The organism is Pedobacter antarcticus (genome assembly GCF_900112985.1).
Classification (GTDB): domain Bacteria; phylum Bacteroidota; class Bacteroidia; order Sphingobacteriales; family Sphingobacteriaceae; genus Pedobacter; species Pedobacter antarcticus.
This window is the reverse complement of record NZ_FONS01000007.1, coordinates 1-115,343: the sequence shown is the minus strand read 5'-3', so window position 1 is coordinate 115,343 and position 115,343 is coordinate 1. Positions and strand designations below refer to the sequence as shown.

The window sequence follows — 115,343 nt, the reverse complement described above, 5'->3', positions numbered from 1 at the left end:
CCGGAAATTCCCGCAAGAGTCAGCATTTTTTCAATATGGATCACATATTTGGTACGGATCTCCTTTGACTTCTCGTCTGTTTTAAAGTAGTATTCTCGTTCCGGTAATCCCAGTCCACCCTGCCAGGTTAGTAACATATAATTGGAAGGATCTTTGAAATCCTCCGATACACCAACACTAAAGGGAACCATATTACCAATTTTACTTGCATAGGCGAAATATGAAGCAAGTTCATCGTAATTTTTAAGATCGTTTATTTTTTTCAAATCAGCCGCCAGTGGTTTAACGCCGATAGCATCCCTAGCCGCCGTATTCATGTAAGAACCGTATAGATCACCGATTTTCTGTTCTTCAGAACCTGGCGCAAATTTTCCGGATGCTGCTTTTTCAATAATAGCTTTTACATCTTCCTGCGCCTTATCACTCACCATGGCTCCGACGCTGTAAGCAGGTTTATCGGCAGGAATTTCAGTGTTTTTAATCCATGTTCCATTAACATAGTTCATGAAGTTATTACCAGGCCGGACTTGTTTATCCATATTGGACACGATAATACCAGACTTTGGGGGATCCTCAGTTTTTATAGCCTGAAATCCGGCAAACAACAATAGGGACCCGGCTAAAACCGGAACACCCAGGGATAATTTTGTTTTCATTAGCTTAATTTTTTTTGTTAGATGTAACCTGGATAAAGGTTACACCAGGATTTTTTTATAGCATACCGGGTTTACAAAAGCTTATCAGCATAGGTTGTGCAAAGCTTTATGAGGTCGGTATCACTTAATTAATGACACAATTTACAAATAAATTCAGACGAAACTATAATTACCCGAATTTCCTGGATAACGCTAATGAAACTGATCAGACGATATTGATATTTTAAATCCCGCGAGATTCACGATTAGCTGCCGGATGAATCACTTCACTGGCAAGGGTAGAAATAACACGGTCAAATTCCTGCTCCTCGTCAAGATTAAACTTCAGCAGATCAAGAACCTGTTTTGGCATACTTTCCTGAAGCAATCCTATCATATTGGAATAGCTGGCTATTTTATAGTGTGAAATTAACTGTGTAGCATATATAATAGCCGCATCCCTTAATGCGGTCCCCGTCTCCATACTTTTTACAAGCTCCCCTGCCTTCTCTGTCAATATTTCGATTACCTGGCACTTTCCCTCAGCCTCGGGCATCTGCAAAATATCAAATATCAGCTCTAAACGTACCGCGTGCTTTTCAGCTGCTGCTGCCTGAAAAAGCAATTGCCGTTGTAAAGGCTCCGTATAGGCAGCCATAGATAATGCAGTGGCACACTGTACCACTCTCTTTTCTCCGTATTTAAGGTCTTGCAGACATTTGTTATAAAATAGCTGCAATCCTGTTTGATCTCCTTGCATTTCCATCTTTAACGCTGTTAACAGGATGCTTAAAACAACCTGTGTGAATTAACAAACCAGATTTTCAAAAGTTTGATTTCACGCAAATTGCAGCACATTTAAACTTCCTGTAGTGATCATTTACTTAGACTGTAACCTGATCTCTGCAGAGCCAAGACCTTCACTAAAAGCCTGAATTACAATCTCCCCCTGGACCTGGTAAGTTCGGACAATTGCCATCGCAAGTCCGTTAAAAGCCTTACGGATATCAGACTGAAAAGACTCATGACTAACAGGACTACCGTTATCTGTAGCCACGAGCCTGCCTGCGCCCTCTACCGATATCCGTATAGCTTGTGCTGCATCAGGAACCAGATTTCCCTGAGAATCCAGAACACGAATCGTCACAAACGACAAATCTTCGCCATTCGCATCTAATACCCCTCTATCGGCAATTAGCTCAAGTTTCGCCGCCGGCCCCGCAGTAGATACATTTCTTTCCAGAATGATCTTCCCATTCTTACGCGATACCACTTTTAGAGTTCCTGGTTGATATAAAACCTTCCAGGAAACTTTGAGTTCTTCTCCATCCTTTCTGCGTACTCCTTTGGAGACACCATTCAGATAAAGTTCCACTTCGTCTGCCTGACTGTAATAGGCTATAACATCCACTTCTTTTCCCGAAGACCAGTTCCAGTGTGGCAATAAATGTAATACCGGTAAATCGGTCCATACACTTTGGTACAAATAATAAACATCTTTCGGAAAACCTGCAAGGTCGATTATTCCGAAATACGAACTTCTTGCCGGCCATGTATAAGGGGTTGGCTCTCCTAAATAATCGAAACCAGTCCAGACATACATTCCCGAAACTGCAGGATTACGGTAAAAAGCCTTTAGTGTTTCTTCATGTGAAGAACCCCAGGGCGTGTAGCAATTATCGTAGGCGGAGCAGCTAAAATCTGCATTTCCGGTTAGTAAAGGTTTATCCCAGGCGGTCGGCCAGATGCGCATACTATCTGCAGGTGCATCATAATGTCCCCTGGTCTGTAAGGCAGAAGTCGTTTCGGTTGCAATGAGCTTCTGACCGGGATGGGCATTTGTAAAATCATCCCATGATTTATGATTATAATTATAGCCAATCAAATCCATTGCTCCGGAACTGATCAGATTATTGTAACTGTTTACATCGTTATTTGCAGTAGTTACCGGTCTGGTAGGGTCGAGGTCTTTTACTATTTTCACCAGTTTTCTGGCCCATACCCTTCCTAATGTATCAGCACCTGTACCCCATTGCTCCTGAATCTCATTTCCGACGCTCCAAATAAATACAGAAGGATGATTACGGTCACGCAGCACCTGATCCTCCAGATCTTTCTTATGCCATTGTCCGAAATCAAGATGGTAATCAAAATCTGATTTCTTTTTCTCCCACATGTCGAAAGATTCGTTCATTACAATAAAGCCCATCCTGTCGCAAAGGTCAAGCAGCGCTGCTGCAGGCGGGTTATGAGCAGTCCGCAATCCATTGCAACCCATAGCTTTTAAAATCTCCAGCTGGCGTTCTGCGGCACGCAGGTTAAAAGCAGTACCTAGTGCGCCCAGATCGTGGTGATTACAAACACCTTTGATTTTTATATTTTTACCATTTAGAATGAAACCATTTTTTGCCTCAAAACTGAAACTACGTATACCTAGCGGCGTTTCATAATCGTCCACAATTTTCCCTTTTTCTATCAGGCTGGTTCTTATTTTATATAAATAAGGATCGATATCAGACCAGAGTCTGGGGTTTGGCAGTTCCATATTTACAACAGAATTGGTACGCTTACCAGTGACAGTTAGCGGGGAAATCTTTTCTAGCATAACCCTGCCCTCAGCGTCAATAATCTGATGCCTTAGATTTATCTTCCTGCTTTTCAAATTGTTTGCGATAACTGCTTCCATTCTGATTTTAGCCAGACCTTTATCTACTACAGGAGTGGAGACGAATGTCCCTGAATTCACAATATGCAGCGGATTAGTGATTAGCAATTTAACATCCCGATAAATTCCAGATCCTGTATACCAACGGGCATTAGGTTGCTGACTATTGTCAACGCGAACCGCGATGCAATTCTCACTACCCAACTTTAGATAAGGAGTGAGATCATATTCAAAAGAAATATAACCATTTGGCCTCTTACCTAAATAATGTCCGTTTATCCAGACTTCACTATTCCGGTAAACACCATCGAATAAAATGGAAACCAGACGGTTAACAGCCGACCGTGGTATTTTAAAAGTCTTCCTGTACCACCCTGTTCCTCCAGGGAGTGCCCCACCTCCGACGGTGGCAGGATGCGAATTACTAAAGTTGCCTTCAATACTCGAGTCATGAGGTAAATCCAGTTTTCTCCAGTCTGAATCTTTAAAACCGATATTTGACGCAGAAGGTACATCACCTTTAAAAAACTTCCAGTCCGCATTAAAATTTTCGATTGTACGACTGTTATCCTGTCCCGCCAAATTCATACTGAATGTACTCAATACAAAAAGGAGTAATATGCTAAAATATATTTTCACTATAGCCTTTTATTGCTAATGACCAGGGGCAAGCCCCTGGTCATTAAACACAAACATTCATTTTAATTATAAAACATAATGGAAAGCGAACCATTCATCTTTCGCTGCATCGTAAGAAGTTCCAAACCAGATACCCTTAGTTTCTACAGCCCCTGGAAATGCTTTGACAACTTTAAACGTTGGAGATGCCGGGCTCATCCAATTATCTGGATTCTGCACCAGCGTATTACCCTTTAATGTCACTTCATTTGTCTGTTCATTAACCGTAAAAGTACCGGTGGTAATGGCGCCATTCTGATTTCTGGTATACTGTTGTCCACCAATATTATTGAACAAAATCCAGGAATTATTCGCTACTGCATCCCAGGAGTCATTCCAGCCCCAATCTCTTGAATCGGCATGAGATTTAGTCCAGCCCTTACCCTTGGCAATCCAGTCAATAGGGTTACCGGCAGCATCCAATTTCCAAATCCTTCCGGAAGAATTTCCAGTCAGCATTTTCAATAGTTCACCAGCTTTAAAAGTGGGGTCAAAACCCTGATCTGGTCCCGTTTCAGGCGGCACATAACTGTCGATAAAAGACTTAGTCACGAAATTATATACCAGCATTGCTTTCCCTTCTCCATCTACATCTGCATCACGGATAACGCCTAGCTGCATACTATTTTCATCCAGAGAAAGAATGGTATAATTGGTCCAGTTTGAAATACCTTTCAAACCATTTTTCTCATTTTTATATCCGCGCAGGATAGATGCGTTATTAATGGTCAGCATTTTACTGTTCACGTTCAAAGCATAGGTACCATTCTGCGTGACACCACCTTCCATAGGCTTAACTGCTTTGAAGCTTGCTGTATTTTTCAAACTGAAGGTCATTGAGCCATAATCTCCCCTTGACATATGATTCGGATAGACATCGGCCGTGCCTACAGCCCAGGTCCAGCAATCACCACCATAACAACCGGTAGCACCACCATCCCATTCACCACCGCTTTTTAACCAGCCATTATTTACACCGTAATAGTATAAAGGGCCACCAAAAAATTTACCATCAGTGTCCAGAACCCACTCCTTTTCGTGCCCTACACCACCTGTTAAAGCAGTCCATAAAGGATCATTAACATAATTAAAATTGTCTTTGGTTACTTTGACCACTATCGAATCCATCTGAACTACCGAACCACCAGATACAGCCGAAAATTTAATTACGTAGTCACCCGCGAAAGCGAATTTAACCGTATCAGTCATTCTCGTTGAGGTACCGGTACCGTAATCCCACATGGAAATTGTTCCAGGTGTCATATTTTTCAGAATTACAGTATTACCACCGTCATCTGCTTTAAGATCCTGGTCAACTGAATATCTGATTTCTGACTTATCGAGCACCCGGCCGATGCTGTGCTCATCTTTCTTACAAGCTGCAAACAGCAGTGGAAGCATTAAAAGCCCCGCTAATTTTCTATATAATTTCATTAGAATAAGGTTATAATTACCAGCCATTATTTTGTTTAAGTGTTCCGTTAGACAGCGTAATCTGTGTATATGGAATCTGCTGTAAGCCCTGAGTAAGGATGATATTACCTGCATTAATAGATTTCTGTGCAGACTTTCCACCATTCAGTACTGTTGTCGTTTCTGCAATTTCCTGTGCCGCACGGCTAACGCCCAGTCTGAGTAAATCATAGTAGCGAATACCTTCAAAGGCGAATTCCAGACGACGTTCCCTGACAATATTTTCAGGAGATATTACTAAAGGTGTAAATCCACCCTGCAAAGCTCTCTGTCTGACTGTATTAAAATAGGTTTGTGCGTTCGGGCTGCCTAATTCAGCTGCCATTAACAATACATCTGCATAGCGGATAGATACATAATCCTGAAACTGACCGATCTGAAACAAATTATTACCGAAAGATTCCGGTAATGGTTTGCCGTCTTCCCCAATCATAGGACTATATTTTTTCGCATAATAGCCGGTATATTCCCTTTGCCCCGCCTGATTCGTAAAATTCAATTTCTCATCAACAATGGAGATTATCGACGCAACTTTACGGGTATCGGCCGCGGCATAACTATTCCATAATTTAGGATTTACTGTTTCCGCACCCCAACCATTACCATAGGGATAAATTGCCTGCTCACGGATACCAGTCATAATCATCCAGTGGTTCCCATCGGTATTTCCATTGTAATCGCTTGTATAGGTATATCTGATACTGAATATTGTTTCTTTATTACCCTCTCCTGCGAAATCTGCTACAGATGCAGCAGGCCACAAATGGGCAAAATCTTCTACCAGGCCATATCCCCCCGCAGTAATTACATCCTCCAGATAACTCAAAGCCTGAGATTTATTCACTTGCCCAACCAGATCAGGTTTGTTATAATAACCAGTATAAAACAAGAAAACCCTACCTAGCAATGCCTCTGCAGCATATTTAGTTACACGACCATGATCTTTCACCGCTTGAGCAGCGTAAGGGATACTTTGCATATTTTCCGCTGCAAATTTCAAGTCTGAAGCAATTACCTGGTAAACTTCATCCGGCGATGCCTGCGGAACATTTTCTGCAGTAGGCACAGTCAGCAGCGGAATATTCCCCCATAATCTAACCATATCAAATAACAGGTAGGCGCGTAAAAAACGCGTTTCAGATTCGTACGTTTTACGCAATTGCGGATCACTCCCCCAGGCAATCTGATCCATTTTGCTAAGCAGGACATTACAGCGGTAAAGTGCTTTATAATATAAGATCCAGTTCCGCTCATATAAGTTCTGATCAGAAGGTGATCTGGATTTGTCAAATTCATCAATCATCTGATAACCCAGACCATCAGAATTCCCGGTTCCACCAAACGTATTATCGGACATCACCTCAGCTGCCACGGGCAGTGCAACACCTTCCGACCACACTACTTGAAGACCATCATAACATCCAACCAGTGCTGCAAAAGCATCTTTAGGTGTTTTATAAAAATTTTCATCCGTTACCGTTGTAATTGGTTCGGTATCCAGAAAACCTTTTTTGCAACTTCCCATCGCAAACAGGAAGATTGTCAATGTATATATTTTTATAGCTTTCGTTTTCATCAGCTTATAATTTTTATTTTTAGATTAAAATCTCAGATTAGCACCCAACATAAACGTTCTTGGTCTTGGGTAGTATCCCAGATCAATACCAGAAGCAAAACCCTCTGTGCCGTAACCAATTTCAGGGTCCATACCATCATACTTAGTAAATGTGTATAGATTAAGTGCAGCTGCATAAATACGCACCTGTTTCAGGTAACTCTTTTTGAATACCTTCCCAAAATCATAACCTACAGTTACGTTACTAATCCGCAGATAATCACCTTTCTGGATATATAAATCAGAAAAATTAGTCCAGTTTCTATTATCAGAAGTCACGCGGGGCATCGTATTAGAAGATCCTTCACCATGCCATCTATCCAGAATTCTTGTGGTGTAGTTACCTAATGGATTTGCCTGATTACGGTACGACTGAACAATTTCATTCCCGGCAACACCCGATGCTACGATAGAGAAATCGAAACCTTTATAATCACCCGAAAGGGTAATACCAAAAGTATAATCCGGATTTGGGTTACCAATTTGCGTCCGGTCAAGATTATCAATCACACCATCACCGTTCACATCTACATATCTCACGTCACCTGGTGCGGCAGCCGGTTGAATTAATTTACCATCTGTATTACGGTAAGCATTAACTTCGTTTTCGGTCTGGAAGATTCCGGCAGTTTTCAGACCCCAGAAATAACCGATTGGAAAACCACTCTGGGCCCTGTAAAACTCCTGAGAATTATCAAACAACTGGTTAATAGCACCATGAACGATACCATCTGCAGTCGGAATATTACCCACCTTGTTTTTATTATATGCGCCGTTAACACCCACAGCATAATTAAATTCACCTATTCTGTTTTTATAAGCAAGAGCTAACTCGATACCCGAATTAGTTACATTACCCCCGTTTATAAAAGGCGCATCAGCACCGGCAGTGGCCAAGATAGGTGCAGAGATTAACCAGTCTTTGGTCGATTTTTTATACCAGTCAAAATTGACGGTAAATTTGCCCTTCAAAAAGTTCGCATCAAAGCCAAAGTTGGTTTGTTCTGAAGTCTCCCATTTTAATGCGGCATTACTCAGTCGGCTCGGATATGCCCCTGGCGTGAGTACCCCTTCTTCATTTCCAAACGTATAGTTAGTATTGGCTAAAGAGATCGGAGCAAGATACTGGAATGCAGCGATGCTCTGGTTACCTACCTGTCCCCAACTGGCTCTGATTTTCAGGAAGTCCAGCCAATCTTGTGTGCCAGCCATGAACGACTCGCTGGTTACCACCCATCCTGCAGAGACCGACGGGAAATAACCCCAGCGATTCTGTGAAGAAAAACGGGAAGAACCATCAGCCCGGAAAGTTGCGTTCAGCAAATATTTGTCCTTATAGCTATAATTTAACCTGCCAAAATACGACAGCCTGCGATCTGCATCATACGGTGCACCGCCAATCGAAATACCGGCTACTTGCTTATTAGTCGCGTTACTTAACCAGGCATGATCAAGATCTTCAAAAATCAGGTTAGTATTCGTGCCAAACAAAGTAGAACCATCCGCACGGTAGGTAGAAGTTCCCAGCATTGCTTCGAAATGATGATCTTTTTTAAGATCGAACTTATAACTCAGCAAATTATCCCAGATTAAAGATTTGCCTTTATTCATCGATTGGGTTGCCTTAGTTACAGAAGTGTTGGCATAGGCTGACAAAATATAGATTGGTGTGAAAGAGCGGTTATCTGAATTGCTGTAATCCAGCCCAAGACTTGTTCTGAATTTCAGATTTTTAATCGGTTCGACTACCATATAGATATCTCCCAGTAAACGCTGGCTGTTAGTCACATTCTGATTCGTTAATGCCATTAGCGCATATGGATTCGCTTCACCAGTATTCCAGGTAGATTTACTGTTATCATAAAAATTACCATTTTCATCATACATAGGAACAAAAGGACTTGTATTAAAGGCACCACGCAGCGAATTATTGTACTGGTTACCAACACCGATCCCTTTACTTTTAATATCACTATAAGTTAGATGCTGTCCGATTTTAATTATGTCTTTATAGAAATTATGTTCAGAATTGATTCTGAAATTGATTCTTTGATAATCAGACAATGATTTGCCACCAACTATCCCTTCCTGCCCTGTGTAAGACAGGCCAGTCGAGTATACAGAAGCTTCAGAAGCTCCGGATGCACCAAATGCATAGTTTTGCGTTAATGCATTATCACTAAACATTTCATTCATCCAGTTAGTTCCCTCACCGAATGCAGCAATCTCCGCATTGGTAAAAACAGGTTGATTACCCATATTAATAGCAGACTCATTCATAATGGCAGCATACTGACTTGCATTCAATAGCTGTGCTTTTTTAGCAACGTTCTGGATCCCTGCATACGCATCGAAAGTAATTTGGCCAGACTGTCCGCGTTTTCCCTGACGGGTAGTAACCAGTACCACACCGTTTGCAGCCTGGGAACCATAAATTGCGGCGGATGCAGCATCCTTTAAGACGTCTATAGATTCGATATCTGCAGCGTTCAGATAGGTGATATCACCTGTCAGCACACCATCTACCACATACAGGGGGCCTGAATTACCGATAGTCCCTAAACCCCGTATCGTTACTTTCATACCATCTCCCGGCTGGCCGGAAGTCGATGCAATCTGGACACCGGGCGTTTGTCCCTGTAAACCTTGCAGCGCATTGGTAGTACTCTGCCGTTGCAGTGTCTCTCCCTTAACTTGAACAGTGGCACCAGTTACCAGCTTTTTCTGCTGCACACCGTATCCGACAACAACAACCTCATTCAAGTCTTGATTTTCTTCAGTCAATTTAATACTAACAGATCCGCTGGCGGGCACCTGCAATTCTTTTTGCGCATAGCCAATTGAGCTGATCTGAAGTATATCTCCCGTCTTTGCGCTTAGGGAAAAACTTCCGGAACTATCCGTTCCTGTTCCAGAAGCGGTTCCTTTGACTTTGACAACGGCGCCGGGAATTGGCTGTCCGTCACCGCTTCCTGTTACCTTTCCGGTAACCTGCCTTTGCTGTGCGACCGCACCGGTCGTACAGACCAATAAAATCAACAGTGGCAGCAGCAGTAAATACAACTTGTCCGGAACCCGTCCATTTGTAAGGGTAAAATTTAAGTTCATATATGGTTTATTTAATTTGGTTTTTGGATAGTATTGCTTTTTTGCCGGTATATTTAAGCGTCTGAGCAGATTTATGGTCCTGCTGATCAGCAGCCACATTCATTCCTGGAGAAACGAAAACTACCTTAAATGTGCGGCTCTTCATCATGCCAGGGAATTCTCCTTTCCGGTCTGCAACCGTTAGTTTACCTGTAGATTCCTGGTAGCTGAAGTCGATTTGTGAGAAAGCTCCTTTTTCGTAGTTATAATTAGTACCCTCATCCTCATATAAAGAAAACACAGCATCTTTACCCGTGTATACCAGGATAGTGAGTGGATCTGCTTTTTTCTCGGCTGTATATTGCAGGTCCGGACCAGTTGGTAAAATAGATCCCTCTTTAATATACAATGGCATCCGTTCATAAGGTGCGTCTGCCTGAATATCCTGACCTCCTTTTAAAAATTGTCCAGTATAGAAATCATACCAACCCTGTCCTGAAGGTAGATATACCTTTCTTTTAGTGGCTTTATATTCCAGTACAGGACTCACCAGTACCGATGGACCAAACATAAATGCATCATTCAGGTTGGCCGCTTTCATATCATTTGGAAAATCCATCATCAGTCCACGCATTATGGTATAATCCTGATGGTAACTTTGCCCGGCAAGTGAATAGATATATGGCATTAACCTATACCGGAGTTTATTGTAATACAACATACTCCGGTAAGCCGGATGACCTTCTGGTGCTATATTATAAATCTCACGAAATGGATATTGCCCATGCGAACGGAACAATGGAACAAATGCACCGAACTGGAACCAGCGGGTGTTCAATTCACGCCATTCCTCCTGATCTGCTGTATTCGGCTGTTCATAGCGTTTTTCAACAGAGAAACCACCAATATCCATTGTCCAGTAAGGCATTCCGGAAAGAGAGAAATTAACACCCGCGCTGATCTGGGCTTTCATATCCTCCCATCTGGAGGCGATATCACCACTCCAGGCGGCAGCAGCATAGCGCTGTAGACCAGCATAGGCAGATCGTGTCAGAATAAAAACCCTGTCATTAGGATTCACCGCTCTCTGCCCCTCATAAACACCTTTGGCATTCACTAAAGGAAATGCATTAAAATAAGTAGTTGAAGAGCCCGCATAAGTAGGGTTCATTAAATCCTTACGGATTTCCACTGGTAGATTAGAATGCATATCCGGTTCTGTCGCGTCCATCCACCAGGCATCAATACCCTTGCTGTACAGCCGTTTATTCATCAAATTCCAAAAGGCTGTCCTGGCTTCAGGATTAAATGCATCATAAAAAGTATTACCATATCCCTTGCCGATCCAGTCTTTTCTACCGTCAGCAATATTTCTGCGGTACAGGAAATTTTGTGAATCCATTTGCGCATAGGTATCATGGCCACTGTTAAATTTTGGCCATACAGAGATCATCAGATTTACATGTTGTGCATGCAGATCTTTAATCATTTGCTCTGGCGCTTTAAATCTGGCGGGATCAAATTCCTGGCTTCCCCATTCCGGTTCTTTCCAGTAGGACCAGTCAAGCACAATATTATCCAGCGGAATTTTCCGGTCTCTAAATTCCTTAACTGTCTGTTGTATATCCTGTTGTGTTTTATAGCGTTCGCGGCTCTGCCAAAATCCCATTGCCCATTTCGGCATTAATACGGCCTTACCCGTAACCTGTCGATACCCGCTAATTACCTGGTCTGCATTATTCCCCTGAATAAAGTAATAATCAACTGCATTCCCTGATTCAGATTGCAGGCCAAAAGTATTCTTCAGATTTTCCGGAACAGGAGGCAAACAGGTTAGTCCCAGATAGGATTCACCACCGTCGGGTATCCACTCCATTTTAAACTTTACCTTTTTATTTTTCTCCAGAGGAAGATCGATAGTTGACGAACCTGAATTCCAGGCCTGGCGCCAATAATCTGCCACCAGCTTATCGTCAAACCACACTTTGATATACCCCGCATATTTTAGCTGAAGCTGATAAAGCCCTTCGAGATCACTTTCGAGTAAACCTTCATAGGTAACGACTGCGTCGGCCATAATGATTTCCTTTGGCCATTTATGCTGGTCTGTTAGCCAGTTCATAGATATTTCAGAGACTGGTTCAGTTAATAATACCTTTTCCGGGTTTTTACGCGAAGTATAGGTTGCAGTAATCCAGCCGTCTTGTTTACCCGAAAATAATCTCAATGCGCTAAGCGGTTCATAATCTCTTATATCTCCAGCACGGGTAATTGAATAATTGTCCCAAAGAAGGCCGTACCCTTTGTTACTAACGACAAACGGCACCGCGATATCTGTATTATACTGAATAAGGTCTACCCGACGGCCGCGGTAGTTCATCATACTTTGCTGATGCTGTCCTAAACCGTAATAGGCTTCCTGATCAGCAGCATTAAAAAGCTGGGTTATCTGATAAGAGGATTCACCGTTAAATACCTTAGGCACCATTGCCGCCCCCATCTGCTGGTTTTGTTCGAGTAACAATTTACCTGCATCGTCATGAAAAGAAATTAATCCATTCTCTAATGACACATTAACATTTACAGCTCCGGTAGCCAGGCGAACCTGACCGTTTTCCTCTTTCACGGTGAATTTTTGGCCGGTATTTTTTTTCCATACGGCCATCAGACTAGGCTTGGTGTTAAACACCGGCCCACTGATTTGGGTTACATGAATAATTTGATCATTGACAGGTTCAAGACGGATCTTTTTGATACCTGAATAAGAATTCCTGATGTCAATTTCTACACCGGTTCCAGTTCTTACGAAGTTTTTACTTTCTTGTCCGCTTACATGAGTATATAAGCATACAGCACAGATAAAGATTACGGAGTTTACCCTAATTTTACGCATAGCACATCTACAGTTTATATTTGGTTGTTTTGATGGCTAATGTATCAGTAAGAATATCCCGAAAGGGCATTCAAATGATAACAATTAGGTATTCAAATGTTAACAAAACCAACCTAATAGTAATGTAAAAGGCATTATTCGCTGTCCTGGCCTGCATATACCGAAGGAAGCGTACCGAATTCCTGTTTAAAATATTTACTAAATTGTTTAGGGTTACTAAAGCCGACAGCATAGGCAATTTCCGCAATTGTCAGCTGTGATTTACGCAACAGGGGCTTAGATTTGAGTAGTCTGTAAAAACGAATATATTCCAGTGGAGAACGGCCTGTAAGCGGCAGAATTTTTTTGTATAAACCTACCCTGCTCATATTCATATCTGCACTCAACTGATCTACAGTATAATTTGAGTCCTGCAGATTTTTCTCCAGATGCATTCCGATCTGACGAATGAATTTATCATCTACAGACTCAATCTCCGCATCGGCGGGTTTCAATTCCACCTGTTTGAGATAAGTTTTCCGGGAGATCTCCTGCTGACTCAACAAGTTTTTTATTTTAGACAGTAGGATTTCGAAATTAAACGGCTTGGTCATATAATCATTTGCACCCGTATCCAAGCCTGTTAACTGCTGGTCTTCTGTACTCAACGCAGTTAAAAGGATTACAGGCAAATGTGTTGTCCGTTTGTCTGCACGGATTTTACGGCAAAGATCAATGCCGTTCATTTCTGGCATACTTACGTCACTAACCACCAAATCAGGATGAATTGAAATAATCTTCTGCCAGCCTTCCAGCCCATTTCCCGCCTCTGCGATCTGAAAATACTCCTGTAAATTATCTTTCAGGTAAAACCGGAAATCTTCATTATCCTCAATAAGTATCACAACCGGTTTTTTATTCTTCCTGTTAATGTCGGCGATAATGACGGGTGTCTCCCGCGAGATTTCGATACGTTCAGATGCAGAAGAGAAGCGTTGTGTTATTGGACTGCCATCAAGTTCCTGTGTAAATTTGAATATGACTGTGAATATACTTCCCTGATCAATCGTGCTCTCTACCTCAATTGTACCTCCATGCAGTCTAACAAATTCACGGGTAATCGCTAAACCAATACCGCTCCCCTGGTTAACCAAAGAATGAGGTACATCATCCTGAAAAAACCGTTCAAATATTCTGTTTTGTTTTTCAGCGGAAATACCAATGCCTGTGTCGGTTATTTTCAAAACTACCGTAAACTCATTCCCCTGTAATGGCTTCACCTCCAGATCAACCTGAACCACCCCATCTTGTGGTGTAAACTTAAAAGCATTAGATAGGAGGTTGAAGACAATTCTCTCCATTTTATCCTGGTCAAAAGAAGTTATCAGTTCATTGCCGTTTGTCTGAAAACTGAGCGAGATATGCTTACCTTCTGCCACATCGCTAAAGGAATAAACCAGTTCTCTGATAAACCCAATTAAATCTGCCTTTCGGGTTTGTAGTTTGAGCTCACTTACCTCCATCTTTCTGAAATCCAGTAACTGATTGACTAAATTCAGCAAACGTTTACCGTTGCGTAAAATCATTTGAAGCTGTGGTTTCTCTCGCTCATCTGCCTGCCGGATGAGCTTATCCATCGGTGTAATAATCAAGGAAAGAGGTGTTCTGAATTCATGACTGACATTGGTTAAAAATTTAATTTTAAGCAAGTCAAGATCGTGTATCCTTTTAGCCTGCTGTCTTTCCTGCTCCAGCAAATAGGCCCTCTTTATTTTTTGTATTCCCCGGTGACGGATAAACAGTAACGTCCCTGCAAATGCGCAGCAGTAAATAAAATAAGCGGCAGGTGTACGCCAGAAAGGCGGCAAAATCCGGACAGGTAGACGGATCTCATTTTTAACCCATTCCCCACCAGCATTTGTCGATCGTACTTTAAATACATATTCTCCAGGATCTATATTGGTATAAGTTGCTATTCTGCTACCTGCCTGCTGGTCCTGCCATAAATCATCAAAACCTTCCAGCATATACTGATACCGGATCTTGCTGGGACTAAAGTAATTTAATGCAGCAAAACTCAGGGCAAAGTTGTTCTGGTCATAATGTAGTTCGAGCTTTTGGATATTATTAATTGCAGATTTCAGGATGATATTTCCACCATCCGGTTCCCCGATTGCGATATCGCGATTGGCTAGCTGTAATCCGGTCAGTACAATCTGAGGCGTCGTCTGATCACTCAGAATTTGCTCGGGTTTGAACAAATTAAATCCATTTGCCCCGCCAAATAAGATTTCTCCGGCCCTGGTCTTAAATCCGGCATTAGCATTAAAAGCACTGCCCTGTAATCCATCATGCTCATCAAAACGGCGAAAAGAGTAATTAAAATCACCCTGCCCGTCGGGTTTAATCAATACATTAAATAAACCCTTCGCGGTACTAATCCATAAGTTTCCAGAATTGTCTTCTATAATCTTCAGCGTGGCCTGTTCGGTCAGGCCATTTTTAGAATCGAAATTACGAATATGCCCGTTTACAGGATTAATGCGGCTAATACCATCACGTGTGGCCACCCAGATAAAACCCCGGCTGTCCTCCATCAGGTCGTATACGATATTATTAATGAGCGCGTAGTTTTTTTTATCCTTACTGTCGTAGTGTCTGAAATTCCCACTTTTACTGCGCACATCAATCCCCTCAGAAGTACCGATCCAGAGATTTCCCTTTTTATCTTCCAGCAGACAGGAAATAAAATCAGAACGTATACTATTTTTCACTCCTGCTTTTAAATGACTGAACTTGTCGGTGCTGCGATCTAGTTTATCTAAACCGCCGCTTAACGTAGCAACCCATAAATTATCGTCTCCATCTTCTAATATATCCCAGACCCGGTCATCGGTGAGACTGCCGGGTACACCCTGCTGATGCTTATAATTTTTAAATTTCTTACCGTCAAAGCTGTCCAGCCCACCGAAATAAGTACCTATCCAAAGGACTTGCTGCCGATCTATGTATAAACTAACAATGATATCGTTACTCAGACTGTTAGCATTACCCGATTCGTGCTTATACCGTTTGAATTTCCCGGTTTTGCGATTGAAATTAAACAGCCCACCTCCATTGGTGCCAATCCAGAGATTGCCCGACTGATCTTCAGCAAATCTGTTTACATCTTCATAAGTAAGTCCGTCAGGAGCATCCTGGTGCCGGTAAAGTGGAAATTTTAGTATTTTTTCATGATAAAAACTGATCCCTTTTTTGAAAGTACCCAACCAGATAATACCCGTATCGTCGCGGTACATGCTCAATACACTGTTTTGTCCGATACTTTTAGGATCATTTTCTTTGTTGACCAGATAACGGATTTTAAAACTCTTCTGATCAATCAGGTTTATCCCACCATGATCAGTGGCAATCCAGATTAGGCCGTTATTGTCTTCCAGGATATGATTAATCAGATTGTTATTTAATCCTCCCGGCCCTTTATTAATAAATTTCTTTTCGCCGGTTTTGGTATTATAATACTGGATGCCATCCTGCTTATTCAGTGTATAAATCCACAGACCTCCTTTTTTATCTGCAAACATCCTGTAATCTTTGGAAAAACCAGTTAAAGGTTGTTTAAACTGCAGAATTTGTTCTACAACCTTACCTGTTCCAGGATCCAGCTTTTGTATCGTTTTATCTTCATGAATAGTCCAGACCCAACCGTTATCGTCATTAAAAAGGGCGACAACCGGCGTTTTTAAAAAACCAGCTCCAACCTTATTTTTCCCTTGCAGACTGAATACCTGCTTGGTAGCAGTGGTATATTTATAAAGACCTTCAACACCGGCATTGAACCAGAAATTACCTTTGGAATCTTTTACTGCATCAGATATATTGCTGACTGGAATTCCTATCCTTTTAAAAAACGGTTTGACATCCCTGCTAAATGTCTCAGTAACCGGGTCATAAATACTTGGCCCACCTCTGGTTTCCAGATAAAGCATGCCGAATGGCAATTCAAATATCCTGGTAATAAAATCGTCTGTTATAGATGTACTATCTCTTGGATCATGTTTGAACACCTTTACAGAATAACCGTCGAATCTGTTAAGTCCGGCCAGAGTTCCAAACCACATCCAACCTTTTTCATCTTTGAGAATTGCGTTAACCTGGTTATGTGAAAGACCTCTTGATATATCCAGCGTAGAAAATTGGATCTGCTCCTGCTGTGCCAAAACAGGAAAACAAGTCAATGATGCTAAAATTACAGATAATAAAAACCGGAGATACATTGTTCACAAGATAATAAATATTTCCATTCTCAAAATTTGACATGTTGTGTTTTCCAGGATTGTTATACCTTTACAGCTATCCCGTAAAAAGGACAGAAGTTCCGGGATAATCAGGAGCTTCTCAATTCAATATATATGGCAATCGTTAGCAGAAAAGAAGAAAAAATCAAGACCGTACTTGATGAGCTTCCAGAAAATTTCACAGATAAACAATTCGTAGAAACATTTATCAAACAATACTCAAGAGATTGGGGAAAGATTAAAGCGCAGTATTTAAAACAAGCACAGGATAAGGAAGAAGGCACAGTCATTACTATGCCTAAGCCAGATTTATATCTGTTAAGTCTGCTTAAAACTTATAAGGACCGTCAACAATCCTAATCTAATATGGGCTATAAAGTAGAGAAGTTTGAGATCATCGATGGTAAAAAGACTTTACCCGTAGCGATCCACACATTGACCGAAGATGACCAGACAAGCCATGCTGTCTCTATAGATGGATTTGAAAATTTTGAAATCAGTAAAAATCAGCAAGAAGAATGGATAGCTGAACCTGCTGGCATCATTAGTCAGGTATTATTTGATCAGATTATCCGTCTGTGGACAAAACAATAAGCCTGGCCCGTATTTATAATATCCTTGTAAAAAAAGAAAGCCTGAATTTATAAAATTCAGGCTTTCTTTTTTATGTCTATCCGCCTTTGATCCAGGCGACGATATCATTAATAAAAGTTTCTGAGACACTCGAAGGTGAATCGTACTGACGAAGGTCACCTTTCTCCACCTGAGAACTGAGCAAATGGTTCAGGTCAGGATACAATTTGAGCGTCGCATTTTTCTTTTTATCTAATGCGGCCTTCCAAATTTCATAATCCTTAACACCGACCTGAAAATCCTGTTCGCCTTGAATGACAAGAATGCGTTTGTTTAATTTCTGAGCTGCTTCAACCTGATTATATTGATTCAGATCTACCCAATAAGAAGCCGGCAGCCCAAGTATCACTGAATCTGCTTTAAGCTGACCGAGCTGGTTTATTCTCCCCTGTTCTAAAGCTTTAAGTGCAAAATCAAGCTGCGCTTTGGTCTGTGCGGTAGTGTCTTTCGAATGATCATACAAATACTGGTTTTGCTCTATAAGAATGTCAACCATCTTTCTTGCCGGCGCTGCTGCAAGAATAATCCCCTTGGTTTCAGGAACCAGGGCTGCGATCCTTGGCGCCAGCATTCCTCCAAGACTGTGCCCTAATATATAAACTTGTTTTTTATCTACACCTGGTGTCTGCAAGGCAATTTTCAGAGCTGCGGCTGCGTCATCTATAGTTTCTTCCTTCACCGTAAATACGCCAGAAAACTCTCCGGCATAAACCATAGTACGTTTTACATAACGGATGCTGGCAATTCCTTTGGCAGCTAGTCCGGCAGCAAGATCTTTAAAAGGTTTATTAGGCCCCATAGTTTCATCCATATCTGACGGCCCCGAACCATGTACAAGTACGACCATCGGAAAATTAGTTCCTTCTGCCGGCACTGTTAATACCGCTGCAAGTTCATGGCCCGGCGTATTAACACTAATGTTTTTCTCCGTGTATAATGCAGGATTAGCATAGGCAGGATTCAGATATACAGCAGCGTTTGATTTAGGCTGGAGAAAAAAGCCAACCATTTTTTCCTCTTTATTATAAGCGAGCAAAAAAGCCTGTGTGGCACGGGCAAACTTCGCCTCAACAGTAACCGTAAAGTACTCCCCTTCAGTCTTACTTTTCACCGGATCTGCAAGTTCAAACTCACCCAGATTAGTTCTAAGATCGGACCATAACTTTTGTAATTCTTCGATTTTCACTTTATCCTTCAGCGTCGGATCAAAATAGTTCTGAGCATCAGTAAACTTACCTTCCTCGAGTAGTTTAAAAAAATCCTCTGAACGGTTAAATAGTGCAAACATGCCCTGGGCGAACACACCTGTACCTGATAAAAGCATCAGCAGGAGCAACGTAATTTTTTTCATGAATTGGTTTAGGTTAAAATCAAAGCTAATAATTTCATCGAATAAAGTACAGCTTTTGCGTTTGGAAAAGGTTTAGTCCTGAGTTGAGAGGTTATTGAGACAGTATTGAAAGGGTGTTGAGTGGGTAATTTAGCCATTCAATACCCTTTCAACACCGACTCAACACCGACTCAACAGCATCTCAACTAAAACCGATATCCGATCAAACTTAGAAAACCGATTCACGGAATTTATTATCTTAGCTAATTAAGCAATTGAAACCTTTATAACTACATTTCACGTATGCGCCTTACCTTATTTTTGATCACGCTCCTTTGTACAATTAGTACGACCTTATTAGCCCAAACTATCAAACAGCATTCCGGCTGGCTGTTTCTAATGAATAACACCAAAATAAACGACAAATGGGGTGCCTATATGGATGTCCAGTTACGCTCAGCAGATCAATTCGACCGCGTTAGAAACCTGATGTTCCGCCCGGGTGTCACCTATGATATCAACAAAAAAAGTCAGCTTACTTTGGGTTACTTGCTGAACGAAACGTTTAACCCCTCTTCCTCTGGAATCGGAACTTTAACCGAACATAGAATTTGGGAACAATACATCTATAAGCATAAAGTCAGTACGGCAAACTTTAGCCATCGGTTCAGATTAGAACAACGTTTTATAGAACGCGCAAATAATGAAGATTTATTTGCACAGCGCTTCAGATATTTCTTCAGGATAATTTTACCACTTCAAAAAGACAAACAAAACTTTAATAAAGGACCTTTCGCTGCCATACAGAATGAAGTATTCTTAAACATTCAGCATAAAAATGAATTAAATGGATATGTATTCGACCAAAATAGAGCTTATCTGGCAGCTGGTTACAGATTCAGTCCAAAACTGGATATAGAATTAGGTTATATGAATCAGTCGTCCAAAGGTGCAAGTCGTAATACCATGAATAACATTGCTCAACTAGCAGTATACACACGCTTTTAAACCAGAAATATGAAGAGTGCCTGGTTAAGTTCCAAACATACGTTACTACTAATTCTGTTCACCTCTGCCCTGCTGAGCTCCACTTATTCTACAGGACAGACAAACAATAGGCCCGATCTTCAAAAATTCTACGATCAGTACCAGGTTGAGGGCTCTTTTATTTTGTACGATCAGAAAAACGATAAATACACCATATACAATGAAAGTCAGCGCAACACACCATTTACACCGGCATCGACATTTAAAATATGCAATTCATTAATCTCATTGGAAGAAGGTGTAATCGAAAATGAAAATGTTGTGCTTGAATGGGATAAAAAACCGAGACAAAATCGGGAATGGAATGCAGATACAGACATGAAAAATGCTTTCAAAAATTCTACTGTTTGGTTTTATCAGGAATTAGCTAAACGTGTCGGAGAAAAACGTATGCAATATTGGCTTCAGAAGGCTGCCTATGGTAACGCAGATATTTCAGGCGGAATAGATGGCTTTTGGCTATGGGGTGGATTACGTATTTCGCCTCTACAGCAAATTGGATTCTTAAAAAAACTAAATGACAATGATCTGCCTTTCTCCTCCCGCAGTATGGATATTGTGAAGCGTATAATGATCGTCCAGGAGCATTCAGGTTCCACAGTCAGATCAAAGACGGGTTCAGGTAAACAGAATGAGCAGTATGTTGGATGGTACGTTGGCTATATTACAACTGCAGACAATGTTTATTATTTTTCAAATTGCGTCCAGTCAAAAGACAAGGTTCCAAACTTCGGACCGGCTCGTACAGAGATAGCTTACAATATTTTAAATGAATTGGGAGTATTGAAAAAATAAAACATTAAAACTGATCAGACGGAGTAAACACAATCCCATTATTGCACTCAGCGCATAAGATCTTATAATCAATTAGAATAATTTCACCGTTTAGCTATCTTTGCTAAAAATAACATCTAAAAATAATGAGCGAAATTAAACAATACCCTGTTCTGAAACATATTGTAAACGTGATCAAAAATGCGATAGCGGATTCCAAAGTTGACGAGCAGTCAGAAAGTGTATCAATTATCAAAGACGGGAACGATTCAATTCATGTAAAGCAATTATTTGATGATACCGATAAAATCGCCTCCATTTTTATTACCGATAAAAAAGAAATCTTATATAGCGAGGATTTATTAGAGACACTGGAAGATATTGCCCAGACTGCTAAATCTGATGCTAACCTGAAGAAAGCTTTAGAAGCTACAAAAATCATTGTAAATGACCTGAGCCTTCAGACTGAATTTATCTTACAGGAAGTTAAAGCTGCATTTGATGAATTAAGCGACAGCTATGAATTCGGAAAAACAACAGAAAAAAATATCGAAGAGTTTTCTGCAAGCTACAAATTTGGTGATAACAAATTCGATATCACAGTTGTAAATAATGCAGATGCAATTAAGCTCGAAGCTAAGATTGACAGCGCAGTTAAACCTGCTGTCAAAAAAACAATTGAGGCTGATGTCGACAAAATTGGAAAAGCTTTAAATAACTCCTTTAAATAGGGAAATATGTGATCGCCTTAAGTCAAAAGGTGATCACATATTTAAAATCCTTACAAAGTGACTGATAATTATTTTGATTGGTTCAATTGTTTCAATTTATCTTCTATCATTTTTTTATGCTTATTCGCTTCTTCTTTCACAATTTTTTCAATTTCCAAATTGCTTAGCTGCTCTCCGTATTTTCTCACATAAACGATTTCACCGGAGCTATTTTTTACTGTAAATTCAAATAAGCCAAATTCAAAAGTGATTTTTGATTGATAGTCAAATTCACCATTCGGCATCTTAAATACCTTATAATCATAAGGAAACAGACGCTGAAAATCCTGGCTGTTCGCCCATTTCCGTCATCGAATGGATGAATTCTTATAAACTTATAATGAAATTCCGCTGCAAATAGTATTGGATTTATGTCACCAGAAATAGATTTTTCTTTATACCAATCCATTAAATCATTCATTAATGCTGCGGTTTCTTCCAGAGAGGTAAATCTAAATATCTCTCCCGTTTTTGTGAGTACATGATTTGGACTTGTTTTATATTTACCAACTTGAACAGCACGTTTTGTAGGCAAGCCACTGGGAGTAATTGCATCAACCACATATGATTCCTTCAACAATAAAACACGAAGTTCTCTGATAAAATTCTGATTCAGCGGAAATTCTCTATGAATTATATCTGAAATCCATTTTATAGCTTTCATTATGTCTTGTTATTTCGATATGATCTTGTAAAGGCTTGCCTTGAGCAGTAATTCCAAATAGCAATAAGGCCTTTGTCTCACCATAGGTAAGCATATTACCTTCTATTTTATTAGAGTGATAATTCCAATCTAATCGGAATTTTTCCATAATTCTAGCTTCCGTTTCAGGGGTTATGGGACATAATTCATCTAATTTTTTCTTAAGATCTAGAACGGATTCAATCAAAGTCATGCTACAAATTTCGCTGATAACCCAAAACTAACTTAAATGAAAGATTAACGCGATAGACGGAACTAAGGGTCTTTCTAAATATAATCCTTTAAAGGATATCTATCCATTGTTATTCGCTTCTGGTGATGCCGAGAATATTGGTGCACTACAGATAAGCCTGAAGGTGGAATGTGAAAAACATAAAGAAGATTCTAAAGTAGGTGTTGAATTGGTTCGCGGATCATATATGGCGTTAAAAGTGCTGGAAGATACACCCAAGCCATTCTAGTGACCTCCTCCAGCTTTACGGAAGATGCAAAGATATTTTTAAAACCAATAGAGTACGAGTTGTCTTTAAAAGATTTTAATGATGTTAAAGGTTGGTGTACTGTTACTTAAAGAACAATTCATTTAAATTTATGAAGAGTCTTGAAAGTACATGCAGATTCAAAAAACTGAACTGCTTATCGAGATGAATTTGGCTTGGATAACATTGACCAGCAGGCAAGGAATGTGCTCATGGATGTTGTTGCAGTATGGGTATGATGACATGAACAGAACTGATTCTTATAATGTTACCTGATCCTGATCAAAAAGCTCATAATCCATGATTAAGCTCTACTCTACAGTTATCCTATTTTGTAGCCTAAGTACATAACCAGTATCTTCAAAAAACTTTTCTATGCGCACCAAATGGCCTTGTTTTGATTTAGGATGTTCGCTATTGGCAGCATATGCTTTCTTATCCTTGAAGTCTTCGACTAGCTCCGTCGTCTCAAAGTGAGCAATTGTTGTTTTTAGTTGTTTTTCAGCATCCCTTATCCAATCTGTTCCAAATTGAGCTCGCTCTTTAAGTTCAACAAAAATTACGGTTTCATTATAGCTGAGCATACCGTCACATCGTTTCGATGGTCTACCGTTGTCTGGTCTTGGAGGTACTTGTATACAATGATCAATCGCGGTAAACAAAACATCATACTCATATTCATTTTGCACTACTACTATCCATTTAGCACCATTTTCTTCATCTAAATAGGCTCTGTTGGTCGCTGGCGCTGGGTCATCGCAAATACCAAAAAGCCTTTTCCTAGAACTGTCCTGACATTTAGCTACTGAAAAATCTATACTCATAAACCTTTCTGAATTTCTAATAAACGGGCGTAAAGTTCATTGCTTTCGCCTAATTCTTCATTCAATTTATTCTCATCAGAAGGAAGCCCCTTGTAAGTTTCCAACTTAGCTATCGAACCTTCAAGTTCATTCAATTCGTACACTATCAAATCATCAGCAAAAATTGTTGACCCTATAGGAACAATTTCATCAAGTCTGGAAATCGCATTGTCACTTAGATTATTCTTTATAATCCCAGCCTTTACTGCTAATGTTAAATAATTGATTAGATAAGGACTATGCGTAGTCATCACCAACTGGTTAGCTCTATTTAGATTATTAAAACCTAACAAACTATTTAATATGTGTTGTTGCGAAGATGGAAATAAATTCTGCTCCGGCTCTTCAACAATATTTATGAAACATGAATAACTAAATCTTGAAGAAAGATATTCTAAAGAAGCTTGTTTTACCTCATCAGACAGATTTTCATTCGAAAGTATCTGTTCTATCTCGCTCTTAATTCTGTTCTCTTCCTCTATACTTAATTCTCGAACCGCATGGCTGTTCCTGTTTTTTAGCGTTTCAGCCAGATATTTACTCACAATGTAAAGCGGTACAAAGGACTGAAAACCACTAGATGCAGTTGAGAGCCTTATTTTATAATCTTCTCCTACTATTGAAGATAATTCGTTTAGCTTTTGATATTCGAATTTGACATTATTTATCGGCAAATCCAGGGGTCCACGGAGTTCTTCAACGGCTTTAATGAATTCATCTGAGAAAGTATAAATAGTACTGGACAGACCTTTCAAATTCTTCACATTGCGTACCGCACTGATAAAATTCCTTTCAGCTGGAACATACATGATTTTCGGAAAAGAATAACCGTTTTTCTCATTTTTAAGAATAGTTACCTCCTCGTTTTTATAAGATAGATGAAATGCTCTACCCTTATATTCAATAACCGTATTTGGCTTGAAATAATCGCCAATGTTTTGGTAAGAGCAGTAAGTAATAAACTGTCCTTTTTTGAGAATGTCCTTCTCACGTATATCTCCCCTAACCAAGGCTTTTTCTATCCAGCTAATTGTTGAATATAGTTTAGCTACTGTACTTTTCCCAGAACCTTGATTACCAATAAAGACTGTTACCTTTTTTATATCGAACCATCCATCATCTTGCTGATAACCGTTTTTTATAGGGCCAAAATCACTGATCTTTAATTTGCTCATTGATAAATTAATTTTCAATTCAAATTTACGAAAAAATAAGCCGGTTTTTAGATTCAGGAAAATTGTTGCGTAGCATTTTGATGGCTACTCTACAATTAAAAACTATCAAATAAGGGCTTTGAAAATATCTTACCCTCGACAAGAGCAATCACATTCTAGTACTTTTAGAAAATCAAACCACAGTTCAGTTCCTTTTCGAGGTTATATGACCGGATCATTCCCAGGGACAATCTTCTTCCGCTTGATCCTATTAGTTTTTAAAATAAAGAAACTAATCATTATAAACGAAAAAACCGCATCTAAATATATTTAGACGCGGTTTGTATGCTATATATGTGAAATTACGATTTGTTTCTAAAAAAAGAAAGGGGTGTTCCATCCAGACACATCCCTATTCTAACCAAATATAAACCTGTATGAACGGGTTTTCCTTTATAGCTTTTGCGTCGGTGAACGACTTGCAGAAAGCTTATTATTTCTTGTTTTGTAATACAAATATACAACCCATTTCAATAGTGTACAAATTACACTATGATTTTTTTAACAAAAAACATTTCTATGACTTTTCTTAGTTAAGAAGCCGCTCTTCATTTCCCTTTAAATCATTGTTTTAGCCTATATCAAAGGCCTTTTCGATTCTTTCTGCAGTTTGGATAAAATTTAGCACTTCTTGCTCGGAACCGGTAAAAGATCCGACAGATTCCATTTTTAAGCTTGCCATTGCTGCTCCGAATTCTGCAGCGAACTTTGGAGAAGCGCCTTTTTCCCGCTGAAAAAGATACCCTGCGATGTACGTGTCTCCACAACCGGTAGCATCTACTTCCTGTGCCGGTTTGAAAGCACAGATCTCGTCAATCCGGTTATCACAATAAACTACCGATCCAAGACTGGCACTGGTAATTACAATTTCCTTTACACCAAGTTCTGCTAATTGCGCTATTCCTTCACGAACCGTCGTACAACCGGTCAGAACTTTTAATTCAGATTCATCGGCTTTTAAAGTATGGACCAGGCTTAAGGCTTCTCTGCTTCCCTCCCATTCTGCAGGACAAACTTGCTGGTTCTCCACCTTTCTGAGGTATCCTTGAACATCTATGGAAACTTTGCTTTTTGCGGCCAGAACCTTTAAGAGTTCCAGGGGGATATCGTTGGCCAGCAATGGTCCAAGGTGAAAGATCCCGGCATTGATGTCCGAAAGCTGCTCTGCACGGAACGGATCGGCCTGAGCCAATACCCGCTGGCTTCTATCATCAGGATGACCTGCGTAAATATTTTCGAAATATAAAGTCTGTTTACTTGGAAACACATGCACCTGAATACCCAGCCCACGAAGCTCATTTACATAAGACATCTCAGATTCCGCTACAGAGGTCACAAGACCATAATTCAACTGGAAACCAGAAAGCGCATGAGAAAAATAATAAGAAGTTCCGCCAGCCATATACTGATCAGAAACCGGACTGATAATGTGATCCTGAGTAAGATGCCCTACACAGCAGATTTGATAAGAAACCGGGGTCATAAAAATAATTTTGAACGGTAAATATAAACAATCGGATTTTAGCACTCTCTCAACGCGTTAATTTAGCCTTGACGGAAAAGCTCGAAACTATACTGCGCACTGCTCCAGAATTCATCCAGTGCAGTTATCCTTGGCTTAAAAAAAGATATTAAAGCCGGCCAGTCTGCTTTATTTAATACGCTAACACCGGTTAGAGTCTGACTAATGAGGCTTACTGTTTTCCCATACTCGTCTGTATGGTGGAGTTGCCATTCCCAAACATCACCTGTGCTGGCAGCAAGTAATTTTGAGAAAGTGCGGAACTGCTCCATCATCAGTTCCTGAATACCGGGATCGGGATGCGCCATTTCTATAGCGATCACCGCCTCGCGCTGATCTGCCTGCATCCTGAAATGCAGATGTTTAAATCCGGTTTTATAATTAACCCAATTAATTTTCAACCCATCAGCAGAGAGCTGAGGTGCGATATACTGACCAAAAATAGTCCAGAATTCTTGTTTCAACTGGGCGGTCTGAGCTTTCGAATACATATATACTATATTTTTATAATGCCACCGGCATGTATCATTTTTAACATTTTAATCATTCGTATTTAATTTATCGGTTTTTTTGTCGTATTATTTTAAACAAAAAGGTAATTTCGGCCCTTCAATCATTGTTTTTGAAAAATTGCGGTTACACCGCAGCAGGTTACAACACACAAAAAATGAAAAACACAACGAACCGAAAACAGGATGCCCTGGATTATCATTCACAGGGACGGCCAGGTAAAATAGAAGTTATTCCTTCCAAACCCACGAATTCTCAGCGTGATTTAGCATTAGCTTATTCTCCTGGAGTAGCAGAGCCATGTATGGAAATCTACAGAACTCCGGAAGATGTTTACAAATATACAGCTAAAGGTAATCTGGTCGCAGTAATCAGTAACGGAACTGCAGTTTTAGGATTAGGCAATATCGGCCCGGCAGCGAGTAAACCAGTAATGGAAGGAAAAGGTCTGCTATTTAAGATCTTTGCAGATATTGATGTTTTCGATTTAGAGATCAATGCAACTACTGTTGATGAATTTGTGAACGTAGTTAAAGCACTCGAGCCCACTTTTGGTGGTGTGAATCTGGAAGATATTGGCGCTCCAATGTGTTTTGAGATTGAGCGCAGGCTTAAAGAAGAAATGAATATCCCTGTAATGCATGATGATCAGCATGGTACTGCAATTATTACCAGTGCCGCATTATTAAACGCTTGTCAGCTGCAGAACAAGAAATTAGAAAAAATCAAGTTAGTAGTAAGTGGCGCGGGCGCGGCTGCAGTTTCCTGTATCAAATTATACCTGAAATTAGGTGTGAAAAAGGAGAACATGCTTGTTTTCGATAAAGACGGTATTGTAAACAGCTCACGTACAGATCTTGATCCGATCCGTATGGAGTTTGCAACGCCAAGAACTGATGTAAATACGTTGGAAGAAGCGATGAAAGGTGCAGATGTATTCCTTGGGCTTTCCGCAGCAGACGTTCTTTCAGCCGACATGGTTAAGTCTATGGCTAAAAATCCGATCGTGTTTGCATTGGCAAATCCGAATCCTGAAATTAACTATGACCTGGCTGTTTCTGTCAGAAAAGATATTATCATGGCGACCGGAAGATCAGACTTCCCAAACCAGGTAAATAACGTTTTAGGCTTCCCTTATATCTTTAGAGGTGCTTTAGATGTACGTGCTACAACGATTAACGAAGAAATGAAAATCGCTGCTGTTAAAGCGATTGCAGATCTGACTAAATTACCTGTACCTGAAATTGTCAACCTGGCTTATAAAGCAAAGAATTTCAAATTCGGAAAAGATTATATCATTCCTAAGCCAATGGACTCCCGCTTAATGAGTGTTGTTTCTTCAGCAGTAGCTAAAGCAGCAATAGATTCCGGTGTGGCCAGAAAAGAAATCACTAACTGGGATGCTTATCATGAAGAACTGCAGGTGAGACTGGGTGCAGATGATAAACTCCTTAGAAATATAGCTTCAAAAGCTAAATCGGCACCGAAACGTGTGGTATTTGCAGAAGCAGATAATTACAAAATATTAAAAGCTGCCCAGATTGTAAAAGATGAAGGTATCGCTACTCCTATCCTTTTAGGAAACGTAAACCGTATCCAGCAGATTATTATAGACCATGAAATTGACCTGGATCAGGTTGAAATTATTGATCCTTGGCAGGGAACTGAAGATTCAGAACAATTTGCGAACCACCTGTACGAAAGACGTAAACGCAGAGGTGTTACTTTATATGAAGCACGCAAACTGGTCCGCGACAGAAATTATTATGGCGCAAGTATGGTAGAGTTTGGTAAAGCTGACGCTCTGATTTCGGGTTTAACAAAAAACTACAAATCAACTTTAAAGCCATCTTTACAAGTAATCGGTACAAAGCAAGGGGTTAAGAAAATTGCGGGCATGTACATGATGCTGACTAAAAAAGGTCCTGTATTTATGGGAGATACTACCGTTAACCCCGATCCTACCGCACAGGACCTGGTAGATATTACAGGCCTTATCCATGAAAGTATCAAAGGATTTAATATTATGCCACGCGTTGCGCTGCTTTCTTACTCTAACTTTGGTGGTAATTCCGGACCTGTTCCTGAGAAAATGAGAATTGCAACTGCTTTACTGAAAGAACAGTATCCTGATATGATCGTTGATGGTGAAATGCAAGGTAACTTTGCGATGAACTCAGAATTACTGAAGGATAACTATCCATTCTCGACGCTATGTGGAAGCCCGGCTAATACGCTGATTTTCCCTAATCTGGAGTCGGGTAACATTGCTTATAAATTATTACAGGAACTAGGTAATGTAGAAGCTGTCGGTCCTATTTTATTAGGATTGAACAAGCCAGTGCATGTTTTACAGATGGACAGTTCTGTAAGGGAAATTGTGAATATGGTTACTATTGCTGTTGTAGACGCACAATAGGCAAAATATATCAGTTAAAAGCGAAAGGCGGCCTGTTAAATTACAGGCCGCCTTTCGCTTTATATATTACGCAGCATTATTCTTTGCCGCCAAAAAGGTCACTGCTCAGGTAACGGTCACCGCGGTCACATGCAATGAACACAATAAGCCCCGATTCGAGTTCTTCGGCCAGCTCCAGCGCACAATGTAATGCCCCACCCGAACTCATTCCTGCAAATATACCCTCTTTACGCGCCATTTCACGTGCACGACGTGTCGCATTTTCCTCAGAAACGTCCATTACACGATCTACTCTGGAAGCATCATATATTTTAGGCAGATAGGCTTCCGGCCATCTTCTGATTCCCGGAATGGATGATTCGGGAGTCGGCTGACAGCCAACGATCTGAATAGCGGAATTCTGTTCTTTCAGGTACATTGAATTTCCCATAATACTCCCTGTGGTTCCCATAGAACTTACAAAATGGGTAATTTGATTTGCGGTATCGCGCCAGATCTCCGGTCCCGTGCTTTTATAATGCGCTAAATAATTGTCTGGATTTGCGAATTGGTTTAACAGGAAATACCCATCCTTAGTACCCTTTTCTTCAGCATAGTCCCGGCAGACTTCGATACTTTCAAGTAAAGTAACCTTCGCACCGAATGCCTCCATGGTTTGAGTACGTTCAGCAGTTGAATTTGAAGGCATTACCAATTCAATTTCCAGTCCGAAAATACCGGCTATCATAGCTAAAGCAATACCTGTATTTCCACTGGTTGCTTCGATAAGTTTAGTTTTTTGATCTACTTCTCCCCGGTCCATAGCACTCCGGATCATATTTAATGCTGCGCGGTCCTTTACACTGCCGCCAGGATTATTACCTTCCAGTTTCGCAAAGATCTGCACATTTGCATTTGGATTCATCTGCCGGATCTCCACCAAGGGCGTGTTCCCTATACAGTCAATTATACTTCCCATTCGTTCTGGTTTATTGTTTTGATATTACTTTCATTGCGGATTGATGATAAACCGTAGAGCCCGGCGGAATACTTTTTGTAAGCCACACATTTCCGCCTATGATACTTCTTTCTCCTATATGGGTATCACCACCTAGTATGGTTGCCCCGGAATAGATAATAACATGATCATCTATAGTCGGATGTCGTTTAGTGTTGGCCATATATTTCTCGACGCTGAGCGCGCCAAGGGTAACCCCCTGGTATAACTTAACATAGTTCCCAATAATTGTAGTCTCTCCTATCACAATACCTGTACCATGGTCTATAAAAAGGTATTCACCTATTTGCGCACCCGGATGAATGTCTATTCCAGTTTCCCCATGTGCAAATTCCGTTAGGATTCTGGGAACGAGCGGTATTCCGAGAGTCAACAGATAATGCGCAATCCTGTAAATTGCCGTGGCCAGAAAGCCTGGATAACTCCTGATGATCTCAAACTCACTTTTTGCGGCAGGATCACCATTTAAAGTTGCGGTGATATCTGTTCTCATTTTCCTGTAAAGTTCCGGAAGTTCCAGATAGAAGTTTTTACAGATATCCTCGTTGCTACAGTCTTCACAGGCTTTTGTGGCTTCCAGTAACCGCAGCAAATTCTTTTCAGAATCTGCAAAAAAGCGCCTGATCTCGTTGAGTGAATAGTCGGGCGAGCTTAATCTTTCCGGAAAAAGCACATTGAGTAAGCGGGTTGCCCAAGCCGAGATCTCGTTGTTTGCGGGAACAGGGTCTATAGCCTGCTGCCTGGAAAACAATGCTTTATAAAATTCTTCGTTCATTTTTATATTTTAGCAGGAGCGATCAGGAATTCGATGCCGGTTCATTGATCACATGGATCTCTGTTTTAGCACCCGCCATTTGAATTTCATTAACTTCCAGTGTCTCTTTGATTAATTGAAAATTGCTGTGATACGCAGCCCAGAACACATCATTTTTACTCCATGTCCGGATTAGCAGTACAATAGCATTATCTTCTAAAGAGGAAACTAGTACTGTGGGTGCAGGAGTTTTTAAAATACGGCTGTCCAGATCCAGAATATTCAGGACAATCTTTCTGACCGTATCAATATTTGTATTATAAGATAGTTTGACCTTATATTCGGCTTGCCTGATCTCGTTATCAGTAGTATTATTAATTACAGAATTTGCCAGAGGACCGTTCGGCGCATAGATAGTAGTTCCATTTCCGGCCTTTAAGGTCGTATAAAGGATATCAATTTTCATAACCAAACCAGAAACATTATTACTGGAAGTAATCTGGTGGCCAATCCGGAACGGCTTGAAGAGCAAAATCAAGACGCCGCCAGCAAAATTTGAAAGGCTTCCCTGCAAAGCCAATCCCACTGCCAGTCCCGCTGCGCCAAGCAATGCTACAAATGAACTGGTCTGAATACCAATCATGGAAGCACAAGAAATTACTAGCAGCACATAAAAAACGACCTTAATCATGCTAAGCAGAAATTCGCCTAGTGTGACGTCTACCCTGTTTTTATGAAAACGACTTTGAATGATAGTACCGAGCTTTTTGATTAACCATAAACCAACCAACAAGGTGACAATTGCCATAAAAAGGTCCGGGATCTTACTTATGGCGAGCTCCAGAAAATGACTGGTAACTAATTCTATCTTATTCATGATCTAAATATACATTTCTAATTATTTTTTTTCTAAAATTCCCAGGCACTATGATAGTTTTCATGCTTTTCCGCAAAACTGACAAGATCAGCATAAAATGAAGACCTGGCCAGCGTGGCACTATCACCAATCATGACCAATTTCATTTTTGCCCTGGTCATTGCAACATTCATTCTCCGGGTATCATTTAAAAACCCAATTACACCAGTTGAATTGCTTCTGCAAAGGCTGATATATACAAGATCCCTTTCCTGGCCCTGAAAACTATCTACTGTATTAACGGTAATATTTGAAGTGTATTTCTGCAGTTCCAAGCTGGATTGCACTTCTGCTTCCATCAGTCGTGCCTGTTCCTTATAGGGAGATATTACTCCGATAGAGGGGAAATTTTCGCTACATCCAAATTCTTCCAGGCGCAGCACCATCTCAGTTAAAAGCCTAATCAGGAAAGCAGCCTCCTCCGGATTTACGATACTACTGCCTTCACTTTTCTCTTCAAATCCACACCCGGCCGTATCTATAAACTGAAAAGGTTTTTCCTCCGGCATAATCAATCGCTTAGCGACACTCTCATGAGCTTTCAGCCTGTTTTGATAGAATGATAAAGAGGAATAGGCCATTATCTGTTCGTGCATCCGGTACTGAACTTCGAGCAGACTGACCGCTTCAGGATGAAGAGCGACGCATTTTTCCAATAACGTTTTACTCAAAGCAGAAGCAGTTCCACCCTGGGCCTTAATTGTTGGTGGAAGCTGACAATGATCTCCAGCCAAAATCAACTTCCCGGCTTTTAAAATCGGAATCCAGCAAGCTGGCTCCAGTGCCTGCCCCGCTTCATCGATCACTACAGTTTTATATCTGCGGTCGCGAACCATGTATTGCTGCGCACCCACCAGTGTTGCAGTAATCACCTGATTTTTGTCCAGCAGGTCATCAGCCATATATTGTTCAGTCTTTCCTACTTCTTTATTTATTTTGGCAGCCTCGTTAAACAAAGCTTTTCGTTGCTCTTGTTCTGCCCGGCCAAAGTTTCTTTTATACTTATGCGCCATTTTCTTATACTCCGCCGCCTGTTTACGGAGTTCTTTCATCAGCTTCATACTACTGTGCTGAGATAGCTGTCCATCCAGTGTTATAGTATTAAGCCTGGAACTGATCCTGGCCGGATTGCCTATTCTTAACACTTTAACACCTGCTGCATCGAGCTTTTCACTAAGTAGATCAACTGCTGTATTACTCGGAGCTACAACCAGAATCTGGCCCCCATCCTGCTTTAACAAAGCCTGAATAGCAGCCACCAAAGTCGTCGTTTTACCGGTGCCCGGAGGCCCATGAATGATCGATAATTGTGCAGCACCCAAAATTTTATTTACCGCTTCCTGTTGAGAAGCATTCAGCGCATCACTGTCAAAGGCATTACCACCATTATGAAATACAGGTTTTTGTTCACCTGTCAGCACCTGGATTAGTTTTGACTCACCGGCAATTGCTTCTTTGGACGCCTGTTTAAGCGCATCTTCCATAGCCTGATAACTATTCTGGTCAAAAAGCAGGTCTACGCCAAGCTTTCCGTCATTACACCAGTCAGGAAGTTCATCTGTACGCAGAGAGATTTTGATCATATTGCCACTTTGATGTGCTACAATACCTTCCAGACGATCTTCTTTGGGATTATGATTTGAAAATATAGCTACTGAACTACCAAAACGTAATTGGTGGCTAATATACTGATGTGTAGTCCGTTCCATTTCAATAGTCAGATAATCACCTCTGCCGGTTTCCGTTCCCCTAATTGCAACCGGATACCAGGTTAGCCCATTTTCTCTTCTTTCCGCTGCAGAGGCCGAAGCTGTAAGCTGCATATAAGCCCGCTGATCGGCTTCCTTCTCTATCTTTAATAAGGCTGTCAGTTGATTAAAATATTCCATTTGTGCAAAGATAGCTTTAAAAGAATTCCGGATTTAAGCAGTACCTCTTCAATTATCAGGATGACGTAAAAATCAAATACAATGAAATGCCGGATGGTCTAATTAGCCTATATTTCGGGCAGACACTGCCAACCATGAAAGTATACAAAGAAATTGTTGCACAAGCCAGGGAGCTGACATCTTCGGGCATCACAGAACAGGAAACCATATTATGGAAACTATTGTGCTACGCAGCAAAGATGCCATTGAGAAAAAACCAGGAAGAGCTGATCAGCCGGGCGGCACAGATTACACTTCAGGCGCCCGACACCTATTTTTCAGGCGGAATCCTCCCTTTTAATGTTTTTAAATGGGGCAGCGGATCCAAACTAATTCTGATTACACATGGATGGAGCTCTAAAGCAGCAGACTTCAGTTCTCTGATTACAGCTTTAATAGCAATTGAGAATGCGACTGTAGTCGCTTTCGATGCACCTGGAAACGGAAGTTCGCCTGGAGAGTTATCTAATTTAATCTTATATACTGAAGCACTGCAGGCAATTTACCGGGAATTTGGAAATCCGGATATCGTAATCGGGCATTCTTTAGGTGCAATGGCCAATATGATGTCACTTGAACAGGCAGATATTAAGCCGGAGTTACTGATCAGTATTGCACCGGTCATTAATCTTAAAGCTTTATTCAATAACATGATGGAGGCTGTCGATGTACCTGTTAAGATCAGGGAGAACTTTTTCGAAAGGTTTTTTGAAAGATTTAAAGTACCTGCCAATGCATATGATCTGACTAGTTATACTTTATCTGCCGCTTCAATAGACCATTGGATAGCGTATGATGACCAGGATGCGGTAGTGAATACCGACTTTTTAATTGAGTTCTTAAAACTTCATCCTGCGATAGAAACAACTCTTTATTCAGGCACCGGGCACGAAAAATTAATCCGCCGGGAAGAGCTCCTTCAAGAATTGATGCAGCGGATCCGGCGGATTGTATAAATATATTATGGGTTTCTCGGAACGCCTTTGTATGCGCCTGCGCTCACACTGTCGGTACCCCGGTCATTTCTGTACGAATGCGAGCTGTCTGCTTCACTAACTGGTAAAGTATCTGCATGAATTGAATCGGTATATGAGTCTGACATACCTGTACCAGTTGAATCTGCTAAAGAATCTGATTTCCCTCCGCCACATGCGGCTAGCAGGAATACACTGAAAGCAATACTCATGATTTTCAATAAATTTTTCATAGTTATCTGTTTATATTTAAAATATAAAGCAGGTACCAGGTACCCGCTTTAACCTGATTTATTCTATTTCTCTTGTTTGTTTGTGTAACAAGCTATATTTTGAATAGTTTTATTTTTTTTACAAATACATAACCTATCTAACCAGAACCAAATGAAAAATAAAGTGAAGTCGGCCGTAGTTTTTGCAGGAATTAATTTCTTCGGATTAATGGCTCTTGCACAGCAAAGCACCAAACCTCCCGCGCCTTATGGCGCTATACCTTCAGAAAGGCAACTAAAATGGCATGAAACCGAAATGTATTGCCTGATCCATTTCACACCCACCACGTTTCAGAATAAAGAATGGGGTTATGGAGACGCCGACCCTGCCATATTTAACCCTGCTCAGTTTGATGCCGGCCAGATCATAGCTGCCGCTGCCGCTGGTGGGTTTAAAGGTATTGTGATGGTTGCCAAGCACCACGATGGGTTTGCCCTCTGGCCAACTAAAACTGCAGCATACAATATCAGCGAAAGCCCATGGCGTTCAGGAAAAGGAGATATGGTACGTGAATTTCAGCAGGCAGCGCAAAAAAACAGCATGAAATTTGGTATTTATTGTTCTCCGTGGGACAGGAATAACCCCGCTTACGGCACCCCGGAATATATCACTATATACAGAGACCAGCTAAAAGAATTATATAGCAATTACGGCCCTTTATTTATGAGCTGGCATGATGGTGCCAATGGTGGGGACGGTTATTATGGCGGAAGAAAAGAAGTTAAAAAAGTAGATCAGTCTGTTTATTATGACTGGATGAATACCTGGGCTATTACCAGGAAGCTTCAGCCCGGGGCAAGTATATTCAGCGATATAGGTCCGGATGTCCGTTGGGTAGGTAATGAAAAAGGAATGGCTCCGGAGACAGCCTGGTCAACAATAGATCTTAAGGGTAAAGATGGAAAAACTCCTATGCCGGGGTATATGGACGATGAGAATTTGGGCAGCGGAACCCGCAACGGAAAGCAATGGTTACCATTTGAAGGGGACGTTCCTTTAAGACCGGGCTGGTTCTATCATCCTGAGCAGGACGGACAGGTTAAAACTGTTGCGCAACTCTTTGAAATTTACTGCAGCTCTGTAGGCCGGGGTGGCTCACTGGATCTTGGCCTTTCACCAAACACAGATGGTCTGCTGCACGCAAACGATGTGGCGGCACTCAAAGATTTCGGAGCCTACCTAAAACAAGTTTTCGCTGAGAACGTAGCAAAAAATGCAAAAATAACGGCTTCTAACGTACGAGGTAAACAAAAGGCATTTGACACTCAGAATTTGCAGGACAATGACCGCTATAGTTACTGGGCAACCGATGACCAGGTACACCAAGCGAGTTTGGTCTTGAATCTTCCAGCTGAAAAACCTATTAATCTGGTTCAGATCAGGGAAAATATTAAACTTGGCCAGCGCGTAGACAGCATAAAATTAGAGAACTATATCGCCGGCGAATGGAAAACAATAGGAAAAGCCACGAGTATCGGTGCTAACCGCCTGATCAGACTACCGGAAACAATAACCGCTAAAAAACTTAGATTAACCATTTTCGCCCCCGTATCCCCTGCTTTGAGTGAGATCGGTTTATATCTTGCGCCAGAAATTAAAACAAAAGCTATCGCAAAGGTTATGTCAGCCTATGCCAAAAATGACTGGAAAATTATAAGCCCGGTATCATCAGATGATCTTAAAAAAGCAATTGATCAACTGGCCGAAACCAGCGCAGCAGTAACCGGTACCAATGAACTGATTTTAGATATGGGCTACCCGCATTTAATTTCAGCTTTCGGCTATTTACCAGCCCAGGATGAACAAACAGCAGGAAGAATAGAAAAATTTGAATACCTGTATAGTGAGGACGGAAAACAATGGACACCAGCAGCCTCAGGCGAGTTCTCTAATATCAAAGCCAACCCCATCCTTCAGCGTACAACCTTGAAAGCGCCGGTAACAGCCAGATTTGTTATGCTCAGGGCAATCGGGGTAACAGGTGGCGGACAAGGTTTCCGCCTGGCTGAGATTGAGGTATTCCAGTAAGATCCAAATTTAGCGGCGTACAGCAGGAATTGACATCCAGATGGTCTATTCCTGCTCTACACCGCTTATCTTAGCTCTTCAAATGATGGAACAACTTAAGTCAAAAATATATAAAAATGAATTCACTGCATCCTTTCCGGGAGATCACAGTGGAAACGTAATGCCAAGGCAGACTCCTGGAATGTTGTACAGTGATACAACTCCTACACCGGTATCTGCTCCGGTTCTGCTGGCCTGGTCCGAAGAGCTTGCCACAGAACTGAATATCGCAGCACCTGATGAAACCGATATACTTATTGTGTCTGGAAATCAGCTAAACCCGTCAATGGTTCCTTATGCCGCCTGCTATGCTGGGCATCAGTTCGGAAACTGGGCAGGACAACTCGGCGATGGCAGGGCAATTACATTGGGAGAATGGGAAAAACCTGATGGAGAAAGTATAGAACTGCAACTTAAAGGCGCCGGCCCGACACCTTACTCCAGAAGAGGTGACGGAAGAGCTGTTTTAAGGTCCTCAGTGAGAGAATACCTGATGAGTGAGGCTATGTATCATCTGGGTGTTCCTACAACCCGTGCCCTTTCCCTCGTCCGTACTGGCGACCAGGTCATGCGGGATCTTTTTTATGATGGGCACCCTGCACCAGAGCCCGGTGCTATTGTACTCCGCGCAGCACCTTCCTTTCTACGTTTCGGTAATTTTGAATTGCTGGCTGCCAGACAGGACAAAGAACTTCTGCAGCAGTTAACCGATTGGACAATAAGCCGCTACTACCCGCATCTGCAGGGAACAAGAGAAGAAAAAATATTAAACCTGTTTTCAGAAATCCTGGAAAGAACAGCGACAATGATCGTAGAATGGCTGAGAGTCGGTTTTGTACACGGTGTGATGAATACAGATAACATGTCAATCCTTGGTCTTACTATAGATTTCGGCCCTTTTTCATTTCTCGACGATTTCGATCCCGACTTCACCCCTAATACAACTGACCTTCCTGGCAGAAGGTATGCATTTGGTGCACAGCATACAATCGGATACTGGAACCTGGGCTGTCTTGCGGCTGCATTCTCTCCCCTTCTGGAATCTACAGACGAACTGTCAGCAAGGCTGGAAAAATATAAAGATATCTACCTGGATAAGTATTATGCCATGATGGCTGGTAAGTTAGGTTTTGATCAGCTGAAGCCGGGCGACCAGCAACTGATCGATCAGCTGGAACAGTTACTGGGGCAGATCAAACCGGATATGACCATATTTTATACTTTATTGGAGAAACTACCGGCAGCATTACAGGATCCAGATGCTCTTGTGGAATATCTTAGCCCCTCTCTCTATGATCTCATTGCCCCCGAAACCAGCAAAGCATTCTGGCTCATCATTAAACGTTATCAGGAAAGACTGCAGCTGAATTCCATTTCTGATGAGCAGCGGATCCAGCAAATGGAAGCGGTGAATCCAAAGTTTATCTTGAGAAACTATCTGTTATACGAGGCTATTGCAGATCTGGAAAAAGGAAACAACGAAAAGTTCAGCAGGCTTCAGCAAGCTATAAAGAAACCGTACCAGGATCTTTTCCCGGAGCTGAATATACGCAGACCTGTATGGGCAGCTACACAACCAGGCAGTTCGACATTATCCTGCAGTTCCTGAGAAACCTAGATCCCGCAGGTAAAATGAAAGAGCGCCTGCGATTCTTATTTTATAATTTAAAAAATATTTTGTGTTTATATAACCAATAACATAGTGCCCATTCTGCCAGCAAGGCAGACAATGCAGAAACCAGCGTTGTTATTTTAATTGACAGACCAGTGAGTGAATGGATCATAGAGCCTGTAAAAATGGCTATGGTTCCATTTACCCATTGCAGACCAACTGTTTCGAAAAAAATATAAATGAATATCGCGTTCATTCCGATGACCGTGCAGATCCAGGCATACTTCATTTGTTTCTTGACATCTACCAGCCAATAAGTTACAGCCAGCATGATCAGAACCCAGCCGCCTGATGCAAGAACAAAAGAACTAGTGCTTATTCTTTTAATGATCGGCGTAATATCCAGCAGATCAAGGCTAAATCCAACAATAAGTGCAATACAGCCTGTAAACATCAAAGTCCGGATCTTGTACAGACTCGGATGATCGGAAACTAAAAGTTTGCCCGCAAGTACCCCCCAGATGGTATGCGCAGCGGTCGGGATAATATTAATGGCAACCCAGCCATCTGTATTAATCTTACCCATTAAAATCATATCCAGCCAGGCACCGAAATTATGGTTTTCTAGAAAGGGATGGTCAAAACCTGGCACCTGTACGTAACGGTATAATACTTCGGTTAACAGTAACAACCCCAAAGAAAATAAAATCTGGAATTTGTAGGATTGGTTAATCACAAGATAAGCCAGTATACTGGTAAAAGCCAGCTGAGTTAAAACGTTCCAGAGTTCCCAAACTGGTTTCCCGGCGTAAACACAGTGCAAACCAACCCCAAATAGAAATAGTTTGAAACTCCTTAACAAAACATGTTTAAAGTTCATTTTCCAGGTAACTCCCTTTTTAAGTTTACTGCTATAAGAGATGTACATAGCAGCTCCGGCAATAAACATAAACGAGGGCTGTACTAAATCCCAGAAATGCAAACCATGCCAGGGATGATGGAAAAACTGTTCCACGATAAGTGCAAATGGCTGCACAAGATTAAGTTTTTCAAAGGCCACAAATACTAAACAGCTCTCAGCACAAAGCAGGATCATAATTAGTCCACGCATTACATCAAGGGATATAACTCTCCCGGCCGGCATCTGATTTTCTGTAATTTTCATAAGTTTCCTTAAAAATTAACAAGCTTTTTATTCACATCTCAATAAAAACCCAGGCTGCCCGCTACCGAGCGCTACCTGGCACCTAGTGTAACAGACCAGTCGTAATACTCAAATCGTGGTTGTTAGACAGGATAATATTGTAACTACCAATATTAATAATTTAATTTGGATAAACAGGTGTATTCTGCCTTTGCGCAGGGCAAACACAAATAGCGATGTTTAAAAGAAAATTGCAGGTTAAAATGGAGAAAATACTTGATTGAGATCAGCCTCTTATTTATGAAAATTTAATTCGTTATTAGCTCATTTTGAGCTTTTTCTGAATATCAGTCACGTAACCTTTGAACTTTTTATCTGTATCGATCAGATCTTCTACCGTCTGACAAGCATAAATCACTGTCGAGTGGTCTCTTCCACCATAAAAAGCACCGATGCTTTTTAGCGAAGATTTCGTCATGCTTTTCGAAAGATACATAGAGATCTGTCTCGCCTGTACGATTTCACGTTTACGAGTAGCAGATTTAACCATCTCCACCGGAACTTCAAAATATTCACAAACCAGTTTCTGGATATAATCCATAGAAATCTCTTTATTGGTATTTTTGATGAAATTTTTCAGCATTGACTTCGCCAGTGCCAGATCAATATCTTTTTTATTTAATGTAGACTGTGCAAGCAGTGAAACCATTGCCCCTTCCAGCTCTCTTACATTATTGTCAATGTTATGTGCGACATATTCTACAACCTCAGTAGGCAGCTCTATTCCGTCTGCATACATTTTTTTACGCAGGATAGCTACTCTTGTTTCCAGATCAGGAATTTGAAGATCTGCTGATAAACCCCACTTAAATCTACTCAATAACCGTTCTTCAAGACCAGAAAGATCTTTGGGAGCTTTATCTGAAGTAATAATAATTTGTTTACCACTCTGGTGCAGGTGGTTGAAAATATGGAAGAAAATATCCTGTGTTTTTTCTTTACCTGCGAAATTATGTACATCATCCATGATGATAACGTCCATCGCCTGATAAAAATTAACAAAGTCGTTAATCGTATTATTCTTTAATGATTCTACAAACTGCTGACAGAACTTCTCGCAGGATACATAAATCACGAGTTTATCTGGTAGGGTCCTTCTTATTTCATTACCAATCGCCTGGACAAGGTGAGTTTTACCTAAACCTACAGCGCCGTAAATCATTAGTGGATTAAATGAGGTTGCTCCCGGTTTTGCCGCTACAGCGAATCCTGCCGAACGTGCCAGCCGATTACAGTCACCTTCAACATATCCTTCAAAAGTATAATTTGAATTCAACTGAGGGTCGACATTCAGTTTTTTAAGTCCTGGAATAATAAACGGATTTTTAATGTCTTTATTAATAGATACCGGGACAGGCATAGATTGCATTTTAGAAGCTCCCCCATTACCATTAGAAGGCATGCTTGTTGTATAAGGAGATCCCGTATTTGAAGATTTATCGACAACTATATTATATTCCAGACGACCTTCTTCACCAAGCTGCTGTTTAACTGTCTTACGAAGCAGTCCAACATAATGCTCTTCAAGCCATTCATAGAAAAATAAACTCGGCACCTGTACGGTTAATACACTGCCTTCCAGTTTCATTGCGGTAATAGGTTCGAACCAAGTTTTAAAACTTTGGGCCGGAATATTATCCTTTATAATCTGGAGACAGTTATTCCATACTTCAGTACAAGTTTTATGCATAGTTCAAATAAATTTGTTTGTCGGGTCTTAAAAAAACGGACGTACGGTGCGTCGTTTAGGGATGCGAAGATCACAAAAAATACCAACAAAAAAACATAAAAACTGAGCTATTTTGTAAGTCGTTAACAGGCAAACAAATACAGTATAGAAATTCGAGGTTTTTGTGGATAAGTTATCAACATTGAAAAATAGCTGTGAATAACTCCGAATTTTGAAGACTCCATTCATACTGGCATTCTATTAAAAATCGTGCCTGTTTTAATAAGTTTTCACCGTTTTAAAAATAGGTAATTTAACACACCTGACCAAATGTCATTCTTTTTAACTTCAAATAAGACGAGTAAATTACTGATTTTTAGTTGTATATAATTAATAAATACATTGGATGAATTCAAATCTCATTATCATTGGGAATTATCTGGCTAAATATATGCTCCAGGGAGCACTACATATCTCGATCTTAAAATTTCAAAAACCAGATTTATTACATCTGGTACATGTTTTAAACAAAATTCACAATCAGGTTTATTAAAACGTATAATTAATGAAATACAACGTTTAAAAATGTTGCATTTGCGCTTCATAGCCCAGGTTCAGCACGTGTCTTGCAGACAAGCCGAAAACAAGGTCTTTTATTGATTTTTATTAAAACATTTCATTCCGGTTCCGGTTAATAGGAACACATACCAACAACAAATTGAATATGGAAAATAAACAGCAGATTATAAGCGACCTTCAAGGTCTGATAGCAATTTTAAACGATGGTAAAGAAGGTTACCAATCCGCGAGCGAAGCCACCGACAAAATTGAATTACAAGGTGTATTTCTCAAATATGCTGCGCAGCGTGCCGCCTATGCAGAGCAATTAAAAACCCATATCCTTACACATGGAGGAGAATCTGAAAATGAAAGCGGAGGTATCCTTGGTGCCCTGCACAGAACATGGATAGACATTAAGCAGGCACTAAGCAGTAAAGAAGATACAGCGATCCTTGAGGCCGTGGTTACCGGAGAGAAAGCGGCACTGGAGAAATATGATGATGTAATTAAAGACCGTCAGGATCATGTCGACCATTTGCCTTTACTTCAGGAACAACGTACCGGCATTCTGGATGCACTTAAAGAGATAGAGACGTTACTCATCCAGCGCAATGCTTAAACGAGCACAAAACAGCTTATTCAAACGGAAAATCAATAAACAAGAAAAGCCTGTAAATTCATTACAGGCTTTTCTTGTTATTTTATCTGGTTGGATTAAGAAACCAGTCCAGGAATCTCTACTACTTCATTTACATCTTTGTCGTAATCTATACCGGCAACATCGAATCCGAATAACTTCAGGAAGTCTTTTTTATAACCTGCAAGGTCACCTAACTCAGGAAGAGTTTCGGTGGTAGCTTCTATCCAAAGCGCCGAAACCTGGTCCTGAATATCCTGACGCATTTCCAGATCGTCTATACGAATCCTTCCTTTATCATCTACGGCAACATCTGATCCGGTAAACAGTCTTTGGCTGTATAAACGCTGTATCTGCTCAATACACCCTTCATGTACCCCTTCTGCTTTCATCACTTTATAGAGCAACGAAATATAAAGCGGAATTATAGGTATAGCTGAACTGGCCTGTGTAACCAGACCTTTATTTACGGACACATAGGCATTTCCACCAATCTCTTTCAACTGATCAGCGATTTTAAATGCAGTTGCTTCCAGATGATCTTTAGCACGGCCGATGGTTCCTTTACGGTAAACTGCTTCGGTTAAAGAGGGACCGATATAAGAGTAAGCAACCGTTGTTGCACCCGGAGCCAGTAAATCTGCTTCTTTAAGCGCATCAATCCAGAAAGCCCAGTCTTCTCCACCCATTACTGCAACTGTATTTTCTATCTCTTCTTCATTTGCAGGCTGAATAGAAATTTCAGAAACGATTCCAGTATGGAAGTCTACTGTTTTATTACTAAATACCTGACCAATTGGTTTCAATACAGAATTATGTACAACCCCTGTTTTAGGGTGAACTCTTTTTGGTGAAGCAAGACTGTAAATAATTAAGTCTATCTGACCAAGATCGGCTTTAATAAGGTCTATCGTTTGTTTTTTGATTTCATCAGAGAAGGCATCTCCATTAATACTTTTAGCGTATAAACCGGCTTCGTGGGCCTTTTTTTCAAATGCCGCAGTATTATACCAGCCTGGTGAAGCGGTTTTACCCGGAGCAGGTGGTTTTTCGAAATACACGCCAATTGTGGATGCCTCAGATCCAAAAGCACTTGTAATTCTGGAAGAAAGTCCAAAACCTGTAGATGCGCCGATTACAAGTACCCTTTTCGGGCCGGCGATATCTCCTTTTGATTTAACGTAATTGATTTGATTGACAACGTTTTGTTCGCATCCTTCAGGATGCGCAGTCAGGCAGATAAATCCACGTATTCTTGGTGCAATAATCATAAATCTTGTTTTAAAGAGGTCTAAAATAGGTATTCTTTTTTTATTTCGTCTGTTTTGGAATTTCTTTCAGCACATTCTGCAGGTAAGACCAGAATTTCTGTACAGAAGAAATCTGTACTCTTTCATCCGGTGAATGTGCACCGCGAATGGTCGGACCAAAAGAAATCATATCCATTTCCGGAAAATGACCACCGAGGATACCGCATTCCAAACCTGCATGACAAGCCTCAACTTTAGGCGCTTTACCAAAATTCTGCTCATACAAATTAGTCATTAATCTAAGAATATCGGAATCAGCATCTGGCTTCCAACCGGGATAATCCCCAGATTGACTAACCACTGCACCAATACTTTCAAATGCCGCCCTGACAGCTGCCGATACATCATCTTTAGTACTCTCCACACTACTTCTCTGCAGTGATTTCGTGATAAATTCGCCGTCCTTCAGAATTACCCTGGCCAGATTACTGGATGCTTCTACTAAACCATCAATATCTGGGCTCATTCTAAAAACACCATTCGGAACCGCGTAGAGTGCATTTAAAATCTGATTGGTATCCCTAAGGCTGAAAACCTGTTCCGGAGATATAGTTTGGCTGGCAACAATCTGCAAAGATGTTTCGATTGCCTGATATTCTGTTTTTAATTTCAGCGCGTAAGCTTCAATAAAATCAAGTGCCTGTGCTAATGAAGATGCCGGCAAAATAAAGGTACCTGATGCTTCTCTGGGAATCGCGTTCCTCAGACTTCCGCCATCCAATACTGACAACTGCAAAGGAAATTGTAGAGATACCGCTTTAATGAGACGGGTAATCAATTTGTTCGCATTGGCCCGTCCTTTATGGATATCCATACCGGAGTGCCCGCCGGTCAGACCGGAAATTTTAACTTCAAGGGCTATGTATCCTGCTGGAGAAACCTCCGTCTGAAGGGTTAGAATTGTGTTGGTATCAATGCCACCCGCACATCCGATAGTCAGTTCATCATCTTCTTCTGTATCGAGATTTAACAGGATTTTGCCTGTAAAATTAACCGGATCCAGATGCTTTGCACCGGTCATTCCGGTCTCTTCGTCTATAGTGAACATGGCTTCCAGGGCAGGGTGAGCAATATCTTTCGCTGCAAGCAGTCCCATTATTGCAGCCACGCCAATACCATTATCGGCACCCAGTGTGGTCCCTTCTGCTTTTACCCAGTCACCATCAACATACATCTTTATTCCGTCATGCTCAAAGTCAAAGACAGTATCGCTGTTCTTTTGATGGACCATGTCCAGATGAGACTGCAAAATAACCGTCTTTCTATCTTGCATACCCGGAGTTGCAGGTTTAAGAATTATAACGTTTCCAGTTTTATCTGTTCTGGTGTCCAGTCCTAATGATCGACCAAATTCCTGCATAAAAGCAATGACACGCTCCTCTTTTTTTGAAGCTCTGGGCACTGCGTTTAGCGCAGTGAAATGCTGCCAGATCTCCTGGGGCTCTAAATTTTTCAATTCCATAATCAGTTCGGATGGGAATCCCTGAGACAGGGTTTAATGTAAAATAATTTAAAAAGAAATGGCAAAACTAAGGATTATCAACCTATATCTTAGCAACTGTTTTACCCAAATACCAGAACAGATAACTAAAAAAGGGGGCTGCAATCACATCTGCGGTATAATGGATATGCTGCACCAGCAACAGAATACCGAGTACCAGAGCTGCCGTAAAAACAATATACTTTTCCCTTTTTCCTTCCAGGCAAAGACCGATAAGTACTATGGTGGCAGTATGCCCCGAGAAAAATAAATCTTTGGTAATCAAGTTATCACCATAAAATATAACAGAAAATGGATCACTCAGATGAATTAACCCCACCGGCGGGTTGAGCGGTATCAGCGATATAGTAATCATCCTACCCAGACATAGAAAAATATATCCCCAGAGCGCAGTAATACACAACTTTGAGTTTTTCCTTATCCGCCAAATTAAATATCCGCTAACCGGATAAAGTATTAAAAAAATCAGTGGAGACACATCTATTGCAGGTATAGCACGCAGAACTGAATCATGTAAGATCAATCCGTTTCTGCCTTGTATAAATTGAAAAAAATCGTGTAAATAGAAAATAATGGCGGCCATGCAGAGCAAACCGGATACTAATTTCAAACGAAAAGCAGGAATGTCCCAGGCAAAGCGCCAGGCGGCTTGTTTAGATTGCATGTTATGTTGTGTGGTCAAAGATAATATTTGCTTAACATACAGTTTAAAATAGCCCATTAAAATGTGATTAAAAATGTCATTTTTATTGAAATTCAGTATATTGAGCACGATGAGACTAAAATTTATCGTTATTGCACCCCTGTTATTTCTGTTTATTCAATGCCAGCAGAAACCAGAAAATAAAGTAATCAGAGATACCAGCATTACACCTGTAAATGCGGTGACCAAACTTTATACAGACAGTCTGGATATGGAAAAATTTATCAGCAGCCAACAACTGGATGATAGCGCTGCAAACCGGATGCGAAACTTTTATAACAGCAGAAACTTCCAGTTCGCCTGGTTTTCCGAAAAAGGACTGGCCGAACAAACCAAAGTATTGTATGATCTGGATAAAAATTTTAGAAGTTCTAACGGCGATAGTAGTGTTACATTAAAAAACCTTCAGACCCGCATAGACCATCTGCTAACCATTGACACTGTAATCAAAAAGGCAGACACCAGTCTTACGCTACTGGAATTTAATCTGACCTCCCATTTCTTTAGCTTCATTACCGATGCCTATGCAGGCAAAGTAGATCCTGCAAAATTACAATGGTATATTCCGCGAAAAAAAATAGATGCGGTTGCAGTTCTGGATTCACTGGTTAAAAACAAAGGGAACGATACTAACGGAAATGCACCGTTAAACTCTTATTACGTGACTTTAAATAAAGAATTATCGCACTGGTCTGCCATTGCTAAAAAAGGTTCATGGCCGGATCTGGAATTCGCTGCTCTGCAAAAATTGAAACCAGGTGATTCTTCAGCAATAATAAGCACACTAAAAACCCGGCTTGCTGCTTTTGGGGCATTGGCTCCTACAGACTCCAGCGGCTTGTATACACTTGCGGTAGACACTGCATTACGTCTCGCACAACAGCAATTCGGGCAGCAGGTAACCGGCAAACTTACAGCCTCTCTGGTCAAATCACTTAACATACCGGTCAGAAAAAGAATCGAACAAATTCTAATTAACCTGGAAAGAATGCGCTGGGTGCCCGTTATGCCGGAAGGCAGGGTAATTCTGGTTAATATACCGGAATATAAACTGCACATATTTGAGGACCGCAAAGAAGTACTTAATATGGGCATTGTTGTAGGAAAAGAGGCGCACCAGACGGTTATTTTCAGCAATACACTTAAAAATATAGTATTCAGCCCATACTGGAACGTTCCACCGAGTATTGTTAAGGCCGAAATTCTTCCTGCCATCAATAGAAATAAAAATTACCTTGCCCAACATCAAATGGAAATATATGGTAAAAGCGGCGGTCTTCCACTTATCCGGCAGAAACCAGGCAGTACAAATTCTTTGGGCAGAGTAAAATTCCTTTTCCCTAATTCCTACAATATTTATCTTCACGATACACCTGCCAAGTCTCTTTTTACCGAACAGAAACGTGCCTTCAGTCATGGGTGTATTCGTTTATCACAGCCAAAAACACTCGCAGAATACCTTTTAGAAAACGACCCTTCCTGGACGAAAGAAAAAATCACAAAAGCGATGCAGCAATCTAAAGAAACCTGGGTTCAGGTGAAACAGCCCGTGCCTGTATTCATCACCTATTTCACTGCCTGGGTAGACAAAAATGGCCTGCTTAACTTCAGGGATGATGTATACGGTCATGACTCCAAAATGGCCGCTTTGTTGTTTCCACAAACACCGGCGGCGCAAAAGGCCGTAGGTGCTGATGATTCGAAAATAAACCAATAGAATAAATAATTTATGAAGTTCTCCGGATTAATTACATCGCTGTTATTGCTTACTACTGCAGCATCTGCACAGTCTACTTTCATAAGCCTTGAAACTTCCAAAGGCGATATCCTTGTTAAACTTTACGATAAGACTCCGCTGCATAGAGATAATATGGTCAGCGGAATTCGCAAAGGCTGGTGGAAGTCTGCATTATTTAACAGGGTGATTAAAGATTTTGTGAGTCAGGCAGGCGAATTGGACGATCCTATTCTGGAACGGGAAAAACAGCATCCTGATCAAAAGCCAGAAAGGTTAAAATCTGAGTTGTTTCCGGAACTATATCATTTTAAAGGGGCATTAGGTGCCGGACGAGATGATAACGCACAAAAGGCGTCTTTTTTAAACCAGATTTACCTGGTAACCGGCAAAAAACAAACAGACATACAGTTAGACGAAATAGAATCAAAAAAAGGTTTCAAATATACCCCTGAACAACGAGAAACCTATAAATCCAAAGGAGGAATCCCCCGTCTGGATGGAGATTATACCATTTTCGGAGAAATTGTAAAAGGAATGGAAGTAGCCGACGAGATAAATCAGGTTAAAACAGACAAACATGATCTCCCGGAGGTTCCGGTGGTCATTAATGCCAGGGTATTAACCGCTAAAGCGGCAGCTAAGCTTTTGAATTAAGTAAGGCGTCAAATTCAGCTCTCTCCTCAGTTTCCAGTTCAGTAATATTTTCCATAATCGTTCTGATTTTATTCTTTTGATTAGATTGTAAAAGAACGTCAACCAGTGATACAACTGTTTTCTTTTGATCCAGGCTTAGATTGCTGAACAATTTGGGCCTGGCTTCATACATTGCTTTCAGGGTATCATGCAATAACTTACGTTGTTTAGCACCGCTTGCTTTACCTTCCTGAGGTTTGATGACACCCTCGCTTTCATACCTGTCTATCAGTTTTCCAGAATTCTCCTTTAGAAAAATCTTTCTTTTAGCCACCAGGAGGTTATGTATTTCTTTACTAAGGTATCTGTATTCAGCAGAAGATTTAGATCTGTTATAAAGCTTAAACTGGGTCTCTACTTCCAGGTTGCTAAAATCAAAATCAGTGAAAAATTCGCTCTGAATATAGACACTGTGAAAATAATCGTCTGCTTTTTTATTCAATGAGGTATAATCTTTATAAAGCTCCTCCCCTTTTTCTGAAATATAATAAACTTTAGAAAGCTCCCTGTGCAAATTCTCTTTCCACTGAATAAATTTCACGCGGAACAATGTACGACTCTCATCGAAGGTGTAAATGATATCTTCGGCACGCTCGGCGACCTGATCTTCATAATCAAGTTTTTTACCGTTAATGCTGATGACAAATTTCTTTTTCTTGTTCAGTTCAAGAAACCAGCAAAATTCTGCCTTAAGAAAAGGAATGATTTCTTTTTCAAGGAGCGCCTCGCTTATCTTCAAATTGGTAAACCGAACTATAGTACCAGTCTGTGGGTGCAATGGAACTTCGACCGGGACAGCTTGATAATTATTAAGATTGGAACCATCAATACGGATTGTACCACTTTTAAGTTTATTAGCCAGCATGAAAGTAGTTTCCCATTCTGCCTGGCCCGCAAATTTAAAAAAGGTAAGACGCCCGACCCCATTTTTTCCGTGTAAAGCAGAACGATTTTTATGTATGGCAAGCTGGAGGGCTTTTTCAGATTCATAAAAATGATCAAATTTTGGCTTTAACTGTTTGAAATTAATACCATATCCATTGTCGGTAATGGAGAGCGAATCAATAAATCCAAGACTATTAGCTGAATAATCTATATTAATCTGGTTTGCCTTCGCATCAAAACCATTCCATATATATTCTGCAACCGCTTGTTTTTCATTGTAGTTCCTAAGCACCTTTTGGATGCCACCAGAAGTAATGTGGACGTTATTAGCCATAAATCAGATTCCCTATAAACGCCGAAATTAAAGAAATAATTAGATTACAGGCGGCCTACCCGAAGAAAACATAGCCTTTAGATAGTTTTAAAGCACATTTCAGTTCTCTCTAATAAACTGATTAACTGTACCGTACAAAAGTAAAAAGAACGGTTTTCAAGGATGAAAAATATTTTTTTACAACATAGAATAATAAAATGAATGCAGAAGCGTCTATATATCTGAGAGCGTTAATTTAGAAAGCGGGGATAGGTCGGAGACTTATCTCCGCTTTTATTTTTCACGAATTATGACTAAGATCATTTTTTACACCTATCAGATGGAATTATATTTGGACTGATAATTTATTCAGTAGCGGGTGGATGCCGGCACATAATAATAGGGTTAGACCAACAGGTTCTGCCCTTTTATTATGTGCCGGCTTTTTTTATTTGAAAATTGGTACATGATTTGTCCATGAAAACTTAACACGAAGTTATTAATGACATAACCCAATCTTTATGAAAGAAGAGGAGTGTGTTCCTCTAAGCCCGATAAAAATGATTAAGCAAATTTATGTTGTAGAAGACGACCAGGATATTAGACAGATTATTGAATTTATTCTGGAAGAAGAAGGTTATCAAGTCACACTCTTTCCAGACGTCACTTCTTTTCAGGCAGTCATGGCAGATGACAGACCTGATCTTTACCTGCTAGACGTAATGCTGCCGGATGGAAACGGACTTGAGTTATGTCGTGAAATCAGGACTAATCAGAAAATAAAAGATATTCCCATTATTGTAATGTCCGCACATGCAAGGCCCGAAAATATCTTCGGACAATGTAGTGCAAATGATTTCATAAGTAAACCGTTCGATCTGAATGAGATTCTATACAAGATTAAGAAACAGATTACGCTGCATTAATCTTCTTATGATCTTCAAGGAGTTCGCCGACAAGCTGGTCTATCTGGGCGAACGTCACATTGGGCATACAAATAATATGGCACCACCCATCTTCCATCGCCAGCTGCCATTTCAACCGCACACGCTCGCCTGGAGCCGGCATATTTACCGTTATTGAGTTAGGGTTTCTCCAGGCTTCAATACCATTCTCCCTGAGCTGCTCTTCCGCATAAGCTGCCACTTTAAGACTATGCAGGGCACGTGCACGAAAGCCATCCTCTCCCAGCTTTTTGAGCGTGTACCATAGGAACAAAGGACTGTGTCCGTTTCGGGAGCCGGTAATCGTCGTATCCATGCTACCTGTATATGAGACAGAACGGGCAATTCTATCCCTGTTATTTTTTTTCACTATGACTACACCGCAGGGAATTGGTGAACCAATGAACTTATGCCCGCTGATCGCAATGGAATCTGCCCCATCTGCAAAGTCAAAAGCCGGTCTTGGTTCAATGAAAGCACTGTAACTTCCCGATAACGCACCGTCAGCATGAATATAATAATGTTGAATCGCCAGATCCTGCAGTATGGCCTTAATCTTACGGACATCGTCTCTGGCTTCAGTCATTGTAGTGCCAATGTTCGCAAAAATGATAACAGGCATATGTCGGTTCATACGGATAGTATCCCGAAGATCTTCATAGTCTATCTCTCCGCTACGCTGTGTTCTGATAACAATATTCTGCATATTCAATAAGTGCAGGTTTTTCTGTACACTATAGTGCGTAGCCTGCGAAAAATAAACCATTCCTTTAGGATGAATTTCACGCGCCAGATACAAACCATATAAATTACCTTCCGATCCGCCGTTAGTCACATAGCCCCACCAATTATTTACGGGCGCACGAAAAAGTGCCGCGAAAAATTCCAGTACCTCAACCTCCAGTCCGCGCGTACCCACCTGATAGGTGGATTCTATAAAGGGGTCACCAAGGTTGTTTATCGGAAACTTCAGGAATTCAGCAAGTTCATCATAATTGAAATCTTTAGACACCGGATAGCCCAGCATTAGTTCTGCGTCTGCAGTTAATTTCTTTTTCAACTCAGCTAACTGAAGCATCTCAGCGTCCGGCAATTGACTCGTTCTCATAACAGGGTTAGTAAAAATATAATTCTGTAAATTAAGTCAATCACATTCAAAAAAACCACTATAAACATCATTTAAGAAAATATACATTATATTTACAGGATATACAGTAAATTTATACTGCTAAGGAATAGAAAATTAAAGAACACAGCAACAAATGACTACCCCAGCTATTTTTGACAAAACTGATCATCAGATTTTAAAGGAATTACAGACGGATGCCCGCCTGAATGCTAAACAAATAGCCGGCAGAATCGGTCTCAGCCTTACGCCAACCTATGAAAGACTTAAAAAGATTGAACAATCCGGAGTCGTTCTGCGTTATGTAGCCGTCCTGGACAGAGATAAAATAGGTAAAGACATTGTAGCATTGATACAGGTTTCACTCCGATTGCATTCTAAAGCGATGATTATAGATTTTGAGCAGGCCGTAGCAGCAATTCCTGAAGTCATGGAGTGTTTCCATGTCGCCGGCAATTTTGATTATTCATTGAAAGTTGTTGTTTCCGATATGAAATGTTACCAGGACTTTCTATCCAATAAGTTGGCTGCAATAGAGAATATTGCCCATGTGCAGAGTTCCTTTGTAATGAAGGAAATCAAATATCAGACAGCATACGACACTGACAATAAAGATTAACAAGGGATAATTCACCCGAAATTCTATCGCCATTTATACATTATACAGTATCGGTTAAGATAACCGATACTGTTTTATTTGTCTGTGTCGAAGAAAGATTATAGTGCGGTTAAAGAATACGGTCAGCGTATTAGGGCATTCAGAAAAGCAGCAGAGCTTTCCCAGAAAGAACTTGCTACGTTTACCGAAGTCCATCAGCCCTATATAGCCGCTATTGAGAACGGCGACCTTAATATCGGCATAAAGATCCAGGAAACTATAGGTCAGACTTTTGGCGTCAGGTATTATCAGCTTGCCGATCCGGAATTCCCCATCCCAGCCAGAGAAATATTAAGGGATAATATCAGAAAATACCTAATCAGCAAACAGATAGATCCGGCATGGCTTAATGAAGAAACGCCAAATCTCTCTCATTACGTCGACATGATATTAAATTCTGATTTCTTAGACAAACCCAGGACTGCAAAAGCGATCGCACAAGAAATTGCTGCCAGATACCGGGTTACTGCCAGTGCAGCAAGGGTAACAGATATTCTCAGTCGAAATCCGAGAAGACAGCTGGTACAAATTACTAAATCTAAAAATAGCCGCCTCAATATTTATCAGCGGTAAATTCATCTTAATCATTTCCAACGGTCTTTGCACCGACGGATATGCGCTTAGATACATGAATTAAACTATAATTTTCTTATCTTTCAATACTTTAAATTTAGGTATGAAAAGAATTATACTCGCACTAAGTATTCTTACTGTAATACTAGCCGGCTGCAAAAAACATGACAACCAGGGAGATGCTTCCTCCGGTGATGGCGTCATTGGCACCTGGCAGTCTGTAGCGGTACTCAACGATATTGGAAACGGTAAAACTCCTTGGAGAGATCTTCCAGCCAAAGACCGCACACTGATTTATCTTTATGCAAACGGAACCGCAAAGGGGCTGAATGATTATAAAAGTTACACGCTCGAGGATGAAGGACGCATAATCTTTACCAAGGCTGATAATTCGAAAATAAGTTTGATTTATACCCTGGCTAACAATAAAGAAATGATAATGACGCAGGGCGCATGTATCGAAGCCTGCCTCATCAGATATATTAAAGTCAAATAATCTAATCCGAACCTAATTTATGGCCAATTCAACACGCAGAAAATTCATTGGAACAGCAGCAGCAATGGCAGTTACAACTACTGTAGCTACAGCAATGCCTTTTTCATCATCAACTAATGTTATGGAACAACAGTATCCGGTAGTACATCATGTTTTCTTCTGGCTAAAAAACCCAGATTCTAAAGCTGACCGAGACCTGCTTGTAGCAGGCGTTAAAACACTATCTAAAATCGAGACAGTTAAAGGTCTCCACGTGGGCATAGTAGCCGACACAGAGAAAAGAGACGTTATTGACAGTAGCTGGGGCGTATCAGAACTACTTTTTTTCAACGACCTTGCGGGTCAGGCTGTCTATCAGACCCACCCTATCCATCTCGCCTTTATTGAAAAATACAGCCATTTATGGTCTAAAGTAATCGTTTATGACATCGCTCAAGCTTAGCGTTTAGCGCTGTCATAAACTTACCTACATATAACAGGCCCCCGTGCCTGTTTTTTTATGCGCAAACAATTTATGGAAACAGGAGGTTTTATACATCATAAGGAAAAGTCTACTATGAAAAAATTAGCCCCAATCTCCGGTCTCCTGTTTGCCTTAATATTCATTCAGGCATGTTCTTCGCCAGATAGTAACCAGAAAAAAATCACTGATACCGCCTGGACAACAACCTGCTACCAGGCTATAGATGGTCAGGATACCGCAACCCTGCAACTCAAAACATTCGAGAAAAAGGCAGAAGGTGATCTTCATTTTAAATACAAAGGGAAAGATGATCAGCACGGTACAATAGCTGGTAAATTCAGTGGCGACACCCTGCTGGTTAACTTCTATCTACGCAATGGTCAATCAAAAGAAACTTTTACTAATCCACTGGCCCTTTTAAAACAGGATAGCGTACTTAAGCTGGGAATAGGAGAAATGGAGACTATGATGGGCAGAACATATTTCCGCCCCGATGTACCCATTAATTACGACCGTGGCAGATTCATTTTTGAACCTGTTCCCTGTAAAACAGAATAGCGGCTGAACTAGCTGGATCTTTTACCCTCCATTAACCGCGAAACAGCTTCTGAAAAGGAACCCGCACGGACTACTTCACCTGAATTAATGAAGAAAATTTCATCTGCATTCTCAATCGTGTTGAGTCTGTGCGCAATAATAACCTGAGTTGTATCCTGAGCCAGATTATCCAGTATCTGTCCGAGTAACTGTTCGGTAATGGTATCAATATTTGCAGTCGCTTCGTCCAGGATTAATATTTTTGGTTTCCTTAATACTGCCCGCATGAAAGCAATAAGTTGCTTTTGCCCTATACTGAGACTGTCACCTGAGGACGTGACCGGTGTTTCCAACCCCTGGTCAAATGTAGTTAGCAAACCCTCCAATTTGGCTTTCTCCAAAACCACTTTAAATTGCTCATCAGTAAATCCCGCATACAGGTTATTATGGTAAAGCATATTTTCTTTAACTGTTCCTGAGAACAGAAAAGGATCCTGAAGGATATAGCCGATTTTCGCAGTGCGCTCTTCATCGGTATAAGTTCGGATATCTTTACCATCCAATAAGACTTCTCCTTCCAGAGGATCATATAATCTAGCCATCATTGCAGCAGTTGTAGTTTTACCTCCTCCTGTTGGCCCTACCAGTGCATAAGTTTTACCGGCTTCCAATGAAAAATTAATATGATGCAGGATCTCGTAACCTCCGGGATAGCCAAAATGTACATTCCTGAATTCCAGAACCGGGCTGTGGTCATCATTTTCGGCAGTCCCTGCAGATAAAGTAAGCAGATTGTTCTGTAAAGCGAGTATCTGAGTTATCCTTTCCCAGCCGGCCAGTGCCACCTGCAAACTGGTCCAAAGTGCGGCGAGCTGCCGTAAAGGGTTGTAAAAATTTGTGGCATAAGCCAGATAACTGACTAGCAAACCGACGGTAAAATTTCCCTGTATAATCAGATAGATACCAAATGCGAGCACAACCAACTGTGCAATCGATGAAAATAACCCGAATACGGGCATAAAGAGCATGTTTGCCATACCCGATCTGATTGCAGTGTTATAATTATCTGTATTTGCCTGTTCAAATTTTTCCCGGAAATAATCCCTGCGATTGAAAGCAATAATTACTTTAAAGTTATTAAGGCTCTCCTGAATTTCGCCACTCATCGCACCTGTACTTTCCAGATTTCGTTTATTCCGGTACTTTACCCAAGGCGAAATTACTTTAGTAAACACCAAAATAAATAAGGCTGGTACCAGTGTAGCCAACCCCAGTTCGGGGTGAATAACCAATAGAAAGATACCGGATCCGATCATCATTACAATCGTTCCAACAAACTGCATTAACGATTGAGAAAAAAACTGACTCAGTTTATCGGTATCATTATTTACTCTGGAGATCAGATCTCCGGCCTTATTTGCATTAAAAAAAGCCAGTGGCAGTTGTTGTATCTTACCAAAGATGGAGTTTCTCAGTTCGAAAATAATCCTTTGACCTACTCCTCCCATCAATTTGGTTTGGAAATAACTGGCAATGAAAGCAATCATGTATAAACCAAGCAGTATGCCTGCATAAAGCGGCACACCTTTAAAGTTCTTTTCCATGATGTAATGATCTATGGTATACCCGATCAGAAGCGGCCCGAGCAGATTGAGAAATGCGTTAATTAGTATGGCACATAAAGCGAGTAACAAAGTTTTCCGCTCCTGCTCGACTAATTTCAGTAAACCTTTTAATCCAGCCCAGGTAGATACTTTTTCCGCAGATCTATCTGCATTTTTAAGCTCATAGTTCATAATTGCTTGTGCTTTGCTGGGAGTTAAAAATCTGTACATATTCAGGACTGCTTTCCATTAATTCCTGATGTGTGCCTTTGGCAAGCACTTCACCTTGCATGAGCAGGATGAGTTGTGAATAATGCTGTACCGCAGCAATCTTCTGTGTAACTGAAATCGTGGTCATACCTGGATAGTTCCGGGAAATATTGGTTAGAATGCGCGCTTCGGTCTGTAAATCCACACGGGCAGTAAAATCGTCAAGTAATAAAATTTTAGGATCCAGAGCTAATGCCCGGGCAAGCATAATTCTTTGCTTCTGCCCTCCAGATAAACTTAAGCCTCTCTCGGAAACTTTAGTATCCAGTCCATTTGATAAACCACTTACAAATTCTCTCAGTTCGGCCGTGCGGATTGCCTTCTCTAAGGATTCATCGGTAACGGTATCACTGAAAGCAATGTTCTCCCTGATACTCAGGTTAAACAAGATACTGTCCTGAAATACAAATCCAATCTGTTTATAAAATGCTTCCGGCTGATAAGCAGAAATAGGCTGTTGATCATATAATACCTGTCCGCTTTCGGGAATAGTTAAGCCTGTCAGTAAGTACAACAACTGTGTTTTACCTGCCGCAGTAGGACCGATAATAGCCACACGCGCACCGGGTTCTACCTTAAAACTTATATCTTTCAAGGCATATTTCTGCCCAAAACGCAGACTGAGATCTTTTACTTCCACCGCACCTTCCAGCGCCTGGTTTACAACTCCGGTAGCAGCCGGATCTTTAGCTTCCAGTACTATCACTATCCGGTTATAGGATGCCGTGGCCTGTGCAATCACATTACTCATAAAACCTATAACCAATATTGGAAAGATCAAAAGAGCCAGATAGCTATTGAAAGCAGCAAACTCTCCGATACTCATACTCCCGCTGACCACAAAATGACCACCGAGTACCAATATGGATAGCCCTGCTATATTCGCTGTAAATACAATAATTGGAATAAGCCAGGCAAATAACCGGAGAATACTTAAGCCGATATCTCTCGATTCCTGACTAGCCTTAAAGAACTTTTCATATTCCAGGAATTGTGAATTGATCACCCGGATGAGTGCCGCTCCTAAAATACTTTCGTTAATAACTTTGTTAAGCCAGTCTATTACTTCACGACTCCTTTTAAACAAAACTTTAACCCTTCTCAGTACAAGGTAGAATGCTCCGCCTATAATAGGAATAATGGCAATAATCATTAAACCTAATTTCCAGTTTATGCTTAGCAGTAAAACGCTTGCCCCGATGATAATAAAAAGCGAGGAAACAATGGAAACAATTGCCTGCGAAACAAAGAGCTTAATAGAATCTACGTCGGAAGTGAGATTGGTAAGTAATTTGGCGGGGGTTGTATTTTCAATAAATGTAAAGTTCTGCACTGAAATCCGTTCAGCGATCCGTGTCCTTAGATCACGGGCTACTTTCTCAGACGCATAAGTCTGAACGACTCCCTGCAGTAAACTGAACACGAAAATTACAAATGCGACCGATACGAAACTGACGATCATATTCGGGAACGAAAAAGAATGATGTTCAAACGCATCTATGCCCTGTCCGATTAAACGCGGAAGCCAGAGGTTTAAACCATTACTAATCAAGGCAAATAGTATGAGTAAACCTATTAAGCCACTGTATGGCCTGAGCAGACTAAATATACCGGGTGTTTTTTGTGCTTGCTGCTGCGGTGTAGCTTTCATGAATATTTTAAATGTCTACCTGCAAGGAAATTGCGGATTTAAAGATAGAAATTAGAGTTAGAATACCAAATCATTTCTTTCCAAGAGAGACTGAAATCGCTTTTGCATATACAACCGATAGTACCCCAATGACCAGTTTGAGTCCCAAAATAACCAGAAGCTGTATTTCGCCATCTCTATTGGCCTGCCCGCCCTGTATCAACTGCAAATGCTGTCTGAATTTAAAAAGAAATTCGGGCAAGGCCTGGACAATGGTAATCAAACCGAGCAAAGTCAATGCGATCTCGTAAATTGTTTTTCGTTCCATTCCGGCACCTGTTTCCACTTCCATGTCTTCCTTGCGGCAAATCCGATTTGTGATGTCCTTCGCTTTGAAGATCAGTAAGGCTGCAAAAATAGACAGTAAGATAAAACTGGCGATAGTAATTATAAAAATTGGCCATTGATCTATTTCTCCAGGCTGTTCGCTATGGTTCGGGTTCTGTATAACAATACTGGCGAACATCAGTACATCCCGGAATTGCGTGATCAGTATTGTAATCAGGTATAAACCTAAAATTCTGATCGCTATTTCATATATGTCTGATTTCTTCATCCGATAGCTATCATTTATCGTCCCGATAAATTCCGGGCTTCCGGCAAAGTAGAGAATATATGTTGCATAAAAAAACAGGCCTTAAGCCTGTTTTTTTATGCAACATATATTCTCCAGATTAAACTGCCTCTCTGAACATCAGTGCAGCTACGGTAAGGTTAGTTCTGCTATCAATCAAAATGGCTGCGCCATTGGCTGGATTTTCATCATACCAGTCAAATGCCAATTCGTCTGCCGTTTTAAGTTCGACCCTCCCGATATCATTCAGATGAAAAGTATCGGCTCCTTCTTTTTTCATGGTGTTGATATCAACTTTATACTGGATATCGGCAATCTTGCATTTCGTGATTTTGCTGTTATGCTGCAGCAGGTAAGTTAAAGAGTGATCGAGCTGTTTCTGATCCATCCAGCATAAATCTGCAGCAATATTTTTGGTCTGCTGAGTAAGTCTGGCAGAACTGACCAAAACATCTCCCCTGCTGATGTCTACCTGATCTTTAAGATGAAGTGTAACAGACATGCCAGTCAATGCTTGCTCTGGCTCCTTATCAAACACTTCTATCCGGTCGATTACAGATTGTTGGCCTGAAGGCATAACGGTCACCGCATCGCCTTTTTTAAAGGTTCCGCTTAGGATTCGACCGGCATACCCTCTATAATCATGCAGATCTTCAGTCTGCGGACGGATTACCCATTGAACGGGCATTCGTGCATATACTGAAGGCAAATGACCAGTTACTTCGACGTTTTCCAAAAAATAGAGTAGACTGGAACCATCATACCATGGCATATGGTCGGAGCGATGGACAATATTATCTCCTTTTAAAGCGCTTACCGGAATAAAGTTTACTTTATTAAGGTTTAGTTTGGCAGCCAGGGCTTCATAGGCTTGCGTGATTTCCCGGAATACAGTTTCACTATAATCAACCATATCCATCTTATTAATACAAACGGCAAGCTCGGACACGCCTAGCAGAGATACCAGATAAGAGTGTCTTATAGTCTGTTCGACAACACCTTTTCGGGCATCTATCAAAATAATCGCTAGTTTGGCAGTAGAGGCTCCGGTAACCATATTTCTGGTATACTGGATGTGCCCCGGTGTATCAGCAATTATAAACTTACGCTTTTCGGTCTGGAAATACTTATAAGCCACGTCTATCGTAATACCCTGCTCCCGTTCGGCACGAAGTCCATCGGTAAGAATCGCAAGGTCGATAGTACCGTCGTCATTTTTCCTGTTCGAAGCCTGCAATGCTTCCAATTGATCTGCAAGAATCGAATTGGTGTCGTATAATAACCGCCCGATTAATGTGCTTTTGCCATCGTCAACGCTTCCGGCTGTAAAAAACTTTAATATATCCATTAAAAATACCCTCCTTTCTTGCGGTCTTCCATCGCTGCTTCTGATACTTTATCGTCCAGTCTGGCCCCTCTTTCACTAATTTTTGATGCACTTATCTCTGCAATAATGTCATCAATCTGGTCTGCTTCTGATGCTACTGCTGCTGTACAGCTCATATCTCCCACTGTCCTGAAACGAACCTTGCGGCTCACGATCAAATCTTCCTCATCCATATTTAAATAAGGTGAGGCAGCCATTAACTGGCCATTTCTGGTGATACAATCCCGCTGATGTGCGAAATAGATACTCGGAAGATCCATTTTTTCACGCCGGATATAATTCCACACATCCAACTCTGTCCAGTTGCTGATAGGAAAAACCCTTACATTTTCACCTTTCTGAATCCTACCGTTATAAATATTCCACAGTTCAGGACGCTGTCTTTTTGGATCCCATTGTCCGAATTCATCACGCACGGAAAATATTCTTTCCTTGGCTCTGGCTTTCTCTTCGTCCCTTCTGGCACCACCTATACAGGCATCAAAACCATGTTCTGCAATGGTATCCAATAGGGTAACCGTCTGTAATGCGTTCCTGCTGGCATTTTTCCCTTTTTGCTCCAAAACTTTTCCCTGATCTATAGCATCCTGCACGTACCCGACTATGAGTTTTTCGCCCAGACGTTCGACCATTTGATCACGGTAAATAATAGTTTCTTCAAAATTGTGTCCGGTATCAATATGTACCAGCGGGAACGGAAACTTACCTGGACGGAAAGCTTTTTCAGCCAGCCTTACCAGTGTTATAGAATCTTTTCCACCTGAAAACAAGAGTGCAGGTTTTTCAAACTGCCCGGCAACTTCCCGCAGAATATGAATCGCTTCTGCCTCCAGTTCATCTAAATAATCTAATTTTTGTGCTTGCATGTTCTTTTTACAAATTATTTTGTGGCGTGCAAACCACATTCTTTCTTCGACTGATCTTCCCACCACCATCTCCCTGCACGGAAATCTTCTCCTTCCTGTACAGCCCTGGTACAGGGTGCACAGCCGATACTCGGAAATCCTTTATCATGGAGCGGATTATAGATAATATTATTTTCACGGATATAAGCTTTCAAATCTTCCAGTGTCCAATTAAAAACCGGATGAAACTTAATCAGCTGATTCTGTTCGTCCCATTCCAGGTTACTCATATCCGTCCGGTTAACTGACTGCTCTGCCCGAATACCCGTAATCCAGCATTGCTGCCCTGCAAGCGCCCGTTTCAAGGGACCCATTTTACGGATCGCACAACATTCCTTCCGGTTTTCTACCGAAGTATAAAAACTCGAAGGCCCTTTGGTGCTTACCATTTTTTCCAGTTCCGCTGCATCCGGATAATAAGCATGGATCGGCTGATTATATCTCTCCAGCGTTCTGTTCCATACATAATAGGTTTCCGGAAATAAGCGGCCGGTTTCCAGTGAAAACACGCTTACGGGCAATTGATTCTTGAAAATAAAATCGGTAATTACCTGGTCTTCCCAGCCGAAACTGGTAGAAAAAGTAATCTTTCCCGGAAATCTGTCTGCCAGCAAACTGATAGCCGATACCGGATCTTTGCCTTCCAGTTCCGCAGCAATTTCTTCCAGTAGTGCTTTCATATTATAATACTTTTAAAATAAACATAATTACGCTTCTTAAGCTCACAAGGATCACTATGATACCTACTGCCACCATAATACTCTTTACCGAGATCCGGTTGGAAACTTTAGCAGCAATAGGCGCTGCCAGTGCACTCCCGATAATTAATCCTCCGACCGCTTCCCAATGAACATATTTTAACATGGTGATAAAAGTCAGTGAGCTCATCAATGCGATAAAAAAACGGGTGATCTTCACTGTTCCCAGAGAAAACCTGGCATTTCTACCACCTGCTATTAGACTGGATAACACTATAGAGCCCCATCCACCACCACCAACAGCATCAATAAAACCACCGAAGAACCCTAATGGAACAATCTGTTTTATCTTTCCATTCTTGCGCTTACCAGGTTTCTTGAATGCTTTTGACAAGATCACTCCACCCAGAATTAATGTATACACCGAGACCAACGGTTTGGTATAGGCACTGTAATGTTCCAGGGAAGAGAGTAGAAATGCGCCACCAACAGCTCCGATTACACCGGGGATAATTAACAGGCGAAATAATTTCCAGTTAATATTCCCCATTCTGTAATGCATCCAACCAGCGATTCCATTGCTTAGCACTTCTGATAAATGAACGGCCATACTCGCCGAAGCTGGTGGTAGCCCCATAGAAAGTGAAAATGCAGTTGAGGTTACTCCATAAGACATACCAATAGCACCATCAACCATGGCAAAGATGAATCCGCCGAGTAAAAACCAGTAAAATATAGGATCTATATTGATCAGATACTCCTGAAACTCCGGTTCCCGGTGCCAAAAGATTGCCAACAGGATCGCCAGTGATAACATAATGGTTAACCATACCAGCCATTTAAAAAATGGAAAAGACGGCGACTTAGCCGCGGGTCTCACTAAAACGGCACTCACTTCGTTTAACTTTTGTACTTTGTCCTGAAAATCTCCATCCAGGGTTTGACGAAATTTACTCATTTGCTGCAGTGTTATATCTAATCCGTCAGGTAGATGTTCTTGAAATAATTCTTTTAATCTTTTCGCTATGGTCGGAGACTTTCCATTGGTAGAGATCGCAATTTTTAAATCGCCTTTTTTCACTATCGAACCCAGGTAAAAATCACAGAGTTCTGGTTTGTCTGCAATATTTACCAAAAGACGCGCATGATGCCCATCTTCAACTATTCTTAAATTGAGTGCCGGGTTATTCGTCGCTGCAATAACCAGGTCTGCTCCTGCCAGGTCTGCAGCTTCATAATTTTTATGTTCCAGAATAATCTGTGGATATTCTTTTGCAAAAGCATACACTTCGTCAGAAATCTCGGCTGCAACTACCTTAATTCGCGCCTGTTCACTCTGCCTGACCACGGCCTGGAGTTTCTCCAGACCTACAGGGCCGGCCCCTATGACCAGCGTCTGCATTTGGTTTAATTTCAGAAATACAGGAAATAATTGGTTACCCAGCGGCATATTTTAATTGATTTCTGTTTGAATGGTTTCGAAGAAATCTCTGATTGGCTGAAAATCCGGATGCAGAGACACAACTTCGCCCAATACAATAATCGCAGGAGCCGCAATGCGTTTTTCTTCCGCTACTTCCAGGATTGTATCTACAATACCTACAGCACATTTCTCCAAATCGGTGCTTCCATTCTGAATTATAGCTACGGGCAGTCTGCTTTTGCCTTCCTGTTGGTATAACCTGACAATTTCTTTCAGTTTATTCATTCCCATAAGCACTACAACCGTTGCTTTAGTCCTGACAGCTTCATATAAATCGTTAGACATCGCTCCTGACGCTGTTGTGCCTGTTACTACCCAAAAGCTTTCACTTAAACCACGGTGTGTAACAGGAATCTGCTGTAATCCAGGAACTGCAATGGAGCTGGATAAGCCAGGTACTATTTTAACAGGTATATTATAACCTGCAGCGAAATTCATTTCCTCATATCCACGGCCGAAAACAAAGGGATCTCCACCTTTCAGCCTAACCACATGCCCGTAGTTTAAAGCATAATCTACCATCAGCTGATTAATTTCCTGCTGCGTACTGGAATGTTGCCCAGATCTTTTTCCTACGAATACCTTAACTGCACCTGGTTTTGCATAATCGAGCAGATCTTCATTGACGAGTGCATCGTAAAGAATTACATCTGCATCTCCCAGTGCTTTTGCACCTTTCATGGTAATCAGATCCGGATCTCCGGGACCTGCACCCACCAGGGTAATCCTGGGTTCCGGAATTTGTCTTTGACTGTCTAATTTCATGCTTTAACCTGCGCCTCCCTTTTCGCTCTTAATTCCTGATAAAATTCACCTGCTCCTTTTAAGTAGGCTGCCGCAAATTCTACACCTGGCTCATTTTTATTTATCTGCAGTACCAGATCTGAGAAAGTGCCTTCCAGCTTCACTTCTCCGGTAATGACAAAATTTGTATCAAATTCGCGAATGACACCGATTTGTGTACTCGCACTGATTCCTTTATCGAGTAATAACGCCTTGGCTGTGTTCACATAAACACTATAGGCATGATAAATTGCATCTGACCAAGCTCCAGCTTCAAATGCTTCTCTAGCCCAAAGTAGTTTTTCTTCTCCTTCAAATAATAGTGTCGCAACCAGATCAACAATTACTCCCGCACATTCTCCAACTCCAATGGCAGTTTGAAAGGTTTCTTCATGTCCCCAGTCTACATATTCTTCTGGAGTAAGTGTCGTTAGATCTGCAAGTGGTTTTAACAACTGATAGAAATAATCTTTGCCACTGAAGTCATAATATTCATGGAAACTTTTACCGGCAGCGTGTAGCTGGTAGTCTTCCAGAATAGTTCTTAAAACGTATTGAGCACGCTTGGTAGGCACTTTAATGACACGTTCTGCCACACGCCCTTCTCCATCTCCAACTGTTCCGCCACCAAGCATGACCTGAACTGCTGGTACGACCTGGCCGTTTGCTTTTACTGAGCTTCCATGAAAGCCGATATGTGCAAGTCCATGCTGTCCGCAGGAGTTCATACAACCACTTATTTTTATTTTAATGTCTTTATCATAAATCAAATCTGGAAATTCATCCTGTATCACTGTTTCCAGTACGACTGCCAATGACATGCTATTGGCTATGCCCAGGTTGCAAGTGTCTGTTCCGGGGCAGGTAGTTACATCGGCAAGGCTATCAAAACCACTAACAGCAAAACCTAATTCCAGCAGATTATTGTACAGTGGCAGCAAACCATTTGCTCTTACGAATTTGAGCAGCAATCCCTGATTTTGCGTGATCCTGATTTCATCTGCCACATAAGGCCTGATTGCTTCTACCAGTAATCTGGCACGGTCGGTTTTAATATCCCCTACTGGTATTTTTAAATAAACTCCGTAAAAACCAGCTTGCTTCTGCTGGAAAACATTCGTATCCAGCCATTGCTGATAATGAACCGGATCTGCAGGTTTCAATTCTGCATCCAGCGCAATTTCAGGCGGGGCTTCTGGTAAGGGTACTAAATCACGATTAATCGGATATGTTCTGGATTTATTAGCAATTACTTCTTCTTCGATCAGTCTGGTTACTTCTTCCAGGCCTAACTTCTGAACCAGATATTTCATTCTTGCTTTATTCCTGTTACTGCGCTCTCCATAACGGTCAAAAACGCGTAGTACAGATTCTGTATAGGGAATGAGCTGGTCTTCCGGTAAAAATGTCTTTACCACACTTGCCAGAAATGGCTGTGCACCTAAACCTCCGGCAAACATAACTTTAAAGCCCCTGTTTCCCTGATCATCCAGTTTAGGTATAAAACCCAGATCATGAATATAGCTAAAGGCGGTATCTTTAGCGTTGGCTGAAAAAGAAATTTTAATCTTTCTACCCATCTCCTGACAAACCGGATTACGCAAGAAATACGCAAACGTAGCCTGCGCATAGGGAGACACGTCGAACAGCTCATCAGGATTGATTCCTGCGTCTGGGGAAGAAGTCACATTTCTGACCGTATTCCCACAGGCTTCCCTTAAAGTAATATCGTCACGTTCCAGCTCTGCCCATAATTGCGGAGTCCTGTCTAAACTGACATAATGAATCTGAATATCCTGGCGTGTCGTGAGGTGGAGATTTCCACTTCCATATTCATCGGAAACGTCTGCTATCCTTAAAAGCTGTTTAAAGGTAACTTTACCGAAGGGTAACTTAATCCTGACCATCTGTACACCCGGCTGTCTTTGCCCGTACACACCTCTGGCCAGACGAAGACTACGGAATTTTTCATCATGGATTTTTCCTTCTCTAAAGGCACGGATCTTCTGTTCAAGATCGATAATATCTTTTTCGACTACCGGATTTTCCAGCTCCGTTCTAAAACTCTGCATGTCAATAAATCTTGGTTATAGGTTGTTTTGTTCTGCGGTTTTTACCCCGCAATAACAAATATATAGATTCTATATAGAAATAGTAGTTTTAAATCAAAAAATTACGATAATCCGCATACACGCTGTATATCAGCGTATAACAAATTATCAATTAAATTTATTTGGTGCTTTAGAGTTGAGATAGGCGTAAACAGGTTAATATTTCCAATATGGTAGCTTTTAATTTTCTGTTGATTCTCTTCGGTGTTGATATACCCTTGCTTTACCCTTGCCATACCGTTGGGATACCCTTCCTTTACCTATTGGGTATCGCAAGGGTAAAGGAAGGGTATGGCAAGGGTATACCAACCAAGGACAGTATAAAAATAAAAAGGGGAAATAAAAAAAGGTTATTAAAAGCAAAAAACCCGGACATCCACCCGGGTTATTTCAATCAACTAAACCTAAACTTTAGAAAATACTAACCAAATATTATCTATCACAAAAGTAGATTCTCAATATTAAATCAAGATGAACAAGATGTTATAAAAAAACATGGTTTACTGAAATAAGCCTTCTATACTCATTGGTTTTGGTCAGTTATTTCAATCCATTTACCAAGTGTATCTGCCGATGCCTAAACAGTGTTAATAAGGTGATTTTGTTTAAGTTTTGCAATTTGCCGATGAGCGGATAAAACTCGGATATCTGAAGCAACCGCGATCCGGCAAGAAAAAAAAACAAAAAATATACATTTCAAGAAATGTCGCCAAAATCACGTCTTAATGGACAATCAGTTCAATTTAAAACAAATTTCATCAGGTTATATCGGTCATTTCCACGTAATTATCGGACGTATCAAATTTTGAACTGTATTAATTTCGTTATATTGGTTAAACATTAAACAAAAGAAAGTTCAACAAAAACCAAATAATTGCTAATGAAAAAACACCTTTTAGGCGTAGCCGGCATGTTATTAGTAGCCATTGCTTTTTCAGTTATCAGCTGGGTTTCTCCAGTTCAACCTAAATTTCAGGTTAAAACTATTACAGAGGATGCACTTTATCAAACCTATGTAGCTAATAAGTACAAAAGTATTCACCTTCAGGATGCGGGATTAAGTGAAGAAGTATTTCAAAAAGCACTTACTGGATATTACAATCTTAAAAATACAGGTAAAGCTGGCAACGGGAAATCAATTCTGACAATTGCAGATTTTGATCAGAACAGCACGAAAAAACGGCTCTGGATTATAGATCTGGAAACAGACTCTTTATTGCTCCATACCTGGGTGGCACATGGTGAAAAAAGTGGTGGAGATTTAGCCACCCGTTTCTCGGATACGAACGATTCCAACGAAAGTAGTCTTGGTTTTTATGTGACTGCCGAAATTTACAGGGGCAAACACGGACGTTCATTAAGATTAGATGGTATGGACGAAGGTTATAATGCTAATGCCAGAAAACGCGCCATTGTAGTACATGGGGCTCCTTATGTGAGCCAGGCAACTATTAATGAACTGGGCAGGCTTGGCCGCAGTCATGGTTGCCCTGCAGTACCAGCAGAGCTAAGTGACCAGGTTATTAATACCATAGCAGGAAAAACCGTTATTTTTATTAATGGAAGTGCCCAGTCCTATGCCTCCAAATATCTTAATTCACATCTGGCTGCAAATGCAGTACTATCTGATAAAGACAGTACACTCACCGGAAAAAACACGGAATTAGCAGGAAGGATTTAGCTTTAAATCCTTCCTCCGCTAGTGATGCTGATCCGGCTGCTGCCACCAGGCATTTTGGTTAATCTGATCTGCGTATTAATCCTTTCCTTCAGTGCTTCAACATGGGAAATTATGCCGATACTTTTTCCATTTGCCTGTAAGTTCTCCAGCGCAGTAATGGCTATATCCAGTGTTTCTGCATCCAGTGTTCCGAAGCCCTCGTCTATAAATAAGGAATTGATCTGTACTTTTTTACTCGCCAGATCGGACAAACCCAAGGCAAGACTCAAACTCACAAGGAAGCTTTCTCCTCCGGACAAAGTAGTCATCGGCCGAACAACGTCGGCCTGATAGCTGTCTATGATCTGCAAGTCCAGATCTCGCTCCGGAGTTTTCAGAATCTGATAGCGGTCACTTAACCGCAAAAGATGCCTGTTAGCTAATGCAGTCAGACGGGCCAGCGTTAGTCCCTGAGCAAATCTGCTGAACCGCTTACCATCAGCAGACCCGATTAGTGAAGAAAGTTTCGCAAAGCGTTCTGTTTCCGATGTTTGATGCTCCATTTGTAATACAACGGAAGCATGTTTTGCTTTCATTTCATCATCGTCTGACAGGATGCGGTTGACCTTAAATTTCTCTTCCAGAATTTGGATCAGACTTTCCTCCTGTTGCTGTAATTGAGGTATTATAACCTGTTTATCATGCGCAGTTAATTCTTTGGCCTTCTCCAATTCCAGCTCCTCTTGAGTAGCCCGCAACATACCTTCCATATTTGAAATTTGCTGTTGTATGTCCCGAATAAGATGCTGCAATCCCGATGCCTCTTCTTCAGACAGAAAAAGAGACTCCAGCGCAGCTACCGAATCAATATCATCTTCGGCAAGGATGGTTAAAAATGCTGCTGTTTGCTTTTGATAATTATCTTTTAATGCCCCGGCAGTCTTTTTCAGATTTGCAGTCCGGTCTTCCAGCAGACGCAGAGCATCTTGTTTAGCACGTACCGAAGTTTGAAATTCTTCATATTCCTGCTGATATGATTTCAAAGTATTCCTGGCCTTTTCTCGTTCTGCCACAGGATCGCCCTGGCCAAATAGCGCGACTCGCCCGCTTCTCAATTTATCCAGGCTGAGTTTGTCATTGATCATCTGATCGTTGGCCAGTTCCAGATTCCTGTTTTTTTCCAGCAGCACAGATGCCGTATGGAGCGCAGTACTTTCCAGCTGACCTAATTTTTGCTGAATTTGTTGGTATTCCTGGCCCTTGCGCGTAAAATACTGCAGGCGTTCTTCCATCTTCGGTATCAGTTCTCCTGCAGACGCAGTATCGGCACTTAATCCAAATGGCTTAACCAGCGCCTGTATTCCCTGTAAATACTCATCAAGCTGGATTCGGCTCTGCTTTAATTCTTTACTACATTCTTCCTCCCTGTCTGTTAGATATTTAATCTTTAGATTAGTTTGGGCCAGCTTATTCTGCGTTATAGTATATTGTTCTTTATGCTGGACAATCAGGAGTTCCTGGGCTTTTATCTCCTGTTGCTGCACTCTAATCTGAGCAAGTTCGGACGCCTGTTCCTGCTGCTCTTGTTGTTTTTTCCGGCTTACAGCTTCTATGATTGATATTCGCTTGTAATCTAATGGTTTTGGTAAACGCAGATTAATTTCCTGAAACTCCTGCAGATTAGCTGCTAAGGTATTTTTACAATTTAACAGCTGCGTTGCTGTGTTCTTCAGTTCAAGCTGCCTGGTATTTAATTCTAAACCGATAGCGGAATGTTGCTGCCGGAATCTATTCGTTTGTTCCTGCTGCTGATTTCTCCGGGATAAAGCATCGCTCACCTTACCAATATAATGACCGTTTACAAAAGGATGATCAAGGGAGCCGCATAAAGGACAGGGTTGTTCGGCTTGCAGTAATTGCCTGGCCGGCTCAAATTCCTGGACCTTTACCTCTAGTTCATAGATTGCCTGCAAAGACTCCAAAAGTTCCTGTGCTTTTGAAGTTTCTTTTTCCGCATCCTGAGAACGCCTGTGCAATTCTGAAACCTGTTTTTCATATCCGTTCTGTAGTACTTCCAACTGTACAGCTTCTTCTTCATTTTTAAGAATGGAGGCCGCAAGTTTTACCTGCTGCCCGACGAGCTCAATAATTAAAGGAAGCTTGCGCAGTTCTTCTTCCCTTTGTTCAATTGAAAAGTCTGCGATCAGATTAGTCAGGTTTGCCTGCATCTTGTTAAGCCCTCCAATTAGTTCCTGCTCGCCACCTGCGAGATCCTGAAGTCCTGATTGTAATGCAGAAGCAGCATTTTGCTGTTCTTGAAGTTCTTTTTGCTGATCAGAGCGCCGCTGTTCAAGGGAGGTGATTTGATGCTGATTTTTAGATAACTGGTCCTGTAACTGTTTACAAATCCCAAGTGCCTGGTCGAGCCCTTGATCGGCCTGATTAGCCTGAAGCCATTCTTTAATTTGTTCTGCCGCAGCTTTAATATCTTCCAGTTGCGCAGTAATTTGCTCCGCCTGCAACTGAAGATTGTTTCGTTCAGAAAGTATTTGATTAAAACCGGCAGCAGACAAATCACTCTGTTTTAAAGCGTGACCGATAGCCGTGTCTAGTTTAAAAACCTCTTCGATAATAGGTTCTAACCGTGATTGCTCGGTCTGCAACACCACCAGTTCTTCGCTCTTGCGAACCAGGATCTCAGAAAGTGCTGCTTGTTCCTGATTTAATGCAGGTAAATTGAGCGCTGACTGGTCCAGTTCCTGTTCCATAGCTGATAGTTGAGTGGAAACACTCTGCAGTACCATTAAAGAGGGTTTGTGACGTAATGCTCCTTCATGCTTTTTTAACCGTACAAAGTCAGGCTCATTTATTTTTAATCTTTCCTTTGCTTGTTCAAGCAGATTGAACTGTTCTTTTTGCCGCAGGGTCAGTTTGTCGAGTTGATTAAGCCACTCAAGTTGTATCCGGGTCGAATTCAGCGCTTTTTTATGTTGTATCTCCTGTTTTAAAGTGTGCTCCAATGCCGTCGTATATTCTGCCCTGCTTTCTGCACTTAAGAGGTTTACATAGGAAAGCTGCTGCTGCAACTGTTCTAATTTTACTCTTTCAGTCCTGGCTTTTTCAAAAGCCGCAATGGAAATTTCGGAGTAAATACCGGTATCGGTAATTTTCTCCAGTAATTCACTCCTATCATTTTCATCGGCTTTGAGGAACCTCGTAAAATCTCCCTGCGATAAAATCACAGCACGCAAAAACTGGCTGTAATCTAATCCGCAGATCTTAACAATGATATCTTTTACTTCCTGTAAGGGATGTTCGGCAATTATTTTTCCGCTTTCTACTTCTGCCACTTCCATCTTTGGCGTCTGCAATTGTCCGTCTGCCTTTCCTCTCGCCCGCCTAACCGACCATCTTGATCTGTAAAGCACTTGTTGTACTTCAAATTCGACCTCTGCATAGGATTCTGCAGTATGCCGGGTCATGATTTCGAATGCATCTTTCTGATGCCGGTGGACGCGGCCATAAAGTGCTACTGTAATGGCATCTAAAAGCGTAGTTTTACCGGCACCGGTAGGTCCGGTTATGGCAAAAATACCCGCCTGGTCCAATGGAAACTGGTCAAAACGAATCTCATGCGTTCCTTTTAGCGAATTGAGGTTAAGAAATCTGATAGCAGTAATTTTCATTGGGGGATCTTTCTTTTTTCGGTTTCCTTACTCCTGTTCTTTTTCCTGCATATAGGACATTACCTGTTTGAATGTATCCAGCAGCCCGGTATGATCCTCTCCCGGATAAGCAGATTCACATTTTCTTTCGAAAACAGTTTCGGGATTCAGTTCGTTCAGTGCTGCAAGCTCTTCAGTTTGTTCGTTGAGGTTCTTCATTGCTCCAGTTCTTACCTGGCGAATAAATAAGCGCTCTATATGACTGTTTCCAGCTATCAGTGTCTGAAGTTCATCTTCCAGTTCATAAATAAAAGAGTTTGTTTCCACTTGAATTTCAATCCAGGCCGGAAAAAGTGCAACCGTATTCTCTACCTGGGTCAACTTATTTTTTACCTGCACCAAATCTCCTTTAATGCGTAGTAATCTTCGGGTACACGGTACTTCTATTTCTTCGATGACGGTTAGAGCCGGGCCTTCAAATTCAATAACTATGACGATCTTACGGTCAGAGGTTTCGGAAAAACTCAAAGGAATTGGCGAACCAGAATACCGGATATGATTTACCTGATTTATTTTTTGCGGCCGGTGTATATGGCCCAGCGCCACATAATCAAATGCTTCAGGAAACTGGTCTGCACCAACCTGTCCAAGATTACCTACATGAATTTCTTTTTCACTGTCTGATGTACTGGAGCCCGCGGCAAATAAGTGTCCAGTAGCAATTACTGGTATTCCCTGGTTTTTAAACGGGGTAATATGGGGGATAAAGCGGTGATAGTGGTCGGTTATTCCCTGTTTAAGTCTCTGTTCACGCTCCAGTGTCGTTTCACCCGCAATGGACAACCGGATGTCACGGTCTCTGAGAAATGGCGCAGCACAAACCAGAAGCGCGGGTTCGCCTGCTTCATTATTAATTTGAATAATCTGGTCTGTGAACTCTTCCGGAACCCCTCCGATAATATGTACATTAAAATATTTGAGGAGTGATTGAGGCGCATTGAGCGTACTAATTGAATCGTGGTTTCCTCCTATAATAATGACCTCTTCACAGCAGGTATCTTTTACCTTCCGTAAAAATGCGTAGTAAAGCTCCAAAGCCGTATTTGAGGGGCTGCCAGTATCAAAAATATCACCTGCAATAATTAAAACGTCGATGCGCTGCGCATCCAGTGTAAGGATAAGCCAATCCAGAAAAGCCTGATGCTCATCTGTACGTTCACTCTGTTCCAGTCTTTTTCCTAAATGCCAATCGGCAGTGTGCAGAATTCTCATTGTCGAGGCTAATTTAAGGAATTAATCAGACAGACAATGACCCCTGCAAAAGCTTATATCTATTTTCGGTTTATAGAGATTACACTGTCAACCACATATTCGCTTACGCCTCTCCAGGGCAACGGATTCAGATACTCTTTATAATGTAATTCTAAATCTGCGCCTGCGCTGTTATTTAGCTGATCGGCAACTTTCTGATCTGATACCGAAAACATGAATTCATTTGAAGCGATATTTCCGGGTGCCTGGGAACGAATACCAGTCTGAATCAAACGCCCCTCACTAGTTTTAAACAGGTATCCTTTTTTAACGAAATAATTAAGCTGTCCGGCTTTGACTCCTTCACCGAAAACAAAATAATAACGGTAATATAAAAATCCCGATAACACGACGAGCATAACCAGAGTTATGGTAATCCAGATTTTGCTTCTGGATTTTGGTGGATTATTTTCAAAAGTAGTTTTTGGCTCCATAGCTCATTTTCAGAAGCTTTGTTCAAAAAGTGTTCCATAAAACAAAAAAACCGGATGCTTCTACTGCATCCGGTTTTTGTTTTCATTTGTGATCTGGCTTATTTCCAGCCTCCACCCAAGGCTCGGTATAAACCAATATGTGCCTGTAAGCGGGCCATTTTAAGACTAGCCAATTCCAATTCACTCTGCAATGCATTTCGCTGAGCATTAATCACTTCCAGGTAATCTGCTTTACCGCTGTTAAATAATAGATCTGCATTTTTCAACGCTACCCTGGCTAAGCCTACACGCTGTGCAGTTAATTGGTATTGCTGCTGCAGTTTGTCTGTTTTCACCAATTCATCGGTAACTTCGGCAACAGCCTCCAGTACGGTACTTCTGAATTTAAGTACTACGGCTTCCCTGTCTTTCAGTGCCAGTTCATACTGTGTTTTCAGTTCTCTGCGTTGAAAAATGGGCTGGGTTAATCCGCCTGCCAGGTTTCCGAATAAGGAAGCCGGTATGTTTAACCAGTTACTCGCCTTAAAGGAATTCAGACCTCCGTTTGCACTCAAAACGAGTGAAGGATACATGCTTGCTTTAGTATATCCTGCTTTTGCATTCGCTTTAACAAGCTCTAGTTCTGCTTGTTTCACATCCGGACGAAGGCTTAACATTTCGGCAGGAACACCAGTCACTTTACTACTGTCCACAGGAATATTCTCTAATCTGTTTATCCTGTTCATTTTACCAGGGAAACGACCAGTAAGCACATGCAATGCATTTTCTGCCAGTGCAGCTTGTTGTTCCAGATTCGGGATAAGTGCCGAAGCCGTTAACTGCTGATCTGCCGCCTGCTGAACAGCTAATGAAGTAAGCTGCCCTGCTTCAAACTTCATCTTAATAATCCGTAATGTATTGGTATTAAGTGCAAGGTTTTTACGGGCGGTTTCTAATTGTGTATCCAGCATCAGCAGGTTATAATAAATCGTTGCAACCTGGGAAACAAGCCTGGTCTGTACTGCTTTTCTTGCTTCTGCAGATTGCAGATAAGTAGCTGCAGCGGCATTTTTTTGCTGAGATAATTTACCCCAGATATCTGCTTCCCAGCTCAGACCTGCTGCCAGGTTATAATCTTCAATATGTGAACTACCGATAAACTGCGACATCGTTACGCCATTCAGACTATGGTCTGAGGGTCTGCTGGTGTTCGCATTAACCTGTAAACTCAATTGAGGAATATTTCTGAAGGACTGCTGTTTCAGCAAGATGCCGGCAGCCTCCATATTTTTCATGGCAATTTGCAAATCGTAATTCTTTTTGATTGCCGTATCAATCAGCGACAGCAATTCAGGTTCATTAAAGATTTCGGTATAAGACAATGATGCTATACCGGAAACCTGTGAACTGTATGCGCCCTGAAATTGTGCGGGAGTGGTATGCTCAGGCAGCGCGACATCGCGTGACACTTTGCAACTAGCCAGCAAAAGTACTGCGGTCAATACAAAAAGGGTATATTTTGAATACAGTTTCATATTATGGATGTTTAATAGCTAAAGTTTCCGAACTGATATGGTCTGCTTTTCCGCTGACCTTTTCATGCAGGAATTGAAAAATGACAAATAAAACCGGGATGATTAACAGACCGAAGATTACCCCACTCAACATCCCTCCGGCTGCACCTATACTAATAGAGTGATTTCCAAGAGCCGATGGACCGGTTGCCTGCATCATCGGTACCATACCTGCAATAAATGCGAGTGAAGTCATGATAATTGGCCTCAACCTGAGTTTCGCCGCTTCAAGAGCCGCTGATACTAATGATTTACCTGCTTTTCTACGCTGAACAGCGAACTCTATAATCAGAATCGCATTTTTGGCGAGCAAACCGATTAGCATAACCAAGGCTACCTGTACATAGATGTTATTGGCAATACCTGTTAATCCGATAGCGACAAATACACCGAATACACCTGTTGGGATAGAAAGGATAACCGCCAAAGGCAGGATGTAACTTTCGTACTGAGCCGATAACAAGAAGTAAACGAATACAAGACATAACAGGAAGATAATTACTGACTGTCCACCTGAACTGATCTCCTCTCTGGTCAGACCAGAAAATTCATAAGCGAAACCAGATGGCAGTTCCTTCGCTGCTACTTCTTCAACTGCACGGATAGCATCACCTGAACTGTAGCCTGGTTTGGCAATCGCATTTATACCGATTGAATTAAACATGTTATATCTGGATGCAGTCTCGGTGCCATATACCCTTTCCAAACGAACCAATGTACTTACAGGAACGGGCTCACCATCTCTGTTTTTAACAAATACACCATCTAGCGCTGATGGATCTGCACGATCTGCAATATCTGCCTGCACCATAACACGATAATATTTACCGAAACGGTTGAAGTCGGAGGCTTGTGATGAACCAAAATAAGTCTGCATAGTTTGCAGTACTTCTTTAACCGATACATTTAACTGCTCAGCTTTAGCTTCATCCAGATGGAGCTCCAATTGCGGATAATCTGCCTTAAACGAAGTGAAGGCTACAGCAATCTCAGGACGCTTCATCAGTTCAGCAATAAAATGATTACCTACTTTACTGAATTTGTCCAGTTTTCCACCAGTTTTATCCTGCAGAACCATATCTAATCCGTCGACATTACTAAAACCAGGAACCGTTGGGAAAGTAAACACAAAGAAACTGGCGCCCTTAATTAATGCTAATTTAGCATTCACAATACCCATAATCTCATTGATATCTTTGACTTTACCACGTTCTTCAGTCGGTTTCAATAAGATGAATGAAGCGCCTGCGGATGGACTGGTAGAACTTGTAAGCAAGTTAAAACCTGCCAGAGAGTTATATAATTTAGTGAACTCTAACGGCCTTAAAAGGTCTTCAGCTTCTTTCATGGCTGCTGCAGACCTATCCAATGAAGCACCGGCTGGCATAGTCATCGAAATAGCAATAAAGCCCTGATCTTCTGAAGGAATAAATCCTGTAGGAGTCTTTCTAACCATCCAGATCGTAGCCAGAATAACAATAGCCAGACCACCCATACTTACCCACTTTGCTCTGATCAGGAATTGAAGACTTTTCATATAACGGTTGGTCATCGTATCAAATCCAGCGTTAAATGAGTTGAAGAACCTGGTTTTAAAGTTTGGATTTTCTACCTCACCACCCTTAACCTGATGTTTTAAGAACAGCGCACACAAAGCGGGGCTCAATGTTAACGCGTTAATCGCAGAAATTACAATCGCAATTGCCAGTGTAAATGCAAACTGCCGGTAGAATAATCCTGTAGACCCTTCCATAAAACCGACAGGTAAGAATACCGCACTCATAACCAATGTAATGGAAATAATCGCACCTGTAATTTCATGCATAGCAGATACTGTCGCCGCTTTAGGTGCAAGATGCTGATGCTCCATTTTCGCATGCACGGCCTCGACGACGACAATCGCATCATCGACCACAATACCAATAGCAAGTACCAGGGCAAAGAGTGTCAGCAAATTGATAGAGAAACCAAATACTTGCATCAGGAAGAAAGTTCCCAATATCGCTACCGGCACTGCAATAGCCGGAATCAGCGTGGATCGGAAATCCTGAAGGAACAAGAAAACTACAATGAATACCAGGATAAAAGCTTCTATCAGTGTATGAATTACCTGATTTATACTTTGATCCAGTGCTACTTTTGTACTATAAAGGATATCATACTTTACGCCTTTTGGAAAATCTTTTTCTGCTTTTTTCATGAATTCCATAATTGCGATCTGAATCTCATTCGCATTGGAACCACTTAATTGCTGAATACCGATATTCATACCGGCTTTACCGTTTATACGGGTCTGGCTACCATAAGTGTAAGCACCAAATTCTACTCTCGCAACATCCCTTAAGCGCAGGAATGAGCCATCGGAATTTGCCCGGATAATCATATTTTCATATTCTTCGGGTTTATTTAATTTCCCTTTATACTTAATTACATATTCAAAGGCATTCTTACTGCTCTCACCAAATTTACCCGGTGCAGCTTCTAAGTTTTTGTCTTTAATCGCAGCCATTACTTCGTTAGGAGTAAGCTGATAAGTAGACATTTGCGCAGGGTTTAACCATACACGCATAGAGTAGTCTTTATTACCGCCAAAAATTGCTGCCTGCCCTACTCCAGGAATCCGTTTAATTTCGGGAACAAGGTTGATTGCTGCATAATTGGCCAGGAATGTCTGATCGTAGCTTTGCTCATTCTCGGTATACATATCGAGTACCATGATCAAACTGTTCTGTTGTTTTGCCGTGGTCACACCAGCCTGAATTACTTCTGCAGGAAGCTGACTGGTCGCTTGTGAAACCCGGTTCTGTACGTTAACCGCAGCTTGATCCGGATCTGTACCCAGCTTAAAATAAACAGTAATAACCAGGGAACCATCGTTACTCGCTGTTGAGCTCATATAGCTCATATTTTCAACCCCGTTGATAGATTCTTCCAACGAGGGTGCCACAGACCGCAGCACAGTCTCCGCATTCGCACCGGGATACAAGGCAGTTACCTGTACGGCCGGGGGGGCAATATCCGGAAACTGCTGCAAGGGTAATCTGCTTAAACCCAGTATACCGAGTATAACCAGCAGAATCGAGATTACTGTTGCAAGAACAGGTCTGTCTATAAATTTCTTAAACATAATTTCGTGAATTAATTCAATGCGGTTTGTTTGTCTTTGGAGACTTGTTCCGGTTGGATATGATCTCCTTCTTTGAGTTTGTCAATGCCGTCGAAGACGATTCTGTCTCCTTTTTTCAGACCGGACTGGACGAGATAATTTGTTCCGCTGGCTCCAATTATCTGAATTGGTTGCTTGCTAACCTGGTTTTTGGCATCGACCGTGAATACGAACAATTTGTCCTGTACTTCAACAGTAGAAGCCTGAGGCACCATTACCGTGTAACCATGCTTCTTACCTAATCTGATGCGCCCGGTATTTCCCGATTTCAACACACCCGCTTCGTTTGGAAAAGTAGCTCTCAGTGTAATGGATCCTGTTTGTCGGTTAAACTGTCCATCTACCATATCAATTCTACCCTGGCTTGTATAGGCAGATTTATCTGCCAGAATCAGTGACACCTTTGGCATATTTTTAAAACGTTCTGCTGCGTCTTTTCCCTGATATTTAGAGTTAAAGTCTATATAATCATCTTCACCTAAAGAGAAGTAAGCATAAACCTCATGCGCATCGGAGATCGTAGTTAAGGCCATTGCATCGCTTACACCTACCAAACTTCCTTGTTTTTTCGGCAATCTGCCAATGAAACCCGAAACCGGCGCTGCGATAGTGGTATAACCAAGATTGATTTTGGCGGCTTCAACGCCTGCTCTTGCTTGTTCCGTATTAGCTTTCGCTAATTGTTCGGCAGCCATCGCTGTTTTTAATTGAAAGTCTGAAACAACCTGATTGCTCACCAGTGGTTTTAGCTTTTCAACTTCTAGCTTTGCACTGACCAATGCAGCTTCTGCAGCCTGATAAGTTGCTTTAGCAGTGTTTAATGCTTCCCGGAAAGGTAAAGGGCTAATTTGAAATAAGGGTTGCCCTTTTGTTACCCTCGCACCTTCTGCGACATAAATTTTGTCAAGGATTCCGGATACCTGAGGGCGGATATCTATATCTGAGACCCCCTGAACTGAAGCCGGATATTCCACATAGGTGGTTTCATCGGATTCGTTTAATGTAATTACCGGAAATGCCTGTGCAGGCGCCGGTGCGTTGTTTTGCTGGTTGCCTGAACAACCGGCAATAAATAGTGCTATAAGTAAAATTGAAGATTTCATAACAATGATTAACTGTTTAACAGTGTTAAGTGAATGGATAAAAAATAGTGGAAGAAAAAGAGGATTAAGGAGACATTCTATCGAAGTAAAGTTATTTAACGTCGTTAAGTGATTAGCTGTAAAAAAACTGTTAATTGACTCCCGAAAGCATTTAAGCTCATAAGTTTATTTAACAGCGTTAGATATTTGGGTAAAAAATTTTTAGTCGTTTATAGTATTAATAATTCCATGAATAGCATCTTTTAAAATATGCTGGTTCATTTCATCTCCGGTACCTTTATTTAAAAGGTTAATGGAAATCAGTCCATGAATAATAGACCAGAATGTATAATATTTTCTACAGATCATATCCGGCGTTGGTTTAACCATCAGTTCGGAAATTGTATCGTTAATTATTTTTGCCGATGCTATTGCTTCAGGAAGCGCTTTCTTCTGCTCACAACAGACCATATCAACACCGTACATTAACTGATATAACTGTGTCTGTGAAAATGCAAAATTCCAGTAAGCCATCCAGATAGCTTCCAATTGTAAGTCTGGTTCTGTCTGAGCAGCTTTCGCACTCCGAACATCCTGCAAAAGTAACTGATGCCCGATCCGGGTCAGTTCAAATAGTATCCCCTCTTTATTAGCGAAGTATTCATAAATTATAGGAGCAGTGTATTCAATCTTATCTGCAATTTTTCGCATACTTAAGGCCTGCCAGCCATCTTCCCTGACAATCTGCAAAGCAGCGTCCAGGATATTTGATCTGGTTTCTTCCTTAATTCTTTGAATTCTTTCTTTGCTTCCCATAATTAAGTTTGTCCTTATATGATTAAAGTGATAAACTATTTAACAGCGTTAAGCAAATGTAAAAGTAATTTGAATATTGAGCATCAGCGAACTGTCAAAAAACGCTAACACCCTGTAAACATTAACGTTGCGTTTGATTTATTTTCAAAAATAACGCTTGTAGCAGCGATAATTTAATCTGGTGACCAGGGCTTGAAGCGAAATAACGTGATTTTTTGCTCGGTTTATCAGAATGTTGTGAGTAGTTTTTTAGAAGGATAATCAAGTTTAGCACTTTTACGTTTACCCTGACAAGTGATATGGAAGATATTAACCTGATCATTGAAAAGGTCGTATAGAATAGTGCTGCTTGTTTCCAGCGACCGGATATTTTTTACAGGTTCTGACTCCAAATAAACGATGACAGCTTCGTTGTCGTTTTCATAGCCAATATAGTTAAGCTTAATATTCGTGGCATTTGCTGCCAGCTGTAAATGTGCAAGCAGGTACTTTCCGACTACCGCATCCATATCCTTGTGCCTTACAGGCTTGATCAGGTCGGCTTTTATTTTATAATTCCTGCTCAGAATATCTTCAAAATCGTCGGTGAAAATTCTGCAGCTGATTTCCAGTCTTCCGGTTTTTATATTTTGGTTGATTTCTGTAGAACTCAGGTGCAACGGATGCCGCAAGGCTGCAGCTCCTTTATTTAGAGGCGCTTCAGCATTTAAATTGAAGAACATGTAACAAATTAGCAGACATTGCCTGACGATTAATAACATAGAAACATTTAATTTTTCGAATACAAAAAAACGGTTTAAATTTAGACTTTCAACATAAATCTTCAAATGAACAAATCTTTAACCGCGCTGCTCCTGCTTGGCTCTTCTCTGCAGTATGCCAATGCTCAGAATATTCAGAATAATCCCGGCAGTAATCACGGAAACAAATTTGAACAGCTAGGTACTATACTAACCACGCCAAATGAACAGCGTACGGCAAGTGGCGCTCCTGGTGCAAAATATTGGCAGCAAAGGGCCGATTATGATATTAAATGTTCATTAGATGAAGTGAATCAGATCCTTACCGGTTCTGAAAAGGTTACTTATTTTAACCACTCCCCTGACGAGCTTTCCTATATCTGGCTGCAGCTGGACGAAAATGAGCATAATAATCTGCGTAACGCAAATTATCAAAGCAGTACGACCTTGCCCGAAATGACCACAACCCGGGCTATAGAAAAAGCAGTAATCACACAGACTGATAATGGTCTTGGGATCCAAATACAAAAGATTACTGATGCTGCAGGTAAGGATATCAGCTACACAATTAACAAAACAATGATGCGGGTGGATCTGCCGGTACCGTTAAAACCTGGCCAGCAGTTCGTGTTTAATGTGAACTGGAAGTATAAAATTAGTGACCGCATGGTTGAGGGCGGCCGTGGTGGTTACGAGTATTTCCCTGAAGATGGGAACTATTTGTTTACGATGGCTCAATGGTTCCCTAGATTATGCGTTTATAGTGATTTTCAGGGTTGGCAGCATCATCAGTTCACAGGTAGAGGTGAGTTTGCCTTAACTTTTGGTAATTATAAAGTGCAGATTACAGTTCCTGCAGATCATATTGTTGGTGGTACCGGTGAATGTATCAATTACTCCGGCGTGCTGAATCCTACACAACTCTCCAGATATAATCAGGCAAAAACAGCGAAGGAACCTGTAGAAATTGTAACGCTGGACGAGGCTAAAAAAGCTGAAGGTGTAAAAAACAAGGCTACTAAAACCTGGGTATTCCAGGCTAATGATGTCAGGGATTTTGCCTGGACTTCTTCACGTAAATTTATATGGGATGCCATGGCACAGCCTGTAGAGGGTAAGTCTGTAATGTGTATGAGTTTCTATGGTAAGGAAGCCTATAATTTATATAAACCTTATTCGACAAAAGCTATTGCCCATACCGTAAAAACATATTCGGATTTCACTTTCCCTTATCCGTACCCTGTTGCACAAAGTGTAGAAGCGGCCAACGGAATGGAATATCCAATGATCTGTTTTAACTACGGCAGAACAGAAAAAGACGGTACCTACAGCGAAAGTTCCAAAAATGGAATGCTCGGTGTAATTATTCATGAAGTGGGGCATAACTTCTTCCCAATGATCGTTAACAGCGACGAGCGTCAGTGGAGCTGGATGGATGAAGGCTTAAACTCTTTCCTTGAATATCTTACAGAGGAACTTTGGGATAATAAATTTCCAGTCAAAAAAGGCCCTGCCTACACGATAGTTGATTATATGAAATTACCAAAAGATCAGCTGGAACCAATTATGACCAATTCCGAAAACATTGTTCGCTTTGGCCCAAATGCTTATTCTAAGCCGGCTACGGGTTTAAATATCCTGAGGGAAACTATTATGGGCAGGGAGTTGTTCGACTACGCTTTTAAACAATATGCAAAGCGATGGGCTTTCAAACACCCCACCCCAGCAGATTTCTTCCGTACCATGGAGGATGCAAGTGGTGAAGACCTGGATTGGTTCTGGAGAGGATGGTTCTACGGCACCGACCCATGCGACATTGCTCTTGATGAAGTTAAATTTGCTAAAGCGGATGTGAATGCAAAACCTGGCTCACCAAACGTTAAAATGGTTAAACTAGACCGTCCGCAGGTAAATGTTTTCGAAGATATTTCCAAAATTAGAAACCGTGAAGACAAGAAGATTAGCTTCTACACAGACCGTGATAAAAAAACACAGGATTTCTACTGGAGATATGACCGTGGTCTTGAAAAAGTTGACGATACGGAACGTAAGCGCGAAATCCCATTCCCCTATGAAACATTGAGTGAGGAAGATAAAGCGAAGTATGCAGGTAAATTCTTCTACGAATTGTCTTTTAGCAACAAGGGTGGCCTTGTCATGCCTGTCATCGTAGAATTTACTTTTGCAGACGGCAGCAAAATGATGGACCGGATCCCTGCACAAATCTGGCGTCTGGATGAACAAAAGGCCTCAAAATTCTATGTCCTTGATCAGGAGATTGCATCTATTCAGCTCGACCCTATGCGCGAAACTGCAGATATCGACGAAAGTAACAATACCTGGGGCGGTAAAGCAAAAGCTTCTAAATTTGATTTATTCAAACAAAAAAGTGCAGCGGCCAGAGGCCAGTCAGTAGGATCTAATCCTATGCAACAGGCCCGCACAGGTCAATAAAAAATCTGTATACAGATACAGGCTGGATGGAAACTCATCCGGCCTTTTTTGTAATATTGCAGATTAAATATTTTATCCTTGAAAAATTTAGTACTCAGCACATTTCTTCTTCTCTTTTACTTTTCTTCACCAGCGCAGAAAAAGAGTGAGACAAATCTGATTCCCTCCTGGAAAATCAGTTATAACCTGGATTATGGTACTCCTGCTATAGAAAGTAAAGATACCCCTGGTGATACTGAAAAAGATCTGCTACTCAAGCTTTCTGCTGCCCTTTCGGGAAGTGCGGAAGGGGAATCTCCGCTGACTTGTTATATTAGCAATACCTATATCCGGGTGGAGCAAATGGGGCTAGGTGGTGGCATAACACTTGCCGATAAAAGGGACACCTTAAGCTACATGTTGGACACCCTGGAAAAAACGGTTACCAGCTATCCGGCTGAAATGCCCAATCTGCAAATTCAGGAGTTGGGAGACAGTGTCGCCGTCCTCAGTACAGATGACCTGCGGATTCATCTGACAGCAGACACAATGACTATAGCGGGTATGCATTGCAAGAAAGCAGTCTTTCAGCATCCCGAGAAAGAAGAATATAAAATCAATGTATGGTACACCACTGAGCTTCCTACGCTTTACTGGCAAAAATACAGCTATCTGAAAGCCGTCCCGGGATGTGCCCTGGCTATTACTACAAAAAGTGGTAATCTTGAAATAGGTATTAAAGCCCAGCGGATAGAAAAACTGGACATCCCTGAAAAGTTCTTTCTTCCTCCTGCTGATTATACATTAAATACTTACACCTTTTAATTCTATCACAAAATGATCTTCAGATCACCTATCTACCTGGTATTCGCCCTGCTGTTAATATTCAGCACAAACAAAGGTTCTGCTCAGGAAAAAACAATACTGAAAGAAGGGGATTTTCTTTTCCAGCAGATTTCATGTGGTCCTTTATGTGATGCTATACTTGCGGTCACGTCCGGCTACCAAGGGCAAAAGTTTAATCATATGGGTATGGTAATTCTGCAGCAGGATAGCCTCATGATCGTAGAAGCAATTGGCAAAGATGTTCATCTAAGTTCTATAACTGACTTCCTGAAACGTTCTGCAAACCCAGTTCACACGGGCCGGTTAAAACAGGAATATCAGCGGCTCATCCCTGCGGCTGTCCATTTCTCACTGGACCAGTTAGGCACCCCATATGACGATGCTTTTCTTTATCAAAATGGTAAATATTATTGTTCTGAGTTGATTTATGATGCTTTTCTATCTGCAAATCGTGGTGAACCGGTCTTTGAGCTTCAGCCGATGACTTATAAAGTTCCCGGGTCTAATTCTTTCTTTCCTGTCTGGAAGGATTATTTCGACAACTTAAAACAACCTGTTCCTGAGGGACTTCCAGGTTGCAACCCTGGAGGAATATCGCTTTCTGATAAGATAGATATGGCAGGAAGGTATCAACCCTAACTGTATAAAGAAATCGTCATCTTATCATCAAATTAAATCTGCATACCGCCTGTACGGGCTTATCTCTGTTGCTAAATCTTTAATTCGGCAGGTTAATTCGAGAATTTAGCAGGTTTAAGGATTTATTATGGTTGGAAATTTGTTAATTTGGAATATTATATATTTGGAGCAATCCTCTTTAAACATGCTATATGTCCAACACAACAAAAGAACAAAGCACTACAAATATTTTATCTCTTGATATCGGCGGAACGAGCGTTAAAGCTTGCATACTGACAAAAGATGGCGAATTGTTCTCCGAATATACAAAACTGCCCACTCCAAAAGACGCGACTCCAGAGGATTTAATAGAAGTAATTTCTAAGCTTGTTGCAGATCTTACGCCTTTCAGCAAAATTGCTATTGGTTTTCCAGGATATGTTAAATGTGGAATCGTAAAAACGGGTGTCAATCTTGCCAAAAGTAAATGGCCGGACTATCCGCTGGCACAGACGATAAGTGATTTGTTTGATAAACCTGTACGTCTTATTAACGATGCCGATCAGCAAGCACTGGGTGTAGTAAAGGGTAAAGGTTTTGAAATTGTCCTGACATTAGGCACCGGTTTCGGTACCTCGCTCACTTACGACGGTGAATTGCTGCCCCATCTGGAGCTTGCCCATCTTCCGGTATCCAAAAACAAAGATTACGACGACTATATTGGTGATAAAGCCTTTGTTAAAGAAGGCGAAAAGAAATGGAATGAGAGGCTTCAGCGAATAATCGGAATCTATAAAACGGTTTTCAATTATGATGAGCTTTATCTGGGTGGCGGAAATGCCAAACATATAAACTTTGAACTGGATTCAAATATACACGTTGTCTCTAACAGGGACGGTATCAAAGGTGGCGCCAAATTATGGGACGCTTCTGAGAAATACCACATCTTTACCACTTATCCTAAATCACACACACAAAATGGAAAGTAAATATACATTAGGGATGATCGGCCTCGGTACAATGGGTCGTAACCTTTTATTAAATATGGCCGATAACGGCTTCGCGGTTACTGGCTACGACAAGGACGCAAAAATGATTACCAAACTTCGTGAAGACGGATCAAAGCATAACCTGGAAGCTTTTGCTTCACTGGAAGATTTTGTACAGAGCCTGGAGTTGCCAAGAAGAATTATGTTACTTGTTCCCGCTGGCCCAATTGTAGACAGTGTTATACAGGAACTTTCTCCCTTACTAACTAAAGGCGATATTATTATAGATAGTGGAAACTCCCATTTTACTGATACCAGCAGAAGAGCTTTAGAGCTTTCTGATAAAGGCCTGCATTTCTTTGGAATGGGGATTTCTGGCGGTGAAGAAGGTGCGAGATTCGGCCCGAGCATTATGCCTGGCGGCGATAAGACAGCTTATGGCGAAATGAAAGCGATTCTGGAAGCTGTTTCTGCAAAAGTAAACGGCGATCCTTGTGTTACTTATATTGGCCCTGGAGCTTCCGGGCACTTCGTTAAAATGGTACATAATGGAATTGAGTACGCTATGATGCAGCTACTCGCAGAAACCTATGACATTCTTAAAAACGCACTGGATTATTCAAATGAGGAAATCTACAGTGTGTTCGAAGAATGGAATAATGGCCGTCTGCAATCTTTCCTCCTTGAAGTTACCCGGGACATTTTCAAAGTTAAAGATCCAAAAACCGGCGGTTTCCTGCTGGATTATATCAAGGATGAAGCTAAGTCTAAAGGTACCGGAAAATGGACTTCGCAGGTTTCAATGGACCTGCAGTTACCAATTCCAACGATTAATGAAGCGGTTACTACACGTGATTTATCTAAATATAAAAAACTAAGGGTTCAATTAGCTGAAATCTATCCTGAACAAAAACCTACAGCTGAGAACAAGGCACAATTCATAATTGAGCTTGAACAGGCTTTATATTTCTCCGTTATTACATCTTACGCACAGGGACTGCATTTATTATGGCAGGCTTCGGCAACTTACGAATACGATCTGAACCTGCATGAAATTGCGAAGATCTGGCGTGGAGGCTGTATAATCCGTGCAGAATTACTCGAAGATATTTATCAGGCATACAGTACCCAGCCTGAACTGGAGCATCTGTATGCTGATGCTGGTATAGCAGCTAAAATGCAGGAAATTCTGCCAGGAATGAGGTCTGTGGTAAGTCATACCGTACAAACCGGACTGGCAACTCCTGCCTACTCTTCTGCCCTGGCTTATTTTGACAGTTTGCGTACTGCAAGAATGCCTTCAAACCTAATTCAGGCACAGAGGGATTTCTTCGGTGCACACCAATTTGAACGTACAGACGAAGAAGGTACATTCCATGCAATCTGGAATCCTGTTTTGTCTTAACCTATAAAAGATTATTCTAATGAAAACTAGTAAATGCCTCAACCCAACCATCTTTGTCATTTTCGGTGGCACTGGTGATCTGAATATGCGCAAACTTGCGCCTGCTATCTATAATTTATATGCTGATGGTTTTATGCCAAAGGATTATGCAATTATCGGTACCGCAAGAAAGAAGCTGACTGATGAGCAGTTTCGCAATACCATTATGGATGGTGTTAATCAATTTTCCAGAGCGGGTAAAGTTAAGCAGGCTAAATGGGATGAATTTGCACAGAATGTTTATTATAACTCTGTAGATGTATCTGCCCCTGAGACATTTCAGGTGCTAAAGACGAGTATTGAAAAGATTAAAAAAGAATACGGACCTAAAACACAGGTAATTTATTACCTGGCAGTAGCACCTAATCTATTCCCTCTTATCGCGGAATGTCTGGCCAAGTACGACCTTGCTGGTAATGAAGACAATTGCCGTATTGTAATTGAAAAACCTTTCGGACATGATCTGGATTCTGCTAAAGAACTGAATAAATTACTGACTGGTATTTTTACAGAAAAACAAATCTATAGAATTGATCATTATCTGGGCAAAGAAACAGTTCAGAATATCATGGCATTCCGTTTTGCGAACTCATTCCTCGAGCCGCTTTGGAACAGAACATATATTGATCATGTTCAGATTTCTGTTACTGAGCAGTTAGGTGTTGGTGATCGTGGTGGATATTATGACGGCGCGGGTGCATTACGTGATATGATTCAAAATCATATCCTGCAATTACTTTGCTTAATTGGTATGGAAACACCCATCAATTTTGATGCAGATGAGATCCGGAATAAAAAGGTTGACGTGTTGAAAGCCATGCGCCCTTTTGGTCCTGAAGATATTAGAATGAGCACCGTAAGAGGTCAGTATTCAAAAGGATGGGTTGAAGGCAAAGAGGTTCCGGGTTACCGTTCAGAAAAGGATGTTGATGACCACTCAAACACAGAGACTTTTGCAGCTGCAAAATTCTTCGTGGATAACTGGCGCTGGCAGGGAATTCCGTTTTACGTACGTACCGGTAAACGTCTTTTCCAAACTTCTTCACTGATTACAATTCAGTTTAAAGATGTCCCTCATCAGATCTTCCCGACAGGCGTAACTGAGCACTGGCAACAAAACAGGTTGATCATAAGTATTCAGCCGGAAATGAGTATCCGTCTTCAGGTTCAGGCAAAAAGACCTGGACTAGATATGGTACTTAATCCTGTGGATATGGTTTTCGACTACAAAGGTACTTATGAGTCCCAGGCTCCTGAAGCGTACGAAACTTTATTACTTGACGTAATGATAGCCGATCAGACACAATTTATGCGTGCTGACCAGGTAGAAAGTGCATGGGAGTTATTAATGCCGGTAATCAATGCATGGGAAAGTAAAACTTCCCTGAGCTTCCCGAACTACCCTGCAGATTCATGGGGCCCCGAGGATGCTGAAGCACTGATTGCGAGAGATGGATTCCATTGGTTTACTTTACCCTTAAAAAATAAAGATTAATGAGTTTACTGATTTATAAAGCTAAAAACGAGTTAATACATGATCTTGCAGAGTATGTTATAGCGACAGCCAAAACTGCTTTAGAGCAGCAGAACTGTTTTAACTTCGTGTTAACCGGTGGCAATTCACCAAAAGACCTGTACCACTTACTTGCTACTACTTACCGCGAGACCATTGACTGGACTAAGGTCTATTTCTTTATCGGTGATGAACGTAATGTGCCACCAGGACATGAAAGTTACAACGGATTAATGGCCAGAAAGACTTTGTTGGACCCTTTAAATATACCTGCAGAACATATCTTCTTCGTCGATACAACACTAGAGCCCGAGCAAGCTGCTGCTGACTATTATAAAGCAATCGCAGACCATTTTAACGGTTCAGATTTAAGTTTTGATCTTATACTTCTTGGCATGGGAGATGATGCACATACAGCATCGCTTTTCCCTGGAACAACCGCTTTAAAAAGCAAAGAAGTTGGCGTAGAAGCCGTATATGTCGAGAAACTGTCGACTTATAGGATCACATTCACTGCGCCTTTAATTAATAAGGCAAAAAACATTGCTTTCCTTGTTTTCGGAGAAGCTAAAGCGGAAGCGCTTAAACATGTAATTGAAGATACCGATAAGAACCCCGAGTTATATCCTTCACAGCTAATTACACCTATTGATGGGAAATTAACCTGGTTCCTTGATGATGAAGCAGCATCTTTACTAGACAGCTAATTAATAACATATAGCATTACAGCCCCGCAGATTCACTTGTGCGGGGCTTTTTTAAATCTAACCACATGACAACACAAGACATTCTCGATAAATTACCGTACACTAAACCATTTTTATTTGTAGACGAGTTACTTCATATTGATGAAAACGGTTCAACAGGAACATATACTTATTCAAAGGACCTTGATTTTTATAAAGGGCACTTTAAAGACGCTCCTGTTACGCCTGGAGTAATCTTAACAGAGACTATGGCACAAATCGGTTTAGTCTGCCTGGGCATTTACCTGTATGGTCAGCAGAATACGGAGATGAAGGCACATGTTATGCTCACATCAACAGCAATGGATTTCATGAAACCAGTTTTTCCAGGTGAAAAAGTAACGGTTACCGCCGAAAAGGTTTACTTCCGGTTTAAGAAACTAAATTGTAATGTAGTGATGAAAAACGAGGCCGGAGAAATAGTTTCTAAAGGAAATATATCCGGAATGGTAACCGCTAAGATGCAGGACTAGTATTTAATAAAAGAAGGGGAATATTAGATTAATATTCCCCTTCTTTATCAATTATAGAGCCCTCGCTCCCAATTGACCAGTTGTTTATTCTTACTCCAGATTCTCCGCGATCAGCAAATTAATTATACCATCTACCATACCCACTCTGGGCACATAAATCTGTTTGATTCCGGTCCACTTCATAATGGTTATAAAAATTTCACTGGCCGGAATAATAACGTCAGCCCGGTCTGGATTTAATCCATAGATCTGGATTCTTTCTTTCAGAGAAAGGATATTCAGTTGATTATAAATGGATTTGAGCTTTAGAAAACTCAAGGGGACACCGTCTTTTTCATTGGCCATCCGGTAGATCTTATTGATATTTCCACCTGTACCAATGCCTGCGAGATTTTTATAATCCCGGGTATGTTCCCTAAGCCATGCTTTCATTTCTTCCCAGGTCTCTTCCTTATCCTGATTATCCAGTATCCGGATAGTCCCAATATTAAAAGATTTGGATGCTACAGGAATCTTGTTAACAAAGACCGACAATTCAGTACTACCACCGCCAACATCTATATAAAGATAGTTTTTCCGAATATCCAGACTATCTTCGATATGATTTGCATAGATAATGTTTGCTTCACGCTGGCCTTCTATGATTTCAAGGTTCAAATCTGCTTTCTCCCGGATTATCTCTATAATTTCCGCCCCATTAGTAGCCTCCCGCATAGAGGACGTTGCACACGCGAGGTATGCAGATACCTGATATACCTCCATCAGATTCTTAAATGCGATCATCGTTTTAACCAGATCTCCCGATTTTTTCTTCGAAATTTTTTGCTCCAGAAAAGCATCATCACCAAGACGAAGCGGGACCCGGACTAAAGTATTCTTTTTAAAGGAGTACCCATTTTCATTTTGCGTGATGTCAGCAATAAGCAGTCTTACTGCATTTGACCCCACATCAATCGCGGCGTATCTGAGCATATATTTTAATGATGTTTATTTTTTAAATAATTATAAGTCTGCACCTGTGCGCGTACTTTAGTAACTAACCGGTTTTTATGATACTTATTTGTATTCAACCGGTTGATATCTCTGGCTTTAACGTTATCCTGCAGCTGAAACTCTATAATATCTCTGATTTCCTGCCTAACTTCTTTGTCCAATACAGGAAAGCCAACTTCCACCCTATGCTCAAAATTTCTGCTCATCAGGTCAGCAGAAGAAAGAAACATCTCCTCCTTTCCATTGTTGCCGAATATAAATACACGTGCATGTTCGAGAAACTTATCTACGATACTGATTACGGTAATATTTTCGCTAAAACCTTTAATGCCAGGCACAAGACAGCAGATTCCTCTTACAATCAACCGTATTTTAACTCCTGCATTACTGGCGTCATATAATTTTGATACAATTCCCTCGTCTGCCAGGCTGTTCACTTTAAAAATAAGGTAGGCAGATTTACCCGATTTGGCTATACGTATTTCCCTGTCAATCAATTTGTAGAATTTACTTCTTGATTCTATAGGTGAAACAATTAGATGTTTAAACCCGGAAGCCACCGTCTTTTTATTCAGTGCAGCAAAGAGTTTAATCAGATCAGTTGTAATTTCCTTCTTAGCAGTAAAAATACTGTGGTCGCCGTAGAGTCTTGCTGTTTTCTCATTGAAGTTTCCTGTGGCAAGATTTGCATAATAGACAGCTCTGCCTTTTTCCATGCGGGTAACTAAACAGATCTTAGAATGAACTTTATAATCTGTTAAACCATAATTAACCTGTACTCCTTCCTCTTCCAGCTTACTCGTCCAATAAATATTGGCTTGTTCATCAAACCGTGCTTTAAGCTCTACCAGACAATTTACCTTCTTACCATTTTTCGCTGCATTGATTAATGCGTTGATAACTCTCGAGTTCTCAGCCAGGCGGTAAAGTGTAATATTTATAGCCGTTACCTGGGGATCAATAGCCGCTTCCCTCAAAAATAAAATGATATAATCGTAGGATTGATAAGGCAGGTTAATTAAATAATCACGCTCTTTAAGTTTATTAAAAATACTTTGGGTACGATGCAGACCTACAACCTTCAAAGGCACCTGTGGTGCATACTCCAGGCTTTTATCGCCTACATTCGGAAAGCGGATGAAGTCACCAAAACGATGATACCGGTTACCGGGAATTAAACTCTCGGCTTCTATTTTCAACTTGGAGATGAGTATCCCCAACATATCAAAAGGCATCTGTGTGTCGTACAGAAGGCGCATCGGTTTACCTTTCTTTCTTTTATCAAGACTGGCCTTTAACTCATCAATAAATTTCTCACTTATATTCTTGTCGATATCCAACTCAGCATCACGCGTTAGCTGAATCGTATAAGCATCCATTTCATCATAAGTGAACACATAAAAGATATCATCAAGACAATATTTTATAATGTCTTCTGCAAGAATAATAAATTTAAGTCCATTAGTTTCGGGTAAAACCAGGAATCTGGGCAAATCATTTGGTAGTTCGATTAGAGCGAACTTTTCTGTCTTTTTACCGCTCGTCTTCCTTAGACGCACAAAAAAGTATAAATTACGGTCCTTAAGTTCAGGGAAGCTCTTTTCGGGGTCTATCATAATAGGCACCAGATTAGACAGGATTTTATCGCGAAAATGCTCTTTAACAAATGCGCCCCGGGCTACATTTAACTGCGTATCATTCAGAATGAAGATTCTGTTCTGTGCCAGCTCATTGATTAATGTCGCCTGGAATAGTTGTTCGAACTTACGTTCTTGTTTAATAACAATATTTTTAATTTCATTCAAGACCTTCTTAGGATTAAACCCTAATAACTCTTTTGCTTTGTCATTCAGATCAGAAAGCCTGGACATTGTCGCGACTCTTACACGATAAAACTCCTCCAGGTTGGATGAAAAAATAGATAGGAATTTAATTCTCTCAATCAGGGGAACAGTTTCATCTGCGGCCTCCTGCAATACCCGTTCATTGAAATATAACCAGCTGATTTCTCTGTTTAAAAATGGGATCTTCTTCTTTGTCATGGGTTAACATCAATATTTCCTGGAAAACCGGATCAGATCAAATCTGCGGATTTACTGTTAATTCAATGTTAAGTAAACATTAGCAAACAATTACTTAACACGCAGATCCGGAACAATGTAATCAAGTTATAGTAATAGCCATTCAATTGATCAGATCTGGCTTCACAGGAAGAACTGATCAAATTGAAATATTGGCATTAAGTAGAGAACGCTACAATCAGAAATACTTTATTAATTATTCTGACGTATCAGATGACTCTGTCTTATCTGTTTTCGAAGAAGCCGGCTTCCCAGCTGCAGCTGTTTTACGTACTGGCGTTTTTTGGGCAGTTGCATTGTCTTTTTTAACTGTACTTGCAGCTTTCGAGGAGCTAGCTGCTGTCGCTGACGCAGCCTTGGAAACAGGTTGTTTACCTTTAGCAACAGCTTTAACTGGTGTACGCTTAACGGGTTCCACAGCCTCTGTAATTTTGTCTTTAGCGATTGCCGCCTCTTTCTTCAGTTTAGCTTTCTGCTTATTCAAAAGATCAGCAGCTTTAGCCTCTGATTCGATTACAGGCACTTCGACACTACGTGCAGTCGCCTTAGTTTTTCCGGCGGCTTTTTTAGCAACCTTATAAGTATTCTTAGAAACTTTATCTGCAACTGACTTTGTCTTTTTCAGCGATTTTGCCTTAGCCTTATTGACCTCGTTTTTCGCTTTTTTAACATCTTTCTTTACCTTTTTAACCTTAGGATCTGCTTTGATCTTTCTCGCTATTTTAGCCGCAGCATCCTTTGCTGTTCTGGAGATACTCGTACCTATTTTACCCGCGTCATGTCCCAAATGAATTACGACTTCAAGAATTTTCTGGGTCAAACTTTGTTCTAAATCTTTTTTAACTGCTTTTTTAGCAACTTTTTTTTGCACTTTTGACTGCTTGGTTTTCATCATCTGTATTTTAGCCTGAGGTTAAATCCAATATATAACTAAATTTAACATAATTTTTATTTTAAAGCTATAATCATGCCCACTTTTGATATTGTAAGTAAAATTGACGCGCAGACATTAGACAATGCGATGAACAACGCAAAGAAAGAAATTCTTAACCGTTATGACTTTTCAAGTTCTAATAGCACAGTTGACCATGATAAAAAAACTAATGTCATCACTATCGTAACTGAAGACGATATGCGTTTAAAAGCTATTCAGGATGCGATTATATCTCGTATGGTCAAACAAAATCTGGATCCGGAAAGCCTTGACTTTGGCAAAGAGCAATATGCGTCTGGAAATATGATCCGTAAAGAGATTAGTATTAAAGAAGGAATCGACAAAGAAACTGCAAAGAAAATAGTCGCGAAGATCAAAGCCAGCGGACTCAAGGTACAAGCCTCAGTTATGGATGATCAGCTGCGCGTACAAAGCAAAAGTATTGACGACCTTCAAAAAGTAATTACGCTTTGCAAAGGAGAAAACTTCGGACAGCCACTCCAGTATATCAACATGCGTAACTAACGATAATTAGACTTTTCTTTCCCTCAAAAGCACATCCTATAGATCAGAATGTGCCTTAAAATCTAATGCAATGGAAATAGCTGCAAACGGTTTTATTTTTTCAGATGATCCTGCCCGCATAGATATTGCAGCAGTGCATCATTATTTGAGCACCCAATCCTACTGGGCCAGAGAAATTCCTTTCGAAACCGTAATGCGTGCAATAGACGGGTCGCTATGTTTCGGCATTTATCAGGACAGTAAACAAATTGGATTTGCGCGTTGGATTACCGATAAAACCACATTTGCCTATTTGGCGGATGTATATACAGAAGAGGAATATCGTGGGAAAGGATTGATGAAACAATTGATGTCGCTTATGCTGTTTCATCCCGATCTCCAGAACTTACGCCGCTATCAGCTATCTACCCGTGATGCCCATGGACTTTACAGTCAGTTTGGTTTTAAGCCGCTAGAGACCCCTGATAACCAAATGGCGATAGTCATTTCAAACCCATACGAAAAAAGGGAAGACAATTAATTGTCTTCCCTTTTAATTAACGGAATCGCTATCCGTTTATAATTTCTGTGCAGCAACCCCTTCTTTAGTAATTACTACGGGGCGAATTAGTCCGTTCTCATCGAAAGACATTACATCGATACTGGTTTCTCTATGGTTACCATCGGTTTCAGTTAGTGGCCTGCGATGATAAACGATATACCAGAGATCCTTTTTCTCATTGTGAATAACGGAATGATGCCCTGCTCCCCTGGCAATTGCCGGATCTTGCTTTAAAATCTTTCCAATCCTTTTGAAAGGTCCCATGGGAGAATCCGATATTGCATAGGCCACAGAATAATCAGGCCCTGTCCAGCCCCCCTCAGACCACATAAAATAATACTTTCCGTTACGCATGAACATATATGGACCTTCCACATAGCTATCTGGAGTTATTTCTTTGTATGTTTCACCATCGGCGAAAGGAACCAGGGATTTAAAATCATCGCTGAGTTTGGCAATATTGCAATGTTTCCAGCCTCCGTAAATCAGGTAATATTGCCCGTCTTTATCTTTAAACACAAACTGGTCAATTGGCTGTGCACCATTATGAAATTTATCTACCAGTGGTTTTCCTATATGATCCTTATATGGACCTTCAGGACGTTTGGCAACAGCTACACCAATACCACCCGTTTCCTGATCACTTTGAATATCATTAGCACCGAAGAACAAAAAATAGTCTTTATCTTTTTTAACAATAGCAGGCGCCCAGACGGCCTTTTTAGCCCATTTAACACCGGCGGTATCCAGAATCCGCGGATGCTTTTTCCAATTTACCAGATCTTTGGAACTGAAAGCATCCAAAAAGACCTGATCCTTGTAAGGCGCAGAAAATGTTGGATATATCCAGTAAGTTTTGTCGAAAACGGCTGCATCAGGATCAGCGTACCAACCAGGAAAGACTGGATTTCCACTGGACTTAACCTGTGCATGGACTGTAGAAGTTGAGACGGCAAACGCCATCGGCATCAGCAAAGCAATTATTTTTTTCATATCAAATTTGATTGAACTGAATCATCAGCACGATCTGAACGAATCAAATTTAAACAGATTCATCAGACCGTTTTAACGTCAGTTTCGCTATAGTCTTTAATGTCTGTAATATAGCCGTTCAAAATCAGGAAATCAAATAAAGGTTTAGCTTCGGGTGTTACCGGCATGTTTGCCGTAGTTATCACGCGTCCAGATTCTTTATCAAGAAAGGGATAAGCAAAAAGTTTTACATTTTTACTGAACATGTCGCTAACGTACGCCATTAGCTGGCTGGAATAACTACCACCAAAGTTGTGTGAATTAAAAACAAACTTCAGGTTGTTGATATTCGTAGAAATACCAACACTTTTAGGCTTACAGCGGTCGAAGTATTTAGCCAGTTTATTATGCCTTGCAAAGTTTGAAACTATAACCAGGTTACCGGTTCCGCACATCTCTTCCGCCCTTTTCGCCACGGCATGTAAATCAATAGCTTCCGGTTTTTCGTCGTCGGCAGTTAATACATTTGAAAGTAGGACTTCAATCAATACGCTCAGGTTATCTTTCTGTACATCTTCTGTTCTTCTGAACTGATCTACAGCCTTATTGAACATACTGAAGTTGGGCAATGATTTTTGCGCATATTTAGTCCGCAGGATCATAATGTCTTTTTTATATAAAAGATCTTTCGGCAGACAAGGATTCCCTCTGGAATCGAAAATGGCAGCGTCAGAAAAGTCCTTCACTATCAGATAAAGATTCAGTAAGATATTATTAATGGATTCAAATGCAGGCCCATTTACAGAAATAAGGTCGATTTCAACAGAACCTATAGTCAGGTTATCTGCAAGAGATTCAATCATTCTTTTAGGATCCGCATAGTAATTAAACGCGGCATAGACCAGATTTACTCCAATTATCCCTAGCACATTCTGTTGTAAAGCGGCATCAGTATCAAGCAAACGGACATGAAAAAATATTTCATTTGGCTCGCCCCCTGGTTCGGTCTGAAATTTAATTCCGATCCATCCATGAGGATCATTGGATTTATTGTAATTCAGTGTAGTTACGGTATCGGCAAAAGCAAAGAAGGTTCTGGATTTGTATTTTTCACCGGTTAGTCTTTCCCGGAGGAGATCGAATTCATGGTTTAACATTTTCTGTAACCGCGACTGACTCACGTAACGGCCACTTTCTTCGGCACCATAGATCGCATCACTAAAAGTCATGTCATAAGCAGACATCGTTTTAGCGACTGTTCCAGACGCTGCGCCAGCGGTGAAGAAATTCCGGGCCACTTCCTGACCTGCTCCAATCTCCGCAAAAGTTCCGTAGATTTCGGGGCATAAATTAATGTTAAGGGCCTTTCGTTTCGTATCCAGAATTTCTCTTTCCATAGTACAAAAATAAGACAATGTAAAGAAAGTAAGGCCTATTTTTTAGTATTAATACCACAAAAACCTAAAGAGAAACGATCTAAATACGCTGAATGACAATTACTGGGCGGGCAAAGATAAACGGATAATAGCTGTATTTAGAGCCCTGCGAATTTCTCTTTCTTTTATTTTGTCATATCTGTTAAGCAGTACCTGGACTTTGAAACGAACAGTATCCTTACCCACAGCAAGAGTTTTAATCGTCAGTCCGTCACGAACAATATAATCATCATAGCTTTTTACAGATGCAGACAATATTTCTTCCAGGTGCGCAGGCAAATAACCATAGGACAATGCCATTTCAAACTCGATACTCAGTTTTTTAATATTCTGTTTACTCTGATTAACGATTACAGAACTAAAAACTACAGAATTCGGTACCATGACCATATCATTATCTTCATTTTGCAGGATCACGTTGATTAAAGTGATATCCAGTATTTTACCCTCCGTATCATTGACACGGATATGATCTCCCAGGGACAGACGGTCTGAAAACATGATGATTAGCCCGTTGATCATATTATTGATATAATCTTTGAAAGTCACAGCAATGGCGGCAGCAACGATCGTTATGCTGGTCAGAAATTTAAGGGGGTCAGTACCCAGGAAGATCATCATTGCTACAATTCCAAAAACTGTATTCAGAATAGAGACTATCCGGTTAATTCCGAGAATAAAATTATCCTTGATATTAGGCGGTAGACCATGCTTTTTGATGTACCAGTAAATAATAACCTGTCGGATAAAGGAAACTGCCAGACTCGGTCCAAGGAAAATAACCAGTGCTTTTGCACTCACAGTCAACTTTGGATATTTGTCAGCAAATTCGGTGTACTCATTCAGCATATAGATCAGTACGCATAGGATCAGCGTCTTCAAAGCAATCATTACCAGTTCATTTGTTCTTTTACGGCTTTTATCTTCTACAATCATAACATAGGTCAATATAGATCCCGTTAAATCTCCGTAAAATTGTGCGGTATTCAAATTTCAACCGGCAAAAGGGCGTCTACAACCAAATTAAAGGCTATTAACCCCCGGATAGTCAATACAATTTGTTACCTTCGGAATATTGACAATAATCCTATGGCAAAAAAAAAATCTTCTCAGATAAAGGTAGTATTAACGCAGTTAATCAGTGATGTTTTAGAGAATAGCAATAATGAAGCCCTGAACTACAAACAGGTTTCAGCCAAGCTGAATATAAAAGACGACGAATCAAGGGAGACCATTTTGGAAATCCTTAAAGAGGAAGCGCGCAGAGGCATCTTCAGTGAACCTCAAAAAGGTAAGTTCCGGTTAAAAGAACTCAAAACCTTCATAACTGGAAAAGTAGACCTGACTGCCGATGGCGCAGCATTTATCATTCCCGATGACGAATTCGAGAAAGATGTATTTGTTTCGGCCAGAAAACTACATAATGCATTGCATGGAGACAAAGTAAAGGTCTATATCTATGCCAAGAAAAGCGGGCGGAAAAACGAAGGAGAGGTAGTTGAAATTATAGAACGTCTGAGAACGGACTTCATAGGAGTTATTAAAATATCAGACCGTTTTGCGTTCGTTACAGTAGACGACAAAAAGATGCAGCACGATATTTTCATTCCCCTGACCGACCTCGCGGGCGCTAAAAGTGGGCAGAAGGTACAGGTATCAATTACAGACTGGCCGGAAGCGGCGAAGAACCCAATTGGTAAGATTATCAACATTCTGGGTACACAGGGAGAGAACAACACCGAGATGAATGCTATTCTTGCCCAGTATGGATTCCCACTTTCATTCCCAAAAGAAGTCGAAACTGAAGCAGAAGCCATTCCTGAAACGTTGAGTCCTGAAGACTTGAAAGACAGGCGGGATTTTAGAGAAACGCTCACCTTCACAATTGACCCGGCAGATGCCAAAGACTTTGATGATGCCATTTCCTTTAAAAAACTGGAAAACGGTAATTATGAAATCGGTATACATATCGCAGATGTGTCACACTACGTAACACCTCAGTCTGCTTTAGACAAAGAAGCTTACAGCCGTGCGACCTCAGTTTATCTCGTTGACAGGGTTATTCCAATGCTACCGGAAAAATTAAGCAACGGAGTTTGTTCACTCAGACCTAATGAAGACAAACTGTGTTTTGCAGCAGTCTTTGAACTGGATGAAAACGCCAATATACTAAACGAATGGTTTGGCAGGACAGCCATACATTCAGACAGGCGTTTCAGTTATGAAGAAGCTCAGGAAGTTATAGAGAATAAAGCAGGAGACCATGCAGAAGAGATTCTGAAACTAAACGAACTCGCTTATATTCTGAGAGACCGTAAGTTCAAAAACGGAGCGATCAGTTTTGAAAGCACTGAGGTAAAATTCAAATTAGATGAGACAGGAAAACCCGTTGGCGTTTACGTAAAGGAACGTAAAGATGCGCACAAACTGATCGAAGATTTCATGTTGCTGGCCAATAAGAAGGTTGCAGAGTTTATTGCTAAAAAAGGAAAAGGCAAGAGCAAATACACGTTTATATACCGTTCACATGATTCTCCGAACCTGGAAAACCTGGGTAATTTCGCGTTGTTTGCTGCCAGATTCGGTTACAAGATAAATACTAAAACAGATAAAGACATTGCCAAATCGCTAAACTTCCTGATGGAAGATGTCGAAGGCAAAAAAGAACAAAATGTATTAACACAGCTGGCTATCCGCTCTATGGCGAAAGCAGTTTACACCACGAAAAAGACAAGTCATTACGGATTGGCTTTTGATCATTACACGCACTTCACCTCTCCTATCAGGCGTTACCCGGACGTGATGGTACACCGCCTGCTAGCTGCGTACCTGAACGGAGAACGTTCCGCCAATGAAGAGGAATATGAAATTGCGGCTTCTCATTCCTCAGCGATGGAAAAACGCGCCGCAGATGCCGAACGTGCTTCGATTAAGTACAAGCAGGTTGAGTATCTGGAGGAAAATATAGGCAGCACCTATCGCGGATTAATTTCTGGTGTTACGGAGTGGGGAATGTATGTCGAACTGCTGGAGAACAAGTGTGAAGGAATGATCCGCCTGAAAGATATAGCTGATGACTTCTATGTTCTGGACGAAAAAAACTACTGTATAGTGGGACAGCGCAAAAAGAAAAAATATCAATTAGGAGATGAAGTTAACGTCAAGGTGAAAAGAGTAGACCTGTCTAAAAGACAGATTGATTTTACCCTGCTTCAGGACTAAATTTATGACTTTACCCAAATTCCTTTGTTTTCTGATTATTTGCTGTGCATCCGAAGTCTGTGCCCAGCAAATAATCGGGGGACATGTAACGGATGCCGAAACAGGAAAGCCAATTGCCTTTTCGACGGTTACTGCCGCAGCTTCTTTGCAAACATTAAGTAATGAAACAGGTGAATTTGAACTGAGCTTGTCTAACCTGCCCATCACTCTGCAGGTATCTCATCTGGGTTATCAGACCAGAACGCTGACGATAGAAAAACAATCATCAGCTGTAAACATCCAGCTTATCCCCAAAACCTTTGAACTTCCCGAAGCAAAAGTTGGCAACCCAGCGCTTGCTATTATACAGGAGGCTGCAAAAAAAGCAATGGAAAACTACAAAAAGACTTTTCCCGGAAAAGCTTTTCTCCGGCAGACTGCTTATCAGGCTGGAAAGCCTGCCTATCTGCAGGAGATCTGGTTTGACGCGAGCTGGACAGCTTATGGGCTTTTAAAATGGAACCCAACAGAAAGCAGGCGGCTTGCTGCCGGCAAAGGAATTAACTATACTAATTTCAGCTTCAGCACCCTGATCTTCTCCGGATACCTCCCCAATAACCTGCTGCTTAAACCACTGCGTAAAAGTGCCGATTCACTCTATACATTTAAGCTAACCGGAACCACAGAAAAAGATGGTCAAGAGATAGCCAGAATCAACTGTATTCCCCGTACCGGTGTTAAGGACGTCCGCTTCGAAGGAGATTATTATATCAATACGGTAACTAACAATATTGTGATGATAGACGGCATAATCAGGGACATGAAATTTACCAGTTCCGGCCCTATGTCAATTAAGAACAAGGAAACCAGGTTTTCGGCACAATTCCATTTGAATGACCAGGGAGACAACGTACTGGAATATGCAACCTTCAACCTGATCAACAGATTAAAGGTAATGGGTTTTGGCACTCAGGATACAGAACTTTACAACACGTTATTCCTAACGACATTACCTAATACATTTCCTGCCGCGGCACTCGAAGACGTGAGACCAGACATTAATGATCAGTCCCTTATCCGTTCAATGCATACAGACCCGGAGTTCTGGCAAAAAAATCCAGGAATTATCCGCACAGCAAAGGAGCAGGAAGCCATTAAAGAATTAGAAAGAATACCCAGATAAAAAGCAATACACAGATAAGCAATACACAGATAAGCAATACACAAAAATGCATACTATTTCTGAACTACAACAATTAATAGAAAACGCTGTCAGCAAAGTCGAATATCCGGCCCATCCGTCACGTTTATATGAGCCTATCAGTTATATCATGAAACTGGGCGGAAAAAGAATACGTCCCGCTTTGTTGATTCTCTCCACAGAATTGTTCAATACAGATCTTTTGAAAGAAGCTATTGAAGCTGCGCTCGCTATAGAGACCTTTCATAACTTTACCCTTATTCATGATGACATTATGGATAATGCGCCATTGAGACGTGGCCAGGATACTGTGCATATTAAATGGGGCGTAAATAATGCTATCCTCAGTGGAGATGTCATGATGGTGGAGGCCAATAAACATCTGACAAAGCTCCCTGTAGAAGTCTTAAAAGATGCATTAGCGTGTTTTAACCTAACCGCACAGGGCGTTTGCGAAGGACAGCAACTCGATATGGAGTTCGAACAACGGAAAGATGTCACCATTCCTGAATATCTAAATATGATACGCCTTAAAACTGCTGTGCTCGTTGGTGGCGCAATGAAATTAGGGGCTATTGTAGCAGGTGCAGATGCTGAAGATGCCGATTTACTGTACAAATTTGGAGAGAACTTTGGAATTGCGTTTCAGCTACAGGATGACATTCTCGATGTCTACGGAGACCCGCTAAAATTTGGAAAGCAGGTTGGTGGTGATATTATCAGTAATAAACAGACCTTTATGTTGCTTAAGTTGAAAGAGATCGCAGTAGCAGCAGATCTGACCGCTCTGGAAGAATTGAGTTTGCAATCAGACTATCCATCTAAAATCCGGTCAATTACCGACTTGTATAATCAATACGATATCAGAAATATCGCGGCTTCAGAAATGCAGAAAAGCCTGGATATTGCTTTTGAAGCTTTAGCACGTGTTAACGTTGATACAGCAAGAAAAGCAGAATTAACAGCGCTGGCAAAATTGTTGATGAATCGCGAACACTAAACTTACTCAGTTAGCAGATGTTTAATTTTATCGTAGGTTAAAGGCTTTGTCAGAAAGTCTTTAACCTGTGGATAAGAAAGTGCCTTAACGCGCTCCGAAGGATTGATTGTAGAGGAAACAATTACTACATCGATACCAATGCCGTGCTCCTGAAGAATATTCAGAAAAGACCAGCCGTCAATTTCCGGCATATTCAGATCCAGCAGGATTAACTCTGGTGTATGCTCTCTGAGATACTGCAGAGCTGCCTTTGCGCAATCAAACTGTACAATCTTTTTGTGCTTGTAGTACCTGGAGATAATCATATCATGCAGTTTATTCGTTAGCATGTCATCATCCAGCAGCATAATATGATTCAGGTCTCTCCGCTCTGTATCATTCTTATAAGCAACCAGTTCCGGTTCCCGGTATTTCATCTTATTCAATACGCCGATAATATGATCCAGCTTCTCGGCCTGATAATTAATATCATCTAAAATTCCCATTATAGCCGAACGGTCATACTGTTCCATTTCAGGCAAATGCATCAGATTAGACAAACTCAAGATGTTTGTGATAGGCGCACGCAGGTCATGAGACGCCATATGGGCATACTGATCTAATAATCTCACCTGATCCGGATATCCGATATTGCCGCTAATCATACAAGAAAAATAATGTTTCCCGGACTCAAGCAGCAATGGTGTAAATATCACCTGAAGAATTCCGTCATCGTTACCTGGGGTTTTAAAATGATACTCCAGACTTAGTCCGCTTCCGCCCAGGCAGGCGGCCGCAAGCGATCTGAATCTTTCCAAAAACTTATGAGCAAGAATTTCCACAACATTTTCCCCAGTCTTGGGATATTTTTCAAGAAAATGAATGACGTGATCCTGCTTTTCTATGTGAAAAGAAAGCAGCTGTAATTTATTATCAAAAATAAAAAAAGAATTTTTTTCGTAAGGTGCACAGTATTGCTCAAGCTTCATAGCAGAAATCCATTGTGGTGACATAAATACAAGCGTGCCATACCTTAATCACTTATTAATTGATAGAAATTTTAAAGATTAAATATTACGATCCCAAAAACAAGCAGACCATTAAAGACAAAAATGGTTTGATAATTGCATTTTCCCCAACTAGGGAGAATTCCACAAACCAACAAAAATTTACGTACTAATGCAAGAAATACTGTCAAAGAAATTATTAGGTAACCGAATTAAGTCACTGAGACTAGAGAAAGCATATGCACAATCGGAAGTCGCGGCAATTCTGAACCTATCCAGAAGCAACTATTCACAAATTGAACTGGGCAATCAATATCCTAGCTACAATACTTTACAAGCAATCTCATTACACTATCAGAAGAGCTATACCTGGTTGCTGCATGGTACTTCATCAATCTCAGTTCAGACTGCTGAAGCTGCTATAATTAAAGACCTTCAGGCTACGCTGCATGATTTCTCATTTAACCTTAAAAGATTGGAGAAACAGCTATTACAAATCCGGATTAAGCTTGGAATAACAGATTAAGTATAAACAAAAAAAAGCCACCCGGATCGGATGGCTTTTTTAATATTATTATATATAAGCTATTATTCTGCAGTTGCATCAGTCTCAGCAGCAGGTTTAGCTGCTTTCTTAACTGGTGCTTTTTTTGCAGTTGCTTCAGCTACCGGAGCAGCTTTTTCTACAACTTCTGTAACAACTTCCGCAGGTAAAATAGAAACATAAGATTTGTTATCTTGTTTCTTTTTGAAGATCACAGTTCCATCTACCAAAGCAAATAAAGTATGATCCTTACCAATACCAACTCCTTTATCAGGGTGGTGTTTAGTTCCGCGTTGACGAACTAAGATATTTCCGGCAATAGCTTGTTGACCACCAAAAACTTTGATACCTAAGCGTTTACTATGCGACTCACGTCCGTTCCTGGAACTACCGGCTCCTTTTTTATGTGCCATTTTGTTTTATATTTTATCAATTAACAGCTATAAAACTGCAATTTTTGTTTAACAACTAATTATAAACTGATACCAGAAATCTGGATTTTGGTGAAATACTGGCGGTGGCCATTTTTCTTTTTGTAACCTTTTCTACGTTTCTTTTTGAAAACGATCACTTTATCGCCTTTTAAATGAGACACGATTTTAGCTGAAACGACTGCACCTGCTAGTGAAGGGGCACCAACAGAGATTTTGCCTCCGTCTTCAACCAACAATACATTGTCAAATTCAATACTAGCGCCTTCATCTCCTTGCAAACGGTGTACAAAAAGGTGCTGGTCTTTTGCAACTTTGAATTGCTGTCCTGCTATATTTACTATTGCGTACATTGTTAAATAATTAGTATTTTAAATTGTTTATTTTTTTATTGAGGTGCAAATATATAATTTATATTTCTAAAATCAAAGTGATTGCATAATTCTAATCAATTTGTTTAACAGAAATCTATTTGTTGTTTTCTGTAACACTGCTTTGTTGTTTTCCGTAACGCTGTTCCGCATCACTAATCGTCTGAACAAGCAAAGTTTTCATTTGGTTTGATACATCCCGAAGTTTAGGAATATCCTGATAATCTGCTACCAGAATCACCTTTTTACTTTTCCTTTTATAGTTAAACTGCATTTCGTAGCGCAGTACCTTGGAAGTCTTCAGATCTGTACCGGCATTAGCTATAACGTCAGGAAAATTCCAGAAGCCCAGTTCATTTGCTTTGTTATGCAGATAAATAATATCATTCTGACGGAGCTTAACATTCGTACGCATCAGTGAATCACTGGCATTCAGATACTCGTATTTCCCCGTAGCAGAGTCGTAGCTATTTTCCATTACATTACCCGGGCCCCATTTAAATTGGAAAGACACAAATTCGTCCGATCTGAACGGCGCATTGCGTATAATCGGGGTGTAGTAAATAACGCAATAAGCCAGGAAAGGAATGACAATCGTTAACAGTAAAAATATTTTTTTTGCTTTAGTACTCATAATGGCTGCAAATATACAATAGTATCCCGAAGAAAAATCCTAATCTAATGGACCTGTAAGCTCACCTTCCCACTTACTCACTACTGCTGTTGCGATACTATTACCGATTACATTGGTTGCAGACCTTCCCATGTCCAGCAGCGGATCAATACCGATCAATAAGGCCAGTCCGGCTTCAGGAATATTGAAAGTTGCGATCGTACCTGCAATTACCACTAATGAAGCTCTTGGCACACCCGCAATTCCTTTACTGGTTAGCATTAGAATCAATAACATAGTTATTTGCTGCTGAGCTGATAAATCAATACCGTATGACTGCGCAATGAACAAGGAGGCAAAGGTCATATAAAGCATAGAACCATCCAGGTTAAAGGAATACCCGAGCGGTAATACGAAACTTACAATTTTATCCTTACAGCCAAAACGCTCCAGTTGCAACATCGTTTTCGGGTAGGCGGCCTCGCTGCTCGCAGTACTGAAAGCCACAAGGATAGGCTCTTTCATTCTGCTCATCAGATTAAACACCCTCCCCTTGAGAATCAGGTACCCTATCATAACCAGTAAGAACCAAAGCAATAACATACTTCCGTAGAACTCACCTATAAATAAAGCATATGTAGACAAGACACTTAAACCCTGCTTAGCTACAATCGCGCCCATTGCCCCAAATACTGCAAAAGGTGCAAAGTTCATTACATAACCCGTTACTTTTAAGATAACATGTGCAACCGCATCAAAAAATTCAATGATAATTTTTCCTTTCTCGCCAATTGCAGCAGTTGCTACCCCAAAGAAAAGGGAGAATACTACGATCTGAAGGATTTCATTTGTGGCCATAGCTTCTGCCATACTTTTAGGCACGATATGAGAAATAAAGTCCTTCATTGACAAAGCCACCTTTTGAATACCAGTATCTACATTGCTTGCAGGTAAAGGCAGGTTCATTGCTTCTCCAGGTTTGAATATGTTCACCATGATCAGGCCAAGTACAAGCGACATGAGCGATGCGGAGAGGAACCATAACATGGTTTTACCACCAATACGGCCAACAGCTTTAATATCGCCGACTTTTGCAACACCCACTACCAGGGTCGCAAATACCAGCGGAGCAACAATCATTTTAATCAGGCGGAGGAAAATATCACTAAGCAGCGTTAGCGGTTCCAGTTTCTTTTCCCGAAGAATTTCAGTTTCATGAATAATATTCACGACGCTGCTTTTTTCTGCTATCAGGCTTTTATAATTTACCGCAGAAGAGTCTTTTAGCTGGCTTAACTTTAAATCTATGTCATTAAGCTTCACATCGGCGGTAGCTATTCTACTATTGTATTCATCAAAAGAATTAATGTTGAGTATGTAGCCTAAAATCACACCAAGAATCAGTGCTAAAAATATAAAAAAAGTTAACCGGTTGTTTTTTGACATTATATTGTTTCTTTTTGTGTTTTCGCGGAGTAAAACTACAACAATTAACTTATTTAGGAAGCGTAAAATAAATAGCACAGCTGTAACAATATTTCGACAATGAAGTCAAAACCCAAAAATTAAAGAAGATTGGACCAGAAAGACCTCTTATTTAAGCAGATTTTCGACAAGAATTCGAAGAAAATTTTTCACCTGTGTTATGGATATACAGGTGACGCTGACGCGGCGAATGATCTGCTGCAGGAAACCTTCCTGAAAGTCTGGCAAAACCTGGATAAGTTCCGGGAGAAGTCGTTGATTTCTACCTGGATATACCGCATTGCGGTTAATACCTGCCTAACCTGGTTACGCTCAGAAAAACGACAGGCCAAAGATGAGCTGACAGATCACATTATCGAAAACCGTATTGAAGAATACACAGAAAAAAATGAACAGGTAGCACTCCTATACCAGTCCATTGCAAAACTGGAAGAACACGACAGGCTAATCATAACGATGGTACTGGATGAACTTCCTTACGCAGAAATTGCGGAGATATCAGGAATCAGTGAAGGAAACCTCAGGGTAAAAATTCACAGGATTAAACAAAAACTTACAGAATTATACAATCATCATGCACGAATTTGATCATATAAAATCCCTTTGGCAATCACATTCCCCAGAGCCCGGTATCTCTGCGGAAGAAATGCTTAAACAGGCAAAACTGGAGGTTAATGCTATCCGGCGGAAGTCTTTGCTGAATATAGCGGGAATGCTCATTTCGCTTGCAGCAATTGCGACCTTATTATTAACTTATGACTTCAAATCATGGACGGCCATGCTTGGTGTCGGAATCATTTTGCTAACAGTAGCCATATATACATTACTACTTTACAGAGAGCATGCAATCCTTTCAAAACAGGATTTCACGATTAATCCGTCATCTTTTATTGAAAGACTGAAAGAATATCAGTTCAGCCGTTATCAGCTCTATACCAGACTTTATTGGTTTTATCCAATGGCAATCTCTGCAGGAATGATCCTATATTTCATGGAAACATTTGAACGTATGGAGCCCTGGACGCAGCTTGCAATTATAGTATTCTCTTTCTGCTGGATGGTTTTCTGCGCAACCTATTTAAGAAAAGCATTCCTCAAAAGAGAAAAAGAACGACTGGAGCTGCTAATAGAAAAATTCGAAAGAATCAGCGCACAAATAGATTAACCAGGATTGATCTTTAATTTAAAAGCTAACAAATCATGAGATTAAAGCAGACTAGTCTACTTTAATCTCATCTACTGAAAATGAATTACCACGCAGCTGATAAACCAGTGTTTTAAGTGCTCCTTTAACAGCTGTTGTATCGGAAGAATCTGCGATATAAGGATAGGTTCTAAAGAGATCTCCATTCTTAATAAAAAACTTGTCACCACCTGCATAGTTCTTTTTAGCTCTTGCACTCAATGGCGGAAAGTTTATTTTATTGAAACTATTGTTCTGATATTCATACACCTGCAGATCCTTTACATTTTGTTTGCTCAATAATTCGATATAGAGTTCCGGATTGCCATCATTATCAAGATCCATATTCCAAACATCTGTAATAACTCCCTCCCTTTCCACAGCCAGAGAACGAAAATTATTTTTTGTCGAATCGGACATTAATATTTGGTAACCACCAACACTGTCCACTCCTTTTCCCCAGCTTATAATTTCGAAATGCATTCCTGGCTTAACTTCTATATCTTTATAAAAAGAGAATTGACCCGCCTTCGCAGCTTTTTCTGTAGCATTTGTATGAGCTGACTTTTCCTGGGTTGCAGGTGATTCGTGACGACAGGCCAATAAAAATAAGAGTCCTGCTATAAACACAGACTGCTGTAAAATATATTTAGTAGGTTTCATGCTGATCGGGTTTAGCGAAGCAATTTATGTTATTTTACCTGATTTGTCAACTTGGTCTCTGTAACAACAGAACTTTTTCCTTGCGGTGTAATTACAATTGTTTTAAAAACAAGCGATTTTCCCGCCGGGACTTTAACCTTTAAACCTGTTATATAAGGAGCCGCTAATGCATTTGGACGTGTTCCATCAAGTGTAAAATAAATTTTAGCCCCTTTAACAGGTACTTTCAATGGCATATCAATTACTTCACCCTCCACCGCCTGAAGCGGTTGTCCAATCGGCGTAGGTACCCAAAAATTAGTACCTGTCAGATCCAGGCGAGCTAAATGATAAGGCAGCCTTTCTTCAGCAAAATTTTGCAAATCTTTCTTGTCCTGCTGAGTCCATGCTGTCTCTGAAAGCGCAAAAAGCTTAGGCAAAATCATATATTCAACCTTCTCCGGAGTCTTCACATATTCTGTCCATAAATTCGCCTGAACGCCCAAAATATATTTCTGTTCATCGGCGGTAAGTTCTGCAGGTATGGGATTATAAGCGTATACACGTGTATAAGGATTTAAACCACCTATATTAGTTGGCTCGTCTGCAGAAGCTGACTGCGCGTGATCAAAATACAAACCATCGCTTGAAGGAGTCATAATCACATCGTGGTGCTGTTTCGCTGCTGCTATTCCACCCTGTAATCCTCTCCAGGACATCACTGTAGCATTAGGTGCCAGCCCGCCCTCCAGAATTTCATCCCATCCTATAATCGAACGGCCTTTGCTATTCACATGTTTTTCGATACGCTGAATAAAATAACTCTGCAGCTCATGTTCATCTTTCAACCCTTTTTCTTTAATCAACTGTTGGCAAAACGCAGACTCCTTCCAATAGGTTTTTGGACTCTCATCTCCCCCGATATGAATATAACGGGAAGGAAATAATGTAATAACCTCGTCCAGCACATCCTCCAGGAATTTAAAAGTAGCGTCAGTGGGCACATATACGTCATCAAAAACGCCCCAGGTCTGCTGCACCTGCTTACCTTTTCTGGAACCTGCCCAAGGAGTATTAGCATCAATAAAAGTATCTCGGTCCGGAAACGCACTCAGCTGTGGATAGGCAGCGATTGCAGCCGAACTATGTCCGGGAAGTTCAATCTCAGGAATTACATTAATAAACTTACGTGCAGCATAAGCGACAACATCCTTTATCTCGTCCTGCGTATAAAAATGTTTGTAAACGATGCCATCATTTGCCACCCCGGGATGATGACCGACTATCGTTCCGTTTCTTGAGGAACCTATGCCGGTAAGTTTAGGATATTTCTTAATCTCAATTCTCCAGCCCTGGTCATCTGTCAGATGCCAGTGGAAAGTATTCATTTTATACTGAGCCAGCAGATCTATATATTTTTTAATAAAAGAAACTGGAAAAGCATGCCTTGCTACATCCAGCATCATTCCCCGATATTTAAATCTTGGATAGTCTTCAATTCTGGCAGCAGGAATAATCAGCTCCTGCCCCGTTTTTTCTGGTATCATCTGCATCAGTGTCTGCACGCCATAAAAAAGTCCGGCACCTTTACCAGTTATCTCAATCTGCCCTTTCCCCACAACAATTTTATAACCTTCTTCAGGTAATTCTGCTGCCCCTTTGGAGCTTAAAATAATAGCTTTACTACCCTTCGGTACAGCAGCTACAGGACGCAGGGCAAAGCCACCTTTGGCAGCGATATATGCATTAAGTATATCCGATGTAGCTGCATTTGCAGCATCTCCCTGAACCAGAACGACAGTTTTATCAAGTATAAAAGAACCTGTCTGTACAGAAACAGCAACAGGTGCAGGAATTATTCCCAGATTTTTGTCTGTCTGCGCATTGACGCTCCACACCGTACATACTAGCATAGAGCCAGTCAGAATACTTTTTATTTTCATTGAGTTTATTTTTTTTTATTACCGGAACGAGCTTAATAAGGTCCGTTAGAAATTAAAATTAGTCATAATGAGTGGTCAGGCCAAATTTGATCCGCATAAATCTACAGCGGGAAATAACCACAAAAAAAAGGCATATCCAAAATTAGATATGCCTGTAGAACTGTATTTATATAATTTTAAACAGCTTCTTTAGCTGCCAGATAACGTTCTGCATCCAGTGCAGCCATACAACCAGAACCAGCTGCTGTAACAGCCTGACGGTAATAATGATCCTGAACGTCTCCACAAGCGAATACACCTTCAACATTAGTTTTAGTAGAACCAGGAATAGTTTTCAGATAACCAGTTTCATCCATATCCAGCCAATCCTTAAAGATCGCAGTATTAGGCTGATGCCCGATAGCTACGAAAAAGCCTTCTACAGCCAATTCCTGTTCCGCACCGGTTTGATTATTTAAAACCTTAATTCCGGTTACATTTTTACCGTTTCCAAGTACTTCCGTAGCTTCCGAGTTGTAAATAACTTCGATATTAGGCGTATTTAATACGCGGTGTACCATTGCTTTGGAAGCCCTGAACTCATCTCTTCTGACCAGCATATAAACTTTTTTACAAAGCTTGGCAAGATAGGTTGCTTCTTCAGCCGCGGTGTCTCCTGCACCCACGATTGCAATATCCTGGCCTTTAAAGAAAAATCCGTCGCATACTGCACAGGCAGAAACGCCAAAGCCATTATATTTTTGTTCAGAAGGCAGGCCAAGCCATTTTGCGGTTGCACCTGTAGAAATAATTACTGTATCGGCTGTGATCGTTTTAATCTCGTCGACTACCACACGGTGTGGTGTAGAAGAAAAATCAACTGAGCTTACATAACCAAACCGAATATCAGTTCCGAAACGCTCTGCCTGCTTCCGGAAATCTTCCATCATTTCAGGTCCCATTACCCCATTCGGATAACCAGGGAAATTATCAACATCTGTAGTTTGGGTCAATTGACCTCCGGCTTCCATACCGGTATATAGAACTGGTTTCAGGTCTGCTCTTGCTGCATAAATTGCTGCAGTGTATCCGGCAGGTCCTGAACCTATAATCAGGCATTGTACGTGTTCTGTTTCTAGGGAATTATTCATGATTATATTTTATAAGATATCCTGCACCGGTGAGACCGGAACCGGATTTTTGAAATGCAAATTTACGGCTTTAAAATGGGATGAGCAAACCCGCCGCTACTGTTGAATTCGTTGTCTTTCAGCTTGTTTTTGCTGTAGTTTACGGCCTTTTAGACTGGAAATGAGCTTATCGTTTTCATATTCGTCTTCCTGTTTGCCTCCGTTCAGTATCCAGGTTCCATTTTTTTTACCTGATGCATACAAACCCTGTGCAATGAGCTTGCCGTTGGGTGCAAAATACTGATATGCACCATGCAGTATACCCCGATCGAATGTGATCACCTGTTTAATTTTTTTATCCGTGTAATAACTTATCCAGCGCCCCTGCCTCAACCCATTGCGGTAATTGCCAACCAGTTCAATAAAACGTTCCCGCCCGTTAATCTCAAAGCTATCATTGGTATAATTATTATCTGGCGTGATCCAGTTATAATAAATAAACTGCCCGTGTGGCTCGACCAGACTATCCTGGCGGAAGGAGCCCGACGCAAGCAGAATCCCATCGAAATCGAATTTTTTAAACGTGTACACACTGTCTCCAGATAGCTTACCATAAACGGCATAGGTAACAGCCTGAGCGGAGTCGGCAATCACTTCGTCCTTTGCATTGAGCCAGACATTTTTAACCTGTGCATAGGTAACTGAATAGACAGATAGCAAAACTAGAAAACACCAGACCTTTTTCATGGATAGCAGCATTGATTAAATCAAATTTAGCAACTATGTCTGGATAATCCCGACATTAAACGCTCTTTTTACAGGAGCCTGATTAGCAGCTTCAATTCCCATCGAAATTACCTTCCTTGTTTCCAGCGGGTCAATAATACCATCTACCCATAATCTTGCAGCCGCGTATTCCGGAGTAGTCTGATTATCATACCTGTCTGATATTTCTTTAAGCATTTCAGCCTCTTTTTCCGGTGTAATAGTCTCGCCCCGGGCTTTCAGCGAGGCAGCCTGAATTTGTAACAATGTTTTTGCAGCCTGAGAACCTCCCATTACTGCAATTCTGGCTGTAGGCCAAGCATAAATTAACCTCGGATCATACGCTTTTCCACACATCGCATAATTTCCGGCCCCGTAAGAATTACCAATGACGATGGTAAATTTAGGTACGACTGAATTTGCCACAGCATTGACCATTTTTGCGCCATCTTTTATAATACCTCCCTGCTCAGAACGGCTGCCAACCATAAAGCCAGTTACGTCCTGCAAAAACACCAGCGGTATTTTCTTCTGATTACAGTTCATGATAAACCGGGCAGCTTTGTCTGCACTATCCGAATAAATCACTCCACCAAACTGCATTTCACCTTTTTTAGACTTCACTACCTTCCGCTGATTAGCAACTATGCCAACTGCCCAGCCGTCAATTCTGGCCAAACCACAGATAATACTTTTACCGTAGTCTTTCTTATATTCTTCCAGGGCCGAATCATCTACCAGTCGATAGATCAGTTCATGCATGTCATATTGTTTCTCCCTGTTTTCAGGGAGTATGCCGTAAATCTCTTTAGGGTCTGCTTTGGGTTCTGCAGATTCAATCCGGCTAAATCCAGCCTGCTCCGGCGCGCCCAGCATACTCATCAGCTGGCGGATACTATCCAGACAGTGCTGATCATCGGGGTGTTTATAATCTGTAACACCTGAAATCTCGCAATGCGTGGTTGCCCCCCCCAGGGTTTCATTATCAATATCTTCTCCTATTGCAGATTTAACCAGATAAGATCCAGCCAGAAAAACTGAACCTGTTTTATCTACAATCATGGCTTCGTCGCTCATAATCGGCAGATAAGCCCCGCCCGCGACACAGGATCCCATAATTGCAGAGATCTGCACAATGCCCTCTGCAGACATCATTGCATTATTTCTAAACATTCGGCCAAAATGTTCTTTATCGGGAAAAATTTCATCCTGCATGGGCAGGTATACTCCTGCACTATCTACCAGGTAAATTACCGGTAAACGATTCTCCATCGCAATTTCCTGCGCGCGAAGATTCTTTTTAGCCGTCATTGGAAACCATGCACCAGCTTTAACAGTTGCATCGTTAGCTATAATCATGCACTGCCTGCCGGATACATATCCTATTCCGCACACCACACCTGCAGCAGGACAGCCACCCTGTTCTTTATACATACCATCGGCAGCAAATGCTCCGATTTCCAGGAATTCAGAATCCTTATCTATCAGATAAGAAACGCGTTCTCTGGCAAGCATTTTCCCTTTTTCTTTTTGCTTCGCTGCATTCTTCGCCCCGCCACCCTCGGCAATTTTTTGCAGACGGGCGTGTAAGAAGGTTAGCAATTGTTTATTTTTATCCTCGTTCGTATTGAATTCGATATCCATTCTGGCAAGATAAATTTTTCCTGCAGATTTTAAAAAAAACCAGAGGAATTTTAAACTGCAAAAAAGCCCTTATTGTATGTTTTACACCATATATCTTAATTGGCTTGCTATAGACATCTTAAGGTTTGAACTTTATTTCCGCCCGGATCTATAGCGTTATTCTTCCAGGTTGATATACCGTTGATATACCCTTGGGATACCCTTCCTTTACCCAAAGGGGTATACCAAGGGTATCCCAACGGTATATCAAGGGTATCGCAAGGGTATACCAACACCGAACAAAATCAACAGAAAATCAAAAGCTTCCAAATTGCAAATTCTAACTGTCTTATACTGAAAGTACTTGATAGATTAGGGTAACTCAATTTAATATTCCTGAATTTACTTTATTCTGTAACTGGTATTCCTGAATTTACTTGTGAGTGGTTCAAATAGTCCTGATTTTGCTTGGGAGTGCGCGGCTCTACATAGGCATGTTTGTACTGTGGTGTCTTCAATCCACAGCTGAAATGCGGGCGGAGATAATTGTATTTGGATATGGCTGATTCTACTTGTTTTTTGGCCTGCTCAAAGGAGCCGAATGTTTCATGGAGACCAAACTCTGTCTTGAGTATACCATTAATTCTTTCG

Annotated in this window: 97 protein-coding genes (1 of these 97 running past the window's edge); 36 read left to right on the top strand and 61 right to left on the bottom strand. The window is 41.0% G+C overall.

Features of this window, described 5'->3' with window-relative positions:
• The 8 genes from BM192_RS14970 to BM192_RS14935 form a co-directional block, all read right to left on the bottom strand.
• A protein-coding gene (locus tag BM192_RS14970) for a M13 family metallopeptidase (RefSeq protein ID WP_074964040.1) crosses the window boundary here: on the bottom strand, window positions 1-656 show its beginning. The gene continues 1,384 nt to the left of window position 1, outside the view; only the first 656 of its 2,040 coding nucleotides appear in the window; the start codon lies at window positions 654-656; its stop codon lies beyond the left edge, outside the window.
• Between the two features lie 223 nt (window positions 657-879).
• Window positions 880-1,401, bottom strand: coding sequence for a DUF892 family protein (locus BM192_RS14965; RefSeq protein ID WP_037437959.1), 522 nt, complete (start codon window positions 1,399-1,401; stop codon window positions 880-882).
• A gap of 114 nt (window positions 1,402-1,515) precedes the next feature.
• Window positions 1,516-3,939: a glycoside hydrolase family 2 TIM barrel-domain containing protein gene (locus BM192_RS14960; protein ID WP_234797569.1), complete on the bottom strand. Its 2,424-nt coding sequence runs from the start codon at window positions 3,937-3,939 to the stop codon at window positions 1,516-1,518.
• A 66-nt stretch (window positions 3,940-4,005) separates the two neighbouring features.
• Window positions 4,006-5,412 carry a hypothetical protein gene (locus tag BM192_RS14955; protein WP_037438004.1) on the bottom strand — a complete coding sequence of 469 codons (1,407 nt, stop codon included), beginning with the start codon at window positions 5,410-5,412 and terminating at the stop codon, window positions 4,006-4,008.
• Between the two features lie 16 nt (window positions 5,413-5,428).
• The gene (locus BM192_RS14950; RefSeq protein WP_037437962.1) at window positions 5,429-7,027 is read right to left on the bottom strand and encodes a RagB/SusD family nutrient uptake outer membrane protein; all 1,599 of its coding nucleotides are present in this window, start codon (window positions 7,025-7,027) and stop codon (window positions 5,429-5,431) included.
• A 24-nt stretch (window positions 7,028-7,051) separates the two neighbouring features.
• Window positions 7,052-10,174, bottom strand: coding sequence for a SusC/RagA family TonB-linked outer membrane protein (locus tag BM192_RS14945; protein ID WP_037438005.1), 3,123 nt, complete (start codon window positions 10,172-10,174; stop codon window positions 7,052-7,054).
• A 7-nt stretch (window positions 10,175-10,181) separates the two neighbouring features.
• On the bottom strand, window positions 10,182-13,046 hold the full coding sequence (locus BM192_RS14940; RefSeq protein WP_139218454.1) for a glycoside hydrolase family 31 protein: 2,865 nt from the start codon (window positions 13,044-13,046) through the stop codon (window positions 10,182-10,184).
• A gap of 134 nt (window positions 13,047-13,180) precedes the next feature.
• Window positions 13,181-17,263, bottom strand: coding sequence for a hybrid sensor histidine kinase/response regulator transcription factor (locus BM192_RS14935; protein WP_234797568.1), 4,083 nt, complete (start codon window positions 17,261-17,263; stop codon window positions 13,181-13,183).
• Window positions 17,264-17,437: 174 nt separating this feature from the next.
• On the opposite strand from BM192_RS14935, the gene BM192_RS14930 reads away from it, so the two are divergent.
• Both BM192_RS14930 and BM192_RS14925 read left to right on the top strand, forming a co-directional pair.
• Window positions 17,438-17,683: a hypothetical protein gene (locus BM192_RS14930; protein WP_037437964.1), complete on the top strand. Its 246-nt coding sequence runs from the start codon at window positions 17,438-17,440 to the stop codon at window positions 17,681-17,683.
• A gap of 6 nt (window positions 17,684-17,689) precedes the next feature.
• Entirely contained in the window at window positions 17,690-17,917 is a 228-nt protein-coding gene (locus BM192_RS14925) for a hypothetical protein (protein WP_037437965.1), read from the top strand.
• Window positions 17,918-17,993: 76 nt separating this feature from the next.
• On the opposite strand, the gene BM192_RS14920 is transcribed toward BM192_RS14925, so the two are convergent.
• Window positions 17,994-19,307 (bottom strand): alpha/beta fold hydrolase, encoded by a 1,314-nt coding sequence (locus BM192_RS14920; protein WP_037437966.1) that lies wholly within the window; start codon window positions 19,305-19,307, stop codon window positions 17,994-17,996.
• A gap of 282 nt (window positions 19,308-19,589) precedes the next feature.
• Between BM192_RS14920 and BM192_RS14915 the strand changes: the two genes are divergently transcribed.
• From BM192_RS14915 to BM192_RS14905, 3 genes are all read left to right on the top strand, one after another.
• On the top strand, window positions 19,590-20,294 hold the full coding sequence (locus tag BM192_RS14915) for a DUF2490 domain-containing protein (protein WP_037437967.1): 705 nt from the start codon (window positions 19,590-19,592) through the stop codon (window positions 20,292-20,294).
• A 9-nt stretch (window positions 20,295-20,303) separates the two neighbouring features.
• The gene (gene blaOXA / locus BM192_RS14910; protein WP_051759503.1) at window positions 20,304-21,128 is read left to right on the top strand and encodes a class D beta-lactamase; all 825 of its coding nucleotides are present in this window, start codon (window positions 20,304-20,306) and stop codon (window positions 21,126-21,128) included.
• 125 nt (window positions 21,129-21,253) lie between these two features.
• Window positions 21,254-21,838, top strand: coding sequence for a hypothetical protein (locus tag BM192_RS14905; RefSeq protein WP_037437969.1), 585 nt, complete (start codon window positions 21,254-21,256; stop codon window positions 21,836-21,838).
• A gap of 214 nt (window positions 21,839-22,052) precedes the next feature.
• On the opposite strand, the gene BM192_RS14900 is transcribed toward BM192_RS14905, so the two are convergent.
• Both BM192_RS14900 and BM192_RS21065 read right to left on the bottom strand, forming a co-directional pair.
• Window positions 22,053-22,541, bottom strand: a complete 489-nt coding sequence (locus BM192_RS14900) for a Fic family protein (RefSeq protein WP_051759505.1) — start codon at window positions 22,539-22,541, stop codon at window positions 22,053-22,055.
• The gene (locus BM192_RS21065; protein WP_051759506.1) at window positions 22,504-22,773 is read right to left on the bottom strand and encodes a Fic family protein; all 270 of its coding nucleotides are present in this window, start codon (window positions 22,771-22,773) and stop codon (window positions 22,504-22,506) included. The genes BM192_RS14900 and BM192_RS21065 overlap by 38 nt, the downstream gene beginning before the upstream one ends.
• Window positions 22,774-22,879: 106 nt before the next feature.
• Between BM192_RS21065 and BM192_RS20965 the strand changes: the two genes are divergently transcribed.
• Window positions 22,880-23,041 carry a hypothetical protein gene (locus BM192_RS20965; protein ID WP_157282743.1) on the top strand — a complete coding sequence of 54 codons (162 nt, stop codon included), beginning with the start codon at window positions 22,880-22,882 and terminating at the stop codon, window positions 23,039-23,041.
• Window positions 23,042-23,370: 329 nt separating this feature from the next.
• On the opposite strand, the gene BM192_RS14890 is transcribed toward BM192_RS20965, so the two are convergent.
• The 4 genes from BM192_RS14890 to BM192_RS14875 all read right to left on the bottom strand — a co-directional run bounded on the left by BM192_RS14890 (window position 23,371) and on the right by BM192_RS14875 (window position 27,149).
• Window positions 23,371-23,883 (bottom strand): hypothetical protein, encoded by a 513-nt coding sequence (locus tag BM192_RS14890; RefSeq protein ID WP_037437970.1) that lies wholly within the window; start codon window positions 23,881-23,883, stop codon window positions 23,371-23,373.
• Window positions 23,880-25,097, bottom strand: a complete 1,218-nt coding sequence (locus BM192_RS14885) for an ATP-binding protein (RefSeq protein ID WP_037437972.1) — start codon at window positions 25,095-25,097, stop codon at window positions 23,880-23,882. The genes BM192_RS14890 and BM192_RS14885 overlap by 4 nt, the downstream gene beginning before the upstream one ends.
• A gap of 610 nt (window positions 25,098-25,707) precedes the next feature.
• Window positions 25,708-26,619, bottom strand: coding sequence for a PfkB family carbohydrate kinase (locus tag BM192_RS14880; protein ID WP_037437973.1), 912 nt, complete (start codon window positions 26,617-26,619; stop codon window positions 25,708-25,710).
• 62 nt (window positions 26,620-26,681) lie between these two features.
• Window positions 26,682-27,149, bottom strand: coding sequence for a DUF4268 domain-containing protein (locus BM192_RS14875; RefSeq protein WP_037437975.1), 468 nt, complete (start codon window positions 27,147-27,149; stop codon window positions 26,682-26,684).
• Between the two features lie 176 nt (window positions 27,150-27,325).
• On the opposite strand from BM192_RS14875, the gene BM192_RS14870 reads away from it, so the two are divergent.
• Window positions 27,326-29,587, top strand: a complete 2,262-nt coding sequence (locus tag BM192_RS14870) for an NADP-dependent malic enzyme (protein ID WP_037438007.1) — start codon at window positions 27,326-27,328, stop codon at window positions 29,585-29,587.
• Between the two features lie 76 nt (window positions 29,588-29,663).
• On the opposite strand, the gene cysM is transcribed toward BM192_RS14870, so the two are convergent.
• From cysM to BM192_RS14850, 4 genes are read right to left on the bottom strand one after another with little or no spacing between them, the layout of a single operon-like run.
• Entirely contained in the window at window positions 29,664-30,545 is an 882-nt protein-coding gene (gene cysM, locus BM192_RS14865; RefSeq protein WP_037437976.1) for a cysteine synthase CysM, read from the bottom strand.
• Window positions 30,546-30,555: 10 nt separating this feature from the next.
• Window positions 30,556-31,359, bottom strand: coding sequence for a serine O-acetyltransferase EpsC (gene epsC, locus BM192_RS14860; protein WP_037437977.1), 804 nt, complete (start codon window positions 31,357-31,359; stop codon window positions 30,556-30,558).
• Between the two features lie 22 nt (window positions 31,360-31,381).
• Window positions 31,382-32,215 carry a mechanosensitive ion channel family protein gene (locus BM192_RS14855; RefSeq protein ID WP_070808182.1) on the bottom strand — a complete coding sequence of 278 codons (834 nt, stop codon included), beginning with the start codon at window positions 32,213-32,215 and terminating at the stop codon, window positions 31,382-31,384.
• Window positions 32,216-32,247: 32 nt separating this feature from the next.
• Complete coding sequence (locus tag BM192_RS14850; protein ID WP_037437978.1) at window positions 32,248-34,143, bottom strand: AAA domain-containing protein; 1,896 nt, start codon at window positions 34,141-34,143, stop codon at window positions 32,248-32,250.
• Between the two features lie 134 nt (window positions 34,144-34,277).
• Here BM192_RS14850 and BM192_RS14845 point away from each other — a divergent pair, with 134 nt between their 5' ends.
• Window positions 34,278-35,138 (top strand): alpha/beta hydrolase, encoded by an 861-nt coding sequence (locus tag BM192_RS14845; RefSeq protein WP_037438010.1) that lies wholly within the window; start codon window positions 34,278-34,280, stop codon window positions 35,136-35,138.
• A gap of 5 nt (window positions 35,139-35,143) precedes the next feature.
• Here BM192_RS14845 and BM192_RS14840 read toward each other — a convergent pair whose 3' ends face one another.
• Window positions 35,144-35,389: a DcrB/PsbP domain-containing protein gene (locus BM192_RS14840; protein WP_037437980.1), complete on the bottom strand. Its 246-nt coding sequence runs from the start codon at window positions 35,387-35,389 to the stop codon at window positions 35,144-35,146.
• Window positions 35,390-35,540: 151 nt separating this feature from the next.
• On the opposite strand from BM192_RS14840, the gene BM192_RS14835 reads away from it, so the two are divergent.
• Both BM192_RS14835 and BM192_RS14830 read left to right on the top strand, forming a co-directional pair.
• Window positions 35,541-37,457 carry an alpha-L-fucosidase gene (locus tag BM192_RS14835; protein ID WP_037437981.1) on the top strand — a complete coding sequence of 639 codons (1,917 nt, stop codon included), beginning with the start codon at window positions 35,541-35,543 and terminating at the stop codon, window positions 37,455-37,457.
• Between the two features lie 85 nt (window positions 37,458-37,542).
• Window positions 37,543-39,105: a protein adenylyltransferase SelO gene (locus BM192_RS14830; RefSeq protein WP_051759511.1), complete on the top strand. Its 1,563-nt coding sequence runs from the start codon at window positions 37,543-37,545 to the stop codon at window positions 39,103-39,105.
• A gap of 49 nt (window positions 39,106-39,154) precedes the next feature.
• Here BM192_RS14830 and BM192_RS14825 read toward each other — a convergent pair whose 3' ends face one another.
• Entirely contained in the window at window positions 39,155-40,273 is a 1,119-nt protein-coding gene (locus BM192_RS14825) for an acyltransferase family protein (RefSeq protein WP_169741360.1), read from the bottom strand.
• Window positions 40,274-40,571: 298 nt separating this feature from the next.
• The gene (gene dnaA / locus BM192_RS14820) at window positions 40,572-42,002 is read right to left on the bottom strand and encodes a chromosomal replication initiator protein DnaA (RefSeq protein WP_037437982.1); all 1,431 of its coding nucleotides are present in this window, start codon (window positions 42,000-42,002) and stop codon (window positions 40,572-40,574) included.
• Between the two features lie 703 nt (window positions 42,003-42,705).
• Here dnaA and BM192_RS14815 point away from each other — a divergent pair.
• Window positions 42,706-43,161 carry a ferritin-like domain-containing protein gene (locus tag BM192_RS14815; protein ID WP_037437983.1) on the top strand — a complete coding sequence of 152 codons (456 nt, stop codon included), beginning with the start codon at window positions 42,706-42,708 and terminating at the stop codon, window positions 43,159-43,161.
• 95 nt (window positions 43,162-43,256) lie between these two features.
• Here the strand turns inward: BM192_RS14815 and fabV are convergent, their stop codons facing one another.
• The 3 genes from fabV to BM192_RS14800 all read right to left on the bottom strand — a co-directional run bounded on the left by fabV (window position 43,257) and on the right by BM192_RS14800 (window position 46,654).
• The gene (fabV, locus tag BM192_RS14810; RefSeq protein WP_037437986.1) at window positions 43,257-44,450 is read right to left on the bottom strand and encodes an enoyl-ACP reductase FabV; all 1,194 of its coding nucleotides are present in this window, start codon (window positions 44,448-44,450) and stop codon (window positions 43,257-43,259) included.
• 40 nt (window positions 44,451-44,490) lie between these two features.
• On the bottom strand, window positions 44,491-45,951 hold the full coding sequence (locus BM192_RS14805; protein ID WP_037437987.1) for an aminoacyl-histidine dipeptidase: 1,461 nt from the start codon (window positions 45,949-45,951) through the stop codon (window positions 44,491-44,493).
• Between the two features lie 82 nt (window positions 45,952-46,033).
• Window positions 46,034-46,654 carry a phosphatase PAP2-related protein gene (locus tag BM192_RS14800; protein ID WP_037438014.1) on the bottom strand — a complete coding sequence of 207 codons (621 nt, stop codon included), beginning with the start codon at window positions 46,652-46,654 and terminating at the stop codon, window positions 46,034-46,036.
• Window positions 46,655-46,763: 109 nt separating this feature from the next.
• Between BM192_RS14800 and BM192_RS14795 the strand changes: the two genes are divergently transcribed.
• A complete protein-coding gene (locus BM192_RS14795) occupies window positions 46,764-48,410 on the top strand; it encodes a L,D-transpeptidase family protein (RefSeq protein ID WP_037437988.1) in 1,647 nt (548 codons plus the stop codon).
• Window positions 48,411-48,422: 12 nt separating this feature from the next.
• Entirely contained in the window at window positions 48,423-49,085 is a 663-nt protein-coding gene (locus tag BM192_RS14790; RefSeq protein ID WP_037437990.1) for a peptidylprolyl isomerase, read from the top strand.
• Here the strand turns inward: BM192_RS14790 and BM192_RS14785 are convergent.
• Window positions 49,069-50,343 (bottom strand): ATP-binding protein, encoded by a 1,275-nt coding sequence (locus BM192_RS14785; protein WP_037437991.1) that lies wholly within the window; start codon window positions 50,341-50,343, stop codon window positions 49,069-49,071. The genes BM192_RS14790 and BM192_RS14785 overlap by 17 nt on opposite strands.
• Window positions 50,344-50,843: 500 nt before the next feature.
• On the opposite strand from BM192_RS14785, the gene BM192_RS14780 reads away from it, so the two are divergent.
• Entirely contained in the window at window positions 50,844-51,248 is a 405-nt protein-coding gene (locus BM192_RS14780; RefSeq protein ID WP_051759513.1) for a response regulator transcription factor, read from the top strand.
• Here BM192_RS14780 and BM192_RS14775 read toward each other — a convergent pair.
• Window positions 51,235-52,374 carry a histidine decarboxylase gene (locus BM192_RS14775; protein ID WP_037437993.1) on the bottom strand — a complete coding sequence of 380 codons (1,140 nt, stop codon included), beginning with the start codon at window positions 52,372-52,374 and terminating at the stop codon, window positions 51,235-51,237. The genes BM192_RS14780 and BM192_RS14775 overlap by 14 nt on opposite strands.
• A gap of 154 nt (window positions 52,375-52,528) precedes the next feature.
• On the opposite strand from BM192_RS14775, the gene BM192_RS14770 reads away from it, so the two are divergent.
• The 5 genes from BM192_RS14770 (at window position 52,529) to BM192_RS14750 (ending at window position 55,140) form a co-directional block, all read left to right on the top strand.
• Window positions 52,529-53,011, top strand: a complete 483-nt coding sequence (locus BM192_RS14770) for an Lrp/AsnC family transcriptional regulator (RefSeq protein ID WP_037437994.1) — start codon at window positions 52,529-52,531, stop codon at window positions 53,009-53,011.
• An 84-nt stretch (window positions 53,012-53,095) separates the two neighbouring features.
• Window positions 53,096-53,623: a helix-turn-helix domain-containing protein gene (locus BM192_RS14765; RefSeq protein WP_037437995.1), complete on the top strand. Its 528-nt coding sequence runs from the start codon at window positions 53,096-53,098 to the stop codon at window positions 53,621-53,623.
• 103 nt (window positions 53,624-53,726) lie between these two features.
• Complete coding sequence (locus BM192_RS14760) at window positions 53,727-54,119, top strand: hypothetical protein (protein WP_037437997.1); 393 nt, start codon at window positions 53,727-53,729, stop codon at window positions 54,117-54,119.
• Window positions 54,120-54,138: 19 nt separating this feature from the next.
• Window positions 54,139-54,561 (top strand): Dabb family protein, encoded by a 423-nt coding sequence (locus tag BM192_RS14755; RefSeq protein WP_037437998.1) that lies wholly within the window; start codon window positions 54,139-54,141, stop codon window positions 54,559-54,561.
• Between the two features lie 114 nt (window positions 54,562-54,675).
• Window positions 54,676-55,140, top strand: coding sequence for a hypothetical protein (locus BM192_RS14750; protein ID WP_037438017.1), 465 nt, complete (start codon window positions 54,676-54,678; stop codon window positions 55,138-55,140).
• A gap of 8 nt (window positions 55,141-55,148) precedes the next feature.
• On the opposite strand, the gene BM192_RS14745 is transcribed toward BM192_RS14750, so the two are convergent.
• The 9 genes from BM192_RS14745 to BM192_RS14705 form a co-directional block, all read right to left on the bottom strand.
• Complete coding sequence (locus BM192_RS14745) at window positions 55,149-56,954, bottom strand: ABC transporter ATP-binding protein (protein ID WP_234797566.1); 1,806 nt, start codon at window positions 56,952-56,954, stop codon at window positions 55,149-55,151.
• Window positions 56,905-58,644, bottom strand: coding sequence for an ABC transporter ATP-binding protein (locus BM192_RS14740; protein WP_037438001.1), 1,740 nt, complete (start codon window positions 58,642-58,644; stop codon window positions 56,905-56,907). The genes BM192_RS14745 and BM192_RS14740 overlap by 50 nt, the downstream gene beginning before the upstream one ends.
• Window positions 58,645-58,714: 70 nt before the next feature.
• Entirely contained in the window at window positions 58,715-59,239 is a 525-nt protein-coding gene (locus tag BM192_RS14735; protein ID WP_037438002.1) for a hypothetical protein, read from the bottom strand.
• Window positions 59,240-59,357: 118 nt separating this feature from the next.
• The gene (locus BM192_RS14730) at window positions 59,358-60,605 is read right to left on the bottom strand and encodes a sulfate adenylyltransferase subunit 1 (protein WP_037438794.1); all 1,248 of its coding nucleotides are present in this window, start codon (window positions 60,603-60,605) and stop codon (window positions 59,358-59,360) included.
• Window positions 60,605-61,510: a sulfate adenylyltransferase subunit CysD gene (gene cysD, locus BM192_RS14725; RefSeq protein WP_037438796.1), complete on the bottom strand. Its 906-nt coding sequence runs from the start codon at window positions 61,508-61,510 to the stop codon at window positions 60,605-60,607. Before cysD ends, BM192_RS14730 begins: the two co-directional genes overlap by 1 nt.
• Window positions 61,511-61,524: 14 nt before the next feature.
• Window positions 61,525-62,229 carry a phosphoadenylyl-sulfate reductase gene (locus BM192_RS14720; protein WP_037438799.1) on the bottom strand — a complete coding sequence of 235 codons (705 nt, stop codon included), beginning with the start codon at window positions 62,227-62,229 and terminating at the stop codon, window positions 61,525-61,527.
• A 1-nt stretch (window position 62,230) separates the two neighbouring features.
• Window positions 62,231-63,697, bottom strand: a complete 1,467-nt coding sequence (locus BM192_RS14715; RefSeq protein WP_051759656.1) for a TSUP family transporter — start codon at window positions 63,695-63,697, stop codon at window positions 62,231-62,233.
• Window positions 63,698-63,700: 3 nt separating this feature from the next.
• Window positions 63,701-64,495: a uroporphyrinogen-III C-methyltransferase gene (gene cobA / locus BM192_RS14710; protein WP_037438801.1), complete on the bottom strand. Its 795-nt coding sequence runs from the start codon at window positions 64,493-64,495 to the stop codon at window positions 63,701-63,703.
• On the bottom strand, window positions 64,492-66,585 hold the full coding sequence (locus BM192_RS14705; protein ID WP_037438803.1) for a HEPN domain-containing protein: 2,094 nt from the start codon (window positions 66,583-66,585) through the stop codon (window positions 64,492-64,494). Before BM192_RS14705 ends, cobA begins: the two co-directional genes overlap by 4 nt.
• 919 nt (window positions 66,586-67,504) lie before the next feature.
• On the opposite strand from BM192_RS14705, the gene BM192_RS14695 reads away from it, so the two are divergent.
• Entirely contained in the window at window positions 67,505-68,305 is an 801-nt protein-coding gene (locus BM192_RS14695; protein ID WP_081857471.1) for a murein L,D-transpeptidase catalytic domain family protein, read from the top strand.
• Window positions 68,306-68,307: 2 nt separating this feature from the next.
• On the opposite strand, the gene BM192_RS14690 is transcribed toward BM192_RS14695, so the two are convergent.
• The 8 genes from BM192_RS14690 to BM192_RS14655 form a co-directional block, all read right to left on the bottom strand.
• Window positions 68,308-71,970, bottom strand: a complete 3,663-nt coding sequence (locus tag BM192_RS14690) for an AAA family ATPase (RefSeq protein ID WP_037438807.1) — start codon at window positions 71,968-71,970, stop codon at window positions 68,308-68,310.
• A 27-nt stretch (window positions 71,971-71,997) separates the two neighbouring features.
• Window positions 71,998-73,221: an exonuclease SbcCD subunit D C-terminal domain-containing protein gene (locus BM192_RS14685; RefSeq protein ID WP_037438809.1), complete on the bottom strand. Its 1,224-nt coding sequence runs from the start codon at window positions 73,219-73,221 to the stop codon at window positions 71,998-72,000.
• Window positions 73,222-73,280: 59 nt separating this feature from the next.
• Window positions 73,281-73,694 (bottom strand): hypothetical protein, encoded by a 414-nt coding sequence (locus BM192_RS14680; RefSeq protein ID WP_074587771.1) that lies wholly within the window; start codon window positions 73,692-73,694, stop codon window positions 73,281-73,283.
• A 98-nt stretch (window positions 73,695-73,792) separates the two neighbouring features.
• Entirely contained in the window at window positions 73,793-75,208 is a 1,416-nt protein-coding gene (locus tag BM192_RS14675; RefSeq protein WP_051759658.1) for an efflux transporter outer membrane subunit, read from the bottom strand.
• Between the two features lies 1 nt (window position 75,209).
• On the bottom strand, window positions 75,210-78,374 hold the full coding sequence (locus tag BM192_RS14670; RefSeq protein ID WP_037438812.1) for an efflux RND transporter permease subunit: 3,165 nt from the start codon (window positions 78,372-78,374) through the stop codon (window positions 75,210-75,212).
• Window positions 78,375-78,385: 11 nt separating this feature from the next.
• Window positions 78,386-79,516: an efflux RND transporter periplasmic adaptor subunit gene (locus BM192_RS14665; protein WP_037438814.1), complete on the bottom strand. Its 1,131-nt coding sequence runs from the start codon at window positions 79,514-79,516 to the stop codon at window positions 78,386-78,388.
• Window positions 79,517-79,717: 201 nt separating this feature from the next.
• On the bottom strand, window positions 79,718-80,311 hold the full coding sequence (locus BM192_RS14660; protein WP_037438815.1) for a TetR/AcrR family transcriptional regulator: 594 nt from the start codon (window positions 80,309-80,311) through the stop codon (window positions 79,718-79,720).
• 227 nt (window positions 80,312-80,538) lie between these two features.
• On the bottom strand, window positions 80,539-81,033 hold the full coding sequence (locus BM192_RS14655; protein WP_051759661.1) for a DUF6702 family protein: 495 nt from the start codon (window positions 81,031-81,033) through the stop codon (window positions 80,539-80,541).
• A 105-nt stretch (window positions 81,034-81,138) separates the two neighbouring features.
• On the opposite strand from BM192_RS14655, the gene BM192_RS14650 reads away from it, so the two are divergent.
• The 8 genes from BM192_RS14650 (at window position 81,139) to BM192_RS14615 (ending at window position 90,113) form a co-directional block, all read left to right on the top strand.
• Window positions 81,139-83,505, top strand: a complete 2,367-nt coding sequence (locus BM192_RS14650) for a M1 family metallopeptidase (protein ID WP_051759662.1) — start codon at window positions 81,139-81,141, stop codon at window positions 83,503-83,505.
• 78 nt (window positions 83,506-83,583) lie between these two features.
• Window positions 83,584-84,309, top strand: a complete 726-nt coding sequence (locus tag BM192_RS14645) for a hypothetical protein (protein WP_037438817.1) — start codon at window positions 83,584-83,586, stop codon at window positions 84,307-84,309.
• Between the two features lie 12 nt (window positions 84,310-84,321).
• The gene (locus BM192_RS14640; protein WP_081857472.1) at window positions 84,322-84,969 is read left to right on the top strand and encodes a YiiX/YebB-like N1pC/P60 family cysteine hydrolase; all 648 of its coding nucleotides are present in this window, start codon (window positions 84,322-84,324) and stop codon (window positions 84,967-84,969) included.
• A 191-nt stretch (window positions 84,970-85,160) separates the two neighbouring features.
• Window positions 85,161-85,937, top strand: coding sequence for an ROK family protein (locus BM192_RS14635; protein WP_037438819.1), 777 nt, complete (start codon window positions 85,161-85,163; stop codon window positions 85,935-85,937).
• Window positions 85,927-87,342, top strand: a complete 1,416-nt coding sequence (gndA, locus tag BM192_RS14630) for an NADP-dependent phosphogluconate dehydrogenase (RefSeq protein WP_037438821.1) — start codon at window positions 85,927-85,929, stop codon at window positions 87,340-87,342. Before BM192_RS14635 ends, gndA begins: the two co-directional genes overlap by 11 nt.
• A 19-nt stretch (window positions 87,343-87,361) precedes the next feature.
• Window positions 87,362-88,876: a glucose-6-phosphate dehydrogenase gene (zwf, locus tag BM192_RS14625; RefSeq protein ID WP_074587747.1), complete on the top strand. Its 1,515-nt coding sequence runs from the start codon at window positions 87,362-87,364 to the stop codon at window positions 88,874-88,876.
• On the top strand, window positions 88,876-89,601 hold the full coding sequence (pgl, locus tag BM192_RS14620; RefSeq protein ID WP_037438825.1) for a 6-phosphogluconolactonase: 726 nt from the start codon (window positions 88,876-88,878) through the stop codon (window positions 89,599-89,601). The genes zwf and pgl overlap by 1 nt, the downstream gene beginning before the upstream one ends.
• Before the next feature lie 65 nt (window positions 89,602-89,666).
• Window positions 89,667-90,113 carry a 3-hydroxyacyl-ACP dehydratase FabZ family protein gene (locus BM192_RS14615; RefSeq protein WP_037438826.1) on the top strand — a complete coding sequence of 149 codons (447 nt, stop codon included), beginning with the start codon at window positions 89,667-89,669 and terminating at the stop codon, window positions 90,111-90,113.
• A gap of 90 nt (window positions 90,114-90,203) precedes the next feature.
• Here BM192_RS14615 and BM192_RS14610 read toward each other — a convergent pair whose 3' ends face one another.
• The 3 genes from BM192_RS14610 to BM192_RS14600 form a co-directional block, all read right to left on the bottom strand.
• On the bottom strand, window positions 90,204-91,085 hold the full coding sequence (locus BM192_RS14610; RefSeq protein WP_037438828.1) for a Ppx/GppA phosphatase family protein: 882 nt from the start codon (window positions 91,083-91,085) through the stop codon (window positions 90,204-90,206).
• Between the two features lie 5 nt (window positions 91,086-91,090).
• A complete protein-coding gene (ppk1, locus tag BM192_RS14605) occupies window positions 91,091-93,148 on the bottom strand; it encodes a polyphosphate kinase 1 (protein WP_037438829.1) in 2,058 nt (685 codons plus the stop codon).
• A 235-nt stretch (window positions 93,149-93,383) separates the two neighbouring features.
• Window positions 93,384-94,082, bottom strand: a complete 699-nt coding sequence (locus tag BM192_RS14600; RefSeq protein WP_037438831.1) for a hypothetical protein — start codon at window positions 94,080-94,082, stop codon at window positions 93,384-93,386.
• 72 nt (window positions 94,083-94,154) lie between these two features.
• Here BM192_RS14600 and BM192_RS14595 point away from each other — a divergent pair, with 72 nt between their 5' ends.
• Window positions 94,155-94,646: a YajQ family cyclic di-GMP-binding protein gene (locus tag BM192_RS14595; protein ID WP_037438833.1), complete on the top strand. Its 492-nt coding sequence runs from the start codon at window positions 94,155-94,157 to the stop codon at window positions 94,644-94,646.
• A gap of 70 nt (window positions 94,647-94,716) precedes the next feature.
• Window positions 94,717-95,166: a GNAT family N-acetyltransferase gene (locus BM192_RS14590; protein WP_037438835.1), complete on the top strand. Its 450-nt coding sequence runs from the start codon at window positions 94,717-94,719 to the stop codon at window positions 95,164-95,166.
• 36 nt (window positions 95,167-95,202) lie between these two features.
• Here BM192_RS14590 and BM192_RS14585 read toward each other — a convergent pair whose 3' ends face one another.
• The 3 genes from BM192_RS14585 to BM192_RS14575 form a co-directional block, all read right to left on the bottom strand.
• Window positions 95,203-96,180 carry a glycoside hydrolase family 43 protein gene (locus BM192_RS14585; RefSeq protein WP_037438837.1) on the bottom strand — a complete coding sequence of 326 codons (978 nt, stop codon included), beginning with the start codon at window positions 96,178-96,180 and terminating at the stop codon, window positions 95,203-95,205.
• Window positions 96,181-96,242: 62 nt separating this feature from the next.
• The gene (locus BM192_RS14580; RefSeq protein ID WP_037438839.1) at window positions 96,243-97,556 is read right to left on the bottom strand and encodes a hypothetical protein; all 1,314 of its coding nucleotides are present in this window, start codon (window positions 97,554-97,556) and stop codon (window positions 96,243-96,245) included.
• A 99-nt stretch (window positions 97,557-97,655) separates the two neighbouring features.
• Window positions 97,656-98,531 (bottom strand): mechanosensitive ion channel family protein, encoded by an 876-nt coding sequence (locus BM192_RS14575; RefSeq protein WP_070808194.1) that lies wholly within the window; start codon window positions 98,529-98,531, stop codon window positions 97,656-97,658.
• Between the two features lie 153 nt (window positions 98,532-98,684).
• Between BM192_RS14575 and rnr the strand changes: the two genes are divergently transcribed.
• Genes rnr through BM192_RS14560 form a run of 3 tightly spaced genes read left to right on the top strand, consistent with a single transcriptional unit; the run spans window position 98,685 to window position 102,997 of the window.
• Window positions 98,685-100,817 carry a ribonuclease R gene (rnr, locus tag BM192_RS14570; RefSeq protein ID WP_037438841.1) on the top strand — a complete coding sequence of 711 codons (2,133 nt, stop codon included), beginning with the start codon at window positions 98,685-98,687 and terminating at the stop codon, window positions 100,815-100,817.
• Window positions 100,818-100,821: 4 nt separating this feature from the next.
• The gene (locus BM192_RS14565; protein ID WP_037438843.1) at window positions 100,822-101,979 is read left to right on the top strand and encodes a carboxypeptidase-like regulatory domain-containing protein; all 1,158 of its coding nucleotides are present in this window, start codon (window positions 100,822-100,824) and stop codon (window positions 101,977-101,979) included.
• 46 nt (window positions 101,980-102,025) lie between these two features.
• Window positions 102,026-102,997 (top strand): polyprenyl synthetase family protein, encoded by a 972-nt coding sequence (locus tag BM192_RS14560; RefSeq protein ID WP_037438845.1) that lies wholly within the window; start codon window positions 102,026-102,028, stop codon window positions 102,995-102,997.
• A 2-nt stretch (window positions 102,998-102,999) separates the two neighbouring features.
• On the opposite strand, the gene BM192_RS14555 is transcribed toward BM192_RS14560, so the two are convergent.
• Window positions 103,000-103,794, bottom strand: a complete 795-nt coding sequence (locus BM192_RS14555) for an ATP-binding response regulator (protein ID WP_157282787.1) — start codon at window positions 103,792-103,794, stop codon at window positions 103,000-103,002.
• A 361-nt stretch (window positions 103,795-104,155) separates the two neighbouring features.
• Here BM192_RS14555 and BM192_RS14550 point away from each other — a divergent pair, with 361 nt between their 5' ends.
• Window positions 104,156-104,509, top strand: a complete 354-nt coding sequence (locus BM192_RS14550; RefSeq protein ID WP_037438849.1) for a helix-turn-helix domain-containing protein — start codon at window positions 104,156-104,158, stop codon at window positions 104,507-104,509.
• Between the two features lie 62 nt (window positions 104,510-104,571).
• On the opposite strand, the gene rpmA is transcribed toward BM192_RS14550, so the two are convergent.
• The 4 genes from rpmA to BM192_RS14530 form a co-directional block, all read right to left on the bottom strand.
• Window positions 104,572-104,940: a 50S ribosomal protein L27 gene (gene rpmA / locus BM192_RS14545; RefSeq protein WP_074964037.1), complete on the bottom strand. Its 369-nt coding sequence runs from the start codon at window positions 104,938-104,940 to the stop codon at window positions 104,572-104,574.
• A 59-nt stretch (window positions 104,941-104,999) separates the two neighbouring features.
• Window positions 105,000-105,311, bottom strand: a complete 312-nt coding sequence (gene rplU, locus BM192_RS14540; RefSeq protein ID WP_037438851.1) for a 50S ribosomal protein L21 — start codon at window positions 105,309-105,311, stop codon at window positions 105,000-105,002.
• Between the two features lie 115 nt (window positions 105,312-105,426).
• Entirely contained in the window at window positions 105,427-105,963 is a 537-nt protein-coding gene (locus BM192_RS14535; RefSeq protein WP_037438853.1) for a hypothetical protein, read from the bottom strand.
• A gap of 39 nt (window positions 105,964-106,002) precedes the next feature.
• The gene (locus BM192_RS14530; protein ID WP_037438855.1) at window positions 106,003-107,388 is read right to left on the bottom strand and encodes a dicarboxylate/amino acid:cation symporter; all 1,386 of its coding nucleotides are present in this window, start codon (window positions 107,386-107,388) and stop codon (window positions 106,003-106,005) included.
• 129 nt (window positions 107,389-107,517) lie between these two features.
• On the opposite strand from BM192_RS14530, the gene BM192_RS14525 reads away from it, so the two are divergent.
• Both BM192_RS14525 and BM192_RS14520 read left to right on the top strand, forming a co-directional pair.
• Entirely contained in the window at window positions 107,518-108,015 is a 498-nt protein-coding gene (locus BM192_RS14525; RefSeq protein ID WP_037438856.1) for an RNA polymerase sigma factor, read from the top strand.
• The gene (locus BM192_RS14520; RefSeq protein ID WP_037438858.1) at window positions 108,002-108,592 is read left to right on the top strand and encodes a hypothetical protein; all 591 of its coding nucleotides are present in this window, start codon (window positions 108,002-108,004) and stop codon (window positions 108,590-108,592) included. The genes BM192_RS14525 and BM192_RS14520 overlap by 14 nt, the downstream gene beginning before the upstream one ends.
• 51 nt (window positions 108,593-108,643) lie before the next feature.
• On the opposite strand, the gene BM192_RS14515 is transcribed toward BM192_RS14520, so the two are convergent.
• The 6 genes from BM192_RS14515 to BM192_RS14490 form a co-directional block, all read right to left on the bottom strand.
• Window positions 108,644-109,273 carry a hypothetical protein gene (locus tag BM192_RS14515; protein ID WP_037438860.1) on the bottom strand — a complete coding sequence of 210 codons (630 nt, stop codon included), beginning with the start codon at window positions 109,271-109,273 and terminating at the stop codon, window positions 108,644-108,646.
• 29 nt (window positions 109,274-109,302) lie between these two features.
• The gene (locus tag BM192_RS14510) at window positions 109,303-111,195 is read right to left on the bottom strand and encodes a beta-N-acetylhexosaminidase (RefSeq protein WP_037438862.1); all 1,893 of its coding nucleotides are present in this window, start codon (window positions 111,193-111,195) and stop codon (window positions 109,303-109,305) included.
• Between the two features lie 176 nt (window positions 111,196-111,371).
• On the bottom strand, window positions 111,372-112,325 hold the full coding sequence (trxB, locus tag BM192_RS14505; protein ID WP_037438864.1) for a thioredoxin-disulfide reductase: 954 nt from the start codon (window positions 112,323-112,325) through the stop codon (window positions 111,372-111,374).
• Window positions 112,326-112,421: 96 nt separating this feature from the next.
• Window positions 112,422-113,051 (bottom strand): toxin-antitoxin system YwqK family antitoxin, encoded by a 630-nt coding sequence (locus BM192_RS14500; RefSeq protein ID WP_037438866.1) that lies wholly within the window; start codon window positions 113,049-113,051, stop codon window positions 112,422-112,424.
• Between the two features lie 33 nt (window positions 113,052-113,084).
• Complete coding sequence (locus tag BM192_RS14495; RefSeq protein WP_037438869.1) at window positions 113,085-114,713, bottom strand: acyl-CoA carboxylase subunit beta; 1,629 nt, start codon at window positions 114,711-114,713, stop codon at window positions 113,085-113,087.
• Window positions 114,714-115,099: 386 nt separating this feature from the next.
• The coding region (locus tag BM192_RS14490) for an integrase core domain-containing protein (RefSeq protein ID WP_139218453.1) at window positions 115,100-115,343 on the bottom strand (244 nt) is incomplete at its 5' end.

Bases quoted from the DNA above. Each gene is read 5' to 3' on its own strand.
- BM192_RS14780 (WP_051759513.1), top strand. From the start codon at position 50,844: ATGAAAGAAGAGGAGTGTGTTCCTCTAAGCCCGATAAAAATGATTAAG.
- BM192_RS14835 (WP_037437981.1), top strand. From the start codon at position 35,541: ATGAAAAATAAAGTGAAGTCGGCCGTAGTTTTTGCAGGAATTAATTTC.
- BM192_RS14720 (WP_037438799.1), bottom strand. From the start codon at position 62,229: ATGAAAGCACTACTGGAAGAAATTGCTGCGGAACTGGAAGGCAAAGAT.
- BM192_RS14925 (WP_037437965.1), top strand. From the start codon at position 17,690: ATGGGCTATAAAGTAGAGAAGTTTGAGATCATCGATGGTAAAAAGACT.
- BM192_RS14665 (WP_037438814.1), bottom strand. From the start codon at position 79,516: ATGAAATCTTCAATTTTACTTATAGCACTATTTATTGCCGGTTGTTCA.
- BM192_RS14880 (WP_037437973.1), bottom strand. From the start codon at position 26,619: ATGACCCCGGTTTCTTATCAAATCTGCTGTGTAGGGCATCTTACTCAG.
- pgl (WP_037438825.1), top strand. From the start codon at position 88,876: ATGAGTTTACTGATTTATAAAGCTAAAAACGAGTTAATACATGATCTT.
- BM192_RS14550 (WP_037438849.1), top strand. From the start codon at position 104,156: ATGCAAGAAATACTGTCAAAGAAATTATTAGGTAACCGAATTAAGTCA.
- BM192_RS14675 (WP_051759658.1), bottom strand. From the start codon at position 75,208: ATGAAACTGTATTCAAAATATACCCTTTTTGTATTGACCGCAGTACTT.
- rnr (WP_037438841.1), top strand. From the start codon at position 98,685: ATGGCAAAAAAAAAATCTTCTCAGATAAAGGTAGTATTAACGCAGTTA.
- BM192_RS14905 (WP_037437969.1), top strand. From the start codon at position 21,254: ATGAGCGAAATTAAACAATACCCTGTTCTGAAACATATTGTAAACGTG.
- BM192_RS14650 (WP_051759662.1), top strand. From the start codon at position 81,139: ATGAACAAATCTTTAACCGCGCTGCTCCTGCTTGGCTCTTCTCTGCAG.
- BM192_RS14950 (WP_037437962.1), bottom strand. From the start codon at position 7,027: ATGAAAACGAAAGCTATAAAAATATATACATTGACAATCTTCCTGTTT.
- BM192_RS14635 (WP_037438819.1), top strand. From the start codon at position 85,161: ATGTCCAACACAACAAAAGAACAAAGCACTACAAATATTTTATCTCTT.
- BM192_RS14670 (WP_037438812.1), bottom strand. From the start codon at position 78,374: ATGTTTAAGAAATTTATAGACAGACCTGTTCTTGCAACAGTAATCTCG.
- rpmA (WP_074964037.1), bottom strand. From the start codon at position 104,940: ATGGCACATAAAAAAGGAGCCGGTAGTTCCAGGAACGGACGTGAGTCG.
- BM192_RS14825 (WP_169741360.1), bottom strand. From the start codon at position 40,273: ATGAAAATTACAGAAAATCAGATGCCGGCCGGGAGAGTTATATCCCTT.
- BM192_RS14815 (WP_037437983.1), top strand. From the start codon at position 42,706: ATGGAAAATAAACAGCAGATTATAAGCGACCTTCAAGGTCTGATAGCA.
- BM192_RS14735 (WP_037438002.1), bottom strand. From the start codon at position 59,239: ATGAAGAAATCAGACATATATGAAATAGCGATCAGAATTTTAGGTTTA.
- BM192_RS14955 (WP_037438004.1), bottom strand. From the start codon at position 5,412: ATGAAATTATATAGAAAATTAGCGGGGCTTTTAATGCTTCCACTGCTG.
- cysM (WP_037437976.1), bottom strand. From the start codon at position 30,545: ATGGGAAGTATAATTGACTGTATAGGGAACACGCCCTTGGTGGAGATC.
- BM192_RS14715 (WP_051759656.1), bottom strand. From the start codon at position 63,697: ATGCCGCTGGGTAACCAATTATTTCCTGTATTTCTGAAATTAAACCAA.
- blaOXA (WP_051759503.1), top strand. From the start codon at position 20,304: ATGAAGAGTGCCTGGTTAAGTTCCAAACATACGTTACTACTAATTCTG.
- BM192_RS14495 (WP_037438869.1), bottom strand. From the start codon at position 114,713: ATGGATATCGAATTCAATACGAACGAGGATAAAAATAAACAATTGCTA.
- BM192_RS14770 (WP_037437994.1), top strand. From the start codon at position 52,529: ATGACTACCCCAGCTATTTTTGACAAAACTGATCATCAGATTTTAAAG.
- BM192_RS14680 (WP_074587771.1), bottom strand. From the start codon at position 73,694: ATGGAGCCAAAAACTACTTTTGAAAATAATCCACCAAAATCCAGAAGC.
- fabV (WP_037437986.1), bottom strand. From the start codon at position 44,450: ATGATTATTGCACCAAGAATACGTGGATTTATCTGCCTGACTGCGCAT.
- BM192_RS14795 (WP_037437988.1), top strand. From the start codon at position 46,764: ATGAGACTAAAATTTATCGTTATTGCACCCCTGTTATTTCTGTTTATT.
- dnaA (WP_037437982.1), bottom strand. From the start codon at position 42,002: ATGCATAAAACTTGTACTGAAGTATGGAATAACTGTCTCCAGATTATA.
- BM192_RS14875 (WP_037437975.1), bottom strand. From the start codon at position 27,149: ATGTATTCGAAAGCTCAGACCGCCCAGTTGAAACAAGAATTCTGGACT.
- BM192_RS14850 (WP_037437978.1), bottom strand. From the start codon at position 34,143: ATGGAATATTTTAATCAACTGACAGCCTTATTAAAGATAGAGAAGGAA.
- BM192_RS14510 (WP_037438862.1), bottom strand. From the start codon at position 111,195: ATGAAAATAAAAAGTATTCTGACTGGCTCTATGCTAGTATGTACGGTG.
- BM192_RS14965 (WP_037437959.1), bottom strand. From the start codon at position 1,401: ATGGAAATGCAAGGAGATCAAACAGGATTGCAGCTATTTTATAACAAA.
- BM192_RS14615 (WP_037438826.1), top strand. From the start codon at position 89,667: ATGACAACACAAGACATTCTCGATAAATTACCGTACACTAAACCATTT.
- BM192_RS14830 (WP_051759511.1), top strand. From the start codon at position 37,543: ATGGAACAACTTAAGTCAAAAATATATAAAAATGAATTCACTGCATCC.
- BM192_RS14805 (WP_037437987.1), bottom strand. From the start codon at position 45,951: ATGGAATTGAAAAATTTAGAGCCCCAGGAGATCTGGCAGCATTTCACT.
- BM192_RS14565 (WP_037438843.1), top strand. From the start codon at position 100,822: ATGACTTTACCCAAATTCCTTTGTTTTCTGATTATTTGCTGTGCATCC.
- BM192_RS14800 (WP_037438014.1), bottom strand. From the start codon at position 46,654: ATGCAATCTAAACAAGCCGCCTGGCGCTTTGCCTGGGACATTCCTGCT.
- BM192_RS14695 (WP_081857471.1), top strand. From the start codon at position 67,505: ATGAAAAAACACCTTTTAGGCGTAGCCGGCATGTTATTAGTAGCCATT.
- BM192_RS14915 (WP_037437967.1), top strand. From the start codon at position 19,590: ATGCGCCTTACCTTATTTTTGATCACGCTCCTTTGTACAATTAGTACG.
- cysD (WP_037438796.1), bottom strand. From the start codon at position 61,510: ATGCAAGCACAAAAATTAGATTATTTAGATGAACTGGAGGCAGAAGCG.
- BM192_RS14790 (WP_037437990.1), top strand. From the start codon at position 48,423: ATGAAGTTCTCCGGATTAATTACATCGCTGTTATTGCTTACTACTGCA.
- BM192_RS14660 (WP_037438815.1), bottom strand. From the start codon at position 80,311: ATGGGAAGCAAAGAAAGAATTCAAAGAATTAAGGAAGAAACCAGATCA.
- trxB (WP_037438864.1), bottom strand. From the start codon at position 112,325: ATGAATAATTCCCTAGAAACAGAACACGTACAATGCCTGATTATAGGT.
- BM192_RS14750 (WP_037438017.1), top strand. From the start codon at position 54,676: ATGAAAAAATTAGCCCCAATCTCCGGTCTCCTGTTTGCCTTAATATTC.
- BM192_RS14585 (WP_037438837.1), bottom strand. From the start codon at position 96,180: ATGAAAAAAATAATTGCTTTGCTGATGCCGATGGCGTTTGCCGTCTCA.
- BM192_RS14760 (WP_037437997.1), top strand. From the start codon at position 53,727: ATGAAAAGAATTATACTCGCACTAAGTATTCTTACTGTAATACTAGCC.
- BM192_RS14595 (WP_037438833.1), top strand. From the start codon at position 94,155: ATGCCCACTTTTGATATTGTAAGTAAAATTGACGCGCAGACATTAGAC.
- BM192_RS14840 (WP_037437980.1), bottom strand. From the start codon at position 35,389: ATGAAAAATTTATTGAAAATCATGAGTATTGCTTTCAGTGTATTCCTG.
- BM192_RS14685 (WP_037438809.1), bottom strand. From the start codon at position 73,221: ATGAGAATTCTGCACACTGCCGATTGGCATTTAGGAAAAAGACTGGAA.
- BM192_RS14590 (WP_037438835.1), top strand. From the start codon at position 94,717: ATGGAAATAGCTGCAAACGGTTTTATTTTTTCAGATGATCCTGCCCGC.
- BM192_RS14515 (WP_037438860.1), bottom strand. From the start codon at position 109,273: ATGAAACCTACTAAATATATTTTACAGCAGTCTGTGTTTATAGCAGGA.
- BM192_RS14745 (WP_234797566.1), bottom strand. From the start codon at position 56,954: ATGTACAGATTTTTAACTCCCAGCAAAGCACAAGCAATTATGAACTAT.
- BM192_RS14500 (WP_037438866.1), bottom strand. From the start codon at position 113,051: ATGAAAAAGGTCTGGTGTTTTCTAGTTTTGCTATCTGTCTATTCAGTT.
- BM192_RS14920 (WP_037437966.1), bottom strand. From the start codon at position 19,307: ATGAAAAAAATTACGTTGCTCCTGCTGATGCTTTTATCAGGTACAGGT.
- BM192_RS14785 (WP_037437991.1), bottom strand. From the start codon at position 50,343: ATGGCTAATAACGTCCACATTACTTCTGGTGGCATCCAAAAGGTGCTT.
- ppk1 (WP_037438829.1), bottom strand. From the start codon at position 93,148: ATGACAAAGAAGAAGATCCCATTTTTAAACAGAGAAATCAGCTGGTTA.
- BM192_RS14610 (WP_037438828.1), bottom strand. From the start codon at position 91,085: ATGCTCAGATACGCCGCGATTGATGTGGGGTCAAATGCAGTAAGACTG.
- BM192_RS14740 (WP_037438001.1), bottom strand. From the start codon at position 58,644: ATGAAAGCTACACCGCAGCAGCAAGCACAAAAAACACCCGGTATATTT.
- BM192_RS21065 (WP_051759506.1), bottom strand. From the start codon at position 22,773: ATGACTTTGATTGAATCCGTTCTAGATCTTAAGAAAAAATTAGATGAA.
- BM192_RS14535 (WP_037438853.1), bottom strand. From the start codon at position 105,963: ATGAGTACTAAAGCAAAAAAAATATTTTTACTGTTAACGATTGTCATT.
- BM192_RS14755 (WP_037437998.1), top strand. From the start codon at position 54,139: ATGGCCAATTCAACACGCAGAAAATTCATTGGAACAGCAGCAGCAATG.
- BM192_RS14845 (WP_037438010.1), top strand. From the start codon at position 34,278: ATGAAAGTATACAAAGAAATTGTTGCACAAGCCAGGGAGCTGACATCT.
- BM192_RS14580 (WP_037438839.1), bottom strand. From the start codon at position 97,556: ATGGAAAGAGAAATTCTGGATACGAAACGAAAGGCCCTTAACATTAAT.
- BM192_RS14690 (WP_037438807.1), bottom strand. From the start codon at position 71,970: ATGAAAATTACTGCTATCAGATTTCTTAACCTCAATTCGCTAAAAGGA.
- gndA (WP_037438821.1), top strand. From the start codon at position 85,927: ATGGAAAGTAAATATACATTAGGGATGATCGGCCTCGGTACAATGGGT.
- zwf (WP_074587747.1), top strand. From the start codon at position 87,362: ATGAAAACTAGTAAATGCCTCAACCCAACCATCTTTGTCATTTTCGGT.
- epsC (WP_037437977.1), bottom strand. From the start codon at position 31,359: ATGAACGAAGAATTTTATAAAGCATTGTTTTCCAGGCAGCAGGCTATA.
- BM192_RS14530 (WP_037438855.1), bottom strand. From the start codon at position 107,388: ATGTCAAAAAACAACCGGTTAACTTTTTTTATATTTTTAGCACTGATT.
- BM192_RS14940 (WP_139218454.1), bottom strand. From the start codon at position 13,046: ATGCGTAAAATTAGGGTAAACTCCGTAATCTTTATCTGTGCTGTATGC.
- BM192_RS14900 (WP_051759505.1), bottom strand. From the start codon at position 22,541: ATGAAAGCTATAAAATGGATTTCAGATATAATTCATAGAGAATTTCCG.
- BM192_RS14575 (WP_070808194.1), bottom strand. From the start codon at position 98,531: ATGATTGTAGAAGATAAAAGCCGTAAAAGAACAAATGAACTGGTAATG.
- cobA (WP_037438801.1), bottom strand. From the start codon at position 64,495: ATGAAATTAGACAGTCAAAGACAAATTCCGGAACCCAGGATTACCCTG.
- BM192_RS14870 (WP_037438007.1), top strand. From the start codon at position 27,326: ATGAAAAACACAACGAACCGAAAACAGGATGCCCTGGATTATCATTCA.
- rplU (WP_037438851.1), bottom strand. From the start codon at position 105,311: ATGTACGCAATAGTAAATATAGCAGGACAGCAATTCAAAGTTGCAAAA.
- BM192_RS14640 (WP_081857472.1), top strand. From the start codon at position 84,322: ATGATCTTCAGATCACCTATCTACCTGGTATTCGCCCTGCTGTTAATA.
- BM192_RS14775 (WP_037437993.1), bottom strand. From the start codon at position 52,374: ATGAGAACGAGTCAATTGCCGGACGCTGAGATGCTTCAGTTAGCTGAG.
- BM192_RS14655 (WP_051759661.1), bottom strand. From the start codon at position 81,033: ATGTTCTTCAATTTAAATGCTGAAGCGCCTCTAAATAAAGGAGCTGCA.
- BM192_RS14705 (WP_037438803.1), bottom strand. From the start codon at position 66,585: ATGCAGAGTTTTAGAACGGAGCTGGAAAATCCGGTAGTCGAAAAAGAT.
- BM192_RS14945 (WP_037438005.1), bottom strand. From the start codon at position 10,174: ATGAACTTAAATTTTACCCTTACAAATGGACGGGTTCCGGACAAGTTG.
- BM192_RS14885 (WP_037437972.1), bottom strand. From the start codon at position 25,097: ATGAGCAAATTAAAGATCAGTGATTTTGGCCCTATAAAAAACGGTTAT.
- BM192_RS14730 (WP_037438794.1), bottom strand. From the start codon at position 60,605: ATGGATATATTAAAGTTTTTTACAGCCGGAAGCGTTGACGATGGCAAA.
- BM192_RS14930 (WP_037437964.1), top strand. From the start codon at position 17,438: ATGGCAATCGTTAGCAGAAAAGAAGAAAAAATCAAGACCGTACTTGAT.
- BM192_RS14560 (WP_037438845.1), top strand. From the start codon at position 102,026: ATGCATACTATTTCTGAACTACAACAATTAATAGAAAACGCTGTCAGC.
- BM192_RS14855 (WP_070808182.1), bottom strand. From the start codon at position 32,215: ATGAATAAGATAGAATTAGTTACCAGTCATTTTCTGGAGCTCGCCATA.
- BM192_RS14600 (WP_037438831.1), bottom strand. From the start codon at position 94,082: ATGATGAAAACCAAGCAGTCAAAAGTGCAAAAAAAAGTTGCTAAAAAA.
- BM192_RS14890 (WP_037437970.1), bottom strand. From the start codon at position 23,883: ATGAGTATAGATTTTTCAGTAGCTAAATGTCAGGACAGTTCTAGGAAA.
- BM192_RS14520 (WP_037438858.1), top strand. From the start codon at position 108,002: ATGCACGAATTTGATCATATAAAATCCCTTTGGCAATCACATTCCCCA.